The organism is Pediococcus claussenii ATCC BAA-344, from assembly GCF_000237995.1.
In the GTDB taxonomy this organism is placed as follows: domain Bacteria; phylum Bacillota; class Bacilli; order Lactobacillales; family Lactobacillaceae; genus Pediococcus; species Pediococcus claussenii.
In genome coordinates, this window is record NC_016605.1 from 1,441,785 (window position 1) to 1,557,127 (window position 115,343).

General features: G+C 36.9%; 119 protein-coding genes, 3 pseudogenes, 2 riboswitches and 1 other annotated feature (2 of these 125 cut by a window edge). Of the genes and pseudogenes, 38 read left to right on the plus strand and 84 right to left on the minus strand.

All coding sequences use genetic code 11. The annotated features are described in order from the left end of the window. Together PECL_RS07165 and PECL_RS07170 are read left to right on the plus strand one after the other, a co-directional pair. Positions 1 to 599: the 3' portion of an ABC transporter ATP-binding protein gene (locus PECL_RS07165; protein ID WP_014215908.1), read on the plus strand. It extends 76 nt beyond the left edge of the window; 599 of the gene's 675 nt are visible here — the last part of the coding sequence; its start codon lies off the left edge, out of view; it ends in the stop codon at positions 597 to 599. Positions 600 to 621: 22 nt separating this feature from the next. After that, positions 622 to 1,503 carry an RluA family pseudouridine synthase gene (locus PECL_RS07170; protein ID WP_014215909.1) on the plus strand — a complete coding sequence of 294 codons (882 nt, stop codon included), beginning with the start codon at positions 622 to 624 and terminating at the stop codon, positions 1,501 to 1,503. A 63-nt stretch (positions 1,504 to 1,566) separates the two neighbouring features. On the opposite strand, the gene PECL_RS07175 is transcribed toward PECL_RS07170, so the two are convergent. Together PECL_RS07175 and PECL_RS07180 are read right to left on the minus strand one after the other, a co-directional pair. Further along, on the minus strand, positions 1,567 to 3,930 hold the full coding sequence (locus PECL_RS07175) for a phosphoketolase family protein (protein ID WP_014215910.1): 2,364 nt from the start codon (positions 3,928 to 3,930) through the stop codon (positions 1,567 to 1,569). 432 nt (positions 3,931 to 4,362) lie between these two features. Continuing rightward, positions 4,363 to 5,088 (minus strand): GntR family transcriptional regulator, encoded by a 726-nt coding sequence (locus PECL_RS07180; protein WP_014215911.1) that lies wholly within the window; start codon positions 5,086 to 5,088, stop codon positions 4,363 to 4,365. A 137-nt stretch (positions 5,089 to 5,225) separates the two neighbouring features. Between PECL_RS07180 and ybaK the strand changes: the two genes are divergently transcribed. After that, positions 5,226 to 5,729, plus strand: a complete 504-nt coding sequence (ybaK, locus tag PECL_RS07185) for a Cys-tRNA(Pro) deacylase (protein WP_041534775.1) — start codon at positions 5,226 to 5,228, stop codon at positions 5,727 to 5,729. A gap of 4 nt (positions 5,730 to 5,733) precedes the next feature. On the opposite strand, the gene PECL_RS07190 is transcribed toward ybaK, so the two are convergent. Next, a complete protein-coding gene (locus PECL_RS07190; protein ID WP_014215913.1) occupies positions 5,734 to 6,477 on the minus strand; it encodes a DUF1003 domain-containing protein in 744 nt (247 codons plus the stop codon). A 216-nt stretch (positions 6,478 to 6,693) separates the two neighbouring features. Next, positions 6,694 to 7,224 (minus strand): DUF1836 domain-containing protein, encoded by a 531-nt coding sequence (locus PECL_RS07195; protein WP_014215914.1) that lies wholly within the window; start codon positions 7,222 to 7,224, stop codon positions 6,694 to 6,696. 134 nt (positions 7,225 to 7,358) lie between these two features. Here PECL_RS07195 and PECL_RS07200 point away from each other — a divergent pair, with 134 nt between their 5' ends. Both PECL_RS07200 and PECL_RS07205 read left to right on the plus strand, forming a co-directional pair. After that, complete coding sequence (locus PECL_RS07200; protein WP_014215915.1) at positions 7,359 to 7,694, plus strand: hypothetical protein; 336 nt, start codon at positions 7,359 to 7,361, stop codon at positions 7,692 to 7,694. After that, on the plus strand, positions 7,694 to 8,248 hold the full coding sequence (locus PECL_RS07205) for a DUF5067 domain-containing protein (protein WP_014215916.1): 555 nt from the start codon (positions 7,694 to 7,696) through the stop codon (positions 8,246 to 8,248). Before PECL_RS07200 ends, PECL_RS07205 begins: the two co-directional genes overlap by 1 nt. Positions 8,249 to 8,340: 92 nt before the next feature. On the opposite strand, the gene PECL_RS07210 is transcribed toward PECL_RS07205, so the two are convergent. Next, a complete protein-coding gene (locus tag PECL_RS07210) occupies positions 8,341 to 9,285 on the minus strand; it encodes a DMT family transporter (RefSeq protein ID WP_041534651.1) in 945 nt (314 codons plus the stop codon). 146 nt (positions 9,286 to 9,431) lie between these two features. Here PECL_RS07210 and PECL_RS07215 point away from each other — a divergent pair, with 146 nt between their 5' ends. Beyond that, positions 9,432 to 10,436 (plus strand): aldose epimerase family protein, encoded by a 1,005-nt coding sequence (locus PECL_RS07215; RefSeq protein ID WP_014215918.1) that lies wholly within the window; start codon positions 9,432 to 9,434, stop codon positions 10,434 to 10,436. A 12-nt stretch (positions 10,437 to 10,448) separates the two neighbouring features. After that, positions 10,449 to 11,267, plus strand: a complete 819-nt coding sequence (locus PECL_RS07220) for a Cof-type HAD-IIB family hydrolase (RefSeq protein WP_014215919.1) — start codon at positions 10,449 to 10,451, stop codon at positions 11,265 to 11,267. On the opposite strand, the gene PECL_RS10020 is transcribed toward PECL_RS07220, so the two are convergent. The 3 genes from PECL_RS10020 to PECL_RS07235 form a co-directional block, all read right to left on the minus strand. Continuing rightward, positions 11,264 to 11,443, minus strand: a complete 180-nt coding sequence (locus tag PECL_RS10020) for a DapH/DapD/GlmU-related protein (RefSeq protein WP_050899591.1) — start codon at positions 11,441 to 11,443, stop codon at positions 11,264 to 11,266. The two genes, PECL_RS07220 and PECL_RS10020, sit on opposite strands and share 4 nt — an antisense overlap. A 701-nt stretch (positions 11,444 to 12,144) precedes the next feature. Then, a complete protein-coding gene (locus PECL_RS07230; RefSeq protein ID WP_014215920.1) occupies positions 12,145 to 13,113 on the minus strand; it encodes an AEC family transporter in 969 nt (322 codons plus the stop codon). Between the two features lie 56 nt (positions 13,114 to 13,169). Beyond that, entirely contained in the window at positions 13,170 to 14,801 is a 1,632-nt protein-coding gene (locus PECL_RS07235; RefSeq protein WP_041534652.1) for a malolactic enzyme, read from the minus strand. A 250-nt stretch (positions 14,802 to 15,051) separates the two neighbouring features. On the opposite strand from PECL_RS07235, the gene PECL_RS07240 reads away from it, so the two are divergent. Beyond that, positions 15,052 to 15,942, plus strand: coding sequence for a LysR family transcriptional regulator (locus PECL_RS07240; RefSeq protein ID WP_041534653.1), 891 nt, complete (start codon positions 15,052 to 15,054; stop codon positions 15,940 to 15,942). Between the two features lie 301 nt (positions 15,943 to 16,243). Here the strand turns inward: PECL_RS07240 and PECL_RS07245 are convergent, their stop codons facing one another. Further along, complete coding sequence (locus PECL_RS07245; RefSeq protein WP_014215924.1) at positions 16,244 to 16,825, minus strand: peptidylprolyl isomerase; 582 nt, start codon at positions 16,823 to 16,825, stop codon at positions 16,244 to 16,246. Between the two features lie 103 nt (positions 16,826 to 16,928). Further along, a complete protein-coding gene (locus PECL_RS07250) occupies positions 16,929 to 17,564 on the minus strand; it encodes an HAD-IA family hydrolase (protein ID WP_014215925.1) in 636 nt (211 codons plus the stop codon). Between the two features lie 454 nt (positions 17,565 to 18,018). Between PECL_RS07250 and PECL_RS07255 the strand changes: the two genes are divergently transcribed. Beyond that, the gene (locus PECL_RS07255; protein WP_014215926.1) at positions 18,019 to 19,539 is read left to right on the plus strand and encodes a ClC family H(+)/Cl(-) exchange transporter; all 1,521 of its coding nucleotides are present in this window, start codon (positions 18,019 to 18,021) and stop codon (positions 19,537 to 19,539) included. On the opposite strand, the gene PECL_RS07260 is transcribed toward PECL_RS07255, so the two are convergent. From PECL_RS07260 to PECL_RS07325, 14 genes are all read right to left on the minus strand, one after another. Continuing rightward, positions 19,536 to 19,916, minus strand: a complete 381-nt coding sequence (locus PECL_RS07260; protein WP_014215927.1) for a VOC family protein — start codon at positions 19,914 to 19,916, stop codon at positions 19,536 to 19,538. The genes PECL_RS07255 and PECL_RS07260 overlap by 4 nt on opposite strands. 236 nt (positions 19,917 to 20,152) lie before the next feature. After that, positions 20,153 to 21,964: an oligoendopeptidase F gene (gene pepF, locus PECL_RS07265; RefSeq protein ID WP_014215928.1), complete on the minus strand. Its 1,812-nt coding sequence runs from the start codon at positions 21,962 to 21,964 to the stop codon at positions 20,153 to 20,155. A gap of 71 nt (positions 21,965 to 22,035) precedes the next feature. Then, positions 22,036 to 22,827, minus strand: a complete 792-nt coding sequence (locus PECL_RS07270) for a hypothetical protein (protein ID WP_014215929.1) — start codon at positions 22,825 to 22,827, stop codon at positions 22,036 to 22,038. 143 nt (positions 22,828 to 22,970) lie between these two features. Beyond that, positions 22,971 to 23,291, minus strand: a complete 321-nt coding sequence (locus PECL_RS07275) for a DMT family transporter (RefSeq protein ID WP_014215930.1) — start codon at positions 23,289 to 23,291, stop codon at positions 22,971 to 22,973. 264 nt (positions 23,292 to 23,555) lie between these two features. Then, positions 23,556 to 24,842: a phosphopyruvate hydratase gene (gene eno, locus PECL_RS07280; RefSeq protein ID WP_014215931.1), complete on the minus strand. Its 1,287-nt coding sequence runs from the start codon at positions 24,840 to 24,842 to the stop codon at positions 23,556 to 23,558. A 49-nt stretch (positions 24,843 to 24,891) separates the two neighbouring features. Further along, positions 24,892 to 24,951, minus strand: a riboswitch (Fluoride riboswitch). A 54-nt stretch (positions 24,952 to 25,005) separates the two neighbouring features. After that, a complete protein-coding gene (locus tag PECL_RS07285) occupies positions 25,006 to 25,842 on the minus strand; it encodes a COG4705 family protein (RefSeq protein WP_014215932.1) in 837 nt (278 codons plus the stop codon). 246 nt (positions 25,843 to 26,088) lie between these two features. Then, on the minus strand, positions 26,089 to 27,264 hold the full coding sequence (locus tag PECL_RS07290) for an MFS transporter (RefSeq protein WP_014215933.1): 1,176 nt from the start codon (positions 27,262 to 27,264) through the stop codon (positions 26,089 to 26,091). Next, positions 27,257 to 28,105, minus strand: coding sequence for a YitT family protein (locus tag PECL_RS07295; RefSeq protein WP_014215934.1), 849 nt, complete (start codon positions 28,103 to 28,105; stop codon positions 27,257 to 27,259). Before PECL_RS07295 ends, PECL_RS07290 begins: the two co-directional genes overlap by 8 nt. A 1,118-nt stretch (positions 28,106 to 29,223) precedes the next feature. Next, a complete protein-coding gene (locus PECL_RS07300; RefSeq protein ID WP_014215935.1) occupies positions 29,224 to 30,681 on the minus strand; it encodes a glycoside hydrolase family 1 protein in 1,458 nt (485 codons plus the stop codon). A gap of 123 nt (positions 30,682 to 30,804) precedes the next feature. After that, complete coding sequence (locus tag PECL_RS07305) at positions 30,805 to 31,677, minus strand: ROK family protein (RefSeq protein WP_014215936.1); 873 nt, start codon at positions 31,675 to 31,677, stop codon at positions 30,805 to 30,807. A gap of 99 nt (positions 31,678 to 31,776) precedes the next feature. Then, positions 31,777 to 32,913 (minus strand): vitamin B12 independent methionine synthase, encoded by a 1,137-nt coding sequence (locus PECL_RS07310; protein WP_014215937.1) that lies wholly within the window; start codon positions 32,911 to 32,913, stop codon positions 31,777 to 31,779. A gap of 12 nt (positions 32,914 to 32,925) precedes the next feature. After that, positions 32,926 to 33,798, minus strand: a complete 873-nt coding sequence (locus tag PECL_RS07315) for a MetQ/NlpA family ABC transporter substrate-binding protein (RefSeq protein WP_014215938.1) — start codon at positions 33,796 to 33,798, stop codon at positions 32,926 to 32,928. Positions 33,799 to 33,810: 12 nt separating this feature from the next. Then, entirely contained in the window at positions 33,811 to 34,482 is a 672-nt protein-coding gene (locus PECL_RS07320; RefSeq protein WP_014215939.1) for a methionine ABC transporter permease, read from the minus strand. A 1-nt stretch (position 34,483) separates the two neighbouring features. Continuing rightward, a complete protein-coding gene (locus PECL_RS07325) occupies positions 34,484 to 35,566 on the minus strand; it encodes a methionine ABC transporter ATP-binding protein (RefSeq protein ID WP_014215940.1) in 1,083 nt (360 codons plus the stop codon). Between the two features lie 64 nt (positions 35,567 to 35,630). Continuing rightward, positions 35,631 to 35,867 (minus strand) — a binding site (T-box leader). A 115-nt stretch (positions 35,868 to 35,982) separates the two neighbouring features. On the opposite strand from PECL_RS07325, the gene PECL_RS07330 reads away from it, so the two are divergent. Beyond that, on the plus strand, positions 35,983 to 36,327 hold the full coding sequence (locus PECL_RS07330) for a hypothetical protein (protein WP_014215941.1): 345 nt from the start codon (positions 35,983 to 35,985) through the stop codon (positions 36,325 to 36,327). Between the two features lie 387 nt (positions 36,328 to 36,714). Here the strand turns inward: PECL_RS07330 and PECL_RS07335 are convergent, their stop codons facing one another. Further along, the gene (locus PECL_RS07335) at positions 36,715 to 37,326 is read right to left on the minus strand and encodes a TetR/AcrR family transcriptional regulator (protein ID WP_014215942.1); all 612 of its coding nucleotides are present in this window, start codon (positions 37,324 to 37,326) and stop codon (positions 36,715 to 36,717) included. A gap of 99 nt (positions 37,327 to 37,425) precedes the next feature. Here PECL_RS07335 and PECL_RS07340 point away from each other — a divergent pair, with 99 nt between their 5' ends. After that, positions 37,426 to 38,364 carry an amidohydrolase family protein gene (locus tag PECL_RS07340; RefSeq protein WP_014215943.1) on the plus strand — a complete coding sequence of 313 codons (939 nt, stop codon included), beginning with the start codon at positions 37,426 to 37,428 and terminating at the stop codon, positions 38,362 to 38,364. 71 nt (positions 38,365 to 38,435) lie between these two features. Here PECL_RS07340 and PECL_RS07345 read toward each other — a convergent pair. From PECL_RS07345 to PECL_RS07380, 8 genes and pseudogenes are all read right to left on the minus strand, one after another. Then, positions 38,436 to 40,349, minus strand: a pseudogene (locus PECL_RS07345) (fructose-1,6-bisphosphatase). A 198-nt stretch (positions 40,350 to 40,547) separates the two neighbouring features. Then, positions 40,548 to 41,033, minus strand: coding sequence for an S-ribosylhomocysteine lyase (locus PECL_RS07350; RefSeq protein ID WP_014215944.1), 486 nt, complete (start codon positions 41,031 to 41,033; stop codon positions 40,548 to 40,550). Between the two features lie 70 nt (positions 41,034 to 41,103). After that, complete coding sequence (locus PECL_RS07355) at positions 41,104 to 42,294, minus strand: MalY/PatB family protein (protein ID WP_014215945.1); 1,191 nt, start codon at positions 42,292 to 42,294, stop codon at positions 41,104 to 41,106. Next, on the minus strand, positions 42,294 to 42,788 hold the full coding sequence (locus tag PECL_RS07360; RefSeq protein ID WP_014215946.1) for an isochorismatase family protein: 495 nt from the start codon (positions 42,786 to 42,788) through the stop codon (positions 42,294 to 42,296). Before PECL_RS07360 ends, PECL_RS07355 begins: the two co-directional genes overlap by 1 nt. A 30-nt stretch (positions 42,789 to 42,818) precedes the next feature. After that, positions 42,819 to 43,682, minus strand: a complete 864-nt coding sequence (locus tag PECL_RS07365; RefSeq protein ID WP_014215947.1) for a DegV family protein — start codon at positions 43,680 to 43,682, stop codon at positions 42,819 to 42,821. A 129-nt stretch (positions 43,683 to 43,811) separates the two neighbouring features. Next, positions 43,812 to 44,147 (minus strand): type II toxin-antitoxin system PemK/MazF family toxin, encoded by a 336-nt coding sequence (locus PECL_RS07370; RefSeq protein WP_014215948.1) that lies wholly within the window; start codon positions 44,145 to 44,147, stop codon positions 43,812 to 43,814. 18 nt (positions 44,148 to 44,165) lie between these two features. After that, complete coding sequence (locus PECL_RS07375) at positions 44,166 to 44,426, minus strand: AbrB/MazE/SpoVT family DNA-binding domain-containing protein (RefSeq protein WP_014215949.1); 261 nt, start codon at positions 44,424 to 44,426, stop codon at positions 44,166 to 44,168. 101 nt (positions 44,427 to 44,527) lie between these two features. Continuing rightward, positions 44,528 to 45,676, minus strand: coding sequence for a YhgE/Pip domain-containing protein (locus PECL_RS07380; RefSeq protein ID WP_014215950.1), 1,149 nt, complete (start codon positions 45,674 to 45,676; stop codon positions 44,528 to 44,530). A gap of 139 nt (positions 45,677 to 45,815) precedes the next feature. Here PECL_RS07380 and PECL_RS09765 point away from each other — a divergent pair, with 139 nt between their 5' ends. After that, a complete protein-coding gene (locus tag PECL_RS09765) occupies positions 45,816 to 46,412 on the plus strand; it encodes a TetR/AcrR family transcriptional regulator (protein ID WP_014215951.1) in 597 nt (198 codons plus the stop codon). Between the two features lie 645 nt (positions 46,413 to 47,057). Here PECL_RS09765 and PECL_RS07390 read toward each other — a convergent pair. The 6 genes from PECL_RS07390 to ndk form a co-directional block, all read right to left on the minus strand. Further along, entirely contained in the window at positions 47,058 to 48,239 is a 1,182-nt protein-coding gene (locus PECL_RS07390) for a GNAT family N-acetyltransferase (protein ID WP_014215953.1), read from the minus strand. Between the two features lie 16 nt (positions 48,240 to 48,255). Beyond that, positions 48,256 to 48,444, minus strand: coding sequence for a hypothetical protein (locus tag PECL_RS07395; protein ID WP_014215954.1), 189 nt, complete (start codon positions 48,442 to 48,444; stop codon positions 48,256 to 48,258). Beyond that, positions 48,444 to 49,682 carry a PTS sugar transporter subunit IIC gene (locus tag PECL_RS07400; RefSeq protein WP_041534654.1) on the minus strand — a complete coding sequence of 413 codons (1,239 nt, stop codon included), beginning with the start codon at positions 49,680 to 49,682 and terminating at the stop codon, positions 48,444 to 48,446. Before PECL_RS07400 ends, PECL_RS07395 begins: the two co-directional genes overlap by 1 nt. Before the next feature lie 368 nt (positions 49,683 to 50,050). Beyond that, the gene (locus PECL_RS07405) at positions 50,051 to 52,174 is read right to left on the minus strand and encodes an AAA family ATPase (protein WP_014215956.1); all 2,124 of its coding nucleotides are present in this window, start codon (positions 52,172 to 52,174) and stop codon (positions 50,051 to 50,053) included. 56 nt (positions 52,175 to 52,230) lie between these two features. Then, a complete protein-coding gene (locus PECL_RS07410) occupies positions 52,231 to 52,455 on the minus strand; it encodes a transcriptional regulator (protein WP_014215957.1) in 225 nt (74 codons plus the stop codon). A gap of 138 nt (positions 52,456 to 52,593) precedes the next feature. Beyond that, positions 52,594 to 53,019: a nucleoside-diphosphate kinase gene (gene ndk / locus PECL_RS07415; protein WP_041534655.1), complete on the minus strand. Its 426-nt coding sequence runs from the start codon at positions 53,017 to 53,019 to the stop codon at positions 52,594 to 52,596. 200 nt (positions 53,020 to 53,219) lie between these two features. Between ndk and PECL_RS07420 the strand changes: the two genes are divergently transcribed. From PECL_RS07420 to PECL_RS10245, 4 genes are read left to right on the plus strand one after another with little or no spacing between them, the layout of a single operon-like run. Next, positions 53,220 to 53,675 carry a MarR family winged helix-turn-helix transcriptional regulator gene (locus PECL_RS07420; RefSeq protein ID WP_014215959.1) on the plus strand — a complete coding sequence of 152 codons (456 nt, stop codon included), beginning with the start codon at positions 53,220 to 53,222 and terminating at the stop codon, positions 53,673 to 53,675. A gap of 47 nt (positions 53,676 to 53,722) precedes the next feature. Next, entirely contained in the window at positions 53,723 to 54,133 is a 411-nt protein-coding gene (locus tag PECL_RS07425; RefSeq protein WP_014215960.1) for a peptide deformylase, read from the plus strand. Positions 54,134 to 54,142: 9 nt separating this feature from the next. Then, positions 54,143 to 54,823: an NAD(P)H-dependent oxidoreductase gene (locus PECL_RS07430; protein WP_014215961.1), complete on the plus strand. Its 681-nt coding sequence runs from the start codon at positions 54,143 to 54,145 to the stop codon at positions 54,821 to 54,823. Further along, entirely contained in the window at positions 54,823 to 54,999 is a 177-nt protein-coding gene (locus tag PECL_RS10245) for a hypothetical protein (protein ID WP_014215962.1), read from the plus strand. The genes PECL_RS07430 and PECL_RS10245 overlap by 1 nt, the downstream gene beginning before the upstream one ends. A gap of 17 nt (positions 55,000 to 55,016) precedes the next feature. On the opposite strand, the gene PECL_RS07435 is transcribed toward PECL_RS10245, so the two are convergent. After that, a complete protein-coding gene (locus PECL_RS07435; RefSeq protein ID WP_041534656.1) occupies positions 55,017 to 55,826 on the minus strand; it encodes a Cof-type HAD-IIB family hydrolase in 810 nt (269 codons plus the stop codon). Between the two features lie 109 nt (positions 55,827 to 55,935). Between PECL_RS07435 and PECL_RS07440 the strand changes: the two genes are divergently transcribed. After that, positions 55,936 to 57,072: a baeRF6 domain-containing protein gene (locus PECL_RS07440; protein WP_014215964.1), complete on the plus strand. Its 1,137-nt coding sequence runs from the start codon at positions 55,936 to 55,938 to the stop codon at positions 57,070 to 57,072. 28 nt (positions 57,073 to 57,100) lie between these two features. After that, positions 57,101 to 57,356, plus strand: a pseudogene (locus PECL_RS07445) (GlsB/YeaQ/YmgE family stress response membrane protein). Between the two features lie 121 nt (positions 57,357 to 57,477). Here PECL_RS07445 and tenA read toward each other — a convergent pair. The 10 genes from tenA to PECL_RS07495 all read right to left on the minus strand — a co-directional run bounded on the left by tenA (position 57,478) and on the right by PECL_RS07495 (position 66,852). Next, positions 57,478 to 58,146 carry a thiaminase II gene (tenA, locus tag PECL_RS07450; RefSeq protein ID WP_014215967.1) on the minus strand — a complete coding sequence of 223 codons (669 nt, stop codon included), beginning with the start codon at positions 58,144 to 58,146 and terminating at the stop codon, positions 57,478 to 57,480. 80 nt (positions 58,147 to 58,226) lie between these two features. After that, on the minus strand, positions 58,227 to 58,898 hold the full coding sequence (locus PECL_RS07455; protein WP_014215968.1) for an energy-coupling factor transporter transmembrane component T family protein: 672 nt from the start codon (positions 58,896 to 58,898) through the stop codon (positions 58,227 to 58,229). Continuing rightward, on the minus strand, positions 58,882 to 60,300 hold the full coding sequence (locus PECL_RS07460; protein ID WP_014215969.1) for an ABC transporter ATP-binding protein: 1,419 nt from the start codon (positions 60,298 to 60,300) through the stop codon (positions 58,882 to 58,884). Before PECL_RS07460 ends, PECL_RS07455 begins: the two co-directional genes overlap by 17 nt. A 1-nt stretch (position 60,301) precedes the next feature. Next, positions 60,302 to 60,853, minus strand: coding sequence for an ECF transporter S component (locus tag PECL_RS07465; protein ID WP_014215970.1), 552 nt, complete (start codon positions 60,851 to 60,853; stop codon positions 60,302 to 60,304). 11 nt (positions 60,854 to 60,864) lie between these two features. Next, a complete protein-coding gene (gene thiE / locus PECL_RS07470) occupies positions 60,865 to 61,515 on the minus strand; it encodes a thiamine phosphate synthase (RefSeq protein WP_014215971.1) in 651 nt (216 codons plus the stop codon). Continuing rightward, on the minus strand, positions 61,512 to 62,324 hold the full coding sequence (thiD, locus tag PECL_RS07475) for a bifunctional hydroxymethylpyrimidine kinase/phosphomethylpyrimidine kinase (protein WP_014215972.1): 813 nt from the start codon (positions 62,322 to 62,324) through the stop codon (positions 61,512 to 61,514). Before thiD ends, thiE begins: the two co-directional genes overlap by 4 nt. Next, positions 62,324 to 63,121: a hydroxyethylthiazole kinase gene (gene thiM, locus PECL_RS07480; protein ID WP_014215973.1), complete on the minus strand. Its 798-nt coding sequence runs from the start codon at positions 63,119 to 63,121 to the stop codon at positions 62,324 to 62,326. The genes thiD and thiM overlap by 1 nt, the downstream gene beginning before the upstream one ends. A gap of 80 nt (positions 63,122 to 63,201) precedes the next feature. Beyond that, a riboswitch (TPP riboswitch) is annotated at positions 63,202 to 63,307 on the minus strand. 284 nt (positions 63,308 to 63,591) lie between these two features. Next, positions 63,592 to 64,137 (minus strand): GNAT family N-acetyltransferase, encoded by a 546-nt coding sequence (locus PECL_RS07485; protein ID WP_158308529.1) that lies wholly within the window; start codon positions 64,135 to 64,137, stop codon positions 63,592 to 63,594. A 350-nt stretch (positions 64,138 to 64,487) separates the two neighbouring features. Next, positions 64,488 to 66,308, minus strand: coding sequence for a DUF2207 domain-containing protein (locus tag PECL_RS07490; protein ID WP_014215975.1), 1,821 nt, complete (start codon positions 66,306 to 66,308; stop codon positions 64,488 to 64,490). Then, positions 66,295 to 66,852: a TetR/AcrR family transcriptional regulator gene (locus PECL_RS07495; RefSeq protein ID WP_014215976.1), complete on the minus strand. Its 558-nt coding sequence runs from the start codon at positions 66,850 to 66,852 to the stop codon at positions 66,295 to 66,297. The genes PECL_RS07490 and PECL_RS07495 overlap by 14 nt, the downstream gene beginning before the upstream one ends. 138 nt (positions 66,853 to 66,990) lie before the next feature. On the opposite strand from PECL_RS07495, the gene PECL_RS07500 reads away from it, so the two are divergent. Then, the gene (locus PECL_RS07500; RefSeq protein ID WP_014215977.1) at positions 66,991 to 68,763 is read left to right on the plus strand and encodes an oleate hydratase; all 1,773 of its coding nucleotides are present in this window, start codon (positions 66,991 to 66,993) and stop codon (positions 68,761 to 68,763) included. A 260-nt stretch (positions 68,764 to 69,023) separates the two neighbouring features. Here PECL_RS07500 and PECL_RS07505 read toward each other — a convergent pair whose 3' ends face one another. The 3 genes and pseudogenes from PECL_RS07505 to PECL_RS10025 all read right to left on the minus strand — a co-directional run. Continuing rightward, on the minus strand, positions 69,024 to 69,698 hold the full coding sequence (locus PECL_RS07505) for a CPBP family intramembrane glutamic endopeptidase (RefSeq protein ID WP_014215978.1): 675 nt from the start codon (positions 69,696 to 69,698) through the stop codon (positions 69,024 to 69,026). A gap of 123 nt (positions 69,699 to 69,821) precedes the next feature. Further along, positions 69,822 to 70,361, minus strand: a complete 540-nt coding sequence (locus PECL_RS07510) for a sigma-70 family RNA polymerase sigma factor (RefSeq protein WP_041534657.1) — start codon at positions 70,359 to 70,361, stop codon at positions 69,822 to 69,824. Positions 70,362 to 70,812: 451 nt separating this feature from the next. After that, a pseudogene (locus PECL_RS10025) lies at positions 70,813 to 70,980 on the minus strand (DUF2188 domain-containing protein); the annotation flags it as partial. Between the two features lie 259 nt (positions 70,981 to 71,239). Between PECL_RS10025 and PECL_RS07515 the strand changes: the two are divergent. The 7 genes from PECL_RS07515 (at position 71,240) to PECL_RS07540 (ending at position 74,086) form a co-directional block, all read left to right on the plus strand. Continuing rightward, positions 71,240 to 71,500 (plus strand): GlsB/YeaQ/YmgE family stress response membrane protein, encoded by a 261-nt coding sequence (locus tag PECL_RS07515; protein WP_014215982.1) that lies wholly within the window; start codon positions 71,240 to 71,242, stop codon positions 71,498 to 71,500. 5 nt (positions 71,501 to 71,505) lie between these two features. Next, positions 71,506 to 72,054 carry an alkaline shock response membrane anchor protein AmaP gene (gene amaP / locus PECL_RS07520; protein WP_014215983.1) on the plus strand — a complete coding sequence of 183 codons (549 nt, stop codon included), beginning with the start codon at positions 71,506 to 71,508 and terminating at the stop codon, positions 72,052 to 72,054. Between the two features lie 20 nt (positions 72,055 to 72,074). After that, positions 72,075 to 72,269: a hypothetical protein gene (locus PECL_RS07525; protein ID WP_041534779.1), complete on the plus strand. Its 195-nt coding sequence runs from the start codon at positions 72,075 to 72,077 to the stop codon at positions 72,267 to 72,269. Positions 72,270 to 72,283: 14 nt separating this feature from the next. Continuing rightward, positions 72,284 to 72,409, plus strand: coding sequence for a hypothetical protein (locus tag PECL_RS10360; RefSeq protein ID WP_267878785.1), 126 nt, complete (start codon positions 72,284 to 72,286; stop codon positions 72,407 to 72,409). Then, positions 72,399 to 72,815 carry an Asp23/Gls24 family envelope stress response protein gene (locus PECL_RS07530; RefSeq protein WP_014215986.1) on the plus strand — a complete coding sequence of 139 codons (417 nt, stop codon included), beginning with the start codon at positions 72,399 to 72,401 and terminating at the stop codon, positions 72,813 to 72,815. The genes PECL_RS10360 and PECL_RS07530 overlap by 11 nt, the downstream gene beginning before the upstream one ends. A gap of 16 nt (positions 72,816 to 72,831) precedes the next feature. Beyond that, the gene (locus PECL_RS07535; protein ID WP_014215987.1) at positions 72,832 to 73,281 is read left to right on the plus strand and encodes an Asp23/Gls24 family envelope stress response protein; all 450 of its coding nucleotides are present in this window, start codon (positions 72,832 to 72,834) and stop codon (positions 73,279 to 73,281) included. Positions 73,282 to 73,486: 205 nt separating this feature from the next. Next, positions 73,487 to 74,086 (plus strand): TMEM175 family protein, encoded by a 600-nt coding sequence (locus PECL_RS07540; protein ID WP_014215988.1) that lies wholly within the window; start codon positions 73,487 to 73,489, stop codon positions 74,084 to 74,086. Between the two features lie 34 nt (positions 74,087 to 74,120). Here PECL_RS07540 and PECL_RS07545 read toward each other — a convergent pair whose 3' ends face one another. After that, complete coding sequence (locus PECL_RS07545; RefSeq protein WP_014215989.1) at positions 74,121 to 74,774, minus strand: SGNH/GDSL hydrolase family protein; 654 nt, start codon at positions 74,772 to 74,774, stop codon at positions 74,121 to 74,123. A gap of 127 nt (positions 74,775 to 74,901) precedes the next feature. On the opposite strand from PECL_RS07545, the gene PECL_RS07550 reads away from it, so the two are divergent. Then, the gene (locus PECL_RS07550; protein WP_014215990.1) at positions 74,902 to 75,315 is read left to right on the plus strand and encodes a MarR family winged helix-turn-helix transcriptional regulator; all 414 of its coding nucleotides are present in this window, start codon (positions 74,902 to 74,904) and stop codon (positions 75,313 to 75,315) included. 248 nt (positions 75,316 to 75,563) lie between these two features. Here the strand turns inward: PECL_RS07550 and PECL_RS07555 are convergent, their stop codons facing one another. From PECL_RS07555 to PECL_RS07565, 3 genes are all read right to left on the minus strand, one after another. Next, complete coding sequence (locus tag PECL_RS07555; protein WP_014215991.1) at positions 75,564 to 77,660, minus strand: heavy metal translocating P-type ATPase; 2,097 nt, start codon at positions 77,658 to 77,660, stop codon at positions 75,564 to 75,566. After that, the gene (locus PECL_RS07560; protein WP_014215992.1) at positions 77,650 to 78,081 is read right to left on the minus strand and encodes a CopY/TcrY family copper transport repressor; all 432 of its coding nucleotides are present in this window, start codon (positions 78,079 to 78,081) and stop codon (positions 77,650 to 77,652) included. The genes PECL_RS07555 and PECL_RS07560 overlap by 11 nt, the downstream gene beginning before the upstream one ends. Positions 78,082 to 78,287: 206 nt before the next feature. Next, positions 78,288 to 79,181, minus strand: coding sequence for a LysR family transcriptional regulator (locus PECL_RS07565; RefSeq protein WP_014215994.1), 894 nt, complete (start codon positions 79,179 to 79,181; stop codon positions 78,288 to 78,290). Between the two features lie 124 nt (positions 79,182 to 79,305). Here PECL_RS07565 and PECL_RS07570 point away from each other — a divergent pair, with 124 nt between their 5' ends. After that, positions 79,306 to 80,514, plus strand: a complete 1,209-nt coding sequence (locus tag PECL_RS07570) for an aminotransferase-like domain-containing protein (protein WP_014215995.1) — start codon at positions 79,306 to 79,308, stop codon at positions 80,512 to 80,514. 369 nt (positions 80,515 to 80,883) lie between these two features. On the opposite strand, the gene PECL_RS07575 is transcribed toward PECL_RS07570, so the two are convergent. The 4 genes from PECL_RS07575 to PECL_RS07590 all read right to left on the minus strand — a co-directional run bounded on the left by PECL_RS07575 (position 80,884) and on the right by PECL_RS07590 (position 84,471). After that, positions 80,884 to 81,627: a glycosyltransferase family 2 protein gene (locus tag PECL_RS07575; RefSeq protein WP_014215996.1), complete on the minus strand. Its 744-nt coding sequence runs from the start codon at positions 81,625 to 81,627 to the stop codon at positions 80,884 to 80,886. A gap of 9 nt (positions 81,628 to 81,636) precedes the next feature. Continuing rightward, a complete protein-coding gene (locus PECL_RS07580) occupies positions 81,637 to 82,284 on the minus strand; it encodes a hypothetical protein (RefSeq protein ID WP_014215997.1) in 648 nt (215 codons plus the stop codon). A 182-nt stretch (positions 82,285 to 82,466) separates the two neighbouring features. Then, positions 82,467 to 83,387, minus strand: coding sequence for an L-lactate dehydrogenase (locus tag PECL_RS07585; protein ID WP_014215998.1), 921 nt, complete (start codon positions 83,385 to 83,387; stop codon positions 82,467 to 82,469). Between the two features lie 55 nt (positions 83,388 to 83,442). Next, positions 83,443 to 84,471 (minus strand): YeiH family protein, encoded by a 1,029-nt coding sequence (locus PECL_RS07590; RefSeq protein WP_014215999.1) that lies wholly within the window; start codon positions 84,469 to 84,471, stop codon positions 83,443 to 83,445. A gap of 116 nt (positions 84,472 to 84,587) precedes the next feature. Between PECL_RS07590 and PECL_RS07595 the strand changes: the two genes are divergently transcribed. Both PECL_RS07595 and PECL_RS07600 read left to right on the plus strand, forming a co-directional pair. After that, positions 84,588 to 85,442, plus strand: coding sequence for a LysR family transcriptional regulator (locus PECL_RS07595; protein WP_014216000.1), 855 nt, complete (start codon positions 84,588 to 84,590; stop codon positions 85,440 to 85,442). Positions 85,443 to 85,507: 65 nt separating this feature from the next. After that, positions 85,508 to 86,146, plus strand: a complete 639-nt coding sequence (locus PECL_RS07600) for an NAD(P)H-binding protein (RefSeq protein WP_014216001.1) — start codon at positions 85,508 to 85,510, stop codon at positions 86,144 to 86,146. 445 nt (positions 86,147 to 86,591) lie between these two features. On the opposite strand, the gene PECL_RS07605 is transcribed toward PECL_RS07600, so the two are convergent. Then, the gene (locus PECL_RS07605) at positions 86,592 to 87,704 is read right to left on the minus strand and encodes a glycerate kinase (RefSeq protein WP_014216002.1); all 1,113 of its coding nucleotides are present in this window, start codon (positions 87,702 to 87,704) and stop codon (positions 86,592 to 86,594) included. Positions 87,705 to 87,892: 188 nt separating this feature from the next. On the opposite strand from PECL_RS07605, the gene PECL_RS07610 reads away from it, so the two are divergent. Together PECL_RS07610 and PECL_RS07615 are read left to right on the plus strand one after the other, a co-directional pair. After that, positions 87,893 to 88,948, plus strand: coding sequence for an LLM class flavin-dependent oxidoreductase (locus PECL_RS07610; RefSeq protein WP_014216003.1), 1,056 nt, complete (start codon positions 87,893 to 87,895; stop codon positions 88,946 to 88,948). After that, positions 88,945 to 89,631 (plus strand): NADPH-dependent F420 reductase, encoded by a 687-nt coding sequence (locus PECL_RS07615; RefSeq protein ID WP_148265554.1) that lies wholly within the window; start codon positions 88,945 to 88,947, stop codon positions 89,629 to 89,631. Before PECL_RS07610 ends, PECL_RS07615 begins: the two co-directional genes overlap by 4 nt. Positions 89,632 to 89,755: 124 nt before the next feature. Here the strand turns inward: PECL_RS07615 and spxB are convergent, their stop codons facing one another. The 3 genes from spxB to PECL_RS07630 form a co-directional block, all read right to left on the minus strand. Continuing rightward, positions 89,756 to 91,504 (minus strand): pyruvate oxidase, encoded by a 1,749-nt coding sequence (gene spxB / locus PECL_RS07620; protein ID WP_014216005.1) that lies wholly within the window; start codon positions 91,502 to 91,504, stop codon positions 89,756 to 89,758. A gap of 471 nt (positions 91,505 to 91,975) precedes the next feature. Continuing rightward, positions 91,976 to 92,638 (minus strand): ABC transporter ATP-binding protein, encoded by a 663-nt coding sequence (locus tag PECL_RS07625; RefSeq protein WP_014216006.1) that lies wholly within the window; start codon positions 92,636 to 92,638, stop codon positions 91,976 to 91,978. Between the two features lie 27 nt (positions 92,639 to 92,665). Continuing rightward, on the minus strand, positions 92,666 to 94,105 hold the full coding sequence (locus PECL_RS07630; protein WP_014216007.1) for an ABC transporter permease: 1,440 nt from the start codon (positions 94,103 to 94,105) through the stop codon (positions 92,666 to 92,668). A gap of 164 nt (positions 94,106 to 94,269) precedes the next feature. Here PECL_RS07630 and PECL_RS07635 point away from each other — a divergent pair, with 164 nt between their 5' ends. Next, on the plus strand, positions 94,270 to 94,965 hold the full coding sequence (locus tag PECL_RS07635; protein WP_014216008.1) for a response regulator transcription factor: 696 nt from the start codon (positions 94,270 to 94,272) through the stop codon (positions 94,963 to 94,965). Further along, positions 94,955 to 96,265: a sensor histidine kinase gene (locus PECL_RS07640; protein WP_014216009.1), complete on the plus strand. Its 1,311-nt coding sequence runs from the start codon at positions 94,955 to 94,957 to the stop codon at positions 96,263 to 96,265. The genes PECL_RS07635 and PECL_RS07640 overlap by 11 nt, the downstream gene beginning before the upstream one ends. Before the next feature lie 74 nt (positions 96,266 to 96,339). Here the strand turns inward: PECL_RS07640 and PECL_RS10165 are convergent, their stop codons facing one another. The 8 genes from PECL_RS10165 to PECL_RS07680 all read right to left on the minus strand — a co-directional run bounded on the left by PECL_RS10165 (position 96,340) and on the right by PECL_RS07680 (position 102,709). Then, positions 96,340 to 96,513, minus strand: a complete 174-nt coding sequence (locus PECL_RS10165) for a hypothetical protein (protein WP_014216010.1) — start codon at positions 96,511 to 96,513, stop codon at positions 96,340 to 96,342. After that, a complete protein-coding gene (locus PECL_RS07645) occupies positions 96,514 to 97,092 on the minus strand; it encodes a DUF1700 domain-containing protein (RefSeq protein ID WP_014216011.1) in 579 nt (192 codons plus the stop codon). A gap of 1 nt (position 97,093) precedes the next feature. Then, positions 97,094 to 97,408 carry a PadR family transcriptional regulator gene (locus tag PECL_RS07650; protein ID WP_014216012.1) on the minus strand — a complete coding sequence of 105 codons (315 nt, stop codon included), beginning with the start codon at positions 97,406 to 97,408 and terminating at the stop codon, positions 97,094 to 97,096. Between the two features lie 107 nt (positions 97,409 to 97,515). Continuing rightward, on the minus strand, positions 97,516 to 98,418 hold the full coding sequence (locus PECL_RS07655; protein ID WP_014216013.1) for a polysaccharide deacetylase family protein: 903 nt from the start codon (positions 98,416 to 98,418) through the stop codon (positions 97,516 to 97,518). After that, entirely contained in the window at positions 98,399 to 98,719 is a 321-nt protein-coding gene (locus tag PECL_RS07660; RefSeq protein WP_041534658.1) for a hypothetical protein, read from the minus strand. Before PECL_RS07660 ends, PECL_RS07655 begins: the two co-directional genes overlap by 20 nt. Then, positions 98,720 to 99,934, minus strand: coding sequence for a glycosyltransferase family 2 protein (locus PECL_RS07665; protein WP_014216014.1), 1,215 nt, complete (start codon positions 99,932 to 99,934; stop codon positions 98,720 to 98,722). Between the two features lie 17 nt (positions 99,935 to 99,951). Beyond that, a complete protein-coding gene (locus tag PECL_RS07670; RefSeq protein ID WP_014216015.1) occupies positions 99,952 to 101,088 on the minus strand; it encodes a family 20 glycosylhydrolase in 1,137 nt (378 codons plus the stop codon). Positions 101,089 to 101,755: 667 nt separating this feature from the next. Next, positions 101,756 to 102,709 carry an alpha/beta hydrolase gene (locus PECL_RS07680; protein WP_014216017.1) on the minus strand — a complete coding sequence of 318 codons (954 nt, stop codon included), beginning with the start codon at positions 102,707 to 102,709 and terminating at the stop codon, positions 101,756 to 101,758. Between the two features lie 251 nt (positions 102,710 to 102,960). Here PECL_RS07680 and PECL_RS07685 point away from each other — a divergent pair, with 251 nt between their 5' ends. After that, positions 102,961 to 104,124: a thiolase family protein gene (locus PECL_RS07685; RefSeq protein ID WP_014216018.1), complete on the plus strand. Its 1,164-nt coding sequence runs from the start codon at positions 102,961 to 102,963 to the stop codon at positions 104,122 to 104,124. A gap of 2 nt (positions 104,125 to 104,126) precedes the next feature. Here the strand turns inward: PECL_RS07685 and PECL_RS07690 are convergent, their stop codons facing one another. From PECL_RS07690 to PECL_RS07710, 6 genes are all read right to left on the minus strand, one after another. Next, complete coding sequence (locus PECL_RS07690) at positions 104,127 to 104,681, minus strand: ECF transporter S component (protein WP_014216019.1); 555 nt, start codon at positions 104,679 to 104,681, stop codon at positions 104,127 to 104,129. A gap of 201 nt (positions 104,682 to 104,882) precedes the next feature. Beyond that, positions 104,883 to 105,599 (minus strand): matrixin family metalloprotease, encoded by a 717-nt coding sequence (locus PECL_RS07695; RefSeq protein WP_014216020.1) that lies wholly within the window; start codon positions 105,597 to 105,599, stop codon positions 104,883 to 104,885. Positions 105,600 to 105,951: 352 nt separating this feature from the next. Continuing rightward, complete coding sequence (locus PECL_RS10170) at positions 105,952 to 106,119, minus strand: hypothetical protein (protein WP_156681821.1); 168 nt, start codon at positions 106,117 to 106,119, stop codon at positions 105,952 to 105,954. Further along, a complete protein-coding gene (locus PECL_RS07700; RefSeq protein WP_014216022.1) occupies positions 106,112 to 106,375 on the minus strand; it encodes an LbetaH domain-containing protein in 264 nt (87 codons plus the stop codon). Before PECL_RS07700 ends, PECL_RS10170 begins: the two co-directional genes overlap by 8 nt. Next, on the minus strand, positions 106,365 to 106,688 hold the full coding sequence (locus PECL_RS07705; protein WP_014216023.1) for a carboxymuconolactone decarboxylase family protein: 324 nt from the start codon (positions 106,686 to 106,688) through the stop codon (positions 106,365 to 106,367). The genes PECL_RS07700 and PECL_RS07705 overlap by 11 nt, the downstream gene beginning before the upstream one ends. Next, complete coding sequence (locus PECL_RS07710) at positions 106,688 to 107,110, minus strand: cupin domain-containing protein (protein ID WP_014216024.1); 423 nt, start codon at positions 107,108 to 107,110, stop codon at positions 106,688 to 106,690. The genes PECL_RS07705 and PECL_RS07710 overlap by 1 nt, the downstream gene beginning before the upstream one ends. Positions 107,111 to 107,547: 437 nt before the next feature. Here PECL_RS07710 and PECL_RS07715 point away from each other — a divergent pair, with 437 nt between their 5' ends. Beyond that, positions 107,548 to 108,435, plus strand: a complete 888-nt coding sequence (locus PECL_RS07715; RefSeq protein WP_014216025.1) for a LysR family transcriptional regulator — start codon at positions 107,548 to 107,550, stop codon at positions 108,433 to 108,435. Between the two features lie 78 nt (positions 108,436 to 108,513). Here the strand turns inward: PECL_RS07715 and PECL_RS07720 are convergent, their stop codons facing one another. Continuing rightward, entirely contained in the window at positions 108,514 to 109,389 is an 876-nt protein-coding gene (locus PECL_RS07720) for a YihY/virulence factor BrkB family protein (RefSeq protein WP_014216026.1), read from the minus strand. Positions 109,390 to 109,506: 117 nt separating this feature from the next. Continuing rightward, a complete protein-coding gene (locus PECL_RS07725; protein WP_014216027.1) occupies positions 109,507 to 110,067 on the minus strand; it encodes a Crp/Fnr family transcriptional regulator in 561 nt (186 codons plus the stop codon). Between the two features lie 91 nt (positions 110,068 to 110,158). On the opposite strand from PECL_RS07725, the gene PECL_RS07730 reads away from it, so the two are divergent. Next, positions 110,159 to 110,746 (plus strand): NAD(P)H-dependent oxidoreductase, encoded by a 588-nt coding sequence (locus PECL_RS07730; RefSeq protein ID WP_014216028.1) that lies wholly within the window; start codon positions 110,159 to 110,161, stop codon positions 110,744 to 110,746. Between the two features lie 185 nt (positions 110,747 to 110,931). Here the strand turns inward: PECL_RS07730 and PECL_RS07735 are convergent, their stop codons facing one another. After that, positions 110,932 to 112,122: an SAM-dependent methyltransferase gene (locus PECL_RS07735; protein ID WP_014216029.1), complete on the minus strand. Its 1,191-nt coding sequence runs from the start codon at positions 112,120 to 112,122 to the stop codon at positions 110,932 to 110,934. A gap of 226 nt (positions 112,123 to 112,348) precedes the next feature. Then, a complete protein-coding gene (locus PECL_RS07740; RefSeq protein WP_014216030.1) occupies positions 112,349 to 112,954 on the minus strand; it encodes a TetR/AcrR family transcriptional regulator in 606 nt (201 codons plus the stop codon). Between the two features lie 138 nt (positions 112,955 to 113,092). Between PECL_RS07740 and PECL_RS07745 the strand changes: the two genes are divergently transcribed. Continuing rightward, positions 113,093 to 114,565, plus strand: a complete 1,473-nt coding sequence (locus tag PECL_RS07745; RefSeq protein WP_014216031.1) for an MDR family MFS transporter — start codon at positions 113,093 to 113,095, stop codon at positions 114,563 to 114,565. A 312-nt stretch (positions 114,566 to 114,877) separates the two neighbouring features. Here the strand turns inward: PECL_RS07745 and PECL_RS07750 are convergent, their stop codons facing one another. Then, positions 114,878 to 115,343 carry the 3' portion of an alpha/beta fold hydrolase gene (locus tag PECL_RS07750; protein WP_014216032.1) on the minus strand. Its footprint extends 368 nt past the window's final position, so 466 of the gene's 834 nt are visible here — the last part of the coding sequence; its start codon lies off the right edge, out of view; the stop codon is at positions 114,878 to 114,880.

Sequence of the window (115,343 nt, forward strand, 5' to 3'; positions counted from 1 at the left end):
TAAACTTTGAAGCACATTCTGGTTCATTAAATTTAATTTTAGGGCCCAGTGGCTCAGGAAAAAGTACCTTTTTAACAATCGCTGGAGGGTTGCGAACACCAACTAGCGGAAATATAATTGTTGATGATATAAACTATAGGCAGAGTTCGAAAAAAAGCCTAGAAAAATTACGACTCAACGAAATCGGCTTCGTACTTCAAAATTATCGTTTGCTTCCTTTCCTAAACGTTCTCGAACAATTTAAACTTGTGGACAAAGTAAAATCTACTGGTAATATTAGCTCTAAGGAACTGGAATCTTTATTAGAAAGTCTCGGTATCAAAGATTTAACAAACAAATACCCTACCGAACTATCTGGTGGGCAGCAACAACGCGTTGCAATTGCACGAGCACTATATCCTAACCCATCAATCATTCTGGCCGACGAACCAACAGCGTCTCTAGATAGTAAGCGCGTTAAAGAGGTTGGGCGCCAATTAGCAGATCTAGCTCATCAGCAAAATAAAATTGTTATTGTAGTTACACATGACCTACGCTTGAAAGAATTTGCCGACCAAAAATTTGAAATCAATGACGGATACCTCACAAAAATTAATTAATACCAACACGAGGAAGATCACTTTGGAATGGACTTATCACCGCATACTAAACGAAAGATACAAGGTCACACCTTTACGGACTCTGCTAAAGGAAAACTGGTGGCTAACGAAAAAACAAATCCATTTTTTACGAATAAATCATAATGTACTCGTCAATGGAAATTATGTTCCCATCAATAATTTAGTTCGTCCTGGAGACCGGATTGAACTAAAATTCGACAGTCAAACCATTGATACACCAATTCCACCGTTTCTAGCCGATGATAGTGTCAAACTTGATATTATTTTTGAAATGAATGATTTCTTGGTTGTTAATAAGCCTGCCGGGTATAAAACGCATTCTAATCAACCTGGGGAACTAAATAGCATAATGAATTTTTTAACAAGCTATCTTGATCCAGTTATTCCTTACAACGTTCATAGGTTGGATCAGGCGACAAGTGGTGCATTGCTAGTCGCCAAAAACCCGGTTGTTCTACCAATTTTAAATCAACAAATTTCAAAAAAAATAATCAAGAGATCATATTTGGCACTCGTTGAAGGTGGTTTAACGCAAACTAGTGGCACCATCGATTTTCCTATTGGGATTGACCCTAAAGACCAACGTAAAAGAAAAATCGGTGGCCCACACTCCTTGTCAGCCATTACACATTATCAGGTTCTTAGTTCCACTAATAATAGATCCCTTGTTCAATTAGATTTGGAAACCGGTCGAACACATCAAATTCGACTTCACTTAGCTGCAATAGGTCATCCAATAATTGGCGATCCACTGTATTCGAACATAAAATCCGAACATATGTTATTACATTCATGGAAGATTAAAGTCCCCATCCCTTTTACATTGGATTGCATTCAACTATCCGCAGGGCTTCCCCAATATTTCAAATCCCATATTAAGTAATTCTCTAGCTATTCAAAAAGCGTTGACTCTTTTCAGAATCAACGCTTTTTTCTATTAAAATTATTATTTTAAATCTTTCCAAACCCAGTTCTTAACTTCTGGAAGATCATCACCGTTATCACGGATGTATTGGTAATGTTTTTCAAGCTCATTGTCCATTTCTTGAACAAATTCTGAGCCCTTTTCGTCGTAGTCAGGAATTGAATTAATAGCATCCTGAGCTAAGTGGAAACGATCCAATTCATTCAACACACGCATATCGAATGGAGTTGTAATGTCACCCTCTTCACGATAACCATGCACATGTAAGTTATGGTTATGACGATCAAAGAAGATTGAACGAATTAGGTCTTCAAAACCATGGAATGCGAAGATAACTGGCTTATCTTTTGTAAAGTAATGATCAAATTCTTCATCACTTATACCATGTGAATTAAGTTTTGGACTTTGAAGCTTCAATAAATCAATAACATTGATAAAGCGAATCTTCAAATCAGGGAATTGGTCATGCAAAATGTTAATTGCTGCCAAACTTTCCATATTAGGTTCGGTACCAGCTGCAGCAAACACAACATCCGGTTCCTTACCATTATCAGTACTTGCCCAATCAATAATACCAAGCCCCTTGTCAACCAACTCTTCAGCTTCATCAATTGAATAGAACTGTGGACGAGGTTGTTTTGAAGTGATTAACAAGTTAACCTTTTGACGATCATTCATGATCTTAGGACTGACAGCTAACAATGAGTTGGCATCAGCTGGTAAATATTCACGAATGAACTCTGGCTTCTTTTCAGCCAAGTGAGTCAAGATACCTGGATCTTGATGAGTGTAACCATTATGATCTTGTTGGAAACTAGTTGACGTTGAAACAATATTCAATGAAGGATAGTCATGGCGCCACTCTAGTTCGTCGGCCTTACGAATCCACTTGAAGTGTTGCGTGATCATTGAATCAACTACGCGCAAGAAGGCCTCATAACTAGTAAAGATTCCATGACGACCAGTTAAAGTATATGCTTCAAGCCACGCTTCAGCTGAGTGTTCTGACAATTGTGAATCCAAAATACGACCCGCTGGTGCCAATGCTTCATCCCAATCTTTCTTGATTGGATCTAACCACTGGCGATTTGTTGCTTCAAACAAACCATAAAGCCGGTTGGACATTGTCTCATCAGGGCCAAACATTCTAAAGTTTGTTGGATTCTTCTTAACAACATCACGAAGATAATCTGACCAAACAATCATATCCTGCTTTTCAGTTACACCACGTTTAGAAACATCAACCGCATAGTCTCGATAATCAGGTAGCGACAAATCTTTAGGATCAATTCCGCCATTAGTGATTGGGTTAGCGGCCATTCGTTTCTTACCCTTTGGTGCAATAGCTGCAATTTCAGCCTTTACGCTACCATCTTCATTAAAGAGGTCATCTGGACCGTATGAGCGCAACCATTTAACCAATGAATCAGAATGCTGCATATCAGCTTGATCTACTGGAATTGGAATTTGGTGGGCACGGAATGTACCTTCAATTACCTTGCCATCCCAAGTCTTTGGACCAGTCCAGCCCTTAGGTGAACGAAATACAATTACGGGCCAATCAGGAAGGGTTGTATCGTTATTATCACGGGCGTTCTTCTGAATAGCCTGAATCTTCTCTACAGTCTTATCCATTACCTTAGCCATTTCAGGATTCATCTTTTCAGCATCATCACCCTCAACAAACATTGGATCCCAGTGAAGACTCTTGAAAAATTCAGCCAAGTCTCCATCCGACATCCGACTTGTAAGAGTTGGGTTACTTAACTTATAACCATTAATATCCAAAATTGGAAGGACAGCTCCATCATTAATTGGATTAATGAATCGATTGTGATTCCACGAAGCAGCTAATGGACCAGTTTCAGCTTCACCATCACCGATCACAACTGCAGCGATCTGGTCTGGATTATCAAGAATAGCTCCAACGCCATGAGCAAGTGAATACCCAAGTTCGCCACCCTCATGGATTGAACCTGGTGTAACAGGAGCAGCATGTGATGCAACCCCGCCTGGCCATGAAAATTGCTTAAATAGCTTCTTCATACCTTCTTCATCCTGTGTAATTGCAGGATATGTTTCTGTGTAAGAACCATCAAGATATGAGTTTGACACCATAACTTGTCCACCGTGACCTGGTCCTTCAATATAGAACATGTTTACATTGTACTTGTTAATCACACGGTTAAGGTGTGCATATAAGAAGTTTTGTCCAGGAATAGTTCCCCAATGTCCAATTGGATGTACTTTTACATCGTTTTCTTCCAAATCGCGCTTAAGTAGCGGGTTGTCTTTCAAATATAATTGTCCAACTGATAAGTAATTAGCAGCACGCCAAAACTTAGTCAAGTTATCAAAATACTCTTTAGATGAATAGTCTGTCATGATCTGATCCTTCCCTCGTTTAAGTAGTATTTAATTTACAAAAAGAATTATAACACCAATTTTAAATTGGTTCAATCATTTTTATAATTGGTACGTTCCAATTATAAAAGCATTACTAAATAAGCCTTGTACGCGCTTAGAATATATCAATTTTAAAGTTAATTCTACTAATTTGTTTTAAACATTGAAATAAAAAAACGAACGATAAATATCATTCGTTTAATAGCAGAGAAATGTCTCTTTGCCTACATAAAAATAAGAACCATGACCTAACCCGTCATAATTCTTATTTCCTGTTGCCAGTTCCTATGAGGCGGGCTTCGCCCATAGGAATGGACAGCGTACGAGTATCTTGGTTTTGTGCAACAAAACCTACTCTACTAGACGAGCTAGCAATCCTCACAAGCTAGCGCCTTGTTTCGCTCTCTCTATTTAATCTACCGACACAAACGTCGTATATTTCATCTGTTTATAATGCATTCGCATATTTGAAATCTCAAATGGTGTCCCATCCGCCATGAAAAAAATACCTGCCATCACCCCAACTGGTTCATTAGGCTTTAATCCTAATAATCTTTGATCCTCTTCATTAGATGGATCTGCGGTAATTGATAGGAATGACTTTGTGATTTCCTGCCCCTTAGCTTTCTCAACATAGTTAAAGATTGATTTTCCCACAATATCCCTTGTTAACTCAGGAACAATCTTAATTGGAATATAGCCTGTTTCAATCATAATGGGTTCATCATCTAACAGACGTAGTCTCCGAATCTGATATACAAAATCGTCTGGGTTCAGAAATAAATCTGTTTGCATCTCAGCGGTTGCGGGCACGACAGAAAAATCTAACACCCTAATTCCGGGCTTTTTCCCCTCAGACTTTAAGCTATCCGTAACACCTAGATTAGATCCTTCATCATAATTAAAAGATGATTTACTTTTTAGATACAGGGGATTGATAAACGTTCCAGACCCTCGTTTCTTAAACACAATGCCTTCACGTGCCATCCTACTCAAAGCTCTTTTTATTGAACTTCGACTAACATCATACTCTGTTGAAAGAGAACGTTCATCCGGTAATCGCATTGCCGGAAATTCATTATTGAAAATACGTTTTTCTAAATCACGAATAATTTGTTTATAAATAAGATCGTCCATTCTCTTCACTCCACCGTTATTTGTCATCATTATAGCATAGAGAGTTGATCGAAACGGAACCGCTATCCATCAAACACCATTGTTACCAACTTACTAATTAATTTTATGCTAAAATATTTTTGAAGAAGGTGGACGTTATCGCAAAGAAAAAGAAAAAAGATAAAATCACGAAAACATTAGTAGAACAAATCCTAGAAAAACATAATATTGGATATGAACAGTTCATTTTTCCAACTTACCAAGAAGGCGACGTTAAACAGCTATCTGTAGACCACTTGGATGCAGATGAACACACCATTTACAAAACATTGGCACTGATTGGAAACAAAACTGGCCCTCTCATTGGCGTAGTACCAATTGACGAACATCTAAGTTATAAAAAGCTTGCTAGTGTATCTGGAAATAAAAAAGTGGGCATGATTCCCCTAAAAGATTTAGTGGCAACAACCGGTTATGAACACGGGGCAAATACCCCAATCGGGATTTATGAGACTAAACACTTCCCTATTTACGTTTCAGAAATCGCCAAAAAGCAGGGTAAAATAATCGTTTCATCAGGTAAAATTGGACGTTCAGTAAAAATAGACTCAAATGACCTTATCAAGTTAGTCCGCGGAACCTTCGCTGATATAACCGAATAAAAAACTAATTATCATCTGATTCAGAGTTATTTTCTTTTTCCCTTAATTCACTAACTTGTCGCTCGATTGATGCTAACATCTCAGTTTGAATTCTCTGAATTTCAAGTAAATTAGGTTGGTCTTGCTGAATTAGATGGTCCAGTTTTGAGTGTAACATTCTGATTTCCTCTTCAGATTTTAAATTCACGTGATAATCGTTTTGTGATTGCATTTGCTCATATTCATCTGATCTATTTTGGCTCATCAAAATTAATGGTGCCTGTATCGCTGCAACCATACTCAAAAAAAGATTTAACAAAATGAATGGGTAAGGATCAAAGCTTACCCCAAAAACATGTAAAAGATTAATAATAATCCAAATGATCATGATCAAAATGAAGGAAATAATGAACGTCCAACTACCGCCAAAGTGCGCAACAGCGTCTGCAACACGTTGCCCAAAAGTTAGTGATTTTTGCAGTTTTTCACTTACATCAATAATCTGGTATTTATCATTTTCCATTACACCTGTAAGTTTGTTGTTTAATTTTGCATTTTGGTGCATATCTCTTTTGTACATGTTATCAATGTTTACTAAACGATAATGAATTAGATGCTCACTACAAATAAAATCAGTATCCTTTACTCGTGGATAATCCTTCTTGATCAGCCTTTTGATGCCCGAACTTAAGTCGTTAAAAAACATGCCATTCAAGAGTTCTGTTTCCTTATTATCAACTAAGCATTTATATTGTTGCTTTTTCTTCATGATGTTCCCCCCGTAATAAGTTATTAATATTGCTATATTAAGCCTTCATATGAATAATCAACAAGTAAAAAAATTCAGAAATAAGTTAAATAATCTTGGTTAAAAAACAAGTTTCACAGGTTAACTTTTTTGCAGATAACAGAGAACAGAGCCTTGGCTAACCCCGCCAAGGCTCTGTTCTCTGTTATTTTAAAAACTAATTGGCTTTTTCACTCTCTACTTTAACTTAGTTGGTTGATGTTCCTTTGATGATTCTATAATTTTTACAAGTTGATTTGATTCTAGTTGATTGACAATCCCGTTTGCCGTCACTTCCATCAAACGATCCGTTAAATTATCAGTGAATGCAATCATATGTTCAGTGCCAATTTGTTGTAACTTGGCGTTAATTAAATCAATATACTTATCGAAAGCCTGTTTAGGAAAATCAGTTGCCGTAATTCGATCAATTCCAATTCTAATATCTTCGGTTGAAAAGTTCTGTTTCAGCAACATAACCAGTAGAATATCTGCAATTTGCATAACTTGATACTTCTTTTTAACTGGAGCCACAATGATGTTATGCTTTACATAATTATTAACCATCGATGGTGTCACTGGTTCCAATCCCAACGGTGTCAAATAACCATTCACCAGCGCAATCATCTGATCCATATAAAGATCAAACTTTGGTAATTCATCCCAATGCGGTAGTTTTACATCATGAACCCTTTTTATCCATTTTTCAAATGATTGATAGTCACTCATAATAAAGCACCTCCGCTTTTCATAATCATGATACTATCATTATCTAGTTTTGTAAACCAGATAACCTCGAAGGAGAATTAAAAACGATTATATGGTATTCTATTGGCAAACGAATTTATGAGGAGAAGTTAATTATGTTTGATGCTCAAAAGAAACGTCGGGTTTCCGACGAAGTTAAGGAAGAATTCCCCGAGGCCGTTATTAATGGCTTGTGGAGTACACTACGTCAGATGAAAAAGGATCAGATTGTTGTCACGCCCGTAATTGCATTTGCCTTCAGTGATGATACAACTGACGATGAAATTTATGTGATGGGAATCCAAAATTCCGGAGCAGTTGCCCAAGAATATCCAATTGCATATACTGGTCCGAAGGATTTTCTTGGAAAAGGTACAATTGTAATTATTCAAGATAAGCCTAAAACAATCACAATGAAGATTAGCGAGTTAAACACAGCGGGACAAAAATAATGAAGAAAATTGTATATAGCATTTTATTAGTGTTTATCAGTGTCATAATGGTCGGTTGCTCAACACAGTCGAAAAGCAAGTCTAATAAAACTGCATCGTCCCGAAGTTCCAAAACCTCGGCTCCGACTCAAATATCTGATGCCAGTTTTAAAAATGGACTATTTACAATCGAAAACATTACCTTTGATTTAAACAAGTTCAAAACTGGTCCTTCCGCCACCGAGGGTAAGGATGTTATCATTCAGTACTTCACTGTCACCAATCATGGCAGTAAAAAGATTATGCCTTCTGACCTCTGGTACAAGTACGTTGTAGCTACTCAGAACATCAATGGACGTAATAAAAAACTCGAAAAGGGATCTTTACCCTTTTCAACTGCTGCAACTAAGGACAATAATCTTGAAAATGCATCAGTATCCGAAATGAAGCCTCATGATCAGATTGATTCACTAGGGTCATGGCAAATGATTAGTTCAACTGCAGATGTCGAGTTAACTTTCTATGATCAAAACCATAAGCAAGTTGGTACAAGGAATTTAAATGTAAACAATTAGATTTAAAAAACTATTATTTAAAATTAAAAACAGGGATCACAGCAAAAAATGTTGTGATCCCTGTTTTTAACTTTATATTGATATAATCGTTGTTACTTTCTTCGACTCATTGACAAAGCAATTCTTTCACCCATCAGAGTAATTACCGAACCCAGTAAAATAATAATAATTCCAACGACTGTGTTAACGTAAATAGGCTCTGCTAAAACTAATAATGCCAAAACGGGTGCCAATGCTGGTTTAATGAAAAATATCAATGAAGCAACTGGAATGCCTGCTTCATCCATAACAATAAAATACAAACCAAAGGCTAATCCAGTAACCAAAAAGCTTATATATGCAATTAACGGTAATGTATGAAGGTTAATTCCTGCAAAAAAAGGAATATTACTAAAACCAGGCATCCCCTTGAGTGCCTTACTAAGCGGAGTAACGTGGGATAATCCCATTAAAATTGCAAGTTCAAACGCACCAGCAATAAATGAAAAACAGGTCATCGTTAGTCCACCTAGACTTAGCTTATTTGAACTGACTCGTGTGAAGACACCATACAACCCAAAAGTGATAGAACACAGTAATCCAAGAGCAATTCCTAATGGATTAGTTAACTTAAAAGGATTAATAATCACTAATAGCCCCACAATTGTTAATAAAATGGCAATTGTATTGGTTCGCGACATCTTTTCACCCATAAAAACAAGTCCAATTAGCATTCCAAATACAGGATTAGCACTTAATAAAATTGCAATAATCGCCGGTTCTGTAACTTGAATCGCCAATTGATATAACGTCATGCTCACTACCACACAAGTAAACCCTGTTAAAGCAAACGCCCTTATTTCACGCCAGCCTAGCTTACGGTGATCCTTGTGTAACTTCAAAATTGCAAATGGTAACAATACCAGTCCACCCAGCAAAAAACGAATAAAATTTAGTTCAATTGGATTAAAACTGCTCCCTGCAATTTTAAGGGCAATTTCCATTGAACTAAATAAAAATGTAGAAACTAATACATTAATCAAGGTCTTAACTTTCAAATCAAAACTTCTTTCTTTTTTATACTTGTATATTAATCATACCACTGTAAATCACCCTATTATAATGGAAACGTTTCCACTATAATTGAGCTAATGAGCGCTTTTACTCAACTAAATTATTGCATAAATACATTGGAGGAAGCCTAATGAAATTTAGTAAGCAAGGGTTTGGCAAAACAAAATGGTACACCCTAACAAATGATAACCAGATCTCAATCACTATCAGTAACATCGGAGCTACCGTAGTTGCGATCAACACGCCTGATAAAAATGGTAACGTTGAAAATATCACACTCGGATTTAAAACACCTGAAGAATATACCAAACATCACGATTATTTTGGTGCAACCGTTGCACGCTCTGCAGGACGTATTGGAAACGCTGAATGGCGCGATTTTAAGCTAGACAATGATAGTGAGGGCAACAATATTCACGGAGGAAATAATCCGTCTATCAGTTATGAACGCTGGACTCGGATCAGCTCGTTTACACGTCTGCATGAAGTTGGACTAGTCTTAAAATATTTAAGTCACGACGGTGAAAATGGATTTCCCGGTAATTTAACGATCAACGCAATTTTCAGACTTAATAATCAAAACCAATTTTCAGTTACCTATATTGGTCACACATCAAAACAAACCATCTTTAATCCTACTACTCATATTTATTTCAACCTAAGTGGTAATAACAAGCGAACTATTGATGATGAACTACTAACCGTTGACAGCAGTTCAATTACCGAACTTGACAAACAAAAGGTTCCAACCGGAAACCTATTAAATGTAGACAACACGCCCTTTAATTTTCAATCCCGTCAGCAATTAGCTGGTGCCCTCTCAAAAATTGAGAACGGTCTTGATACCCCCTATATAGTCCAACCTAGTAAAGAGCATCCCCAATTACAGCTAAACGACCCAACGTCCGGTCGTAAACTTAAAGTACAAACCTCTGCCAATTCCTTGGTATTGTTCTCTTCAACCGGATTTAATGGTGAATTCATAGTTAATGGCACCAGAGAAATGACCTCTCAGCTTGGTTTAGCAATTGAGCCACAAATGTTACCAGATGCAGTTCATCATTCTGGCTTCGGTAACGTTATTATTTCACCGTCTAAACCAATGATGTACCAAAACGTTTATTATTTAAATTAATCGGAGGAAATTATGAGTATAAAATTAGTTGCAATTGATATAGATGATACGTTGTTAAATTCAGATCACGCTATCACAGATAAAACTGTTTCGACAATCAAAAGAGCTATTCAACAGGGTACTCATATTGTGCTCTGTACGGGACGTCCCTTAGCAGGTGTTGCAGAATATTTAAAGCAACTTGAAATTGATGGGGATAACCAATACGTCATTACGTACAATGGTGCACTATCTCAATCTGTCGATGGTAAAATATTAAAATCACATATTTTGAATCTTGATGATTTCAAACGGATTAAAAATTTTTGTGATCGTAACAATGTCCAATTTAATGTCTTAGATGATCAAAGTAATATTTACACAACCAACCATTCAATTAATCGTTTCACTGTAGTTCAGGCCTACGAAAACTTTGCGGGCATCCAGCAGATTGAATCTATTGCTGAACTTGCTTCGGATTTTGTTATGACCAAGGCTGTCTTAGTTGGCGAAATTGATCAAATTAACTTAGTTGAAAACCAATTTAAAATTGACTTTGCTAACCAGTATTATCAGATTCGTTCCACACCTAACTTCTTTGAAATTTTAAATAAGAATGCCAATAAGGGTAATGCTCTGCAGGATTTACGTAGATACCTACACCTAGATCTCAGCGAAGTTATGTCCATTGGCGATGAACGAAACGATTTAACAATGTTTGAAAATAGTGGCACCTCAGTAGCTATGGGAAACTCGTCTGATTTTATTAAAAAGCATACCGATCTAGTGACCACAGATAATGATCATGATGGTGTAGCAGAGGCAATCGAAAAGTTCGTCCTCAATCATTAGTCAAGTGTTCGAATAACACGAGCAGGATTCCCAGCAATCACTACATTATCTGGGAATGATTTTGTTACTGTACTATTGGCACCCACAACGACGTTATTGCCTAAGGTAACGTTAGGTAACAATACAGCACTTCCGCCTATCCTGACATCGTTACCAATTGTGCTGATTCCAGTCATTTCAACACCAGTTCGCCTTAATTTCACATCGAGCGGGTGGTTTGGCGTATAAAAAGAAAACCGGGGTCCGATTTTACAATTTGATCCAATCGTAATAGTACCCTCATCACAGAGTAGGACTTCCTTATTGGCATAAAAATTGGCTCCAATTGTGATATTATGTCCAAAACTAAAATTGAAGCCAGTTTCAACAAAAAGTCAGGTTGCACGTGGGGCAAGAACGATCGATACTCCTTCATACGTTGCTCATTATCAGCTAAACTCAGCAGCCCCTCTAATTGTTTTCGTATTTCATTTCTATGAAAAATTATCTCTGGTGTATCCGAGTACCATGATGAAGATTGCATTATCCAACGACCTTTGTTCCATTAAAAATTACCTCTTTTTTCTAATTACAAAGCATAAATAAGAGTCATGACTAACCTGCCATAACTCTTATTTTTGTTGCTACTTCCTATGAGGCATACTTCGTCCATAGGAATGGACAGCATACGAGTATCTTGGTTTTGTGCAACAAAACCTACTCTACTAGACGAGCTAGTAATCCTCACAAGCTATTCGGGTTGTTTTGCTCTCTGTTTGAAACGAACTACTCAACCCAGCTTCTTCCGGTTAACTAAGAACAGCGCCTTGACCTAACCCGTCAAAGCGCTGTTCCCTGTTAATCCTCACAAGCTATTCGGGTTGTTTCGTTCTCTGTTTTATATAAATTGAATCAACGTCATTACAATTGGTACAACTATAATGAATAGAATTGTACTTGTTGTTACCAGGTTAGTTGCGTACTCAACATCACCATGTGCTTCGTTAGCTAAAATTGGCATAACAGCTAGACCAGGTGCTGAAGCTTGTACGATCAATGTTTGCATTTCCATAGATGGTAATGCGTGACCAATGTGCGCTCCAAACAAAATCAACAACGTTATTACAACTGGTGCTAATACAAAACGACCTAATAATGCAAGAATTGTATCACGATCAAACTTAATACTCTTCAAACCGGCATCATATAGAACAATACCAATGTAAATTAATGATAATGGTGTTACCAAGCCACCAATATAGGTTAAAGTGTTTCCGGCCCAATCAGGGACTGGTAATCTTAGTAATAACCATACTAGTGATACAAGGAATCCAAGTAGTGGAGGCGGTAAAAGCTTCTTCCAATTGAATGCTTGAGCTGATTTGGCACCCTTTTCCTTAGTAGGATCATCATTTTGAATTAAGAATACCCCAAATGCCCATGTTGAAACTGTGTTAGTTACGTAGTATACCAAGAAATATGGCAAACTCTTTGTTCCAAATAGAGCAAGGTTCAATGGCAAACCAATAAAAATTGTGTTGGCATTAACCACTGTATTCATGAACAAACCACGACGTCCAGGACGAATCTTCAATGCTTTAACAGCAATCCAAGCAATAATATATCCAATAATTACCCCACCAAATGAATAAATCAATCCACTTGATAAACTAACTAACTTAGGTAAAGTTAGATTTTTCATTACTGACATAAAAATTGATGCTGGTAACGCAACATTCATGATTAATTTTGAAATACTTCCACTAAATTTGTCGTCAAACCAACCTAATCCGCGTAGGCCAAATCCCAATGCCATCATGATTAGGATCGTGACGATACTTCCAACTGACGTAATAAATGCAGTCATAATTTCCCACTCTTCCTACTTTCGTTTTTTCTCAATCTCTCTCCAAAGATTAATTCTTATTTATATTCCGGCGTCCAACGAGTATCCTCAATAGCCTTTGCAACATCAGAAATTGTCTCTTTTGTTAAATTCTGTTCAACGGCACTATCTGCAACAGCCTTTGCAACAGTATTTGAAAATTGATCAAGTTTTGATACTGGAGGTAATACTGCTGCACCAGGCTTTTCGCTATCCACAATTCCACCTAATGAATGAGCTGCCTTTGAAATCATTTCATCGTTCAATAATTTTGCAGTTGAAGCAATAACGCCTAAACCAAGACCTGGGTAAACAAGTGCGTTATTTGCCTGTCCAATCTGATAAGTAACACCCTTGTATTCAACATCAGCAGCTGGAATTCCTGTAGCTACTAAAGCTTTACCATCAGTCCACTTGATTAAATCTTCCGCCTTTGCTTCTGCAAGTTTAGTTGGATTCGATAGTGGGAAAATAATTGGACGTTCAGTATGAGCAGCCATCTCCTTCACGATATCTTCAGTAAAGGTGCCTGGTTGAGTCGAAGTACCAACTAATACAGTTGGATGAATTGTTTTAACAACAGCTTCCAAATTAGTTAGCTCATCAGCGTTATCAAACTCTGACCGACTACGTGCAAATGGCTTTTGTTCTGGAGTCAATGTTTCATCGTCATCAAATAGCAATCCTTGCTTATCAACCATGTAGAAGTGTTTACGTGCTTCTTCGGGGGCCATTCCTTCTTGCACGAATTCATCAAAGATTCGTTTAGCAATTCCTGCACCAGCGGTCCCTGCACCATATGTTAGGTACACTTGATCAGTGAATTTTTGTTTAGAAATATTCAAAGCTCCTAGCATTCCTGCTAAAACAATAATCCCGGTACCTTGAATATCATCATTGAATGTCGTGATTTGGCCTTTATACTTGTTCAAGATATTGGCAGCATTGTCGCGTCCAAAATCTTCAAAGTGAAGGTACAAATTAGGAAATAGTCGTTCAGCTGTTTCCACAAATCGATCAACAAATTTGTAGTAGGTATCGCCCTTAATGCGTTCATGCCGATTTCCAAGATAAAGAGGATCTTTTAAAAGTTCCTGGTTATTTGTACCTGCATCTAAAACAACGGGAAGAACTTGACTTGGATCAATGCCTGCTGCGGCTGTGTATACCATTAATTTACCAACTGAAATATCAACACCATTGGTACCCCAGTCTCCAATACCTAAAATTCCCTCTGCATCAGTAACAACAATTAAACGGATGTCACGACCATCAGCAGAATTCTTAAGAGCAGCTTCCATTGAATCCGGATCATCAATTGAAAGGTATGTTGCATTTTGTGACTGAACATAGAGTTCACTATAGTTTTCAATAGTATCCGCGATAGTTGGATCATAAACGATTGGCATAAATTCAACAATGTGTTGGCTAAACAGCTTATAAAAAAGCACACGATTTTCGTTAAAAATTTGCATTAAGAACAAACGTTTCTCCAAATCGTTGGCCTTTGTTTGCAACTGTGCATAAGTTTGGGTAACTTGTTCATCTAAAGTTTGAACGAAAGGTGGAATAAGGCCAGCTAATCCAAGACTCTTACGTTCTTCTTCGGTAAAGGCAGTTCCCTTATTTAAATATGGGTTATTAATAATTGACATAGGATTTTTGTCCATGGTGTCGCCTCCTAAATTTTTTTACGGCGCTAGTATAAAACCATGAAAAAACTATAGTCAAATGTTAAGATAGTTATAAATTAAATTTATAGAGTGCGTAACAAACCGGGAGTTTTTGAGCATCAACAGGAAACGGAAATTATGACGGGCTTAGTCATTGGTTCAGTTTTGGTTTGAGCGGAGAGAACTGGTTTGTGGAGCGCGTTTCAGAATAGAAAGTTCTAAATCAACTCAAACAGAAGGAAAAGCCATGAACATCAAAGACTTAAACTATTTTCACGAACTAGTCCACACGCGCAACTTTTCAGAAGTTGCTAAAAAATTTAAAGTAAGCCAACCCACAATTAGTCTGTCTATCCGCCGCTTAGAAGAAGAATTTCAAACAACCCTTTTTTCACGTGATCAGGGACAGCACCATTTAGAAGTCACAATTAGTGGTCAACAGCTAGATGAACACGTGATCACCATTTTAGACCAGATTAATATTGCTCATAATGAAATAAATAATGTTAATACAAAAAAAGTCACGTTAGGCTTGCCACCAATTATGACTTCTATTTTCTTTCCATCAATTGCCGCTAACCTAAATAAAAATGGCTTATTAGATTCCATCATCCCATTTGCAAAGGGCTCCGCTGATCTAATTAAAATGTTACTGAATGGCCAGCTAGACATGACTTTAATTGGATCAATTGAGGAACTAGATCGTAATCAACTTTTCGTTGAACAATTGGCACAGTCGCCATTTAAAATAATAGTTGGAAAGGAATCTCCTCATTTTGGAAAAGATCATATCTATTTTTCTGAATTAAGTGATGACAACTTCATCAGTTTAGATACTAGTTTTATACATTCAAAGGCCCTAAAGGTGTTCAGTCACAACAGTCATTTCAGACCAAATATTATTTATCAAAGTAATGAAGCACAGGTTATTCAAGAAATGGTCCAAAATAATGTGGGTGTTGGATTCTTAGTCGATGCGGCCATCAAACCTAATTCTGACATGAAGGTTCTAAATTTACTGGATGAAGATCAACCCACTTTCCATATGAATTTAGCTTACCGAAACGATCATATTTTAAATCCTTTACAAAAACAGGTTATGGATTTGATTTTAGAGGCAACAAAAAACAGAGAGTGAAACAAGCTGATTAGCTTGTGAGGATTACTAGCTCGTCTAGTAGAGTTGGTTTTGTTGCACAAAACCAAGATACTCGTACGTTGACCATTCCTATGGGCAAAATTCGCCTCATAGGAACTGGCAACAGAGAACAGCGCTTTGACGGTTTTAGTCAAGGCGCTGTTCTTGGTTAACCGGAAGAAGCTGGCTTGTGCAACTTATTTCAAAAATACACAGCCAAGCCGCCTATATAATTTACTAAATCAAAAAAGATGGAAATGACACCCTTATGGCATCATTTCCATCTTTTTTAACTATATGTCTATTCAACCGTAATTGATTCAATCACAACATCTTCATTTGGCTTGTCCGCATAGTCAGTTGCAACATTTTCAATTTCACTAACCACGTCCATGCCCTCAACAACTTGTCCAAATACAGTATGATGGTGATCAAGCCAGGGTGTTCCACCTTTTTTATATTCTTCAATTACTTCTTCAGGATAACCGGCATCTGCCAACTGGCGTAACATTTTCTTAGGAACATTGCTATTTGTGACAATAAAGAACTGACTTCCGTTAGTGTTAGGACCAGCATTGGCCATTGAAAGTGCGCCCTTTAGATTAAATAATTCATCTGAAAATTCATCTTCAAATGATTTGCCATAGATGCTTTCGCCACCCATTCCAGTGCCTGTGGGGTCCCCACCTTGAATCATGAAATCAGCAATAACTCGATGGAAAATAACACCATCGTAGTAACCTTTTTTAGCTAATTCGATAAAGTTTTTAACCGTCTTTGGGGCAATATCATCAAAAAGTTGGATCTTAACATCACCATGGTTTGTTTTAATCGTTACTTTAGAGCCCTTTTCATTTTTTAAATCTAATTGTGGATATGCCATTTATACTCACCTATTTCTAAAATTTTATTGCTCGAAAAGACATTATACCTTACATTGGCTCATGTGTATCTCATGTTGAAACTTTCATCAAATATCTTTATTACTATCCAAGAGCTTCTACCGCATCAACCAAGGATTCTACCGTTCCATCAGCAAGGACGTCATCTCTATTAATCGTAATAGTTTCCCAGCCTTGGCGTCGTGCTGGATCAAGGTCCTTAACTTGGTCAACGGCAATATGAACGTGCTTTTCAGTCTTGCCCAATTGTTGTTCGACATAGTCAAAGAATTTTTTATTAGGTTTATAAGCCTCTACATCTTCTGAAGTTACTACTAAATCAAACTCATGATCTAAGTTAATAATATTGGCCCCAATTAAATCTCGTGAATGATTTGTCATTAAAACCGTTTTGTAGCCCTTTCTTTTCGCCTCATATAAGGCAGTCGGTGCATCTGGAAATGGCCTTATGGTAGCAGTATGTGCAATCAATAAATCACTAAAATCACTTGGACTTACCTTAAATCCTAAATTTTTTGCCGTTTTGTTCAAAGCAGCCTCAATTAGAGCCGAATATTTTTGATAATCATCACTCATCAACTCTTTTTCAATCTTTTTAAATTCGTTTTTTGCAGTATCCTCATCTACATCATATCGTTTTCCGATTTTACCAACCGCATCATAGAAAGGGTTGATGTTAAACAACGTATCAAAGCCTGCAAAACTAGCAACTTTATCCATTTTCACACCTCATTTATTTAATTACCTATTATACAATGTGTGGCGGATAAAATTGAAATTAATTTTTCTACAAAAATGGAAATTAAAATAATTTAGCTAAAATGTGCGAATCGAACAATCCTCGCCATTTCTCAATTATCTTCCACTTCCTACTCTGAAATAAGTTCCACAGGGCAACCTCTCCCTGTCACTAGTTCCTATCAGAACGTATTTTTCCATATGCATGTCCACGTACGAGCATCTGATTTTGTGCAACAGAATCCCTATTACCTAGCGACAGCAATCTTTTCGAACACAACTGGTATGACCCTATATTGAGGTTAAAATATAAATATCTGACCGTTACTTAATTTTAATTGCCAAGTATCACGCTATGTAACTATTGGATGATTGCATCAATCTAAAAAACGCGTGTGCTATTATAGATAATACTAAATGAAAAGGACCTGATATTTTGCAATCCAAGTTTCAAAACACCCGTTTTCTCGCACTAGTTCACGCCATAATTATTGGAACCCTAATTGGATTAGTCGTCAGTTGTTTTCGACTAGCTATTGAAAAAATGCTTACTATTTTTACGAGTTTATACCAACAAGCCTCATCACATCTACTGATTTTAGGATTAATCATTGTACTCAATGTTTTAATCGCTCTAATTGTAAGTATGTGGGTAAAACAGACTCCTGCCATCTCTGGATCTGGTATTCCTCAGGTTGAAGGTCAGCTAGCTGGAGAATATGATTCAAAGTGGTTCCCAGTACTCTGGAAGAAAACCATTGGAGGAATTCTTGCCATCGGTTCTGGACTAATGCTAGGTCGTGAAGGTCCATCCATCCAGTTAGGCGCCGCAATTGGCCAAGGCTGGAGTGATTTCCGCCACTTCGAGGGTAGCGATAAACGTGTTTTAATTGCTAGTGGTTCTGCCGCCGGACTTTCTGCTGCTTTTAACGCTCCAATCGCCAGTACTTTATTCGTACTTGAAGAAATTTATCATAATTTTTCACCATTGGTATGGATCAGCGCACTTACCAGCGCCGTTATGTCAAACTTCATTTCACTCAACTTCTTTGGGCTGAAACCTGTTCTTGCTATCCGTTATGCGCATGCCTTACCACTATCGATGTATTGGCAGCTACTGGTACTTGGAATATTATTAGGTTTAGCAGGTCGCTTCTACCAAATCGTTTTATTACAACTAACAAAATGGTACGCTGCCATTTCTTTCCTTCCACGTTGGATGGATGGCCTCGTACCACTACTAGTTGTTATTCCACTTGGTCTATTTTCACCTCATATTCTAGGAGGCGGCAATAGCTTGGTCCCCCAAATCGCTCAACAAAGTCATCTATTATTGCCAATCATTTCATTACTAGTAATTCGTTTCGTTTTTTCAATGATTTCCTATGGTTCCGGGTTACCTGGTGGAATTTTCCTGCCAATTCTGACATTAGGTGCCATTATTGGCGCACTTTACGTCACAGTAATGGCACAATTAAATCTCATTAATCCAGTGTATCTTCCGAACTTCGTAATTTATGCAATGGCTGGATACTTCGCCTGTATTGGTAAAGCCCCATTTACAGCCATTCTCTTAGTAACCGAAATGGTCGGCTCTCTTCAACACTTAATGCCACTGGCAGTTGTTAGTTTAACAGCCTATATAATCGTTGATTTACTTGGTGGTGAGCCCATTTACGAATCTCTTTTACACCAATTAGTTCCGGAATTAATTCAGAATCCATCCGGGTTGCAGGATCATATTGAATTCCCTATTTTTGAAGGATCGGACCTAGATGGAATCACCGTGAGGGAAGTCAAATGGCCTGAAAATAGCCTGTTAATAGCTATTCGTCGTGGCAAACGAGAAATCATTCCAAATGGTGACTCAATTTTAAAAACTGGAGATACGTTAATTGTTTCAACACAACGCTCCAATCGTGCTTTCGTAAAACAACACTTAACAAATCTATATTAAACTGTCAGTTCTAGTGTGTTCCCCTCTGGGTCTTCAAATACTGATTCATAATAACCGTCGCCGGTTGTTCGTGGCCCGTTTGTACGTTTATATCCATCGGCTTGCAAGCGGTTTGTCATTTGATTAACGGCATCTTTACTACCTAAAGACAAAGCAATATGGGCATATCCATATTGCTTTTTTGGTTTCTCCAAAGCTTCATCTTGATGCATAACTTCTAAACGCGCACCTCCATCGGGAAAACTAAGAAAATATGAATAAAACCCTGTTTTTTCATTATGATACATTTCACTGCTACTTACTCGGAAATACTTTAGGTAAAAATTACGTATTTTTTCGATGTCTTGAACCCAGATTGCTGCATGTTCTATTTTCATTTTATTTACCTCGTTTTATTTTATAGGTTAAGTATAAAACAGGTTGTGGGTAAAGATGATGATTTAGCGGAAGGAAAAATATGTTTTTTGGAGGGAACAAAAGATTAGCAAGGCAACCCCCTCCGCTTGCCAGTTCCTATGAGGCGCCCTTCGCCCATAGGAATGGACAACGTACGAGTATTAAAGCTTTGTGAAACAAAGCTCTCCTTACTTGATGAGCTAGCATTCCTCAAAAGCTACCCGGGTTGTTCCATGCTCTGTTTTAGTTGTTTAACTTCTTTTTCAAAAACACGGAACGCCTTATCTAAATATTCACGATTTGTAACATCAATTCCCGCCTTTTTTATAATATTAACCGGGTAATCACTTGCTCCTGCCGATAGGAACTCTTTATATCGTTCAACTGCTCCGGGCTTTTGTTCTAAGATATCAGCACCAAGTGAAGTTGCAATAGCTTTAGATGTTGCATACTGGTAAACATAGTAGTTGTAGTAAAAATGCGGAATGCGCGCCCATGTATCATCTGGCCAGGGAGTTTTTTCTACTGCTGGGCCGTTATATTCCTCAAACAAACCATTGAACTTTTCAGCCAATAGATCTGGTGTCAAGGTAATCCCCTTAGCATCTTCAGTATAAATAAAGTGTTCAAATTCAGCAAAAAGTGTTTGGCGATAAATCGTTCCAATAAAATTATCAATATCTTGCGTCAAAATAAAGGCTTGAATCTTAGGCTGTTTTTCATATTTTTTCAGCATATAATTATTTAGCAATCCTTCGTTCAACGTAGATGCAATTTCAGCCGTAAAAATTGGATAGTGTGAATACCAGTATGGTTGTGCCTTATCAGTATAAACACTTTGCAATGCATGCCCAGATTCATGAACTAAGGTTGAAGTACTATCATAGACATCACTCCAATTGAGCAAAATATACGGATGAACACCATAAACATCATCTTCATAGCCACCACTTCGTTTACCTTTGTTTTCAGCAGCGTCAATCCAGCGGTTAGAAAATTCTTCACTCAGATATCCCAGGTAATCCTTTCCAAGTGGTGCCAGGGATTCACTAGCAATTTTCTTACCCTCATCAAATGTAAAATCTAACTTAGCATCTGAAACTAGCGGAACATGTCGGTCATGCTGATACATCTTATCTAGGCCAAGAACTTTTTTTCTAAATGCATAATAATCATGTAGAAGATCTAAATGCTCGTGTGTCACAGAAACTAATGTATCGTAAACCGACTCCGGAATGTTATTTTCAGATAAATTCATTTGCCGTGCGCTATCAAAATGTCGAATTCCAGAAACAATATTTTGGGCATGAACATGGCCTCGCAATGTGGCAGCAAAAGTATTTCGTACCGAATAGTACGCAGCATCAAGCTGTTTTGCAGCACGCATTCGCATATCTGGATCACTTGAAGTAGCGAAAATACTTGCCGTTGCATTAGTTAATTGAACTTCTTCACCTTCTTCATTTTTGATCATCCCAAAGTTCAAATCAGTGTCATCAAGTTTAGTAGAAATATCGGCTGCATCATCAATTGCAGGTTCTAACTGTGCCAATAATTTTTCCTCATTAAATTCCAACGTATGTGCCGATTGGCTTTGAATTCTCTCCAAGTTAAAATGATATTTCTGTAATTCTGGTTCGTCTTCCAAAAAATCATTCAGTTTTTCTTTTCCCAATGCTGCCACAGCCGGATCATAAAATGCCATCGTTGCAGAAAAGCGATTATAAATTAATAATGCACTATTCAACAATTGGTTTCCCCTTGCATTAGCAGTATCACTATCGTTGGATCTAGCTGCGTATCCGTAAATTTTGTCAAGTTCCTCACCTGCTAATGCTGCCAAATCAGTGACTTTAAGTAGATTACTTGCGCCATCTGTGACCTTATCCGAATATGGTTCAATTTGAGCAATATAGCCCTCTACCCGTTTAATTGCATCCTCAAACTCCTGATCTGATTTAAAAATATCTTTAATATTCCAGGTTAGATCTTCAGGAACATCTTCTCGTTTCAATTGTTCTTTGGTCATTTAAATTACCTCCAGCGTTGTTAATTGAGTTGATTATACCCTATTTTTCGTGAGTTACTAGCTACTTTACGTTATATTCGTCCTAGTGATGTTAATCCAGCTACAACTTGCGCTCTTAAACGACTAAATTCCAGTTGATCATCCTCATATAACGTTTCACAAAATAGTAAATGAACACGCGTAAGGAAATCAATAAAAGCATCTTCTGGTAACTTGAACTCCATCATTTCCTTCTTTAGTCTATCGTCAATTTTAAACTTCGTTCTACTGGGTTCAGATTTATCCGCCAATCCAAACTTTTCACTAATTCCATCAAAAATCAGCTGCATTACCTGTCTCATTTTAATTGTTTGTTGCAATTTTATATGTAGTGCCTTGCATTTAATTGGAACATGCAACTGACAGCCCTTAAATTTGATAATTGTGTTCCTTGAATTTTCTGAATCAAAATGCAGATCTAGTAAATGGTGAACCGAAACCCAGTGCGTGGAAGAACGAGACGTCCCTGCTAAAGGTGCTAGTCCTGCTGATCCAACAATTAGAGGAATCGCTTGTTTAATTCCAATTTGTTCTCCCAAAATTCTATTTATCATTGCTTCTATTGATTTATCTTGCAAGAATTTATTAATTAAGCTACGCGTTGATAAGTCCGTTCTATGGATTCCCCTAATCGAATCAAAAACAATTGTTTTGTTGCCATCATCATTCCAAGCTGTTATATCGTGGATATAATATGTAGATTCTTCACAAATCTCTGAATCCTGAATTACTGGCAAATCATATAGAGCGTCACTCGATTTTTTAAACTCCATACTTGCAGTAACCTCTAAATTATCATTTAATCTATCAAAACCAACTACCATGTAAACCCCTCCGTTTTATGTTATTAAGGTACATCCGATCCATCGTACCTTAAATTTCAAAACTTCATACATTGATTTTCGATCTTGGAACTAAAAAATTCCAAAACAGGTTATTACCCAATTCGGAATTTTAATTCAATAAATTAATGTCCACTAGTTACTTTAATACCAATGATTCCGACCACTAATAACGTAATGAAAGCCCATGTAATTGGAGGTACTTGGTCTTTAAAAAAGACTACCCCAATAATGATCGAACCAACAGCCCCCACTCCCGTCCAAATAGGATATGCTAGGCTTAAGGGTAAATGTTTTACAGCAAGTGCTAGAAAGCTAAAACTCACTATCATACCAACTATCGTTAAGCCACCGTACATTAAATTACTAAAACCATTACTTAGTTTCATCGTGGTTGCCCAGACTACCTCAAAAATTCCTGCCACAATCAGATAAAGCCAACTCATGTAAAATCACTCCCTTGAATGTTCGTCCTATCTCGAATGATAGCAACTATCATTTGCTATGGTCAACCAGCTTAATAAAACTTCAATACTAAACTTAACTTTAATTACCAGTTTCAGGCTATATAAAATGAGGTAGAAAGATGAAATCATCATTCTACCTCATTCGTTTAGAAATTTTCGCTTGCGTAAGCAATATTTAATCTCAGACCAGGTGGAGCAAGCCAGTTTTATTCAAAACATAACCAACTCCACACAATGTTACTATTAATCAAAATCAACGCTATCTGGGAAATGTGCTAGTCGAGTACTATTTTCACCCAATTCTTCTTCAATTCGAAGCAATTGGTTATATTTTTCAACACGTTCTGAACGAGCCGGAGCACCCGCCTTAAGTTGTGCCGAGTTCGTTGCAACTGTGAAATCTGCGACGAACGTATCACCAGTTTCACCAGAACGATGTGACATCATAGTTGTATATCCGTTCTTACGAGCAATCCGAATAGCTTCAAGGGTTTCAGTAACAGTTCCGATTTGGTTTAGCTTAATTAAAATAGAATTGGCCATGCCTTCCTTGATCGCCTTGCGTATCAAGATTGGGTTAGTACATACTGGATCATCGGCAACGATTTGAACTTTATCGCCCATTTGTGCCGTGAACTTTTCAAAGTTGTCCCAGTCATCTTCGCTATAAGGATCCTCAATCGAAATGATTTCAGGGAATTTCTTTAAAAGCTCTTCGTAGTAATCTGCCATTTCATCTGGTGTCTTATGAGTCCCCTCAAAATCATACATTTTTGTATCCGTGTTGTAGAAGTATGAAGCAGCTGCATCAAAAGCAATTGCAATTTCTTTACCAGGTGTATATCCTGCTTTGATAATTGCATCATGGAGCATTTGCAAAGCTTCCTCTGAAGACTTCAAATCAGGTGCAAATCCACCTTCATCACCAAGTCCCGATTGATAGCCAGCATCCTCAATAACTTTTTTCAAAGTATGGTAAGTGTTCACAATTTTTTCAAATCCATCACGAAAACTGGTTCTTTCAACTGGTGTGATCATAAATTCTTGCATGTCAATTCCGTTGTCAGCATGCTCCCCACCGTTGATAACATTATGAAAAGTTTGTGGCAATTCAAGGTCAGCACCACCTAAATAACGATACAAAGGAACCTTTTGGTAATTTGCGGCAGCTCGTGCCGTTGCCATCGAAACACCCAAAATTGCGTTAGCACCTAAACGACCTTTATTCTTTGTGCCATCAAGGTCAATCATCACTTGGTCAATATTGCCTTGGTTAAATGGATCTAAGCCATGCAAAGCATTATTAATTTCAGTATTTACATTATTAACTGCCTTGCTCACACCCTTACCTTGTAACCGGTCGCCGCCATCACGAAGTTCAACAGCCTCTAACTCACCTGTTGATGCCCCTGATGGTACTTCCGCGCGCCCTAAGGTTCCATCAGACAAAATCACATCTGCTTCAACGGTTGGATTGCCACGAGAATCAAACACCTCACGTGCTTTTACCTTTTCAATATATACTGACATAACAAATTCCTCCATTCTTTTACAACAAAAAAAGATGACACCTGCCCCCTCAGAAGCAGGTGTCATCAATCGTCAGATATTTACAGCGAACACCATCGCTGGTTGTTATTTAATTTGAACAACTAAATTCTAGCACTCAACTAAATATTCTGCAAACGCTTTTTTAATCCGTTTTTAAACCAAGTGTTTCCTCCTGATTTTTTCTCTTAATATTAATCATCAATCCAATGACAAACAATATAATCCAAATTGCTGACATTCCTTTATTACCCAGCACACCATTGTGAAAACTGTAACCAAAATAATCTGCAAAGCTCGCTCCAACCGGTCTAGTGAGCACGTATGCTAACCAAAATGTAGTAATTTCACTTCTACTATTCAACTTAGGGTTTATCACTATCCGATACGCTAATATCGCCACAAATACTCCGCCAAAAACTAATCCGGCATCTAAATAACCTAGCCCTAGTCCACCCTTAATGAAATCAGTTGCTCTTTTACTTGCAAACCAATCTCCTGTTGCAGTTCCCAAAATAAATGACGAAGCCACCGTCAACCAATAAAAGATTTCTTTTTTAATTGTTGTTATACGATGGACCGATAAATCATTAGTTGCCACATACCATCCTACAAAGCTTATTATCATTAAAATTGTAAATAAGGTTGTCGTTTCCATGTAACTTAAACCTGTAACGGCGCGAACTGCATCTACAATAAACGTCCCAAAAACCGCAAGCAAAGCAACAGACATCCAATAATATAATGGACGATAACGATCAGAACGAATCTGTAACGTCAAAAAGACTGCAAATAATACAAAAGACCAGCTGATTGTAAAAAATGCTCCCATAACTAAATTTTGCTTTCCAAAAATTCCATTTGAAAAATCAGAAACTGACTCACCCAATCCTGTGCTTATTAGTTTTGTGATCCAAAATAATAGCGAAACTGCTGGAACTTTATTTAAATTATGTTGTAATTTATCTTCTCCATTTCTCATATGTACTGCCTCCACTAATTAAAGATAGTTAACAGTATAATCTTTTTTGTCTAACTAACCTCCTTTAATCAACGGTGTATAAAAACTTTAACTTTTAAAAGGCAACAAAAGTAAACCAGTTATTTTAAACACGATTCTAATCATTAAGAAGTAGCATATGACAAAAGTCATTTATTTTTAAAACCATTATTCAAAATAAAAACGGAATTGCAGTAACCCTAGGCTTTGCTGCAATTCCATATATTTTTACTTACTTCTTATTGCCATTCTTTTTAATAATCCAACATTAAATACAAGCCCAAGAGCCGTCACTACCGCAGCAATTATAATTAAGCCAACTATTAAAATATTCCAGCCAACGAACTGATGTAACATCCCAATAATTAATGGACTCACTGCGGCAATCAAGTATCCAACAGTCTGCGTCATACCAGATATATCGGCAACTTCCGCGGTACTCCGCGCTGAAATAGTTATCATGCTTAACGCATACACGAATGCACCACCAAAAGCAAAACCAAGAATAACTGTATCCAAAACCAATAGAATTCCAGCCTGTAAAAACATCAGTCCAATGAAACCAATTAAATAGGTTAAACCAAAAGTAATAACTAACGGTTTTCTCAATTGAACTTTTTCAGCCCAAATCGGAACAAAGAATGAGCCAGGTAGTCCTGCCAATTGAACCAGTCCAACGATTGCTCCGGCATCCGCTACACTAAAGCCACGACTAACCAAGATTGCAGGCATCCATGTTAGCATTCCGTAGTAGATAAACGATTGTAACCCGGTAAAAATTGCTAAAATCCATATTAATGGTTGCCTCCATGTTGTACCAGTGATAATTGCTTTTTCAGTTTCAACATTATCATAGCCTTTTGTACTATTCTTAGTAGTCGTTAGTAATAGAGCTGTAACCAATGAAACCACTGCCAAAGCCTGAATCGCCATTTGCCAGCCCACTGCGTTAGCAATCGGAACCACAACTGCACTTCCTAGTGCAGCCCAAACCCCCATTGACACTGAGTATACCCCCGTCATTTGACGAACTTGATTAGTATTTTCTATTAAAAATAACGGTAGTAACACGTTCAAAATCGTAATTGTTAAGCCAACAATAATCGTTCCTAGAATCATCAACCAATCAGAGTAAACTCTCAGCAAATCTCCAATTGTCATTAATCCTAGGGCTGCCAACATCATATTTTTAGATCCAAATTTTTTACCTAAACTACCAGAAAAAGCGGAAAAAACGCCAAAACAAATTAATGGAATTGACATTAAAACCCCACTAATCGAGCTGGGAATATTAAGTGACTTCTGAATCGTACTCAGGATTGGTGGGATAGCTACAATCATCAATCTCAAATTAGCGCCGAGTAAGACGACTAGTGTTCCAAAATAAATTTTATTCTTAGTCATAATTTTTAATAAACCTTCCCCACAATTGGGTCACAGGACTGACACTTACAAACGCCTGCGGATCACGTTTTAAAATATTAGATTTAAGTGTGTTCAATTCATACTTCGATACAATGGTCACTACTACTTTGACGGGATCATTAGTATAAATACCCGTTCCGTCCATAAACGGTGCCCCTCGACTATTTTTTGAAAGATATTCATGCATTTCTTCCAGTTGTTTAGTAAAAATCGTAACCGTAACTCGTTGTTGTTGGATATAAACATAGTCCATGATTAATCCGTTGACAAAAATTCCAATCAAACTGTAGAGAGCAGACGGCCAACCAAAGAGCAATCCTGCCACCATCAAGATACTGCCATTAATTGCAAAATTAATTGGTCCGATATTCTTATCTAACTTATCACCAACGATTGAAAGAACAATATCGGTTCCACCAGTTGAGAAGCCGTAACGAAAACAGAGTCCAACGCCCATTCCGATTAATGCACCACCAAAAATAACCGCAGCCAATGGATCACCTAAAATACGATGAACGGGAATCAGATGCAAAAATATTGCATTTGCCAAAACACTCACTACACTCAAAATCGTGTAACGATGATTAATGCTAATCCAAGATAATACCAATAATGGTAAATTCAAAATCACAACCAGAATTGCCACGCTTAAATTTAGATGAATCTGCTGTCCAATCGTTGATAGCAACTGTGCAACACCGGTAACTCCCGATGAATAGGTTTTGGCGGGAATTAAAAAGAAATTCAATCCTACTGCGGAAAGAAATCCATAAATAATTGCCGCAACAACTTGATTGGGCAAAGTTTGTTTTCTTAACATGCTAGTTCCTCGTTTAGGTCTTTTTCTCTATCATACTTTAATTTCCTAATTGATGTGAGAAATTGCGAGCCAAATTAAATTTTTCTATCAAAAACGATTTACTTCCAGAGAGAATACAATTTTTAAATTCCTTTTTTCAACAATTCTTGTACTTCAAAAGATAAAGTTAGACAATTTAAATTCTGGGATTAAACAGTTATAATATTATTGTAAGCGTGGCAGAGCTTAGTTGCGCTCAAAACAGGTAATCATTAGTGGTGATTACCTGTTTTTTTGTGCAAAAAGCCTGTTATCCGACCACTAATCGAATAACAGGTTTGGGCTACCTAATCACAATCATCGTGATTATCAAGTCATTTTTTTGGTTTCCTTTTGCCAGTTCCTATGAGGCGTACTTCGCCCATAGGAATGGACAGCGTATGAGTATTAGGTTTTGTGGAACAAAACATTCCTTACTTGACGAGCTAGCGCCAGTTCCTATGAGGCCGTAACTTCGCCCATAGGAATGGACAGCGTATGAGTATTAGGTTTTGTGGAACAAAACATTCCTTACTTGACGAGCTAGCGCCAGTTCCTATGAGGCGTACTTCGCCCATAGGAATGGACAGCGTATGAGTATTAGGTTTTGTGGAACAAAACATTCCTTACTTGACGAGCTAGCGCCAGTTCCTATGAGGCGTACTTCGCCCATAGGAATGGACAGCGTACGAGTATCTCGGCTTTGTGCAACAAAGCCTGCCTTACTTGACGAGCTAGCATTCCTCAAAAGCTAAACGGGTTGATTCACTCTCTATCTGAAATGAGTTACTCAACCCAACTTTCTGTGGATAACCAAGAACGGAGCCTTGACTAACCCCGTCAAAGCCCCGTTCTCTGTTGCCAGTTCCTATGAGGCGTACTTCGCCCATAGGAATGGACAGCGTACGAGTATCCGGCTTTGTGAAACAAAGCCTGCCTTACTTGACGAGCTAGCATTCCTCAAATTGATTCACTCTCTATTTGAAACGAATTCCACAAACCAGCTTCCTCCGCTCAATCAAAAACGATAACTATGACCTAAACCGTCATAATTCTCGTTTTCTGTTGATGCTCAGAAGCTATTCGGTTTGTTCCATTCTCTATAAATCTTCCCCGTTACTTTCCAACACTTTTTTATACCATTCAAATGAATCTTTTCTAATTCTCTTTAAAGATCCGTTGCCATCATCATCTTGATCCACATAGATAAATCCATAACGTTTCGACATTTCAGAAGTTGACGCGCTAATTAAATCAATTGGTCCCCACATTGTATACCCCATCAAATCAACACCATCTTCGATCGCTTCTTTCATTTGCTCAATATGGCGTTTAAGGTAGTCAATTCGATACGAATCATGAACATGTCCGTCCGCCTCTAATTCATCATGAGCACCTAACCCATTTTCAACGACAAATAACGGCACTCTGTAGCGGTCCCATAATTCATTCAAGGTAATACGTAATCCAATTGGGTCAATTTGCCAACCCCAATCGCTTGTTTCAAGATATGGATTCTGTTCACCCAAAATCATATTACCTGCTCCATCAGCTTTGCCAGACGCTGAAGTAACGTTTGACATATAGTAACTAAAGCTCAAGTAATCGACGGTTCCCTCTTTCAAAATCTGTTCATCATCTTCGTTCATTTCGATCACAATATTGTGTTCAGCAAAATATCTGTTCATATACTCTGGATATTCGCCCCGAACCTGGATATCTGTAAAAAAGAGATTTTGTTGATCAACCACTTGTGCAGCCCGAACATCGACCGGATTAGAAGTTTTTGGATAACTAACTCCTCGCGCCAACATACTGCCGATTTTAAAGTTTGAATTAATCTCATGTCCCTGTTTGACTGCAAGTGCACTTGCTACAAATTGGTGGTGAACAGACTGATAACGAATTTGTAACTGCTCTTCAGTTGTTTTATCAGTATCAACGGCTCCTGTTCCTACAAATCCCCATGTAGCAGCATTAATTTCATTAAAAGTCATCCAGTACTTCACTTTAGTTCGATAGCGACTAAATACCACTTTAGTAAAGCGCAAAAAATTATCAATCGTAGCTCGACTCTCCCAGCCATTTTGCTTGAGAGTTAATCCCAGTGGCATTTCATAATGTGATAAAGTCACCACGGGTTCAATTCCATATTTAGCCAATTCATCAAAAACATCGTCATAAAATTTTAAACCTGCCTCGTTAGGCTCAGCTTCATCGCCTTGTGGAAAAATTCGCGCCCAAGCAATCGACAAACGAAACGCCTTGAATCCCATTTCAGCAAACAGTTTAATATCTTCTTTATAATGGTCATAGAAATCAATTCCACGACGTTTCGGATAATTTTTGGTGGAATGATCATTTATAGCTTCTTGAATACTTTCATCTGAAACACTACTCAACGTGATATCAGCGTGATTTTTGGCTTTCTTAACAACTTCCGCGGTTGTTAATCCCTTATCAGCAACGTTCCAAGCTCCTTCAATCTGGTTAGCAGCAGTTGCACCTCCCCATAAAAAGCCTTTTGGAAATGCCTTTGGAAATTCTTTTGAGTACATGAAAATTCCTCCTTGTTATTGTAAGCGCTCACAACAACATCATAACAAATATTCAAATAAATTGTTATTAAAAAAATAACCATGAATTAAATTGTCATGGTTATTTTTGTTTGCCCGCTTAATTTATTTGGATTCGGCTAATTCTTTTACTGCTAACAATAATGCTCCCTTAATTCCAGCATCATCATCTAGCGCAATTCTAACAATGTATTTATCAATATCAGGAGTTGTTACGTAACCGTTCAAATATTTTTCAAATTTGACACGAATCTTTTTAATCAAATGCTCCTGGTGAATAACTCCCCCGCCAAAGATAATAATATCTGGCCGCAAAAACAAAGTTGCATTTACACACGCTTGGGCAGCATAGTCCGCTACATAATCCCAAATTGGATCATCACTAGCAAGTTCAATAGCCTTCTTTCCAGCACGTTCCTCAATTGCTGGTCCAGCAGCCAATCCTTCAAAGCATTGATTAGCATGATAGGGACATTTTCCCTTATAATTATCTCCCTTAACTTGTCTAAGCAGAATATGACCCATTTCTGGGTGCGAAATTCCCTGTAAAAACTCACCATTTTGGATATAACCAGCACCAACACCAGTACCAATTGTCCAGTAAAGCACATTACTTTTGCCAACACCTGCTCCTTGCATAGCTTCTGCATATCCAGCGACATTTACATCAGTTGTAAAACTAACCGGAATGTTTAACTTTTGCTTTAAAAAGCCCACCATATTGTAGTCTTTCCAGCCTGGTTTAGGTGTACTAGTAATATAACCATACGTTTTCGAATTTTTATTTACATCAATGGGACCAAAAGAACCCACTCCAATGGCATCAACTTCATTTGCCAAAAAGAAATCCGTTACCGATTCCATTGTTTCGCCTGGCTCTGTGGTTGGAATTCTAACCTGTTGTTCAACGTTTCCTTTTTCATCACCTATCGCACAAACAAATTTTGTACCGCCTGCTTCAATTGCACCAATTTTCATTTTCGTAAACCTCTACTCTTATTTTTTAAAAGTATATACTTTTTACGACTTAATATTAGCACATTTGTTTGTTATAGAAAACGTTTTCTTCAAAAATACTTAGTTTGCGTCGTCCCAAACAGTTTCAGCAATTGTCTTAACCAATGCTAGCTTCTTCCACTGTTCATCTTCAGTTAATTTATTACCTTCTTCGGTTGAAGCAAAACCACACTGCGTTGATAGCGCCAAATTTGCTAATGGAACCTGGGTTGTTGCGTCTTTAATACGAGCCTTGACTTCTTCAATATCTTCCAATTCAGGAAACTTAGAAGTAATCAATCCTAGTACTAGGCGCTTGTTTCGATCTCCATTCCAAATTCGACTCAGCGGTTTAAAATCACCCGATCGCACATTATCATATTCCAAAAACAGTCCATCGTAATTCAGTTGACCTAAATAATCAGCAACATCATCATAACCACCCTCGAAAAGATAAGTTGATTTAAAGTTTCCACGACAAATGTGCGTAGTTACAGTTAGATCATCTGGTAATCCCTTTAACAACTGATTAATCACCCGAACTGAATCTTCTGCCACCTGAACATATTTTTGATGTTCTTCTGGTTGGCCTGCTGTTTCATTTAGTTTACTAATCAGGAACGCCCATGTGGTATCATCCAGCTGAACATAACGACATCCTAGATCATAAAAATGTTGAATCGTTTCATGATAGGCCGCTGCTAGATCGTCCAAATATTCGTCCCACGTTTGATAATATTCATTCCAACGGTCACTACGATTATCACGAAAAAGCATTGTTGGAGAAGGAATTGTTTGTTTTGCAAATACCTCATCATCGACTATTTCATTTAGATATTGGAAGCTTTTAAAGAAAGGATGTTCTGGATTATATGCTATCTTTCCAACCAATTCAGCGTTATCCGTTCTTGTTTTATCGCCGTGAAACTTATAACTTTTTTCGTAATCGTAATGTCCAACACCTGTTAATCCCCATAAGAAGTCGAGATGCCACCAACTACGGTTAAACTCGCCGTCCGTTACATCGTGGAATCCTAATTTTTCCTGTTCTTCAACTACTCGTTTTGTTTCAAGACGTTGAATTCGTGTTAACTCTTCCTGATCAATCGTCCCATCAGCAAAATCCTTATGCGCTTTCTTCAATATTTCTGGTCGTAGCAAGCTACCTACGAGGTCGTAACGGAATGGTTTTCTTAATGCTGTTTGTGTATTTGACATAATATAATCTCCTTATTTTTCCAAATATGATAATGGTTTTCGTACTTCAATTTTAGTTCCAAAATACTTCTTTTTAATGTACTTTTGAATATCTTTTTTGTGATACAGTTCGACTAATTTCTTAAAATTCTTATTGTTTTTATTTTTTTCAGCAGTTGCCAGCACATTAATATTATTTTTGGTACTTTGATTAACTTGTTCGTGATAAATTGAATCGGTTAAAACATGTAATCCACCCTCCAAAGCAATTGTATTTGAAATCAACACTGCGTCAACCTGATGTAATACTCGTGGCCCAGTATGATCATCAATCGTTTTAAAGTTCAAATGCTTTGGATTATCCTTAATATCTGAGGTACCACTCAAGGCACCGAACCCTGCTTTGAGTTTGATTAAACCAGCTTTTTGCAAAAGTAACAAGTCACGTGACTCATCCGCTGGATCATTGGCAATTGCTATTGTTGCACCATTTGGAATATCATCAACACTACTATATTTTTTGGAATAAATTCCAAGCGGTTCAAGATAGGTTGTTCCAAGGGCAGCCAGTTTTCCTTGTGGATTTTGTTTATTATAGGCAACTAAATATGTCCAAGATTGAAATGCGTTAACGTCTACATCTCCAGCAGAAGTTGCTTTATTCATTTGGACTCCGTCGGTAATCTGCTGTACATTAATTTTTAATCCTAGTTCTTTTGCATCATTACTCTTTGCAATATGCTGCCAAATATCATAATCCGACCCCACGGAAGCTACTGTAATTGTCTTTTGCTGGCTTGCATTGCTCCGTAATCCACTGGTGGCTACATGAATTCCCAGGATAATCAGTGAACAAACAATTAAAACACCCAATATCCAGCTGATACTTCTGACCGTTTTTCTCATGCGCACCACCCCCTAAAATCGTTGAAATCGCTTGGCAAGCCAGTCGCCAGTAATCTGAATCAAAAAAATAATAACTAAAATAATTAACATTGCTACAATTGTTACATCATTTTCAAACCGCGCGTAGCCCACACTAATTGCAATATCGCCCAAACCACCAGATCCAATCGCACCGGCAACCGTTGTCAAACTAACCAAACTTATGATAGTAAAAGTAGAGGCACGAATCACATCTGGCAATCCTTCACGTAAATAAACCGAAAAAATAATTTCGATTGGACTAGATCCCATTGCTTGCGCTGCTTCGATCACACCTGGTTCAATCTCAAGTAAGGCATTTTGAACCTGCCTAGCATAAAATGGAAATATTCCAAATATCAACGGAATTAATGCAGCAGTTGTACCAACTGTTGTTCCAATCAGATACTGGGTTAATGGTGCAATCACTGCCAGTAAGATAATAAATGGAATCGAGCGTAAAACGTTCACCACTTTATCTGTGAAGGAATAAATAATTGAATCTTCTAATATCCCGTTGGGTTGGGTAACAACCAGCACTATTCCCACTGCTAATCCAATTATTCCAGCAATTAAAGCTGATACAATCGTCATATACAGGGTGGACCACGTTGCAGAAATAAACTGCTGTTTCATATTTATTACGTTAGGAATCCATGCTGCCATACTATGCTTCCTCCTCCGTTATTTTAGTTAAATCTATGATGCTTGTTTTAACTCCATTTTGTTGTAAAACACTGATCGATTCTTCAATAGCCTCATCTGGCCCAGTCAAAACAGCAATCATATATCCAACGCTAACTCCATCAATTTGATCCACATTTGCAAACAAAATATTTGCATCCACATGGTAATCTCGCGCAAGTTCTGAAATCAAGCTCTGCTTAGATGAGTTCCCAATAAAGTTTAATTGCACCAACTTTTGACCACCTGACAGATTTCTAACTTGAACATCATTTTTTATACGAACCAGAGCTGAACGTATATTGGTTGAGGTATCCACAAAATCAGCAGTTAGTTTTTTCTTAGGTTGGGTAAATACTTTTGAAACTGGACCTTGTTCAATAATTGAACCATTTTCAATTACCGCAACGTTATGACAAATCGTCTTTATCACGTTCATTTCATGGGTAATTAATACAATTGTTAAATTCAATTCTTGCTTCAATCGTTTCAATAGCTTTAGAATCGAATCAGTTGTTTTGGGATCCAATGCACTGGTTGCTTCATCAGAAATTAGTACATCAGGGTTACTAGCTAAGGCACGTGCAATCGCGACTCGTTGCTTTTGCCCTCCTGATAGTTGATCAGGGTATGATTTTGCATAAGTGCTTAATCCAACAGTTTCAAGTAATTCACTAACCCTTTTTTGACGATCCACTTTACTAATTTTTTCATGAAGTAACGGATATTCCACATTGTTGAAAACGGTTCTTGAATCCATAAGGTTAAAATGTTGAAAAATCATACCGATTTTCTTTCTTGATGCTCGTAACTGCTTGGCTGGTAGATCCAATAAGGACTCATTGTTAACGATTACCTGTCCAGATGTCGGTCGTTGTAATAAATTAATCACTCTTACCAGAGTACTTTTACCGGCACCAGAGTAACCAATAATTCCGTAAATATCGCCCCGATCAATCTGTAAATCAACCTTATCAACTGCTTTAATTGCAGCTTCATCTTTATGAAAAACAACCGAAATATTTTTTAAATCAATAATTGCATCTTTTTGTATTTGTTCACTCATACCCTAACCCTCCCGTTTATATCTATTTTTAAAACAAAAAAGCATCCGACCTCTAACAAAATTGTTAAAGGACGAATGCTTTCGCGGTACCACCTTACTTTGTCTATTTCTCACAAAATAGACCTCACTGGTACCCTAATAAGAGCGATACCCGGCAATGTAACGGTTGCTACCGTCCAACCAGCGTGAACCAGTTAGCTTTCTCTGAGCTCATCTTCATCAGTCTTCTCAATATCCGGTCTCACCATTCGGACTCTCTTTATCAGAGTTAACTAATTACTCTTCTCATCTTCGTTTTAATTAGATTAAAGTTAAATGTTGATTAGAGTATACAAACTAGTTTCTGCTTTGTCAAATTAATTTTTCAAAATTCTATGCTACAATTTTAAATAAATAATTAAAACGAGGTCATCATCATGAATATTGGTCCCCTATCCGAGTGGGTTACCGCAATCGCCGAAACAATCGCCGTTTGCGTGGCACTTTTTTTACCAATGATTACGCAATCCCGCGAAAGGCATCGTCGTGAGATTAAATTTAAACGCATGATTACAAAATTAACAAACGAAACTTTAGCTGGAGATGACGAAGCTAGACAAGAACTAGCTTCATTCCTTCGTATTTCTTTATACATAGTACAATCTTCCAAAGAAGACGATATTATGGATATTGGTTCTCGCATTAACGATATCCTCAGCAAGCCTAACCTTGAACCCACTGATAAAAAGCATATTCAAGAACTTTTAACACAACTGTCCTAAACAATATGAATAATGGATTTCAATTAAGCTCAGTGAGCGCTGTTTTCAAACCATTTTCAATGTATTTTGTCGCGCCATCTTACTTTTGAAAACACTGTAGTTAAGATACAAATCAGTCTCACTTTGCATTATTGGCCCATAATTACCAACCTGGGTTTCTTAAGGGTATCTTTGTAATCTTGGCATACCCATGTAGAAACATTAATACAATATTTCAAAGGCTTGGAATGCTCTGCCAATAATGTGCACTTTATTAAATCCCTTTTCCCTCAATAAAATTCATCAATGTATTCATTGATCTCACGTCTAATTCTTAAAGCCCCGCAACCTGTTTTGAAATTATATTACGCGTGTGCATTGAAAATTCGAGTGTCCTGTCTTCGCAAATCATTCTATATGATGAATGTTTTTAATTAAATCGTTTGCCAATGTATATCTAGATGTTGTAATAATTTCAGCCACTTTTTCTGGGCTTTCTGGATTTTTCTTGGAGACCCAATATTGAATAATTGTTAAAATATCACTAAAGAAAATTCGCATCACATAATCTGTTGGAATTTCTTTATAAAACTCCATGTTTTCAGAATCCTCATCGAGCGTCTCAAATAAAATCTGTACAAATTCACTTTCCATTTTATTAGCAAAATTAGCATCGCCATTCATACTGAGCAATACTTGATAACTTTCAAAATCATCCCTAATAATTCTCATCATTTCAAGAAAAATTGGATATATAATTCTAGCGCTCGCACTTTGAGAAGTTAATTTAATTGCTTCTTTCAGTTTTTGATTTCCTTCAATTTCAAATTTACTCAGCAAATAATTTTCAAACTTCTGCACTAAGTCATCCTTTCCCTTAAAGTATAAGTAGAAGGTTGCCCTACTAATTTCTGCTAACCTGACTAACTCTGTAACTTCAATCTGGTTAAGTGGTTTTATCTTAATTAATTTTACCAATGCCCCATAAATCGCAATTTGTGACTTCGTATTATTCTTCATAATAAACTTCCAACTGCTTTCTAAACACATTTTAAAATCTGTATATAAACAAATATATCTTTTACCTCTAAAATGTTCCTTAAAACAAGGAGGCAAAATATGTATACTAATAAAATTGATTTTCACACCCATTATCTACCACAAAGTTACAAAAATGCATTAAAGAAGCATATTCCTGGGGATCCTGATGGATGGCCTACTCCCGACACGTGGACGATAGCGACCACTCTGGAGTTCATGCAACAAAACGGAATTAATTATTCGGTTTTATCTCTTTCATCACCCCATATCAATTTTGGTAACCGGGAAGAAACATTTGAATTAGCCCATGATGCTAATTTACAAGGTTACCAACTTTACCAACAACATCCTGACAAGTTAGGATTTCTTGCTACCTTACCAATACCATATGAGGAAGATTCGATTGAAGAGTACCAAAATGCTACTGAAAATTATGGTGCGTTAGGGGTAACTGTTCCCACCAACAGTCGCGGCGTATATTTTGGAACGCCTTTATTAGAGAACTTATACAAGAAATTAAATAAGGACAACGCAATCGTTGCTTTGCATCCTAACGAACCCTCAATTTTACCAAAAAATGTTGATATTGATCTTCCGGCTCCGTTGCTCGGATTCTTCATGGATACTACAATGACATTTGTAAATCTACTGCAACATCATTTCTTTGAAAAGTATCCAGATATTCGTTTAATCATACCTCATGCCGGTGCGTTTCTAGGAATTCTAGATGATCGAATTGCACAATTTATGAAGGTCAAATATCAAGTTGACGTATACGAAATCATGCAACAAGTTTATTTTGATCTAGCTGGCGCTGTGTTGCCACGCCAATTACCAACTATTCTCAGTCTTGCAAATGAATCACATATTCTTTACGGAAGTGATATTCCTTATACCCCTCTTAATGGAGCAAACCAACTGCGTGTCGCATTAGAAAACTCAAAGCAAATTTCAAAAGCTCAAAAGCAGAAGTTCTTTACAGATAATGCTAAAGAACTCTTGACTATGGCTAAATAAAATATTCACAATAAAAAACGCTGAACTTTAACCAGTACATGTCTGATTTTCTGTCTTCAGCGTTTTTTTGTTTAGATCTTCTTCCCATTTTCTAGCAAATACTTCAAATCATCAATTTGTCCCTTTAGTTCAGTACCAATAGTAGTATCAGCAATTTTCCGTCGTGGTAAATCACGATCAATAATCCGCTTCAAACTAGTAGATTGGGTCTTTGATTTATATAGATCTTCCACACCTTTAAAGGGCATATGGGTTACGATCTGAAACCCAAAAGAATTGTTAATCAACGTATAACCGGCAATTCCAGTTTCTTTACGGTATGCTTTTGACAATCCGCCATCAATCACGATAATTTGACCACCACCTTTTATTGGTGATTCCCCTTTTCCCGCTTTAACTGGTGTATGTCCATTAATAATATAGCTAGTACGTTTGTCTAGTCCAAACTTATTCAAAATGTAGTACGCCGTTGATAACTGATTACGTAATCTAAAATAGGGATTGTCACCTTCTACATGTGTTTTCTCATCACTAATAAAATACCGTTCAAATGTCTTCATTGCATTTCGACCAAACAATGGTGATTTTTTTCCAATCCAGCAGTACCATATCAAATCTGTATCGTCGTTTTCAGATCCACCTTGTTTGGCAACAGCAGCCCGAATGTGATGTTCAAAAAAGTTTAATAATTCTTTACCTTCGTACTTTTTGCCGTGATATTTAAAATTATCAAAATCTCCGTCTTCTGTCAGTGGAATACAACCATGATATAAAAGATTATTATTGTAAATCAAATACATGCTTCCCTTTTCTAAAATAAAATTCATGTGAACTTTTATTTTGGGTGAGTGACGGAAAGAATAGCTTAAGATTTGCATTACTTGACGTTCTTCATCTGTTAGTTCAGAAGGGTGCACAGGATCTACAGTCTGAAAACAAGGATGTTCTAAATTATAACTTTGGGAATTCAACTGAATTTTTCCACTTTGGACTTGATCTAAAAAGAATCGATCATTCATCTCAAAATCTGGTTGCCGCTTGATAATCTGCCCTTCCAATTTAAACTGGATTGTAATTAGCGCCTGATGTACTTTTGATAATAGATCTAAATCCTTTTGTGTAAAATCTCCCGCCTTAGGATAAAAATAAGGATCCGCATCATAATGTTGATCAGCAAAGGTAAACAGCGGCCGTAAATTAATTCCATATTCTCTCTCTAAATCAAAAATATAACCATAACGAGTTGCGATTCGAAAAAGAGTCGCAATACAAGCTTATGATCCAGCAAAACCACCTACCCACAATACATCATGATTTCCCCACTGGAAATCTAGTGAATGCGCATTTTCAAGTAGTTCTAACACTTTATTAGAATTTTTCCCTCGATCGAAAACATCACCTACAATGTGGATATGGTCAATCACTAACTTTTGGATTGTTTCTGCCAAACTCTGAATGAAGTCCTGAGCACGATTCAATTCGATTACCTTACTAATAATCTGTTCATAATATTTTTGTTTATTTTTGGGATTTCCTTCGACGTAAAGTAATTCCTCAATGATATACGCATATTTTGGGGGCAAGCTTTTTCGTACTTTTGAACGTGAATATTTGCTAGCACAATATTGTGTTACCTCAATCAAATGTGAAATCATTGTAAAATACCATTTGGTTAAATCTTCTGGTCGTAATTTTAACTGTATTTTTTCTAGCGCATACTTTGGATAAGCAATAATAAAATTTAACTCAGTTTTATCATTGTCATCCATTTCTGGAAAACGTAAATTAATCTTTTCACTAATAATACCAGCACCTGTTTTTAAAATGTGATTTAGGCCGTCGTACTCTCCGTGAATATCACTAACAAAATATTCGGTCCCTTTTGGAAGATTTAAAATTGCCTCCAAGTTGACGATTTCTGTGACAACCTCATCTTCATCATTAAACTCTTTTCTTAGTTCATCAAAATATTTTTCTTTGTACATTGGTACATACCCCTTTTAGGTAAAATTACAAATCGATAACTTGATAATAGCACAAATTAAACCGCTTACAAAAACTTCCAAACCTCAATATATTAGTGACGTATTTACAGTTTTTCGGCGTCCGTCAAAAAATACTCCATGACACTAGATCAACATCTAACATCGTGGAGTACTTATTTATACACATTATTAATACTTCTAAATCACGTTACGTTCAAAAGGCTGATCGCTAATTCCCTCTGATAAAATCTTCTTAGACCATTCTTTAGCAGAGAATAGTGAATGATCACGATAATTTCCGCAACTATAAATATCGGTTCCTGGTACGTCTTCCCACTTAATATCGTTGGCGATTGCTTCAAGCGAACTCTTTAACGCCTTGGCAACTTCAGTTGTAGAATGTTCGCCCCATGTAATCAAATGGAAACCAGTTCGGCAACCAAATGGTGAACAATCAATAACACCATCCATACGATCGCGTAATAAACCTGCTAATAAATGTTCAATTGTGTGTAATCCGGCCGTTGGAATTGCATTCTCGTTTGGTTGAACTAAGCGTAAGTCAAAGTTAGAAATTTTGTCTCCCTTTGATCCCTCTTCAACCGTGATCAAACGCACATATGGTGCCTTAACCTTAGTATGATCTAATTCAAAACTTTCAACTTCTGTTTCAATTTTTGCCATTTATATGTACCTTCCTTTCAATCAACTCTTTCTCATTGTAATACGTTTTCCTCAAAAAGCGAATGTTTTACTATTTACGATACTGGCCAGCAAATTTGACGATATTCTGCACAGCATTTTCTATGAATTGTGGTTCTGTTGCCAAGTTCAGTCGAATACAACCAAGCTTATCTTCACCAAACCATTCGCCGTAATCAACCGCAATTCCAACTTTATCTTGAACAAATTGTCTTACTTGTTCAGGTGCAACTAGTCCCCTCAAATCTACCCAGAGTAAATACGTCCCTTGTAAATCTGCTACTTTAATTTCTGGTACATTTGCTGCCAATTGATTTTTAACATACTGATAGTTGGTCCTGATAACTTCAAGAACTGCTTCAAGCCATTCTTCGCCATCTCGATAAGCAGCCTCAGCAGCTATTTGGCCTAAAATACTCTCATCAGTATGATTAAATCGATTCTTTCCAATCTTAAACTGTTCTCGAATTTTTTCATTCGGAATTATGACATGTGAATTAAGTAAACCGGCCATGTTAAATGTTTTGGAGGGGGAAGTAACCACAATTAAATCATTATGAAACTTTTCATCTTCAACACTGAGTGCCGAAATAAACTTACGCTTTCCAATTTCAATATCCTGATGAATTTCATCAGAGACAACCAAAACATGATGCTTCCGACAAATTTCGAGGACTGTAGCAAGTTCTTTTTCGGTCCAAATTCTTCCAACTGGATTATGTGGTGAGCACTGGATAAATAATTTAACATCGTTTTCAACGATTTTACGTTCAATATCTGCAAAATCCATGTTGAACTGGCCATCTTCTTCAACCAACTGTGAAGCAATTAGTCTTCTGCCGTTATCCTTAATTGCGTCATGGAATGGGTAATAAACTGGCGTTAAAATAAGCACAGCGTCGTTGGGTTGCGTAAAGGTATTAACTAACGTATACAATGAAGAAACCACCCCATTATCAAAGAGTAGCCATTCTGATTCTAATCTGATATTATGGCGTTTCTTTTGCCAAGCCTGATATGTTTTAAAGTATCCCTCCGGTACCACCGAATAACCGTAAACATTATTTTCAACACGTTTTTTTAGTGCTTCCGTGGCTGCTTTGGGCTCCTTAAACTCCATATCTGCGACCCACATTGGTGTTAAATCTGCATTCCCAAAACGTTCTTCTAGTGCATCCCACTTTAAAGAACTAGTGTTATGGCGATCAACCGCGTACTTTGAAATGAATTCTTCCTGCTCCATCAAATCTCCTCCTTAACGGTCGCAAAACGTCCATCCCACATATTGGCATAATATGAATTTGTTGTAGCGGCGTCTATAAACTCATTGTCAACTGTGGTGTACGCATCCCGATAAATTTCAATTGGATATTCTCGGTCATGTGCAATCCGAATTGTTGTATCTATGCAATATTGAGTCTGTGCTCCACATACTTCTAAATCTGTGACGGCCAATCGATTCAAAACATCCTGCAAGCGAGTTCGATAGAATGAATTAGGATGTGTCTTTGCCACTACAATGTCATCATCTTTAACGTTCAGCATCGAATCGAATTGCCATCCATTACTGCCTCGGATCAGCTCTTCATCCTCGTGTTGAATAAAGATCAATGCACTGGAATCGTCCTTACGATACCGACTAATCCGCTCATTAATTTTTCGAATAATTTGGTCATGTTGATAAGCCTCCTTAACAACATCCGTTTGAACATCAATGACTAACAATGCTTTTTTCATTAATCCCACGCCCCCGTAGTTTAAATAACTTTACGTCAATGATTTCCAATCACGTTCCCAAATCAAGGCCATTGTTTTTTCTCCGGTATGAACGCTAATAGCAGGTCCCAAATGGCGCTGATCAAAACGAACATTTGGAAATTCCTGTTGCAATTCTTCCAACCATTTATCAGATAATTCCGCATAGTTTGCATCCAAAATGGTTCCCAAAACAGGATAGTCGTTCTCTTCTAAAGTCTTCCTCAAATCTGACTTAATCACTCCGAATGCTCTCTTCATTGTGCGTTCTCTTCCAACTGCCACAATTTTTCCGTCTTCAAAAGTTAGCATCGGTTTAATTCTTAATAGGTTTCCAATAATCGCAGAACGGTTACTTAATCGACCTGTTCGTGTTAAGTGTTTTAAATCATCTACTACGAAATCAACGTTTAATGTCTCCGTTAACCTAGCCAACTGGGGCATAATCTCATTAGCATGTTTCCCATCCAAAACCATTGTTGCTGCTAACAAACACAAATCTGCTTCGCCGGCTGCGGCAATTGTAGAATCATATGGATATACCTTAATCTTATTGTACGTTTTTAAGAAACCCTCCAAGGAATCAAGAAACGATGTTATTCCCTTGGAAAGATGAATTGAGATAACCTCATCGTATCCTTCGTCCGCAAGTTGATTATATAATTCTTCCGCAGCTCCAATTGAAACCTGTGCGGTCGTTGGTAACGCCGACTCATTTCGCATGTAGTCAAAGAAAGTTTCCGCATCTAATTCTTCGGTTTCCTTATATTGACTATCACCCATGATAACTGTCAAAGGTAGAACTCTAATATTATATTTTTTGATCTCTTCTGGTTTTAAATAGGCTCCAGTATCCGTTACAATTGCTGTTTTCATATTTCTTTTCCCATTCTTCCCACTAGTTGGTTTGATTATATCGCAAATCAGGGCTCAACAAAATAATGTATGAAGTAAACCATCAGTGCCTCAAGTAGTATAAATGCTTCAGTTCCTTAAATTGAAAAATTAATCCGTCATATCGGCTACGATTGAATCAACCTCATCTAAAATATGTTTACCACAATTTCCAACTAGTTTTAAATGGCGAGCCATTAAATCAATCGAAATCAACTGATCAACCATTATTACACCCCTAATATTATCCGTTTTATTATCGATTCGAACGTGTAGCGGATAATTTTTGTCGTGTGATGTTATCGGTATAACCACAGCAAACCCACTAACAGTTTGTGCTTCTTGATTAGTCCATACTAAGGCAGGACGATACCCTTTTTGTTCGTGACCTTTAGAAGGATTAAAATTCATAAGAACAATATCCCCTCTTTTAAAAGTTTGAAACATTCTAATTCTCCTCCGGTTTTAAAAAAGTTCTCTTCCTTGTGATGTACCTTTTTCAATAACTCTATCCTGATCTTCTAAGTATTCTTGATAATCATAGTCTTCAAACCTTTTCATCAAATTGGACTTACTAATATTTTTTTCAATAATCAATTTTTGACCCTCTACTTTCATATTTAGTTCAATATCATCAAACTTTGTGATTCCGATTTGCTTCAAAATATCTTTTGAAATTCGGATTCCTTGTGAGTTTCCCCACTTAGATAATTTCGCTAAAACCATGTCATTACTCCTAATTTTTATTTACTTAAGTATATACAAGTATATACTATGTTGACAATTAAAAAGCATACCCTAATTTGGTATGCTCCCTAATTTTATGTTTAGTCATCCAATTCCCCGTTTACAAAGGTTCTTCTGGGTGAAAAGATTTCTGAAAAAATCACTACTAATCCAACGCTCATTACAATTAACAGACCACTAACCGAATTATTCCATAAATGTTGTCCATAATACAGAATCCCTCTTGAGCCATCAAACAAGAACCTCATTGGAAGCCATGGTGTTACCCAAACCCTGTAAAAATGTGGGATCATCTGTGGCGCCAATTGCATAAGTGGTGCTGAGAAGAATAACAATATACCAAATATGGCAACGCCTGGTACGCCAAGCCATGATACGAATCCTAGTATCAGCATGATAAAAGCAAATCCAGCAATTGATAGGAACCACCCCACTGTAACCGGAGTCGGTAGATTGTAGCCCAAAATCCACTCCGAATACACGGTTGTCAAAAATCCCATCGTTATCGCTAATAATGCTGCTACCGATACTTGACCCAACTTAAACCATGCTAGATGTTTCCTTGATTTAAACTCACGCCCTTTTCCTGCGTAGAATAACATCAATGCAGAAACTAGGCTTGCAATCCAAATTGGTTGGAAAAATCCTGAACTGGCGGTCATAAGATGTTTAGTCGAATGGACTGTTTCCGTCTTTTCTGTAACGATATTCATCATTTTTGCTGAAGTCTCTGCGGGCAACTTAACCTGTGCAATCGCTAGTTGTTTAAACATTTGTGCTTGTACTTCACCATTAATCTTTCCTACCATTGTTGTAAGCAAGGTGCTCACTGAACCTGCTAAGGTTGGATTTACACCTTGATTAATAACAATCTTCAACTGTGTTCCATCACTTTTATTCTGTAGGACACCAGCGATATCTTTCGTAAAATTCTTAGGTACTACAATTGTTGCATAATACTCTTGTTGATTCATACCCTTACGAGCCGAATCCTCATCCTTTTTATATGTCCAATCAACTGTTGGAGTATTCTCATTGGTACTCTTTTTTGCTCCAGTTATCTTTGAAAAAATAGTCTTACCCATTTTCCCCTGATCAAGATTTACTACCGCAATTGGAATATTTTTAGGAACGGGGTTAGCAGACGGAATCTGCGTTACCACAAAAAATAAAGTTAAAAATATTGCTGCTGCAAATGCTAATACAAAAAATTTGTTTTTCTTAAACATTTCTCTTTCCTCCTATTTTTAAACACCGTGTTTAAACACACTATTTAATTTTGGAACCATAAACAGTATAATCAGGGTAGAAGAAAAATGGTATGGACAAAACTAAACAAAATGTTCAATTTTCATATGGAGGTATATTTTGGTTTACGAAAAGAAATCTACAGAAACAAAAAACGCCATTAAAATGGCGTTACTAAGTATTCTAGAGGAAAAACCTTTCTCATCAATTTCAATTAATGATATTGCAACCGCTGCGCATATCAATCGCGGAACTTTCTATTATCACTATGCAGACAAGTTCGAATTGATTGAAAATATCGAGAATGATTTTTTTAATGAATTAAATAATGTCCACGATGCAATTTTAGCAAAAAGTTCTGCCAACCCGCTCAAAGACTTTGAGAGCTATCGTTTCTTACCAGACTTTTTTGGGCTAGTTGAGAATAACTCGTATGTGCTTAAGCAATTACTGGGTGCAAACGGTGACCCGATGTTTGAGCGACATATAAGAAACAATCTTAAAAATATTATTTCAGAGTCTATTGAAACCACTGATATCAGCAAACATTCCCAACAAACCACTTTAGTTTTTGACTTCATCACATCAGCTTGTTTGACAGTTATTAATTTTTGGCTAGAACACCCTGAAATTTCAAAGGAATCAATCATTACAACTCTCACAATGTTGCTCACACAGGGACCAGTTAATACATTGCTAGATAATAATGAACTTTAGGTGTTAATACTTTCACTACTATCTTAGTTATTTACAAACTCAACTTATACTTAGTTGAGCGACCCTGACCTACTACCTCAATTTTTTCTTGATCACGCAGCTTGCGTAAAGCCCTCTCAATGGATTTTTGACTATACTGAGGAACCAATTGTATTAATTCTGACTTTGCTAAAGGACAAAGTTGATCCGATAAGGCTCAAATAATTAGTTGTTCAGCGTTAATATTTATTCCCCACACTTGGTAATTCAATACTTGACGAGCTAGCATTCCTCAAAAGCTATTCAGGTTGCTCCACTCTCTATCTGAAACGAGTTACTCAACCCAGCTTCTTCCGGTTAGCCAAAAATAAGAACTATGACCTAACCCGTCATAATTCTTATTTCCTGCTGCCAGTTCCTATGAGACGGGTTGCGTCCATAGGAATGGTCAACGTATGAGTATCTTGGTTTTGTGCAACAAAACCTACTTTACTTGCCGAGTTAGTAATCCTCAAAAGCTATTCGGGTTGCTCCACTCTCTATCTGAAATGAGTTACTCAACCCAGCTTTCTGCGGATAACCAAGAACGGAGCCTTGACCTAACCCGTCAAAGCTCCGTTCTCTGTTATTCCTCAAAAGCTATTCGGGTTGCTCCACTCTCTTTTTTTAAAAATAATCCCACAACATTGGTACTTCTTTTCTTAATGCCCGATCCAGTTCATTAATTGCTTCAAAGCTACCATTAATTTGCCCTAAACGTGATTGTCGCATTGCACTTCTGTATCCCATCAGAACCTTTGTTGCCGTCTGAATATTCATTTTGATATCTGCCATGTTTTGATAATTGTTGCTTAGCTTTTCAAAATTGGTGCCATTACTGCTAACTCGTAATCGCCAAATACCATTATTCTGTGTAATCATATCATCTTGAATCGCAATCCGAATGCTGTGAACCTTTTGCACAAATGGATAATCGTTTACAAACTTCTTCAAATCAATAATTCTTGCCATCATGTACGGCTTTATTCTTACATCGATCGCTTCCGGATTATTTAATATGTCTGGATAGCCGTTTGGATCCCCACTCTTATATTCGAAATTAAAATACATTGACTCATGTTGGCAAATAAAACTCATAATACTCTGGTAGCTAGCATGATTTGTATACATCAATTCTTGAATATGAAAAGTTTCGTTTGAGCCTTCATATATTACGTAACTAGCTGCACTTTCATTTTCCAAATAAACACCGACCATCCAGTCAGGATGCTTCAAGGTAAGATAGTTCCACCACCAATCCTCTCGCACTAATCCAGCATTACGCGTTTGAATATTTTCATCGTAGACTTCTTTAATCTGTTTAATGGCATCCTTCAATGGTAAACGTTTTATAACTCCGTCATTGCTTTCAACCCTTATTCGAGGCAGATCCGTATTTTTCACTTGATACTCTGCTCGATCAAACACTTCTTCATAACCAAAGCGGCGGTAAAAGTCGTAAGAAAACGGAGCTAAATATGAAAGAGAAACACCTTCTTGTAGCATGTCTTCAAAAGCACTTTTCATCAACGCAGTTATTGCTCCGCGTCCTCCAAATTCGGGGTAACTCATCACATCGCAAATACCATTCATTTTATATTTAACACCATGAAAATTAATTTTCATCGGAATACTTAGCATTCCACTACCTAAACTGTTATCCTGCCTTATCCCGTAAGCCAAAGAGTGGTTAAACCGATCATCAAAGAACTGACGACGTTCCTTACTATCCTTATTTGTAAATGCATATAAGTATAATTGATAAAAATCACTTAAATCTGCCTTTGTTAATCGGTCTACTTCCCACATAAAAAATCGCTCCAGTTTATTTCATATTTTTTCTGACACTTTTTGTAAATAAAATTCCTAAAACAAGAAAAATCACCATTCCAACACTACTTACTAAAATGTCACTAGTTTGTTTTGTAACATCACTATCAGTAATCGTAATAGCCAATATTCCAATAAAGATGGCCCCAAGAATACCGTATTTAAAAAGACTCTTCATATTCATTAGTTTTCACCTTTTTGTTCATCAATCACCATTTGCTTCTCAGCAGTCTTAAAGAATGGGTAATAAGCAGCACCAGCAATAACAAGTTCAATCGCTGACCATACTCCTGCGCGCCAATCCCAACCGGTTGCCATTAACGGTCCAATAATTGGTGGCATTGTCCATGGCACCATCGTTACTGCGGGACGAATCCAATTAATGGCCATTAAAATGTATGTCAAAACCACTAAAATTTGTGGGAGTATTATGAACGGAATCATTGTGATTGGATTCATAACGATTGGGAACCCAAAGATAACTGGCTCATTAATTTCAAACAGGGCACTTGGAAAGGCCACTCGTCCTAAACTACGATAGGTTTCACTCTTAGATGATAACATCCAGAAAACAAGCATAATGGTTGCTCCAGTACCACCGACATTAACAAACAAACTCGAAAAACCAGATGAAGTGATATACGGAATCGCCTGATGATGAGCATATGCGAGCCCATTAGCGGTTAAGAATTGCAGAAAAATCGGATCCGAAATACCTTCAAGTGTCATATCACCATGGATACCACCAACCCACAATAAGCTGACCAATAAAGTATAGAACATAATTCCTGGAAGACTATTCATCGCAAATAGTAAGGGATGAAAAATACTTTGAATGAATAAGTTAATATCAAAATGAAGTGGTACTCGCAATGTCCAGAAGAATAGCAAAACAATAAAACCTGGAATTAATGAAACAAAAGAATGGCTAACTGCCGCAGGAACACCAGCGGGTAACTTAATAACCCAATTACGCTTTACAAAGAGGTTCAAAATCAAAACAGATATAAAAGCACAAATAATTGCTGTAAATAACCCCGAAGACGCAAAATTGGTTGTATCAAGTGTTAGTTTACTGCTAAAGGATGCAACAACGAATGCCATTGTCGAGAGTCCAGCACCATTAATTGCATCCAATTCTAATGATTTAGCCAGCTCATAACCAATCCCAATCGCTGCAAGTAACGAAATAATTCCAAAAGAACCGTTAACAGCAACTCCAATTGCATTCATATATGGTTTCATAAAATTAGTCCAAGCTGGAATTGGAATATTACCAATAATCAAGAATACTGAACCACTAATTACTGCTGGTAAAGTCATAACTAACCCATTACGAACAGACACTAAATACTTGTTATTTCCTACTTTAGCAAGGGGTGGCATCAAAACATTTTGAATCCAGTTCATAAACTTATCCATAATTAACAAGCCTCCTATATATTTATAACAATTTAAGTATATGCGGAGTTATCAGCTATGTAAACCCTTACATTATTGTTTTTTACACATTTTTGGTATTCTATGTGATATTTTTTACATTTTTAATTATTGGTCTATTCCATTTCAATACAAATAATTAACATTTGAATTATCGTTTACACGGACTTTTCGTAAAGACATTTCTACAGAGCACATTTAGGCCATCTTTTCTAACTATAAATTTCATGAAAGTTATCTAATTTGCTTATATAAAAAAGAGACTGACTAAAGACCCTTGCTTTAAGCTAAGATCTTTAAACAGTCCCTCTTACTTAATTTTTAAAATAAACCTAAACCACTCGTATTACTTATTTTTCCGAAATCACAATCTGATCCTCAACCAAATCGGCCTTCAAATCCTTTGCATCCAAGTGATCAAGGTAGAAATCAGTTACCTTATCACGGATCTCTTGTTCAATAACTCGACGAAGTGGACGTGCTCCCATTGCCTCATCGTAGCCTTGATCAATCAGCCAATCTTTTGCATCACTCGAAACCTCAAGCTTGATACCCTTCTTATCCAAAGTTCTATTAACATCATCGATCATCAGGTCAACAATCTGATGTAAATCATCTTTGGTAAGGTGGCTGAACTCAACAATTCCGTTGAAACGATTCAAGAATTCTGGGCGGAAGTATGGTGCTAGTTTATCCATTAAGCTCTTATCTTTGCCATCATTACCAGTGATACTCTCGTTACCAAATCCGGCGTTAGATGTCGCAATAATAATCGTGTTCTTAAAATCAACCACGTTTCCTTGTCCATCTGTTAAACGTCCATCATCCATAACTTGCAATAATAATGTTAGAACTTGTGGATTTGCCTTTTCAATCTCGTCTAATAGTACTATTGAATATGGATTACGACGAACTCGCTCGGTTAAAGTATTAGAGTTGTCTTCGTAACCAACATATCCAGCTGTAGTACCAATTAGCTTAGAAACTGCAGTTGTATCTGTATATTCACTCATATCGAGTCGGACAATTGCATCTTTACTACCAAACATGTCAAGTGCCAACTGTTTAGCAAGCTCTGTCTTACCGACACCAGTTGGTCCAACAAATAGGAAACTACCAATTGGTCGGTTGCCTTCATCAAAACCAGCTCGATTACGGCGAATTGCCTTCGCAACCATATCAACTGCTTCGTCTTGACCAATTACTTTACCCTTCAATCGGTCATTTATCTTCTTCAAGCGTTCAATATCACTCGCACCCATTTGAGAAACTGGAATTCCTGTCAATCTTTCAACAGAATCAGCAACATCCGAGGCCGTTGCAACTGGTCGTTCTTCCTTAGTTGCTTCATCTAATTTCTTCTGAATACGAATCATCTTAGTTTTAGCTGTTGCAGCACCTTCATAATCCTCTTTTTCGGCTGCCTCGTCTTTTTCCTTTTCAGCTTCTTTTAATTCTGCTTCCAAGCTAACCTTGTCTGTAACTGGATGTTGAGCTGCTAAATGTGCTGCAGTCATATCCAATAAATCAATCGCTTTATCTGGTAAAGAGCGTTGTGGAATATATTGAATTGAATAATCAACTGCCGCTTTTAAAACGTCATCTGGTAATTCAACGCGATGATGTTCTTGATATAATTTGCGAATTCCTTTCAAAATTGCAAATGTATCATCGGCACTTGGTGCGTTCACTGTTACGTCATTAAAACGACGAGCCAGCGCAGCGTTCTTCATAATTGTGTTACGGTACTCATCTTGAGTTGTTGCACCAATTACACTGATTTCGCCACGGCTCAATGCTGGTTTAATAATATCAGCCATACCTTTGCCGCCGTCTTCTCCACCAGTAGAACCGGCACCCAAGATTTGATGAATTTCGTCAAAGAATAAAATTACATTTCCAGCTTTTTTAACTTCTTTGATCAAGTTTTGAATATTTTCTTCAAAAGCACCACGGAACTGTGTACCAGCTTCTAATGAAGAAATATCAATTGAATAAATCTCCTTGCCCTTAATTGCAGCTGGTACATCACCGCTGATGATCGATTGAGCCAAGCCCTCAACAACCGCGGTCTTACCGACACCAGCGTCTCCAACAAGAATTGGATTATTCTTCGTGCGTCGACTCAAAATCTCAGCTGTTTCTTGGATTTCCTTATTCCTTCCAATAACAGGATCAAGTAATCCCTTGCGAGCTTCATCAGTTAAATTGCGGCCCAAACGTGCTAGAATTCCTTTTTCATTTACAGCTTGTCCTTGTTGTCCATTCTGCTGTTGAGCTTGTTCACCATTGCCACTTGGTATTTTGCCAGTTTGACGATACTGTGCAAACTCCTCAGGCGTTAACTCCTGTCCATTAACTAAATAACGTGATTCTGAGTTGATACCGTTCATTCTTCCCATTAGTTGATTAAAAATATCATCCATGTTGCGATCAAATGGATCATTTGAAAAATTATTGTTATTGTTAGCCATCGTAAAAATCCCCCTTTTATACTCTTAGCTGTCTTGTGTTTAGTTATCCGTTTAAACTACAAATCCATAAAATGCGATTCCAATTCACGTAACACTTCCCACATTTGAAGATGCTGGGCGCGTGCCAAAGCATCCAAATCTCGGATGTTCAGTGGCGTAGCACTCGTCTGTTGTTTGTTAAACGACTTATGCAACGTTGTGTAACCATAACCACTACGCTTCGCCACTTCATAAATCGTCAACCCGTTTTTACTTAAATAGGTTTTAATGTCAATGTTCATAAGACTTCCCCGCCTCCTCGATTATTAATATAGCACATATGTGAATGTTTTACAAATGTAAAGCATTCACATTTGTAAAATAATTTCCATATAAAAAAGCGACTAAAAAATTTCCTTCTAGTCGCTCACTATAATTAATTATTTTTCATCTGGAAACCAAATTTTAATTTCGCGTTCAGCACTCTCAATACTGTCTGAGCTGTGCACTACATTTTGGATTGGCCCATCTCCCCACCCACGGGCAAAATCTCCACGGATAGTTCCAGCCGGGGCCTCTGCTGGATCGGTTGGCCCTGTCATTTTTCGGATGCTTTCAACAACATCCGATCCCGATATTATCATTGCTACAATTGGTCCTGAAGTCATAAAATCCTCAATACCTGAATAAAATGATTTGCCTACTAATTGTTGATAATGAACTCGTAATTCTTCGGGTGATGCAGTTAAAGTCCGAATTGCTGTAATCTTAAAACGGCGGTTTTCAATCCTAGTAATCACATCACCAACATGCCCGCTTGCCACTCCATCAGGTTTTACTAACATTAAAGTACGTTCTTCAGTCATCAAAAATAGCCTCCTTTTTAATTTCGTATAATTATAACATTTCTAAATTTTAGCTTATACAAAAACAGAAAAGAGGTTATTTAATTTTACTAATTAATTTAGCATACAATGTCTAAAAAGATCATACTATTGCGTTTCGCAAAACAAATCCTTTTTCTATTTTTAAATTACTGGTAATATATATTCAAGGAGAAAATATAATGAATGATATGCAGTACACTGAAATTTATAATTTACTAAAACGCATCAATAGAGATACTCAAATTAATCGTTTGTCCGAATTTATTGGAGGTCGTATCAATGATAATGTGTTAACCCATCTTCAGGATCGATTAACACATAATGACCTAGACATCCTTTCTACAATCGGCAAAGATGAACTTACTGTTAGTGAAGTTGTTGATCAAATGGCAATCTCACAGGGTGGAACATCCCGTCGTATTAATCATTTAGAACGTTTAGACCTATTATCCAAATTTCACAAGGCTCCTAACCGTAAATCCGTTTTCTTAAAATTAACAACAAACGGTCTGATACTCGCCAACGCCCACAATGAATTGCACCAAGCTTTACGGCAAGAAGCGTTTGAGTCTGTCTCTGATTTTTCAGATCAAGATATCAACACTGTTATTAAATTCCTAAAACGACTAAGTTAACTTGTTTACGCTATAATATTCAACATACTATTTTAAGAGGTAAAAACATGATTCATTCAATCAATAAAGACATTACGATTTTAAAACGTAAGTCATCGCCTGCAAATAGGCAGAATCAGGTAACAGTTCAAGACCTAACCGAAACGTTGGAAGCAAATCGCGAAATATGTGCTGGTATGGCTGCTAACATGATTGGTATAAATAAGCGAATCATAGCTATCCAGATGGGGCCCTTTAGCGTTCCGATGATCAACCCAATCATTACAAAAAAAGAGGACATGTACCAAACCCAGGAGGGATGTTTATCCCTCACGGGGCAACGGTCAACTCAACGTTTCAAAAAAATTAGCATTACCTACTTGGATTCACAATGGCAGCAGCATTCCCAAGAATTTACCGACTGGACGGCGCAAGTTATTCAACACGAAATTGATCACTGCAACGGTATTCTTATCTAAGGAGACATCTTGAAAACACTAATTTTAATAGCACATCCAGAAATTGAAAATTCAACAACTCAAAAATTTTTCCAAACATCTTTAGTTAATTTTGAAAACATTACCTACCATCCAATATCAATTCCTATCAATATTGAAGAGGAACAGCAATTGTTGCGGTCAAACGATCGGATCATTCTTCAGTTCCCTCTTTTTTGGTACAGCGCCCCTGCACTTTTAAAAACCTGGCAAGACACGGTATTGTCAACCTCTTTTATCAACAGGGCGAGCTTAAAAGGTAAAGAACTTGGTATCGTAGTAACCACCGGCAGTGCAAAAAAAGATTTTGGTGCGGGTAATCCTGAAAGATTTACCATTTCAGAAATACTTCGGCCTTATGAAGCGATGGCAAATAAGGCAATGATGTCTTATCTTCCACCATTGCCAGTTTATCAATTCTTATATATGAAACCCATCAACCAACAACGTTTACTAGTTGATTATCAACAATACGTTACTAACCCTAATTTTTCGCATTTTAACGGTCAAGTTAGTTGGTTTAAAAAGCAAATTCAGAAAAAAATTACCACACAGGATTCCAAGAATACTTCTACTTTGGAAACTATTTTAGATACAATTTCTCAAAACCAGGAAGAACTAGATGACTTGCGATGGAATTTAGATCAGATAAAAAAGGACGATGATAACTAATGGATACAACCGAATGGTTACAACAGCAAATTAAAGAGCTTGAAGAACAAGCTGATGAGTATATTGATAAAGCCTTTTGGGTTGCACTAAACGATATGGTTATTGAACAAGCTAAGCGAATCGAACAAGCTCAAGGAGAACTAGATGGTCGTATGTGGAGTACTGGTAAGTGGTAACACCTATCTGGTCACTCCTATTTAGATTGCGTTAATCTTTGAACACCACTAATTATTCCGTTCGCATTATTCGAATCTGTCACAAACTCCGCATATTCTTTTACTTCGTCCGTAGCATTTTCCATTGCAATCGGATGTCCTACCACTTTAAACATTTCAATATCATTTTCTCCATCTCCAAATGCCGCCAGTTCATTTGTTTTCAATTGATCACGTTGTTTTAAATACTCGATTGCATTTCGTTTGATAGCCTTGGCATTCGTGATTTCGTAATATTCAATACCAGTTGATTTTGTTGCAATCTCCGCAATATTTAACGCATTAATTGCCTTTACCATCTTTTCTCTAACATCTGCATCAAAAGAAATCAACATAATCTTAAACATTTCAGTGTTTTCCGTTTTAAAGTCATCGAAGTTCACAAGTGTTGGGGTTTGATGTGTAATACTCGTCTCATATTCAATTCCCCTATCTATTCTTTCAGCAAACCATTCGTTTTTTGTATACCAACATAATGACACACTCGGAAATTCCTTTCGCACTAACTTAATAATCCGTACTGCATCCCTTGTTTCAAGAGGAATCGACTTGATCTCCTCCATTTGATTATTTTGTGAAGGTTTATAAATCAAGCCACCATTAAACGAAAATTGCTCATCAACCAGGTTCAATTCTTCAATTGCAAACTGCATTTCTAATGGTGCCCTAGCTGACACCAGAGTGATGGGAATATCTAATCCATTCAAAAAAGTCCTCGTTTCAGAACTAATACTTCCATCCGATTGTAAAAGCGTGTTGTCCATATCAAGAAAAATGTGTTTAATCATTGCAGTCCCTCCGTTATTCAATGTCTAGTATACAGTAATGCATAAATCTTGAAACCCTTTCCATTTTACTGTTAACATTACTTATAGATACAATAAGGAGGAAATGCTCATGGAAATTACTTACCCTAAGCCTTTAACGGAAATACTAAATACAACTTCTGATACTCCATTTATTTCAATCTATATGCCCGTTGAAAAAAATCAATCGGCAGATAAGTCACAGATTTCATTAAAAAACCTCGGAAAGCATGCCATCGAGGTTCTACAAGATGTTTGGCCCAATACAAGTATCGAAAATTACAAACAAATTCTAAATAAATATGTAACAGATAGTTCATTTTGGACAGATTTTTCAGATCGCGGTTTTGCCTTAATAACAAATGGACATGAAACGTTTACCCAGTCAATTGATACATCAGTTCCTGAAATTGCAATGGCAACTAATATGCCAATGATATTACCCCTGCTTAATGATGAGCAACATGAGTTTGATTTTGACTTATTAGCTTTAAACGCAGACCGAATTGAATGTTACTCTTTCATTAATGGTGAATTGGCTGTTTACGATCTACCAGAAGATGCACCAACAACTTTAAAAGGAACATTGGGCAGTGAATTACGGGGCGGTGAATTAAACTCAGTATCCGTTGGTCAGAATGTTAGTGTCCACGGACATAACGAAACTTCTACGGAAAAACAAATTGATCAAGAACGCTTTTATCAAGCAGTTGATAAATATATTGAGGAATATGTTTCTCAGGAATCCAAACACGAATTGCTATTATTTGGGTTGCCACAAAATATTGCCGTATTCCGTAAGATAAGTAAAAACGCGTCGCTTTCGCTCGACTATCAAATTGAAACTAGTCCCGCTGACTTATCAATTTCGGAAATTGATAACGTTTTGAAACCTATCGCCAAACAGTATAAAGAAAGTAAATATGATAAAAGTTTGCGTCGTATCAGTGATGCCAAAAGCAAATCATTACTTTCTTATTTCTTAGACGAAATTATTAGTGCTATCCAAAACGGACAAGTTGATACTCTCTATATCCAGCAAGACGCACGCATTAATGGTATTTTACAAGACGACTCTGTTATCACTAATACAAAACAGGCCAAACACAATAATTTACTGAATGATCTCGCAGATCTTACTATTGTCCACAACGGTAAAGTTAGACAGTTACCCGATGACAAATTAAGTGAACCGGTAGTTGCTGTATTACGTTACAAGGACATATAATACACAGAACCGGAAGGAATTATTATGCTTGGCTGGTTTATGGTCATTAATCGTTGGGGGGTATCATTGGAGTCATTGCAGGTGCAGTTACCAGCAAAAACGTTCCAGGCAGTTGGCTTGGTAATATTGTTGCTGGGCTCATTGGTAGTTGGCTTGGTCAAACCATGCTAGGATCCTGGGGACCATATCTAGCTGGCATAGCACTTGTCCCGTCAATTTTAGGAGCTGTTATTTTAGTTTTAGTTGCTTCATTTTTTCTATCCCGTTCTGCCAAAAATAGATAGTCCATTTATTCAAAAAGCAGGAACCAAGTTAAGTGATGTTAAATGCCACTTAAAACTCGGTCCCTGTTTTTAATATTGGTAATAACTATGCAAGATTTTTCCATGATAGCTTTCTTCAAAATTAATTACTATTTTTAAAATGCCAATCTTTTTGATAGAATGCTTGCTCCCAAAACTCCCATTCCAACTCACAGCTTTTCAAAAATCGTTGCTCCACTTGGTCCAACTCCTCATCAGAATATTTACCAGCTTCACGATCAATCATTGTAAACATTTGTTCGACTGAATCATCTTCTCCATAAAATTCAATCCAATTTTTGAAGGGATTTAATGTACTATTCGCATTTTCACTTATCATTTTTTTGCCAATTTCGTTGTAAGTCCATGGACATGGTGCCAGTGCTGCCAAGACGTCTATTAAATCACCTGTCCGCATTGCATTGTACATATGTTCATTATATAAATACGTCATGGGAGCTTGATCCGCACGTTGGTGTTCCTCATATTTTTCTCCTGCAACATCACAAAAGATTTGATGTGCTAAGACTTCATCATCAAGCGTAAAACCAAGTTGTTGATAAAAAAAGCGCATATCGTCTCTAGATGCACACTTTTGAATCGCCCCTGCGTATACTTTTGCAAAAGCAGTTAAATAGTTAAAATCCTGTTCAACATAAAACACCAGTGCCTTATTAGGTACTTTCCCCGCAGCTATTCCCGTTACAAAAGGATGATTCTCAATCCTATTTAAAATACCGGTCGCATTATTCTTTAAGCGTTCTGAAAACATACTCTTCCTCCGTTTGCGAGCGAGACATTTCTCGCATTTTTGCTACTTAGTTAGAAAAATTAGTTATGTCCTAGTCACCCTTACCACGGCCGTATCCCAAATGCACCATAACCATAACTAATAATCAATATTAACCCAATTAACCATTGAATAATGGGAATCTTGTACGCCCTTATTCTCGTTCTTGGAGCCCCTTCCGTGAAACCATTAGATGTCATCGCTTCAGCTATATCATTAGACCAGCTCAGTGCTACGACAATACACTTAAAATAGAGTTTTGGACTCCACACGTAATAATTTTGTCCCTTCAAACGGGCAGCATAGCGAATTTTTTTAAACTCATTTTTTAACCTATAAAATAGATTAAACACAGCCAAAAAGCCGTATATAAAAGTTGAGGGGATTTTCAAATTTTGTTGAGTACTAAATAAAATATCGGGTACTGTATTAGTTAAAGTCAGCATACAACCCAACACTAGATATGCATACAAACGGATCGAATATATCAGTGCATTATGAACGTTGTCACCCGTACTAAACGCCAAAAAAGACCAGGCCGTTCCAATTGCTAACGGCAAACTCACTAGTATCGCAATTAGCAGATAGTTTAATTTTTGACGATGTACAAGAACATATATTAATCCAACAACGATAACAATCAGATTCATATAAACACTTTTCGTAAAAGCAATTTGAAATCCCACTCCTAAAACAATTAAGATTTCAACCGATGGATCAAGTATTTTTCTCATTACCATTGTCCCTAAACTCAATTTTTTTATTTTTTAGTATTAATTCATAGTCAACCTGATCTATAACCCCAGTTCGTTGGTGTGAAACTATCAAAAAGCTTATGTTTAACGCCTGTTTTACTTCATTAATCAATTTCATTAATTCTTGAATTGAATCATAATCTAATCCAGCAAAAGGTTCATCTAATAACTGGACATCTTGAGCCATTATTAACATCGAAAGTACTTGAACTTTCTTCTGTTGTCCACCTGATATTTGATATACGATACCATTATCATATATTGAATCAACATTAAGTTGCTTCAGCGCCTGTTGAATTCGTGTATCCGTCCAATAGTCAGCCCTCAAACTATTTTTCTTAGCAATTTCGATTTCGTCTTTAACAGATATTTCCACAAACTGGTCACTACTATTTTGAAAAATTAATGCCAACCTTTTAGCCCATTGACGTTGCTTAATTTTTTTAATGTTTTTTCCTGCATACGTTATGGAACCTGTGTATTTACTTTGCTGTGATAAAGCATTTAGAAAACTTGATTTACCAACGCCGTTTTCCCCTGACAATATTCCAACTTTTCCTTTTGGCAGAAACAATGAAGTATGAACAAGTAACTTTTTTCTAGGAACTTCCATACTTAATTGGTCCCAGTTCAACATGAATTCCTTTTGAACAGGCTTCATTTTGATCGATTTCAGTTTTGGAACATTCGCAAAGATTCCCTTATCAGCCTGCACAATTTTTTTATCCTTGATAGCATAAACATAATCCGCCAGTTCACCATAACCAGCCCAATCATGATCAGATAAAATAATTGTTTTATGCTGACTAGTCTGTAATTTTTTCAAAACTTCCAAAATTTTAACTTTTGAATCACTGTCAATATTAGCAAAGGGTTCATCTAACAAAATAATCTCACTGTCCATCGCTAGAATTGTTGCCAATGCTACTTTTTGCTGTTCTCCACCTGATAAGGTCTGTATTATTTCATTAGATAAATTCATAATACCTACTCTATTTAGTGATTCTTCAACCTTTTTTTTAATTGTACCTTTATCCACCTGTAAATTTTCCAGTGCAAATGAAAGCTGTTCAGAAACCGTTCGCATTGTAAATTGTCGACTAGGATTTTGAAATAAAACTGCGGTTTTTTTAGCACGAATATTAGGTTCAATTTGATCAATCAATTCACCATCTAAATTGACACTTCCGCCAACTCGAATTCCGCCAAACATAGGATATAATCCGGCCATATTTTTCAATAAGGTTGATTTTCCAGTCCCTGAACTACCGACTAGTAAATTAAACGTTCCCTCATTTGGTTGGAAATCCACTGATTCTAAAACCGTTTCGCCGTTCTCTTTATATTTAAAAGTTAAATTATTTACCCTTAAATTTGCCATGCTATCCCATAATTCCCGACTTGTTTACCATTTTCTGAATCTGATAAACCAAAAAGCCTGCAAAAAAGCCAACTGAAATGAATCTAATAATTAATAAACTTATTAACAAACCAAAGCTATACGCACTATACCCACTCTGGAAATAATCCCAACCAAATGTGACAACCGTTGCTATGATTGAGGATAACAGTAGGCCTAATTTATTCCAATTTTTATAGCCCGTTACCGCAAATCCTAATTCACTACCAATTCCTTGGACAAATCCAGATATTAAATCCGAGGCACCCCAACTTGAGAACAACAACATTTCAACAATGGCTGCTAATACCTCTGCAATTGTTGTTGCACCAGCTTTTTTTAGTAACACACCAGCAAGTGGTCCTGCCATTAACCAGACTCCTAAGGTCATATCAGAGGCAAACGGTTTAAGTGGTGTCGCAGCCAAACCGTAATATGCAAAACTCCAAAGCTCATATATCAAACCAAACAAAACTCCAATAATTGCTAGAAAAACAACATCTTTTAGTCTAAATCCCTTATTTTTATTCTCCATTATGTCTCTCCTTATGCATTCACAATTTTTTGAATCTTTTTCATATTAATTTCCGGGTCTTTCATTTGAGTAAATAAGCTAATAGCCGCAAATCCCTTAACTCCCGTTCGCATTGTTTGTGCCAAATTGCTCATTGTAATTCCGCCAATGGCAACAACTGGATATCGACTCTTTTCAACCAATTTATGCAGTTCATTAACTCCAATAGCTTCTCCAGCATCTGATTTAGATGTAGTTTCAAAAACCGTTCCACTTCCAATATAATCAATTCCAACTAAACCATTGGCTTGCTCAACCTGAGTCATCCTATTACATGAAAGACCGACAATCATCTCATTACCAACCCTATTTAAAACTGATCCAATTTGTTCATCTTTTTGCCCAACATGAATTCCCTCAGCACCAACTTGAATCGCAAGGTCGACATCATCATCAATTATTAATGGAATATGATATTTTTGAGTTAATTCATGACATTGTTTCGCAAGTATGACTAGTTCCGAACGATTTTGAATGCTATTAATTCCTTTTTCGCGTAACTGAAAGGCGGTTATCCCATTTTTTAAGAGCTCTTCTACCTTTTGTAAAAACTGTCCCTTATCTTTAACATCTTGCGTTCCAGCGACTAGATAAATTTTTAATATTTTTTCATCAAACTTCATTTATTTTCCTCACTAAATGCCCAATGATTCAGAGGACCATGGCCATGGCCAACTTCAATACCATGTTCAATCGAGGCGTTAATAAATTGCTTGCCAGTCTTAATGGCCTTTCTTAAATCTCGTCCTTTGGCTAACTCCGATACAATTACAGAAGAAATAGTATCACCTGTACCATGGGTATTATTCGTTTCAAAACGTTGTCCAACTAATTCCAATTCTTCGCCATTTTCAAACAAAACATAGTCTCTACTTTCACTGGAATTATCAAAGTGTCCACCCTTAATTAGAACATTCTTTGCTCCCAACTCTTGTAGTTTCTGTGCAGCAAGCTTAACCTCATCAATTGAGTTAATAGTAATGCCAGATAGTTTTTCTGCCTCAGGTAAGTTAGGTGTTATCAAGTATGCAAGTGGAATTAGTTCATTTTGAACCGCATCAATTGCATTATCACTCAACAACTTTGCTCCACCTTTTGCAATCATAACGGGATCAACAACCAATGGACCAAAATTGTATTTTTTATAATTTTCAACCACAGTATGAACAACTTCAGCATTTGCTAACATACCTGTTTTAGCAGCTTTAATATCAAAATCATCTGCCAACGCCTCAAACTGTTTGTCAATAATCCGCTTAGGCATTACCTCTACATCTAAAACTCCCAACGTGTTTTGTGCCGTAACTGCAACTACTACACATGTCGAAAAAACATGACGTTCCTGCATAGTTTTCATATCTGCTTGGATGCCCGCACCGCCACCGCTATCTGTGCCAGCAATCGTTAATACTTGTGCAACTCTTGTACTCATTAAGCTTCCTCCACCTTCGCCGTTTCAGTCACTTGTTTTGATGTGATGTTTGCCATTTGATCTAATAATTCTGACATAAACTTACCTGGTAAAGTCTGCTTTTCTAGTACTTGCGCTGCAGCTTCACCCGAACAAGAAACCACTAAACTAGCAATTTGAGCAGCCTCCAATGGTGTTTTTACGACCGCACAAAACGCACCAGCAACGCTTGAAAGTAGGTCACCCGATCCGACAATTAGTGGTAATAAATCCGTGTTATTTAAAATTTTAACAACTCTATTTCCATCTGAAATATAATCTACTTTTCCACTGGCAATGACCGTCGTTTCATATCTTTGCGCGCATTTTTGAACAACTTCTTTTGCCTTGTCAGTAGAGTCTCCAGCATCAATCCCATGTGTTTGCCAATCAATGCCTGCCAATACCGCAATTTCACCAATGTTTCCACGAATAATGTCAAAGTGATATTTTTTCAATAATTCCAATCCCAATTTTTTCCGATATTTAGTTGCTCCTATTGCTACAGGATCCAATACCAATGGAATTTTTCGTTGATTCGCTGTCTGACACAATTGGTTAATAAATTCTTCGTCTTCTTTCCGAGCAGTTCCTAAATTAACTACTACAGCCGAAGCAATCGTTGCCAATTCTGTGGCCTCATCACCTTCGTTACTCATAATTGGTGATGCACCAATCGCATTCAATCCATTTGCGACTAGAAAAGGTGTTACAAAATTAGAATAGTTAACCACAATCGGATTTTTACTTCTTAATCCCTCAATATCACTTAAATTCATTTCAGTCCTCCTAATTATGGAAGGCAGGAAGTACTGCGTGTTTTAAAAATAAAAAAGCCATCCTAAAAGAAGGATGGCGTACACCAGTACAAACACTTTCCTTCGCAAGTATCAACTTACAGGTTCAAAGGGATCACGCTGCTCAAGCGTATCTCAGTTCTTCTAAGAACACCCCTAGTGTAATGTTATTATTGTATTCGCTTTTATGTTACCGCATGAAACATTGAAAAGCAAAAGATTTTTTACCCGTACATTATTATTTTTCAAAAAGAACAATTGTCAAAATGTATATTCATTACATCTTACTAAAGAATAGATGGATTCCACCTTAAACGCTCTACTGAAAGCAGTAAACTGAGATTGTCCACTGAAAAATGTTCCTCAATTGCTGATTATGTTTAGAGTATTTATTATTTCACTCATTAGCCTAGTCATTGAGTCGATTAAATTCTCAATCTACAATCATATCTCTACATCAGCAAATCACGATAGTCGCTCTGCACGATTGCGTGGTAACACATATCTACCATTTCGCCTCGAAATTCCACTTCCTGTCGAGCAATCCCCTCTCGAACCATCCCTCCGCGCTCCATCAAACTTTCGGATCTTCGATTGTCCAATGTATGCCTAGCGTATAACCTCACAAAATTCATTTCTCTAAAAAAAATATTTTCTAAAGCACGAACTGCTTCAATCGCATATCCTTGTTCTTCAAAGTTATGGTTCAAAACGTAACTTAATTCAGCATTACGATTTGGTTCATCAATGTTTAGTAAATAAATAGTACCAATCATTTTCCCTGTACTCTTCAATTCAATTCCATATTTTCCGATCGGATTTTTAAGAAATATATTATTAATATTCTCCCTAGTCTCCTCAATCGATTTATTAGTTGGAAATACATAGTATGCATTTTGCGGATCACTAGCATACTCATACATATCCATAGCGTCTTCCAGAGTAACCGGTCGTAGAAGCAACCGATTCGTTTTAATTCTTTTTCTTATTTTTACCACACTTGGCAGCTCCCTTTTTTGCATTTTTATAATAATTTCTAGTTGGCTAGTGGTGAGATGGTCTTATTGTCAGAGCCTGCTCCACACTCTTTTTTGTCGAAACGTGTTCCTCACCCCAACTTCCTCCGGTTATCCTGCAAACCGAACCATGACCTAACCCGTCATAATTCAATTTGCCTGATAATCCTCAGAAGCTGCCCCGGTGTGCTCTACACTCTTTTTTGTTGAAACGTGTTCCTCACCCCAACTTCCTCCGGTTATCCTGCAAACTGAACCATGACCTAACCCGTCATAATTCAATTTGCCTGATAATCCTCAGAAGCTACCCCGGTGTGCTCCACACTCTTTTTTTAAAATGCTCCCCCTCCTGATCCTCCTCCGAATCCACCGGAACTGCCACCTGAAAATCCACCTGAGCTTCCGATTACACTTGCATTCGCAGCAGTTGCACTTGCCATTACCTGACCAAGCGAACTAGAGATTGAAGCATTTAATACTGCACCATATCCGGCATAGTAATATCCGTAGAATGGCACCGATTCATTCAACTGATTTCCAAAATCAACTTTTAACTTATTTGCAACTTTTTCCGCTAATCCGAACGCTGTTGCATACGGCAAAATTTCTTCCCATAATAACAAGTCACCAATCTCTGCTGTATTAAAATGCCCAATGTCATTAAGCATTTTTCGGAAACCTTTGATTTGATTTTCAAGTTCCAATCCTTTTTGGTTATAAATGCTATCAACACGCCAAATTCTAAATAACCAGATTCCTAAAACTAAAGTAATCAATAATCCAATAACTAAGGTAATAATTACCGCTGTCACTGCAAATTGGGCAGCTAAAAAAGCACTGACTACCATAAAACCAAAAGCAATTAACGTAATTCTACATAACCTATTCCGAAATTCTATATTTGAATTGTCTTTATAAGGTGAAACCTTTTTTTCAATACCATCTTGCCAATCCTCAAACCAAGACAGTATTTCATCATCCGTATCATTATTAGCGTATCGCTTAATTTGTTCTAACGTCACACTCTTACCATTACCAATGATTCTCACACAGCTGTCTAAAAATACCATAATGCCTTTTTTCAAAACAGTAATTTTTATCGTCTTTTTCTTGGATCGCTTTCCATCAACCGTTTCGAATCCTACTTCTTTTCGATTAGCTAAAACTAACATTTCTGCCGACAGAGCATCCGTATTAGCTTTTTTTCTACTCCAAATAGCTTCTGCTACAGCAGGCGATACCGATGGAATCTCAAAACTATGATCAATTGGAGTTGGTCTTGGATAATTTTTAAACCTATGTGTTAAAAGCCAATGCACATTAACCCCCACCATCAATAATCCAATTAATCCGCTTACAACTGTCGCAATTAAGAAAAATAAATTGCGATGTTCTTTTTGATTATTGGTTTTCTGAGCTAGCTTAGCTTCAAATGCCTGCTCCTTTTTTAAATGATTCTTTTTAACTAAGTTCGTATTTTGTGGGGTTACCAATGTTGGAAACAGTAAATGAGCACCCACAAAATCATTTGGTTTATCTTCAGCCATCGTAATCCTAACATTACCATTCTTTTTATCAACCGTAGTATATCCGGAAGAATCGGAATGGATCCAAGCCTGCAACCGACTAATTTTACTGGCGGGTAGATTAATTCTAATTTTTACATTCTTAAGTGGAACATCCCATCCTTCGCCAATTATTTTCCAATTCACTTCAGCAGTATCAAGATAATTAGTAACGACCCCATATAGCTTGTAACGATATGTAACATCAAATTCATTTCCATACTTAGTTGTATGATAGACTTTAACTTTTATTTGTTTCCCACTCTGAGTTAACTTATATGTATTTTCAGCTCCAGAATTAGCAGCCTTTACTATTTGCGTATTGTTCCCACTTGTAATCGTCACATTTTGTAACTTACCACCCTTTATTCCCCGTAAATCTTGAGTAGCAAATACCCCGTGGTACTCACCGTCGAACAAATAGCCAACCGATTGCTTAACATCTGCGTTACCCCTCTTATCAACATCAGCTGTCACTTGATACCTATTAATCTCATAGTCCGCATGTACAAGAGTTGTTTTCCAAAAAATAAAAATCAGAAAAAAGCTTCCCAGAAATATGATAAATTGCCTTCTAGAGTTCTTCATTGTGCCTCCTACCTATTTTTTCATCTAAATCATTTTTAATTTTAGTTGCCATTCTACTTGTTAGTTCATCAACCGATACATGGTATCCATTGGCCCTCCAATACAGCAATATCGAAAAGACAGCACCTGAATAATACGCAATATCGTAATCTTGAAATGAGATCTTCTCGGTAATTCCTGATTCAAAAAATTCACGAAAATATTCAGTCTGTTTTCGTAAAACGATTCCTTCGATCCCAGCGTTTACAATAGCATTTAAAATATTTACATTGTCTTTAAAATAACTAAAATAAACGTTCAATAGTTGTTCTAACTGACTCAACTGATGATTTGAAATGTCAGAAATAAACTGATCATATTCAGTCTGAATAAATCCATCTAAGACATCATCTTTCAACCGATAATTTCGATAAAATGCCATCCGTGAAACTCCTGCTTTTTCAGTGATTTCTTTAACGGATATATCATCATATTTTTGCTCCTGCATTAGTGCAAATAGAGCCTCTTCAATTTTTTGTTTTGTTCGTGCACTTTTTTTATTCATAATAATCTCCTACTGCGATTATATCATTGATAAATGAAACCGTTTGCACTACAATATAAATATAGTTACATATGTAACTATTATATCGCAGACAAACCATATTTTCTATGCGCTTGCCTAGCATTGGGAGGGTTCTTTATGTATTACAGTAATGGTAACTACGAAGCATTTGCACGACCAAAAAAGCCGGCAAATGTTGATCAAAAATCTGCATATCTAGTTGGGTCCGGATTGGCCTCATTGGCTGCTGCTACATTTTTAGTTCGTGACGGTCAGATGGCTGGTGATCGTATCCATGTCCTCGAAGAGTTAGGCCTTCCTGGGGGCAGTATGGATGGAATATGGAATGAACAGAAGGGATATATTATACGTGGTGGTCGTGAAATGGAACCTCATTTTGAAACATTATGGGACCTATTTCGCTCAATTCCATCTCTTGAAAATGAAGACGTATCAGTTCTTGATGAATACTACTGGCTCAATAAAGAAGATCCAAGTTTTTCTAAGGCACGAGTTATTGAAAACCGTGGTCAACGCATGGCAAGTGATGGTAAGTTAACTTTATCCAGAAAGGCAATTAACGAAATTATTAAGGTTGCTTTAACTCCCGAAGATCAACTTCAAGATAAACAAATTGACGAGGTATTTTCACAGGAATTCTTTGATTCAAACTTCTGGTTATACTGGTCAACTATGTTTGCTTTTGAACCTTGGGCGAGCGCGCTGGAAATGCGTCGTTATTTACTTCGCTTCGTACATCATATCGCAACTTTATCAGATCTATCTTCGTTACGATTTACAAAATATAACCAATATGAATCTCTTATTATACCAATGGTTAAGTTCTTGGAATCAAAGGGTGTTCATTTCCAGTACAATACAACAGTTGATAACATACTAGTTAATCGAGTCGGAACTGGTAAAGTTGCTACTAAGCTTGAAATGACCGTTGATGGCAAACACGAAAGCAAAAAATTAACAGCCGATGATCTAGTATTTGTAACAAACGGCTCAATCACAGAAAGCACAACATATGGTGATAATACACATGCTGCTCCAGTAGAACATGAACTAGGAGCAACTTGGCAACTTTGGAAAAATTTGGCCGCCCAGGATCCGGATTTTGGACATCCAGAAAAATTCTATGACAATATTCCAGATGCTAACTGGACCATATCTGGAACCATCACCTTTAACGATGATCGTGTAACTCCATACATTGAAAAAATCAGTCAAAAGGACCCACATAGTGGATCTATCGTAACCAGTGGACCAGTCTCGATCAAAGATTCAAACTGGTTATTAGGGTATTCAATCAGTCGTCAACCACATTTTAAAGCGCAAAAGCCTAATGAACTAGTCGTTTGGGTCTACGGACTATTTTCAGATAAACCTGGCAACTTTGTAGATAAGAAAATCACTGAGTGTACCGGTATAGAACTCTGTGAAGAATGGCTCTATCATATTGGCGTACCGGAAGATCAGATTGTGGATATTGCAACTAATTCAGCAAGTACAATTCCAGCACACATGCCATATATCACTTCGTACTTCATGCCCCGTGCCCTCGGAGATCGTCCATTAGTAGTACCTGAAGGATCGGTCAACTTAGCATTCATAGGTAATTTTGCCGAAACAGAACGTGACACAGTGTTTACAACGGAATATTCCGTTCGTACCGCGATGGAAGCAGTTTACACACTGCTTAATGTAGACCGTGGAGTTCCGGAGGTATTCGATTCCGCCTTTGACGCACGAGTTTTGATGAATGCAATTTACTATCTTAATGACAAGAAGAAACTAGAAGATATCCAACTTCCATTTGCTGAAAAAGCAATCGAAAAACAGGTCTTAAGGAAAATCAAAGGGACATACATTGAAGAACTGCTAAAAAACGCACATTTATTGTAAAAGCGCTAGCGCCTTTGAAAACAAGGGATTAATCAAATTATATTTAAGTACTATACAGTGACCTGCTCTCAATAATTCGACCGAGAGTAGGTTATTTTATTCATTCAAATTCGTTTGATATTGTACCAAATCGTAATTTCAAAATTTAGTTGTAAAAATACCCCAGAAACTTTTCATTCCAGTTTCTGGGGTACAAATTAATTATGCGATTTTTTATTTATATACAACATCTTGAAAGTCGAGGGCTCCGTTTAGACCGATTATTTTCCAACTGGTAAATTTAAAAAGACAACCGCTAAAGTTGGTATTGCAAACAGGAAGTTCCAAATGAAATGGCCTAACAAAGTGACCCAAATATTTTTAGTCTTATAGTATATCCCTGTTAGAGCAAGTCCCGTAATCCCAAGAGCGATCATTGAAGAAAGCTGGTCACCTGAAATAAAATGCGCTAGCCCAAATAATAATGAAGAAACAACCGCCATCAGGATAAAGGTTCCTCTGCCACTCTTAACAAACTTATAAAAAAGCTCATAGCGAAAAACGACTTCCTCCGTAAAGGGGGCCATTAAGGGAACAAAGAAAGACAGCAATACCGCAAAACGAAATTCAGGCGAACCTGGTACCAAGCTAACTGATCCCGGAGTAAATGCTTTATTTACTACTTCTTGAACCAGTTCAAAAACAGCAATAACCAGTATCACATACAAAAGGTTTCGTCCTAAATGCTCTCTAAACTTTACCCACTCTTCTTTTAAAAATTTACCACGAACTCCTAAAACAACAATAAAGGCTATAACTGCAACCGCAAACCCAATTATTGACAACAGTAAAGGCCGATCCTTTAAGAATTGTGGCTTGAACAATCCAATTAATATTTCAATTGGAAGTAATGATAAGATTATATAATCCGACTTATTCCACCCTTGATTTTCCATAGTTACTCCCACGATATTAAATTTGCTTAATCTTACCCTTTCTTAAAAAATATTGTCAAATATTTTTTCTACTGTTAGCTTTTAAATTCATATTTTCACTTCAATTAGTTTTTATATTAGAACCTATCTTTTTTGCCTAATTTTTTGAAATTTCCCTTCAATTTTTCTCCGAATTTGATAAACCGTCTGCCTTGAAATTTTTTCTTTCTTAGCAATCTCTCCGCCAGTTAAATTTTCTTCATAACATAAACGTATAAACCTTCGTTCTCTTTCCGTGCAGCATTCCATAAGTCGCTCTATCAGATCAATAGTTGCTGTCTTTTCAAACAAATAATTCGATTCAGGATTGGGTATTTCCACTAAAAGGTCGTTTACCTCACCTTCATTGTGTGAATTAATCACTTGCGACTTTCGCAATAAATCTAAAATGCGCCAATAAACTGCCTGATACGCATAACAACTAAATTTTTGATTTTCTCTTGGATTATCCGGATAGCTTACAAAAGCTTTTGCAAACGCAAGTCTTCCCTCCTGAACTAAATCATCAAACTCAGCAGACCAGTTATTAACGTTTAGACGCTTTAAGACACCGTAAATAATCCCTTCTTGTTCCTCTTTAATTAAGTAGTTAAGTCCCTCAGTTAAATTTCTTTTTTTATCCATCATTTGAATCCCCACTATTGTCAAAAGATCCAAAGGCCTTTGGTCACCTACTACTATAAAAACTTAGGCAAACAAAACATATACTACATTTTTGCCACTTTTATGCAGGAAATATCATGTAACCGCAATTTGAAAGCAAAAAGCTAAAAACAAGCATAAAATCATACGAAAAAATTAAAGATTAACTCTTATTTATAAAGTCGGAAAATTTCGTTTAACCCGTTTTCGTTTTAATTAACATAACCTTTTATCCATAAGAATTAGGACTTCAGGTATTTACCAGAACGGTCCATACTTGAGAGACCGACTACAATAAGTTCAACAGATTTAAGCTATTAGCATAGTACCAACAAAAAAACGCTACTGCGAATAAAACCGCGTAACGTCTTTTTTATTCAGTCTTATCTTCCAATAAGCCTTAGTGGTAGCGAACCGAGTTCTTATATTCCTACTTTTTATCTTCCGCCCATCTCTCCGCCTGCTTGATACCAATTGGAATCGCTCGATCTTCTTTATATCCCTCTTTTAAAAGAGCATTCGCAATTTCGATAGCCTTGTTTCGTACCTCAGTTGATAAATTCTTCATCGAAGTTGGATAGTTTTTACTATTCCACGGCATAATAATCTCCTTCTTTTATTTTATAGTATTGTTTATCAAATGCTAATATATAAAACACTATTTTTCCAACAAAACGCTTAACGTTTAACTTCATATTATTTGGATAAACCATGATTATTAAGGATAATTTCCTTTATTACTTACTAATAATAACCATAAGCATTTATTTTGATAAAAATAACCATTACATGTTATTTTTTAGATAGCAATAACAAGTTGTTATTGACTAATACACTTATTTTTGAAAGGAGTCTTTATTATGCTTGGATGGTTATGGTCGATGATTGTTGGTGGAATTATTGGTGCGATCGCTGGGATGATTACAAGTCGCGACCTCCCAGCAGGGATTATTGGAAATATTATTGCTGGATTAGTGGGTGCTTGGATTGGTCAATCACTGCTAGGTACTTGGGGTCCTGTCTTGGCTGGTATGGCAATTATCCCTTCACTAATTGGTGCTATAGTCTTAGTTTTAATCGTTTCAGCCGTTTTCGGAATGCGTAAACGAAATCAGGGGTGATTGAAATGAATCGAGTCACCAAATCGCTTATCGGAATTATATCGATTATTGTTGTCTTACAAGTTTTGTGGTTTATTTCTCTTCTAATTAGAGTTCCAAAGCTAAACGAATTCACCGAACAAATATTGCCGGTTGGTGCTCAAGCTACGAGTATCACTGCAATCGTTTTTGCAGCTTGTACTCTATTGTTTGCAATATGCGCTTTACTTTTAATAACAGTTACTCGTACAGCCGAAAAAGACCTTACTGTAAAAAACAATCAGGGTCGCATGACCGTTTCGCGAAAAGCGATTGAAAAAATGGTTAATCAGGCGGCATCCAGTAACGCCGACTTAAGTAATATCCATTCTTCAATTAAGCTACATAGCAACGGAAAGCAGGCCCATGTATACGTAGAAGCAATATCGTTATCCGATAGGGACTTTCAAGCCAAAGCACGAGAACTGCAGAGCAACGTCAATGATAGTTTACAAAAATATTTAGGCGTTAAAAGCAAAACGAAGGTGCATATTATTCCAAGAAGAGCATCTTCTGAAAACTTGAAAGTCACATAGGAAGGATGAGGATGGAGCGTATGAGTAAAGAATTGATTGGTGTCATCATTGCGATGATCATAGGAACTGTCTGGGTGTTTAGTAGCTTTAGCGGAGCACTGTTAGTTGCCTTAATGGGAATTCTAGGTTTTGTTCTAGTAAAGTACGGAACCCTGTTAATCAGCCAAATTCTGGCAGAGCTGCGTTCAGCACTTAACCTAGATGACAAAAGATGAATGGAGGAAACCACATGGCAAAAGACGTTAATCCGAGAAAGCCTTTAAAAACTCTTGGTGGCATGCTAATTGCCGCCGGATTGATTGGATTATTTATTTATCGTAAGTCAATCAAGGAGGTCTTAAACGATGCAAACTAAACCGGTAGAGCAAGCCCACCTAACTTTTGAAACAAACGTTATCGAAAAAATAGTGGGCGTTACAGCTCGTAAAATCAATGGAATCTTATCTTTTGAAGGTGGAATGTTAAGTAATATAACTGACCGCCTACGTACTAAGTCCGACCCAACTCAAGGGATCACTGCTGAGGTTGGCGAACACCAAACTAGAATAGAAATGAATGTTGTAATCGAATACGGATATGAGATGCAATCAGTTTTTGAACAAGTTTGTAAAGATACCGCCGACGCTATTAAACAATTGACTGGTTTAACCGTAATTGAATTAGACTTTAATGTCGTTGACGTAATGACGCAAAGCGAATGGAAAAACGCTAATACTGGGAAACCTAATTCTACTTTAGATCCCAATAAAAATTTAAAATAGAAAGGAATTTTTAATCATGGAACCTAATACACCTACTACTACTCTTACTTTTGACGAAAACGTTTTAGCGAAAATAACCGGAAAAACGGCCGAAAACATTGACGGGGTCCTCTCACTGGAAGGCAACTTAATCGACAAAGTTACAAACCAATTCTCCAATGGCGATGATCCCACTCAGGGCGTTAACGTAGATATTGACGAAGATGATCATGTTGTCAAATTGGAATTAGATGCAATTTTGGAATATGGCAAAAATGCACAAAGTATTTTTGATAAATTAACCAATAAGGTTTCCACTGCCATCAATGAAATGACTAATATGAAAGTCACTGAGATTAAACTCAACGTTAAAGATATGCTAACGCGTGAAGAATGGGCAGAACAGAATAAGAAAAAGGAACAGAACAAAAAAAAGGAACGGGATTCTAAAACTGGTAACGAACCAACTCCAGACCCAAAACCTTAGTTTGAGGGCCAACTGTGGCTAGGAAAGTTTTCAAAATTCCAGTCCAATTAACTATAGCCCTTTACAGATTCACGTTCTCAATACCTGAAATAAAATAACACTCTTAGAACCTTGGAACGTCAGAACTTTTACTGACAATCCGTGGTTCTTTTTTTAGTTAAAGTAATATAGAATAAACATTAATCATATAAAAAGGAGTTCAGCCTTGACTAAAGAACGCTTATCCGCTTTCACCGACGCCATTATTGCAATCATTATGACTATTTTAGTGTTAGACATTCCACAACCAACCAGTGCCACGTGGGTGGCTATTTGGAATCTACATACTCATTTTATTGCTTATACAATCTCTTTTAGCGGACTGGCAATTATGTGGAACAATATTCACAACATCACTCAAATTGTTCGTAGGATTAATGGGCACGTGCTGTGGAGTAATATTTCCATGCTTTTCTTTGCCTCCTTATTTCCATACACAACACTTTTTGTTGCTGACCATTTTAGCTCCTTTGTTGCAGAGTTATCATATACATTAATTTTCACATTGCTATCAATATCTTATTTTGTTACCACTGGACTATTACTAATTGCAGATCCTTCCAATGAGGGACTTCGCTACACGGTTAATCGCCCATCACGAATCATATTAGACATGTCATTCAAAGCTTTGGGTATCTTCATCGGAATTTGGTATCCTCCAATCATGCTATTTAGTACCCTTGCAAACATGCTAATCTGGATTATTCCTGACAGACGCGCCGAAAAAGTTGCCAATAAGATCAATAAAATTAATAAACTGGAATAATTAATCAACTTCACAGCAACCCTAGTTCTATAGTCTATTTCAAATACTTCATCATGTTTTTTAGAACAATTTCATACCCTTTAGGATACATATGTGTACCGTCAAAAGTAAGGTCATCCCGCAATAAACCATTTTTATCTGTCAGCCCCTGATTAACATTGATATACTGGTATCCATTCTTCAAAGTTAACTGTTTAATCTTGGAACTAGCTTCTTCTAACGCACGGTTACTTCTATCATCAATTGCAGTTACCGCTTTGTCATTTACTGGATAAAAAGCCATTACGAACACTTCGGTATCTGGTAATTCCCTTTTAATCCGTTTCAAAATTTGATCGTAATTGCCTAAAAATTCTTCCTCTGGAACATGAAACCCAATATCATTAGAACCAATATTAATAAACACCTTGCTTGGTTTTAAATCCAAAATTTGTGTGTTCATATTTTCCAAAAGGTATTTCGTTGTTGTGGCCCGAATTCCTCGATTATAAATTATTTTACCTAATTTCAAATCATGTTCTTCTTGCATTTTTTCAATAGGAAAAATCTCCATCAAAGATGAACCAACGAAAACAATCTGGCCCTTTTGAGCCTTTTGATTGGCTTCCCTATATTTCTTTAATAAGCCCTCTTGAAAATTTTTAATTTTAGGATCTAATCTAGTTAGTTTTTTTGACTCATCTTTCATATGCGTAACTTCCTTATATTTATTGTTAGACCATCTAACATTTGGTATATTATACCCATATTGTTAGATAGTCAAACTGTTTTATAAACTAACTTTTTTTGGTAAAATAAATATACGAGGTGATCATGTGCATAAAGCTAATCCAGATACCATTATTACTTTAATAGATGAAATAAGCGTCACGGAACAAACTCAGCTCAATCAAATCTTAAAAAGCAGCAAAGTTACGGTTCAGCAAGCCATGCTTTTAAGGTACATTGATAAAAATCCAAAAACAATTCAAGCTGATATTGTTAAAATAACACAGCGAAAAGCGGCTACTGTTTCTACTTTGCTTGGAAAAATGGAAAAAAACGGACTGATAATAAGAACTATTCCTGTATACAACACTCGTAACAAAGAACTTAGCTTAACTGATCAAGGACGACGTGTCCTTGCATTTTTCTCCGATTCACAAAAAGAGGTTAGGCAGCAACTTGTGGCGGGCCTAACAGAGGCTCAACAACAGGATTTAATTAAACTGCTACAACAAATGCGCTAAAATTTTTACGGTCACTAAAACAAATACTGAATCCTCTTCAACCTCTTTAATATGGCCTCAATATTTATTGTTGTCCATTATTTACCTTATATTTAGAATACTCATGGGTACTCTAAATTTTCCCCCAAGCTATCTGAATAACCAATTTATACATTTTATGTAATTTCACCACAGATGCTATATTAATTGTAAACAAAAAATCGCAGCTACAATTATTTTGTAACTGCGATTCTTATCTAAAATATTTTCTAATTTCTCTTAATCTTCAACGTCATAGCGTTCAAAGCTACAATAATAGTTGAAAACGACATAATTAATGCTCCCATAGCAGGATTTAGCATAAATCCAAAGGGCGCCAGAATACCAGCTGCAAGGGGCATCGCTATAATATTATAGCCTGCTCCCCACCACAGATTTTGAACCATTTTTCGTTTAGTAGCATTGGATAACTCTAAGAATTGAATAATGTCCTGCGGATTACTATTGACCAAAACCACATCAGCAGCATCAATTGCAACATCAGTTCCGGCCCCAATAGCTACACCAATATCGGCCGAAACTAAACTAGGCGCATCATTAACTCCGTCACCAACCATCATAACTCTATGTCCCTGTGACTTATATTTTTTCACAACATCTTGCTTATTCTCTGGTAACAAATGGGCCTGCACTTCTTCAATTCCAACCTCATGTGCAACTTTTTCAGCGGTTGCATGATTATCACCAGTTAACATTACAGGTGTGATTCCCATTGATTTTAGTCGGGTGATAAAGCTCTTCGATTCTGATTTTATTTGATCACCAGTCCCGACAATTCCTAAAACATTTTTATCGTCAATCAGATAACTAACTGAAAGTCCTTGATTCGCTAATGCTTCGTATTGCTCAACATTGTAACCAATTTTTTGCTTATCCAGGTAGGTCTTAGTTACAATCAAATAATTTTGATTGTTAACTTTGCCGCTTAGACCAACACCTTTTATAGTCTCTACCTTTTCGGCTGTCGGAATCTCGATTTTTAATTTTTCCGCGTATTGAGTAATACTCTTGGCAATTGGATGACTTGAATTCTTCTCCAAACCAGCCATGATGGTTGTTACCTGTTTATCCGTTATTGCATCATTAACTGACTTTAATTCAGCCACTTTGAAGTTTCCATTTGTGAGGGTACCAGTTTTATCCAAAAGTACCATATCAATCTTAGTTGCAGCTTCTGTAGCATTTCGATCGCGAATCAATAATCCATTAACTGCCGCAATTGAAGTCGATCTTGCAACTACCAGTGGGATCGCTAATCCAAGCGCGTGAGGACACGCAATTACAAAAACCGTTACCATAACGGAAAAAGCCTCTGAAACGCCACTAATTGGTAACCAAATAACAAACGCCAAAATACCAACCGCTGAAGCTGAATAGAACAACCAGCCAGCCACTTTGTCAGCTAGGGTTTCTGCCTTCGATTGTGAATTTTGAGCTTCACTAACCATTGCAGTCACTTTAGATAAATACCCACTATCACCGGCCCCCGTCACTTCAACCGTAATTGCACCATCGTTGTTGATAGAACCACCAATCACTTGGTCGCTAATTTTCTTCTCAACTGACTTCGACTCCCCTGTTACCAATGATTCATTTACAAAAGTCTGACCTGAAACTATTTTACCATCAGCTGGTATACTTTCTCCCGCTAATATCAGTACCTGATCACCGACTTTAATTTGGTTGGTTGGCACATCACTTGTCTGTCCATCGCTCCCCACTAAATGGGCCGTTGCAGGTAACAGGGCGGATAGTTTATCAACAGCATTACCGGCCGCCATAACTGAATTCATTTCAATCCAGTGACCCAACAGCATGATAACAATCAACGTTGCTAGTTCCCAAAAAAAGTCCATGACACGCATTTCACCATGATTATAAAAATTATTAACATAAAAAGCATATAAACTATAAAAATACGCAACGGAAATTGCCATTGTAATTAAAGTCATCATAGCAGGTTTACGTTCTTTTAGCTCTTCGCCGGCCCCTCCAATAAAGGGATATCCACCATAAAAATATAATCCCGTTGCAAGTAACAACACAAGCCAATTAGAGCCAGGAAAACTGATATGAAAAATATCAATCCCCATTAGTGGAGAAATCATGATGACGGGAATCGCCATAATCGTTGAAATAATCAACCGTTGTTTGATATTGCCCATGTGTCCCATCCCGCTCATGTGGCTCATAGTACCTCCATGATGCATATCACTCATATCCATTCCTGACATATTCATGTCGTCGTGACTCATATGACCCATATCATGTTTCATCATTTGATTATTCTTCTCATTATTTTTCATGGCAACCCTCCGGCAAACAATCACATTCAACTTCTTCCGGCGCACTAACCATCCTATCTGTTAGTGCGTTTTGAATTTGTTGAATATCGCTCTTACTAATTTCAACGTTCTCAAGAACATTTTCCAAGACTTTCCCAACCTTATGGGCACAAAAGTTTTTAAAGATTACGGTTGCTTGCTGATCCATAGTATCCAGCTCAGAAACCGTTGCCGTATACAGATACGTACCAGTATCTCGGTTACGTTCCAAAAATTCTTTCTTGGTCAATCTAGCAATAAGCGTTTTTATAGTAGAATCTGACCAATCAGCCTTCTTTTTCATAATTTCAATAATTTGCTTACTAATGACCTCTCCTAGTGTCCAAACTATTCGCATGATCTGCCACTCGGCTCCTGAAATATCTGGTTGTTTGTTTACCATTTTTGAATCTCCTTGTTTACATTTGTAGATTACTTATAATATACATTCACAGTCTACACATGTCAACTAAAAAACTTACCAATGCAAACTATTCATAGTCAACTGATATTTTCAACAAAACAAAAAGATAGTGTTAATCTTTTTTGGTGGGCCCGCTTAACCAATATTCGGAAAAGCAATATGCATCATTTGTAACTAAGTATTCCTTAATTTAAAAGGTCCCCCGTATAAACATCATCAAGATAATCAAAAATCACTTCTCGCATTTTAACTACTGATGGCGATTCTTTAGTTGTTAGATTAGTTAATAAACAGATTGTCCTAGCAAACTTTGCAGAAAATGGGTATACCTTGTAATCACCTGACATTTTTTGCAGGGCTAACTCCGGTAAAACCCCCAATCCTAATCCTGACTCAACCATCGAAAGAATTGAAGCATCATCAATTGAATAACTAATTGCATTAGCTGAAACATTGTAACGATCTATCGCTTTTTTTGTATCTCGATCATAATCGACCTCTTGCAATATAAAATTTTTTCTTCCAATATCACTTGCAGTTATCCACTTTTGATTGCGGGGGATAAAATCAGCGGGCGCAACACAGAAAATAGGATCTTCAATTAGAGGTTCAACAAGAATGTTTTCACTGATTGGTAAAAGTGAAAATCCAATATCGATTGTTCCTAATCGTACCCGTTCTGCAATGTCATTAAAGCCTCCCTGAACTAGTTCAATTTCGATTTCTGGATACTCTTTTTTAAAACGTTGGATAATTTCAGGCAACCAATTTGTTGAGACTGATGAAAATGCTCCAATTCTTATTTTTCCAGTGTTTACACCGATAATATTATTAGCAACTTGTCGCAACCGATCTTCAGTGTTAAGAATCGACTGAATAATAGGCAAAATCTTTCTCCCGTCTGGCGTCAGTGACACACCCGTCCGATTTCTTATAAAAATTGGGAATCCCAGTTCTATTTCCAATTGGTTAATACTGTGACTAACTGCACTTGGCGTAACATTTAAAAGTGCTGCTGCCTGATTAAAAGTGCCCTGTTCAACAACCGTTGTAAATACTTCATAGCTGAAATTTGCCATTATATCTCCCGTTCTATATTAAACATGAATTATATTCATCTATAAATGAAATAGTTGAGTTTTACTTAACATCAATATGAGTTTACCATAAAGTTATCATAACCAAACGGGAGGGAATTACTTTATGAAATTAGCAAATCGAACTAAAAAAACTTCTAACTCCGGACTAGACGAAATATTTGCAGCATCGGGTCCCGGTGTAATTTCATTTGCCGGTGGATATCCTGATCAACAGTTGTTCCCAAAACAAGAACTTGAAAAAGCATTTTCTAGTTCCTTTCAAAGTTCCAACTCAAACTTACTACAGTACAACAGCAGTCTCGGTTACTTACCACTTCGTGATAAGCTGGCACAGCGCCTCCAAGATGACGGAATTGTTGTCAACGCAGATTCTATTATGCTAACCCAAGGTGCACAGCAGGGGATCGACCTAGCTGCCCGCTTATTGTTGGACAAGGGTGATGGAATTGTTGTTGAGGCACCCACCTATCTTGGTGCATTAGCTGCTTTCGATGTTTATGAACCAACCTACTACGAAGTTTCAATGGATAACGACGGAATGAATATCGAAGCACTCCGCAAAGTTTTAATGTCTCACCAAGTTAAAATGATTTATACGGTTCCTGATTTTCAAAATCCAACTGGAACAGTTATGTCACTTGAAAAAAGAAAGGCACTTATCAAATTAGCTAATGACTATGATGTAGTTATTTTGGAAGATGGTCCCTATCGAAATCTTCGCTATAAAGGTGAATCATTACCGCCTATTAAGCATTTCGACACCCAGGGCCGTGTGATTTTCCTTGGTAGCTTTAGTAAAATTCTTGCTCCGGGGTTACGTTTAGGTTGGTTAACTGCTGGCCCAGAACTCTTTTCAGGGCTCGTCGCCTTAAAAGGGGGCTCCGATGTTGAATCAAGTAATCTTACAATGGCTAGCGTGAATGTTTACTTAGAAGAAAATGATCTTGATGAGCATATTGCAACTGTCCGATCTACTTATAAGAGACGTAAAGATGTTATGATCGAATCTCTTCAACATTTTTTACCTTCGGGGGTCAGTTATACTAACCCTGATGGTGGTTTCTTCTTATGGCTTACTATGCCAGCTGGGTTTGATTCAACCGAATTTTTAAAAAATAACTTAATTCCAAATAAAGTTTCATTTGTCCCTTCAGCAAACTTAATGCCTTCAAAAAAGCTAAAAAATGCAGCACGTTTGAGTTTCAGTAATGTGAGTGAAGAAGATATTCGATCTGGAATTCAGACTATGAGTCAGTTGCTATCTGCAAAGCTTATTTCAATGAAGGGGATAAAAAAGCACGTAAAGCAATAAAAAGTCCCATAATGATAAGACTATTTTGGTCTAATCATTGCGGGACTTTTTTATAATTAAATGCTGTACACAAAAAGTGACTTCGTCTAAAAGTTTAATACGTGTTATTTCTACAAATCATTGTTGTTATTTACTAATACTTTGCAGATTATTTTTATTAAAATGTTCAAATACATTTTCATGATAAAATTTAAATTAAAAAGCGATCTGATTTCTTTAAAAAAGAAGTCAATCGCCTTGCTTTATAAAAATAATGATGTAATTAACAGATACTTCATCAAAAAATACTCAAACTACAACTAAAACCTAAATTAAGTTTATTTATTTTGCATCTCTTTCTTATTATTTAAGTAAATAATATCTCAAAGATCACTCATTGATCTTATCATCCCGCGCGTGAATTTTCTTCTCAACCTCATGTTCTCTCTCACGCATCTCAAACGTTGCCGAATGAATAATACTGCTAGAACGGTTGACCTTATTGTACAAACTTTCACTCAAAAATTTAAACTTAGGATACTTTGCCTCAAACACGTAATCGGCTGTAAATAAAAGGTCTTCAGCCATCTCTAATGATTCATCAAATTGGATATTATTTTGAATAATCACACTACGACGAAACATCTTATTCCAAACGTATCCACCAATTGGATCACCGTGTCTAGTTGATCTGCTATACATATCGCTTCTTGAAATGTTGCTCCAACCGCTGTGCGTCACTTCTTGTCTACTCCAACGACCGCCCCAAGAATAGCCAACAACCGTCATCGCGGTCTCTTCATCAAATCCATTCACCAAAGTTTCAATAAAATTCGGCTCAATAATGTCGTCTCCATCAACAAAACTAATGAACTCACCTTTACTTTCGATAATTCCTCGGTTACGTGAAACGGATACTCCCTCATGACCTTCTAGCTCAACTAATTTAATTCGGGAATCTTTAGCAACCCAACTTTTTTCAATATCTTTTGTGTTTACGTTACTGCCGTCATCAACAACAATGATTTCAATCTTCTGATAACTTTGTGCAACAATACTTTGCAAACTTCGATTCAAATAATCTGCTAGATTATAAACCGGAACAATAACACTAACTAACTCACTGTTTGCCATATAATTCACCTAATTTCGAATAGTTGTTACATTTTCAAAGGCATCCGAAGTAGCAGCCTTTACCTTTTGACGCAAAATTGTACGCCATTGTTCGCGGGGTGTTGTAGTCACATTATCAAGGTAAAGCTCGCGATGCCATCCGTCGTCCTCTTCGGCTTCAAATGGAATTGAGTTAATATACTCTTTTAATTTATTTTGAACAGCACTATTGTTTTCAATTTCTCCGACGTTTCCAATCTGTGCTTCGGTTCCCTCTTCAAAATGAATAAACTTAATTCGCTCTGGATCAACTGTTAATTGGTCCTTTAAATTATTAATTGCTTGATAAACCGCTTCTTCTGGCATAAAGTTTGGGTGCTTCATTAACATCCAATATTTAATAGTTCCATCTGCCATCACCTTTTTATTAACGTTTAAGGGATAATGTACATAGTTTTTAAATCCGGCAATTTCAACACCATTCTCTGGTGCCTTTGTGAGATAATCAGCAATTAAGTACATGTTCTTTGCATTTTCGATGAAGGCCTCATCCTTATCACTACCACTATCTTCAATGGCTAGATACTGCCTTTTTCCTAAAACAACTACTGAGCCATCCTTTGTATCAGTTGTATATTCATCTGCCTCAAAAGTATGCCAATCAAATAAAAATGCCATGTTAATTCCTCCCCACACTATTTTTCAGAAATTATACTGCTATTATTGTTGAAAGTGTATAAATTTCACTTTTGCTTGATTCCACTAATTAAATAAAAAAATAGTTTCAAATATCTTGAAAGCTGTTGAAAATATTTCTTAGCTAACTCAATTTGAAACTATTTTGTAGTGCTTACTAACAACTAATTAGATTGTTCTACTTTTTCTTTGATATATTCTGCTGACTTTTGCAGCTTATCCAATTCTTCGCTTGTTAATTTAAGTTGAATCTGCTCGATAATTCCGTCTCTTCCAACTACAGCTGGATATGATAAGTATGTTCCATAGTCTTCTCTGTAATTTGAAACTGGCAACACCTGACGCGCGTCACTCAAAACAACGATTGCTAAACGAACCGCTGCAGCTGCAACACCATAGTTCGTATAGTGCTTACCCCTCATAACGTAATAGCCACCAACTCTAGCATCCTCATTAATTTGATCTAAATCAAGATCTCGTTCCTTAGCCAATTGTTCAATTGGTGTATCAAACACCTTGACCGTTGACCATGCTGTAAACTGTGAATTTCCGTGTTCACCCAAGTTATACCCGCTAACTGAACGTGGATCAATATCCAATCCCTTAGCAACAGCTCGTTTCATACGTGCTGAATCCAATAAAGTTCCTGTGCCAATCACATGCTTTTTAGGAAGACCAGTAACTTTTTGATAAATTGAGGTAATAACATCAACTGGATTAGTAATCGCAATAATTACACCATTAAATCCAGACTCTTTAATTTTCTCTGCTACCTTAGTGACTTGTTCACGATTAAATGGCAATTCAGCAAAACGATCACCATTTGGGTTATCTGACAGCTTAATCTTGCCCAGTGCCGAAATAATGACGTCCGCATCCTTAAGGGCAGCATAATCATTCACAATAATATTGGTATGTGTTGGTAAGTTTTCCATTGCATCTTCGAAATCTAATGCATCAGCCGAAACCTTATCCACATTTTCATCAATTAAAACAATATCATCAGTGTACCCATTTGTAATAATTTGTTGCGCAACGGCTGAGCCAACATTGCCCAAACCGATAACTCCTACTTTTCTTGTCATATTAATCACCTCACCACAATTTTAATGTTATTCACATCAATTGCCAACCTAAATTTTAAAAGAACATTTTACTTGCCCCTGCAACGAAGACCAATAACACTGTAGATGCAAGGATTGCTGCGGAAAAAGGTTCCTTTCCACGTTTAAAAATCACACGAAAATTAACCGACATCCCCAAAGCCGCCATTGCCATTCCAAGTGTTATGTAAGCTAATTTAACTAAGCCAGCTAATAGTCCAGCACTCATCGGCACAAATGTACCGATAACACTTGCTAAAATAAATCCGCCCATGAACCATGGAATTGGTAACTTTTGAATTGGTCCATTAATAGCAGATTCATTCTTTCTAACGTACTTACGGTGCCAGAATCCGATAATTAATGCTGCAGGTGCTAATAATAAAACTCGTGACAACTTAGTAATAATCGCATTATCTAAACTAACTGGTCCCCCAGAACTTCCAACAGCCACTGCATGCGCAATTTCATGTAATGACCCTCCCGCCATAACTCCAAACTGAGTAGGTGTCATGTGCAAAAGCGGTTTAATTCCAATCTCAATAAAAGTAAACACTGTACCTAAAATTGCTACAATTGCGATTGCTAAAACCTCATTTTCTTTTTGTTCTTCTTGTTTTGACTCTGGAACTTCGATTTGAGGAGAAATACCCATAACGGCAGCGGCTCCACAAATTCCTGTACCACTTGCTACTAAAATTGCTAAATTAGGATCCACTCCAAATCTACGACTTAATAAATATGTTCCGATGATTGTACATGTAACAACTATTATTGCTAATAAAATGGTTTTAATTCCGGCATGTGCAAGACTGATTAAGTTTAATTTAAAACCTAATAAAATAATTCCTAAACGTAAAAACTTATTAGAGATGAACCCCGTACCTGGCTCTGCAGCTTTTTTAACTGTTGGTGTCACTTGAACTAGCATTCCTAAAATCAATGAAATTACCAAAGCCCCTACTAAAGTTAACATTGGCAATTGCGCTAAAAGCGAACCTAAAGTCGCACAAACCAGGGTAACCAAAAACGAAACCCAAAACCCACTTGTTCTAAATCTATTCATTATAATATTTGCTCCTTATTTTTTTCGTTAAATTAATTCTATCAAAGCACTTGTATTAATAATAATTATGATTTTTAATTAACCTATTAATGCTACTTATATACAGGAGAAATATAATGTTAGACAATCGTTATTTAACCTTGAGTATCCTTGAGCAAACAAAATCTTACACTAAAACTGCTCAACAACTTTTTATAACCCAACCAGCTGTTTCTCAACAAATCAAAAGTTTAGAAACCGAACTTGACCTTAAATTAGTTGAATACCACCACCCACAACTTAAAATTACTCACGCTGGAAAACAATTAGCAGAATTTGCTGCACAGAGTAATTATCAACAACAAAAGTTACTTTCTCAGCTGCAGGACTCTAAAAGTCGAAAACATATTAAGTTTGGTGCAACCCACTCTATCAGTGTTTTTTACATTCCTGATTTAATCCAGAATTTGCAAAAAAAATTCACTCATATCAACTGCATAGTGGATAATACAAGCTCATTATTGGAAAAAATAGATAATGGAACCTTGGACTTTGCAATTTTGGAAGGCAATTTTGATAAGCAACACTACGATAGCATTGTGTTGCAAAACGAAGATTTTGTTGCTGTTACTCGCTTTGATAACTCAATCATATCCACCAAAAATTTGGAGTTAACCAGTCTATTACATGAACCGCTTCTTTTACGTGAGAATGGCTCAGGAACTCGATCAATTTTTATTAATTGGGCCAAAACATTTAACATTCAAGTTGAAGATTTTTCTAATATAATCGAAATTGGAAGTTCTGCCGGGTTACTCAAAGTTTTGCAGCAAACCGGTATTAGCTTCATGTATCAATCACTAATTACTGAACAACTCCAAAATAACATTTTTAAAATTTTAGACATTGACGGGCTAACAATCAACCGCCCGATTTCGCTAGTTTATGCTAAAGATAGCTTTTTCAAGGACGAATACTCTGCCCTAATATAATTTTTTACTTTTAGTCTCAAGAGGCATAGAATTACACATACCAATAACACAACGGGGGCAGAAGTATGACAAACGTACTAATTATCGGTGCAACTGGAACCATCGCTCAATTCACGCGAGAATTTTTAGAAGACGATCCATCAGTTCAGGTTTTCCCGTATGTTCGCAACATAAATAAACTTGAAAACCAAACTAATGCAATCATTGGCGACGCAACTGACCAAGCTCAGCTCGTATCTGCAATTAAGGAACATCATATTGATCTTGTTTACTCTAATCTTGGCCCATACAACATGGTTCAAATGGCTACTAGCGTCCTTAATGCCATTCAAGAAACAAATGTAAAACGCATAATTTGGATGGCAACTTCTGGAATATATGATGAGCTTCCGGAAAGTCACAAAGAACGTGCCAAAGAAATGCTCGGCGAAACTAATGATCCTAGCAGTTACATGGGTGATCAAAGAGCTGCTGCTGATATGGTTGCTGAAAGTGGTTTGGAATATACCATCATCAGACCTAACTGGCTTCAAAATGGTTCCGAAGTGGAAGAAGTCCGAATCACTCATCAAGATGAAAAACTTTCTGGTGGACCTATCAATCGTATTACAGTTGGAAGTTTCATTGCAGATCTAATTAGACAGCCTAATCAATACATCGACGATTCAATAGCGGTTAGTACTGACAGTGATAAAAATTATTAGAGCGTGAAACAAGGCGGTTAACCACCGAGTATTAGCAGAGGCTAGCATTATGATGGGTTGAGTCATGGTGCTGGACTTGGCTAAACGGAGGAGGTTGCCTGGGTGAACGCGTTTCAAATCCAGAGCGTGAATCAAGGCGGTTAACCACCGAGTATTAGCAGAGGCCAGCATTATGACGGGTTGGGTCATGGTGCTGGACTTGGCTAAACGGAGGAGGTTGCCTGGGTGAACGCGTTTCAAATCCAGAGCGTGAATCAAGGCGGTTAACCACCGAGTATTAGCGGAGGCTAGCATTATGACGGGTTGAGTCATGGTGCTGGACTTGGCTAAACGGAGGAGGTTGCCTGGGTGAACGCATAGCTGAACAAACCATTATGTATTCCAAACCAAAAAGGTGTTCTGACGGTCATTTCGTCAGAACACCTTTTTATTTAGAACCACTGCCCTACTCGTGTAGATTCAACAAAAATCCGACACGTTCTGCCATATTAGTTAAGTTAACAATGCCTTCATTCATCGCTTCTTCTAAAGTTGAAATCTTAGAAATAATCGGAAATACGCTCGTGAATCCACTTGCTCGCAATGCTGTTAAACTGCTTGTTTGTTGCCCCACTAATGCTACACACGGTACATTATTTGAATATGCCAATTTAGCAATACCAACTGGTGCCTTGCCATGGACACTTTTAGCGTCAATCCTTCCTTCTCCAGTAATTACTATATCTGCGCTCTTTATTTTTTCTTCCAAATTGGATAAATTTGCAATCACTTTAAACCCACTAACCAAATCTCCACCAAGCATTCGCAAAGCAAATCCGATTCCGCCGGCAGCACCGTCACCTGAAACATTTCCTCTTTTTTTAGGGTCAAGTACTTCTGCATAAGAAGTAAGTTCACGATCTCTTTGTTTAATTTCTTCTCTCCTCAGTCCCTTTTGTGGACCAAAAATTTCACTTGCACCATTTGCCCCAAGCAATGAATTATCAACATCAGCAGCCGCAATAATTTGGACATGATTTAAGTTAACCTCTTCTAAATCAACATTCCTAATTGTTCCAATTTGACTAACATTGGTCACATTTTCCCCATTCGCATCATAAAATTTACCACCTAAAGCACTTAGTATTCCCATTCCTCCGTCTGTTGTAGCACTACCGCCCAAACCAACTATGATTTTACTAGCACCCATATTAATTGCATTTTTAATTAGTTCACCAGTACCAATTGAACTATACTTCATAGCTGATATTTTTGAATAACTCCTACTCAGTTGAATACCGGATGCAGCGGCACACTCAATAACTGCTACTTTTTCTTCAGCGAACCAAGCATACTTACCCTCAATTTCATGCTTTAAAATATCATGCACCACAACCGAAACTAGTTGACCACCATCCTTATTATGTAAAAACGCTTCAACTGTGCCCTCGCCGCCATCAGCAATTGCCACTTTTTCACACATTATATTTGATGACTCAAAGCCAGCTTCAACCGCATTGTTCGCTTCAATACTACTCATTGATTCCTTAAATGAATCCAGTGCCACTACTGCTTTCATACAATTCCTCCGTTGTTACATCTATAAACTAATCATAGCAATATAAAAACATTTGTAAAATAGCCCAAGAAACCGCTATCAATAGAAGACAAAATCGATTAGAATATCCTTGTAAAAGAGTATTGCTATTCTCAATCAAAAGAATTATACTTACAAAAAGTAAGTAAATAACAGGAGGCTTGAAACACATGGTAGACGTAGATAAATTAGAATTTGGAATTGAAACCTTTGGTGATATTGTTGCTAATGAGGATGGTAGTTTAAAATCCGCAGCTGAATCAATTCGCCAAATTGTTCACGAAGGTGAATTAGCTGATAAATATGGAATAGATGTAATTGGAGTTGGTGAACATCATCGCCCTGATTACAGTGTATCTAGTCCCGAGACTGTTTTAGCAACAATTGCCGGCAAAACAAATAACATTAAATTAGCTACAGCAGTTACAGTACTTAGTTCTGATGATCCAGTTCGAGTTTATGAACGTTTTGCTACACTCGACGGTCTCTCAAACGGACGTGCACAAGTTATGTTAGGACGTGGTTCCTTTACAGAATCATTTCCACTGTTTGGCTATGATTTAACTGATTATGATGATTTATTTAATGAAAAACTTAAATTGTATGATTTACTACGTACTGAAAAACCAGTTACTTGGTCTGGAAAGTTTCGTGCATCACTTGAAAACCAAGAAGTTTATCCCAAAACAGAACATGGCGAATTGGAAACTTACATCGGTATTGGTGGATCTCCTGAATCAATTATTAGAGCAGCTCGCTTCGGTTACAAAGTAATTATTGCGATCATCGGTGGTCAAGCCGATCGCTTTAAACCATATATTAATTTATACCATGAAGCAGCTAAACGCCTTGAAATGCCAGAATTTCCAGTTGCTGTTCACTCTCATGGCTTTATCGCAGACGATGAAGATGAGGCCATTGAAGTAGCATACAAAAATATTAAGGCTAACTTTGATCGGATTGGTCTAACACGAGGTTGGGCACCAATGAGTCGCGAACAGTTCGATGAAGAAACTAAGGTCGGCTCTTTCTATGTCGGCAATCCTGAAAAAGTTGCACAACGAATGGCGCGTACTATCGATTTACTAGGACTTGGTCGCTTTGATTTGGTTTATGGTGCTGGTAATCAGACAGCTGCTCAACGCGAGCGTATGATTGAGCTTTATGCTACTAAAGTTATTCCTCGCGTCAAAGAAATTTTACGTGAAAAGGAGGCTTCAAAATAATGGACATTAAAAGAGTTGGAATTCTAGGCGCTGGAAAAGTTGGAATTGTACTAGCTGACCTAGCTTTGCGCGCTGGATATGAAGTCAGAATTTCCGGTTCTGGTTCCGTGGAAAAAATTGATTTAACAATTAAAACACTAGTACCAGGTGCCATTGCTTCTGAAAATTCAGATGTTGTTGCGAATAGCGATATTATTATCCTCGCTATTCCCCTAAGTCGTTATAAGAATATTGACCCTGAATTGCTGAGTGGCAAGTTAGTAATTGATGCAATGAACTATTGGTGGGAAACAGATGGAATTCGAGAAGAAGTTCTTAATCCAGAATCTACTTCCAGTGAACAGGTTCAGGACTACTTTAAAAACAGTACAATTGTTAAAACATTCAACCACATGGGATATCATAACCTGCAAGAAGAAGCACATCCAGAGGGAGATCCTAAACGTAAAGCACTCTTTGTAACTGGCGACAATAAAGAAGCTGTTGATGAAGTTGCAAAATTTGTCAATACAATGGGATTTGATCAAGTAATCCATTACAATATCGCCGATGGAATTATGACTGAACCTGGAAGCCCACTTTTCGGTGCTAGTTTGAGACTTAACGAATTACGTCGAGTCATTGATAACTTTGATCATACTGAATTTGGACGTAAGATTGCTGCTTCAAAAAAGAACGCCTAATAAAAGATAAAAGCTAAACACAATAAAATAACCCCTTCAGACGATGAAAGTATTCATCATCTAAAGGGGTTATTTGTTTAACGAGATAGTTGTTACACAAAACAAAGTCTGCTAACATCCAAACTTATTTTGATCTCTGTTTTAGTATGGTACTTAATGCTGGCTGGTCGCCCAACTCGTATTGATCACGAAAGGCTTGAATTGTTTTTTCATCAAATTGGTCTGGATCTAATGGCATAAACCCTGTATCAACTGGATCAACGTTACGAATTTTAGCATCAAGGACAATTGGCTTAGTATTACCTGATGCTTCCAGTTCCTTTATCTTCTTGAATGCTGCTTGAAGTGAAGGAAGGTCTGTAGCTGTAAAACCAATGGCACCCATGTCATCCGCAATATGAGCCCAGTTGGCACCAATTAAATCAATTCCATATGGTGCTTGATTTGCAACCAACTTTTCGTGTTGAATAAAACCAAATGATTGATTTTCTAACACCACGTTAATTACTGGCAAATTATATTTTACCTCTGTCAATAGGTCTTGCATTACCATTGCATATCCTCCGTCACCAGAAATACTAAACACCTGACGATCTGGATAACTTAACTTGGCTGCTAGACCCGCTGGTAATCCATAACCCATAGTAGCAAACCAACCAGATAACGTGAATTTTTGATCACGATTTAACGGTAATTGGCGCATTGCCCACTCTGTATTATTCCCGACATCAAGTCCAAATACTGAAGAATCCGTTGAGTTTTCCTTGATAGCCTTAATAACACTCTCAGCACGCAATCCTTTACTGTCATCATTTGCTAGGCCATCTAGCCATTGGTCCCAGTTAGCTTTATCTTCTTGAGCCGCTTTCAACCAATCACTAGCAGTCAACTTAACATTACGTGATAATAAATCATCTAGAAAAATTTTAGCATCTGCCAAGATTGCTAAATCCGCATCATGCTGTTTACCTAAATCTTCAGCATTATTATTAACTTGAATTACTTTCACATTAGATGGCCAAAAACGAGCAAAAGGAAAGTTAGTTCCAACAAATAATACTAAATCTGCTGCCTGCGCTACTTCGAAGGCTGGCTTAGTACCCAGACGCCCCATTGATCCCATAAAACTAGGATTATCTGTGGGCATAATGCCAGTTCCTGGTATGGCCGTTACCACTGGCATCTGAAAATCGGCTGATACTTGAACTACTTCGTCTCGAGCGCCTGCAACACCTTTCCCAATCCATAAAACAGGGTGTTTAGCTTCTTTTATCATCGCAATTGTACGGTCAATTGAATCCGTACTAATTGCTGAAATCATTGCCTTTTCATATACTTTATCAGTTTTAAGCGGTGAATAATCAATTTCTTGACCTGACAAATTATCAGGAATAATTACAACCGCTGGTCCTTTATTGGCATATGCTGCTCGAATTGCTGCATCAACAACGTATGGTATTTGTTGTGCACTTACAACTTGTTTATTAAAAACTGCTACATCAGTAAACATCGGATCTTGATTCATTTCTTGGAAGAAATTAGTATTCATCACTTCAGTACTCGATTGTCCAACAATCGCTAACACCGGAGCGTGATCCATTTTTGCATCATAAAGTCCGTTAAATAAGTGGGTTGCACCAGGTCCTGCTGAACCAAAACTAACCCCAATTTTACCAGTTAATTTAGCATCCGCTGCCGCTGCCAGCGCACCAACCTCTTCATGACGAACCTGAATATACTTCAAGTTTTCCCGTTCTTGATATAATCCATCAACCGTATTATTAATTGAGTCTGCCGTAATTCCGTATAAATGGTCAACGTCCCAGCTTTCCAAAACCTTAGCTAAAGCTTGACCAGCCTTCATCTTTGTCATAAAAATTCGCCTCTACTATTTATAAGATCAATTCTTTTCTCTAATACTTACTTTTTGTAAGCAAATAATAGAATACTCCTCTTATTTCGTTTGTCAAATTATTTATTATTTAGATAACCAAAACAGTCGCTAAAATTAAGATCAACATAAAAATAGGAAATGTACCAAAAATCTTTGGCACACTTCCTTTAATTTTGTTTAAACTTATTTCATTTACTAACTTTGGGGGATAGTTGATGAAATTTGTATTTTACATAATCCGATTCATTAATACTATTTGGGGGATAGTTTTATGAACGTTTGTACTTTACTTTTAATTCGTTTTACTATTCTTAGGGGGGAAGTATAAAACAAATTAATGCACTCAATCATACTCTGTTATGATCCGGAATCTGCATGGTTCCGTCACACTTGGATTAGGTTAGCCACAATTGTTACGGATCATTCCCTCGTATGATGGGTTTTTCAAATTTAACTTTCATAAGTCGAAAATTGATGATCTTTTAACTGAATTTTAATATCACCCTGTTCCGCAACGTTAACATCATGAGTAATAATGATAACGGTTTTCCCACTTTCGTGCGCTAATCCCTGAAACATTTTTACAATACCCATAGAATTTTCGCTATCTAAATTACCAGTAGGCTCATCTGCAATTACAATTGGTGCGTCCACCAGCATTGCTCTTACAATTGCAACCCTTTGTTGTTGTCCACCAGATAACAATTGTACATTTTTCCTAGCGTCAAGTTCGTTTATTCCGACCTTATTCAGCATATCCAAGACATATTGCCGATCACCACGATGTTTTGACTTTGTAATACTCAATGCTGTCAAAATATTGTCTAATGCTGACATATAATTTAGAAGATTAAACTGTTGGAAAACTATTGCTACATCCCGTTTTCGATAATTAGTAAGTCCAATCTTTCTTATATTAATATCCTCAAGGTAAACGCCGCCTTTTTGTGGAACATCAAGTCCCGCTAAAAATGATAACAGTGTTGTCTTTCCTGAACCAGATTCACCTACAATTGTGTACAACTTACCTGAATCAAATTTTAAATTAACGTTCTCATATAATGGTTGACCTCCATCATATGCATGTGTTAATTCTTTAACCTGTAATTTCAATAGAATGTCCTCCTTCTTTCTATGGTCTTATTCTGTCGCAAGAATTTCCTTGGGGCGTAGTCTTAGAATACTGATTGAACCAATGCCAACTGCTAAAGCAATAATTACAAGCCCTAATCCACCAAGTTTAACCATTGAACTAGGCGAAATCTTCACATTCAGCTTCTTCAATGCTTTCACTTTAGTACCCGCTTTCGTACCCATATGATGTTGTCCCATCATTCCACCACCATTATTACCACCTTGGAATCCGCCACGCTGTCCACCAGGAGCACCTTGCATTCCTCCTGTTGAATTAGTAGTTTGTGATTGTTGAGTTAATAGTTGATTTCCCACTTTATTACCAATCACATTACCCAGTGCACCAGCAACAAACAATGAAACAACCATAACTACAAACAACTCGATAAACAGCTGACCAACAATCTTAAGTTTTGTTTCTCCTAATGAGACAAGGGTACCAATTTCGTGTTGGCGACTCCTTACTGCAAGGATCACAATCAACGCTAGGATAATGGTACCTGCTATAGCTACAATCCAGACAATCTTATTTGCAAACGATTCAACGTTCTTCATTGGCTGAAGTAGTTGGGCATACGTTTGACTATCAGAAGTAACCGAAAACTTACTATTATTAATAAGCTTTTTGATTTGTTTTTGAGTGCTACTTTCTTTATTAGAATTATTTAAAGTATAGGTAACGCTACTTGCTTTTCCTGTGGTTCCATTGATTTGACTAGGCAAAGTATAACTAGTGTAAATCGTATTACTTGGATCCATTCCCGGGAAATTTGATGTACTAGTCTTGGCCGTATATATGCCTACCACTTTCAAGCTGATATTTTTAGCCTTACTTGCAGTTGTTTTAACCTTGATTGTGCTACCAACCTTTATGTTATTCTGTTTTGCAAGTTCACTTTCAACCATAACGTTATTTGTGTTAGCATCTGCCGAGGTTAGCTGTCTTCCAGATTTCAAAACTGAATCCTTATCCTCAAAGTTTGCGGATAAATTAGTAGCAGTTACACCAGAAAGCTGTGTATCACCTTGATTACCACGATTACCACCAAACATCATGCCGCCTGATGAACCACTAGTAGTCGATACTGTATCAAACGATTCAGCATTAACTGAGGCATTAGTAGTGATGTTATAACTTGCAACTGTGCTAAGCTTAGCGGCCTTTTTAAGGGTGTTCACATCTAAAGTTGGCTGCTTAAAGCTCTTTATTGAGGATGGAGTTCCACCACTATTACGCATTTGTTCGAACATTTTTTGCCGATCAACTGATACCGTAATGGTTGAACCTGCGTTCTTAGTAACCGACTGTGTCGCCGAAATTGCCGCATTTTTGATAATAATTCCACTTAGTACGAAGGTTAGAACCGTTGACATAATTAAGATCAATAGTGCTGACTGACCTTTTTTTTGCCAAATATATGCAAAAGCTCGCTTGATGTAATTCACAACTTCATCTCCTCTTTGTTGATGCTATTAGAATATACGCCCAACCTTAAACGAACATTAAAACGAAAAAATTATTAAATTTGACTTTTGGAGTATATTAATATTACATTGTGTGAATATTGGTACTTCTAAAAATTGTAGATATTAGGAAAGAAGCATTCGTTATGACCGAGAATCGACTCAAAATTTTAATAGTTGAAGATGACCGTAATTTATCCGATAGTATCAAGGACTTTATTAGTGATGAATTTGTTGTTACTCAGGCTTTTGATGGAATTGATGGGGAATTTGAAGCTACGCAAAACATTCACGATCTGATCATCCTTGATCTTCAACTTCCCGGGCAAAACGGTTTAGACTTACTTAAAAAGGTACGTTCTGAAGGAATCACCACACCCGTTTTAATCCTTACAGCCAAGGATTCATTAGATGATAAAGTCCGTGGCTTTAATGTTGGTGCTGATGATTATTTAGTCAAACCCTTTCATCGTGAAGAATTAATTGTTCGCATAAAATCCCTACTAAAACGCTCAGGAAAATTACTGGTCAGCGATTCACTAACAATCGGAAATATTCAAATTAATACTAATGATCACACAATTCATGATGGTGATCGTTCTGAAACATTGAACGGAAAAGAATATGAATTAATTGCCTACCTGCTACAAAATAAGGGCACAATTATTACTAAAAACCAGATCTTTGATCGACTGTGGGGGTATGACTCTGACACCAATTCATCTGTTGTCGAAGTCTATATGAGTATGCTTCGTAAAAAGCTCAAATTGTTTGGTGTATCCGAATATATCAAAACTATTCGTAACGTTGGGTATCTTGTGGAGAATACAGATGGAAAATAATATTAATCGTAGTCAACAAAATCGCTTTTTTATCAGTTCTTTAGTCAGCTTCGCTCTACTTTTTGCAATATTAGGTTTGGTTGTCCTCACATTATTTAAAACCGTCATCTACAATAATGTTGATCACGATCTTACGTTAAATAAAACTATGCTTACCCAAGCTTCTGAGGCTCCTTCAATCAATCAGCCTGATCAGAGCCAATTCTCTACAATGATGCCTCGTCGCTTCATTGGTGCTAATAATGCTCCATTCAGGACTAATCTATTAGTGTTCAATGCCAATGGAAAGTTACTTAACAAGGCTAGTCTAGGAGATCGTTTTGACCTTCTCTCAAATATAAAACTAAATAAAAAGCACCTGAATCAGATTCAAAACTATTACGCCAATCAAGGAAGTTCATTTCGAGCGTTACTTATAAAAGTACCCAAAAGCAGTCCTAACTTTATATACGCCGGAAAATATGTTTTGATTTTAGAAAACACAGATTCTGAAAGAATTGCGGTTCAAAGCTTCCAAACCGTGCTCATCATTGCCATGTTAATTTTTTGGGTAATTTCGATCTTACTTAGTTATTTTCTTTCTAAACGTAATATGCGTCCTATTTTAAAATCTTGGAATCAACAAAAAGAGTTCGTATATGATGCTGCACACGAACTCCGAACTCCACTAACAATTATTCAAAATAAAATGGAATATATGCTCACTAAGCCTAACAGTAAAATCATCGATGAAAGTGAGTCCATTGCAACTTCACTGTCAGAAATCACCCGTCTGGAACAACTTACAAATAATCTATTAGTTTTAGCGCGCTCGGACTCTAACACAAACGTTTTAAAGCCTGAAACAATTAATCCTCAGACTTTTTTCCGAACTATCTTGGAACCATTTAGAGCAATCGCACTCAGTCAAAATAAAGAATTTAATTTCCAAAATGATTTAAAATCAGAACTTTATTTTGATCCAAATCAAATTAAAGAACTCATAATTATCCTAATTGATAATAGTCTTAAATACACTGATACAGGGGATTCAATCAATATAAGAATTAAAAAGCACAAAAATAACTGGCTATTTAGCATTATCGATACCGGAACTGGTATTAAAGATAAAAATCAAGTTTTTGATCGATTCTTTCGGGAAGAAAAATCACGAAATCGTAAAACTGGTGGAAGTGGTTTAGGGCTTTCAATTGCAAGTGTTATCGTTAAAAATCATCACGGACGGATTTGGATTGAAGATAACCAGCCTAAGGGAAGCATTGTTAATATTGAAATACCACTTAGGAGTGTTAAACCTTAGTTCATAAAAAGCAGGAAATAAATTGGTGAGTAAACTATGCCATTTAATTTCCTGCTTTTTTAAATTTTAAATAACTACTTACTACCATCGAATTCGTAGGAAATTTCATTTTTAGTTTTGTGCACATTAAAGTAAATTTTCCCATTCTTTTCAACAATCGATTTCATACCACCATTGGCGTACCCAACACCACCTAGTATTGATCCTAATACAACCAAAATTAAACCAGCTATCAACGTTTTTTTCATTTATTCCATCTCCACTTTCCTATGTCCAAAAGCCCTTCGGTAAATTCTGACAGCCAATTTTTTCAAAGAATTCAGTCCTAAAGTGGCCGCTGGAACAATAAATAACATGACGCCTAATGAAGCCAGTCCAATTCCAATGTAAAACAATCCAACTGCCCATTCCATAAATAAAACTCTAAAACCAATGTAAATACTTACCAGCCCAATCATCAATGGAATCGCAACAACTGTCAGCAGCATTAGTACAATTACCAGTACTATGCTTCCCAACAAAATTGCTAAGGGAATGGTTACCGGCGAAGATAGTAACGCTAATATTACTAACCAAACAACCATTGCTGGATTCGTATTTTTAGACTTTTTCAAAAATCTGCTTTCATTGCCAGTACTCTCAACCGCTCGATCCGCCTGAACTTTATTTGCAGTTCTACGCGCTGACCCCAGTTTTTGCACTGCGTCATCATAATTTCTAACACCCGCATCCATTAAATATTCTTGATAATATTCAATTGCATCATCACGATCTGACTCTGGTAAAGCTTTTAAATACCCTTTTAGTTCTTCTAAATACCTATCCATGTCACTTCTTTCCCCCTAGTAATAAGTTATTTACATTTTCACTAAATTGAATCCACTCTTGTCTAGTTTCATCTAACTTAGTTCTCCCCTCATTGGTGATTCGGTAATACCTGCGATTCCTACCATTAGTGGGCTCATCATACGTGGTTACCAAGCCTTGTTTTTTTACACGTCTCAAAACTGGATACAAAGTTGACTCTGATACATCCGCATATTTAAGCACATGTTGTGTGATTGCATAACCATATGAATCACCTTCTGCCAATATAGATAGTACAAAACCATCTAAAACAACCGTTGGAATTTGAATAGACATTTTATGCCTCCTATAATACTATATATTGTATAATATTATACCTAAAAAATCAAAAAACAAATACACAAAAAAAGACCGCAGCCAAGTGCAGTCCCATTTATAGTATCCTAGTCCAATTTTTCTGGATGAGTTAGCCATTTCTTTATACTTGGCCAACTATTGCTATTTACGATAATTCGTGGTGTATTCTTCAAATCAGAATGACGGCGTACAATACCAGTATTTAACGTGTAAATCACCTTTAGTGGTTGCTCTTGTAAAAAAGATTGAACCTGTGTATCACCACTACCGTAGGGGTAAGTAAAAATATTAGTTTTTGAACCAATCTCTTTTTTAAGAACTTTTTGGCTCAACGCATAGTCACCTTTAAATCTACTAAAGTTACTTGGAACGTTAAATACTGGGGTACCATTGGAAGTTAAATAATGCATATTATTTGTGTGTACCCCAAAATCAATCAGATCGCCGGCTTTTTTCTTCATCTGTATTATTTGAGACCAAGTAGCTAATTTTGTACCTGCACGATATTCACCGGTATTTCCAGTAATAATAGATACAGTAAAAGGATAATGGAATTTAAGCATAACTGGTAAAGCATTATCAACAGTTGTCCTATCAATATCATCAAAGGTCAAAACCACATAACGATGATGTAAAGGTCTATGCGAGCTGATAAGTTGAATCATTTTTTTAGTTGAGATCACTTCAATATGATGTTGGTGGAGATAAGTCATCTGATTTTTAAAATCATTAGAATTTACATTAAAATCATGAAACTGACTATTTGAAGACAAGTCCTCACTAAGACGCACTGTGCGCGTATCTTTAAGAACCCGATGATAACAAAACACCATAATACCACTTGGTACTCGCTGATATCGGGAGGGAACCTCATAACTTACTTTGTTTCCAAGTTCAAATTTAATACTACTTCGCACACTGATTGCTAAAAAAATGCCAATCACAACTAAAACAATTGCTAAAATCCATTTACGCGTTATCTTTTTCACGTTGTTTAGCCCTCCGCTGTAAATTTTTAATATGCAAAGTACCAATTATAGAAATTAGAATCGTCACTATAACTAATAACAATCCAAGAACTTTGTATAGATGGAGCGATAGATTAAGAACAAGGTATTCTGAGACTAAATTATCAGAATAAATATTTAGTAAAAAGCAAATATTGATATAAACAATATAAAAAGTTCCAACCCATAAAGCTATCAAGATAATGAAACGACGAATTGAAGAAAGAACACTTGAATGCTTCCGAATAATTAAATTATTATTTACTGTTTTAGATGTTTTCATTTATAAGCCTCGATCTGGACTGTTCCAAGTCCCTTTATGATTTGTATCCAAAAAGAACGATGCTAGTGCAGCTAAGCAACTCGCTAAATTAATAAACCAGTAAAAAATAATATACACCGGTAACAATAAAAGGTCTTGCCAAGAGATGAAATCTGATTTTTTAGAATCTATAAACCCAATTATAAATTGTACTAAACTGATCAAAAGTAATACAAATAGGATCACGCCATCCAATATAAGCTTTTGCGTAAATCCGATCGTGATGACGTAAAATAAAAGTACAAACGTACAAGAAAGTGCCCACATATCACTAAGAATCATATCAACTAACAATCCTTGTGCACTCAGTGATCCGTGGACAAACATCCCCTTATTCCGCCATAAAACTTCAAAACCGCCTCGTGCCCAACGTTGTCGTTGGTGAATAAGTGCGCCTATATGTTCGGGAACTAAAATCCACGCAACAGCTTGTGGGGCGTAGCGAACCGACCAATTATGCCGATACAAACGCCAAGTCATATCAATATCTTCTGTTAAAGAGTTCTTATTCCACCATCCGACATCTGCTAGAGCCTCCTTACGATATGCAACGACAACTCCAGATACAGTTGTAATATGTCCAGTAATAAAGGCTTGCCCGCGCTTAATAATATCAATGACCCCTATGTATTCAAGTAATTCTAGACGGCCCAATAAGCTTGTTCGATTGCGCACAATCGGTTTCCCAGCAACAGCACCAACCTTCTCATCGTCGTAAAAATTCGCTAAGATTGGTTTAAGAGCCTCCTTATCCACATAACAGTCAGCATCTAGGCACAACAAAAATTCACCTTGTGCATGTTGTGCCCCGACATTCAGTGCGTTGGCTTTTCCCTGGTTAGGGGTTACAGTAACCACTTTAATTGGACAGCGGGAATTATATTTTTCTGCAAGATTATTCATAACAGAAAGAGTATCATCATCACTGCCATCATTGATTAAAATCAGTTCAATGTTTTGGTAACTCAGTTCAGTGGCGGATTCGACAGTTCCAAGAAGAGTGGCGCTTTCATTATGGGCCGGGATCAATACTGATACTAGGTCATCTGGTTTACCATGATGAGAATTAACTAGTGGAACCACATGCTGCTGAATTGAGAAAAAAATGGAACTCACGATCCAAATAATTGATACAATCATTGGATACAAAATAACGTAAGAGCTAATTATATTCATAAGTACTCCCCCAAAGTTTAATTAATTGGTTGCTTTGCTAGTTTCAAAAAACTTTTAATAAATGTTTTAGAGCTATTATAAATTTCCTGATCGGTTATTTTTTTATCTTGATCCGACCATATAGAAACACTGCTACCAACGATATTATGAAGCGAATCTAAGTTAGAATCATTATCGTTATCCCAAATAGTAGGATCCCAATTTTGTTTCATATCAGAATTCATATATTTCACATTCTTAGCTGTTATATTTTGCGGACTAACATTGAAATATAAATAATAATCATTGTAATTCAATACCTTAAATCCATCATGAATAAGTCGTGGCATAGACGCCCAAGTCTTACGTCGCTTAGCTCCAGCGGAACCTGTCTCATCAGCCGTCCAATTCCAGTAAGTAACCTGAATATCATGATTGATACCTTTAAGATTGGACTTCAGGAAGCCATCATTCCAAGCTTCCGGAATAAAGCCAAGGCCCTTAACGTGGGCGGCTAAAGCATTTAAGTATTTAACATAAGCCGGATTCTTTTTTGTTGAATTCGTAAATTCGTCCCCACCTAGATGAAACCTAGCATTTTTCTGACCACCAAAAGATTGTGCTACTTCGGTATCAATTGAGCTTACAAACTTTATACTGTCTGAGGATAGTCGAAATTCGTCACCATAATAAGAGGAACGACAGATTAGTTTTTTAACCATACTTTGTTTTCCAGCTGCTTTCATAGTAGCCACTAATCCGTCAATATGGGCAGGTGTATCAATTTCTGGAATTAAGGTAACATGTTGTTGTTTCGCATAAGATACTAAATCTGCAATTTGAGCTTTACTATAAAATTCTTGATGAGTGGTATTATTTTGCCATGCCCCATTTGTTTCGGTTGCATTCGCAAGTGTCTGCCCAACAGTACTATTTTCAATGGCAAACGATTGCATGTCACTCAAGTGAAGTTGCACAAATTGGCCATTATCAATACTTACCTGATGAATAAAACCTTTAAGCGTTTTAACCTGATAATAATGCCGAGCAACGTCAATGGTTAGCCCATTAAAGGAGCCATTTTTGGAGGTAGCGTGTGTTATTGCAACATTTGTTATCGCACCGATTATCAACGTTATTGCTATGATGAGTAATCCATATATTCTTTTTTTCACTTGTCTACCTCTTCGATTGAATTTGCGTTTCTAATCATACACCCTTGGGTACAAGCTGAATATCCCTTTCTAGGGTCAAAGGTAGAAACTTTAGATTTTTAATAAAAAATTAAAGTTATACCCAAAAAGGTCTCTATGAAAATGACTTTAATTTTTCTGTACATGGCCTGTTTTCCAAAATAGCCACACGGTTCAAGGTTTACATATATTGTTACTTTCCTAGCATAATCAATATCATTCAACTGATTTAATGCGTCGGCATCTATATTGTTCCCCTCTCTTTTAACCAATTCAGTTGCTAAATCCATAAATTGCTGATCCGTAGTTTAAATCCCACCACAAAAAGCCCGCAACTTTTCGAGATGCGGGCAGTAATATTGATAGCGAAATAAAACGCTGGGTTACCTGAATCAGAATAACATCAACGAAAAATAACCATTCGTGTCAATGCAAATCTGATCAATTTAATCACTCTATTCTTGAGTTTTACCTTTTTCCATCCAAACTTTACTATCGTTCTAGACTCCCACTAGATCAACCGCTTAACGAAGACCTCGGGCTTCAATTTCTAACAACTGTTACCACTGGTCGTGCATTACACCTTGACCCAAAGAATCTATTCAGCTTTCAGTTCTTAAGGCAGCCTAATCCTTGCTTTTTACAAAAATCAATGATTATTACCCTTCATTATCCACGCAGTCGAAACATCCATTGCTGCACGGGTTGCCCTCGTTTGATCCAGCGAGTTTACCATTACAAAATCATGGATCATACCCTGAAATCTCATTTGAGTAGTATCAACATTGGCTTCCCTTAACTTATTCGCATATGCTTCACCTTCATCGCGTAAAACATCCGCTTCACCATTTAAAATCATAGCTGGTGGCAAACCTGTTAATTGATCAATTGACGCACGTAATGGTGACGCCGTAATTTCGGTACGCTCCTTGGGATCAGTTGTATATTGATCCCAAAACCACTCCATTCCCTCCTTAGTAAGGAAATAGTTTTCTGCAAACTGTTGGTATGATTCCGTATCAAAATTAGCATCAGTAACTGGATAGTAAAGAAGTTGTTGTTTAATTGGAATCCCATTTCTTTGTTTTGTTAGGATCGTCATAACGGTTGCCATATTCCCACCAACTGAATCACCTGCGACTGTTAAACGTTCTAAATCCAAGTGTTGCTCTTCAGAAACTTTTTTTAATTGCTGCAAAACCGAAAAATTTTGTTCAACTGCGGTTGGATATTTAGCTTCTGGAGAACGACTATACTCTGGAAAAACAACGATTGAGTTTGTTCTGACTGCCAATTCACGAATCAGCTTATCATGTGTTTTAGAACTACCAAATACCCATCCCGCACCATGAATATAAAAAATAACCGGAAGTTTAGCATAATTTCCAGCCGGTCTTACAAATCTAACCGAAATATCACCCCATTTTCCAGCTGAAAATATGGTATCTTCGATATCAACGTTATACTTATTTACTGGTGAGCTCTGAACTGTTTCTAATAGTTTTCTACCCTCAGTTGGTTCTAACTCATAAATTCGAGGGTGCGGTTTATTTGCATTACTAAAATCCTGTGCTTCGGTCTCCAATACTACTTCGTTTGACATTGCCAATTCCTCCTTATGTTGAACAAATAACCAATTCTACCGATAATTAAGCCCTTACATTGCTTAATTATCGGTAGAATATCGTGTCTACAACCTCAAGTCAAAGAATTGGCTTATAACATCAATTCGAATTGTTCTATATATAACCTATTTTTTAAAATTATTGAAAATAATTACTATTAGACTTCCTCTTCTAACAACCACGCGGTATCTTAAACTTAAGATAAAACTAGAAGGGATATTTATACTAAATGAAAAATGTTTACATTGTTAGTGCTGGTCGTACCCCGATTGGAAAGATGGGGGGAGTTTTAGCAGACCTTTCTGCCGTTAACCTAGGAACTCTGATGATTGCAGAGCTATTAAAGCGAGCGCACGTATCTGCTGACGACGTTGACGAAGTATTGCTGGGAAATGTCCTTCAGGCTGGTAACGGACAAAACCCAGCAAGGCAAGCCGCCTTAAACGCAGGGTTACCTAACAGTGTTGTTGCTCTTACCCTAAATGCCGTTTGTGGATCAGGACTAGAAAGTATCAATCAAGCTGCCAAATTGATCGCAATGGGTGACATTAAAGTTGCAATTGCTGGTGGAATGGAGAGCATGTCAAATGCACCTTATTTGTTACGCAAAGCACGTTTTGGATATCGTCTGGGAAATGACGAATTGGTTGATTCAATGATGAACGATGCGTTAACAGATGCTTTTAATAACTATCCCATGGGAATTACAGCCGAAAATGTTGCCACATTAAAAAAAGTATCTAAGCATGAGATGGATATTTTCGCAATTAATAGTCAAAACAAAGCAGTTCTGGCTCAAACTAATGGAAGCTTTTCCGAAGAAATTATTCCCGTTAAAATTTCCAATAAAACAATTAATTTAGACGAGGCTCCGCGTCCACATTTGGATATTAATAAACTTGATAATATGAAACCAGCTTTCAAACCTGATGGAGTCGTAACTGCTGCTAACTCCGCTGGAATCAATGACGGGGCTGCAGGCGTCTTACTAATGGATGAAGATACAATGCATCACCTAGGTCTTACTCCAATTGCTAAATGGAATTATGGTACCATGGCAGGAATTGATCCAACTATAATGGGACTTGGCCCAATTAACTCCACCCAAAAACTAATGGAACACGAGAGCATAAGCATTAATGATATTGACCTTTTTGAGGTAAATGAGGCTTTTGCTGCCCAAGCTATCCCCGTAATTAGCACCCTCAAGATTCCAACCAACAAAGTCAATATTCATGGTGGATCCATTGCCTTAGGCCATCCCGTTGGGGCATCTGGCGCTCGCATACTGGTTTCTCTAATTTACGCAATGAAACAAAAAAACGCCAAAACTGGCGTTGCTACACTCTGTATTGGTGGTGGAATGGGGTGTTCTACCTTAATATCTAGATGACCTTATCTAATCGACCGATACACTATATCTTTAACCGCAAAATACAATATTGGAACAATAATTACTGTTGATATTGAATTAATAACAGTGGCAGGTAGGCTTAAAAAAGATGCTACAACCGCTGCTTTAAACGTTGTACCGTACATTAATGCTGTAATAAGTGAGCTAAAATATGAAGTGAAAACTTTGGTAATCCCTGCCACAACACTGATGATTATAACATTGCCAGTCCGGTCATTATCATGAAAAAAATGAACCATTCCGCTGACAACCAATGCCATGATAATGACTTCTAACACCGTTAACCACGAGGTGGCAGCGTACCCATTGAGCAAGTCAAAACCACCAAGTCCAATCGCTCCAGCAATTGCTCCTAGGCGCCCTCCCAAAATCAAAATAGCTAAAACCGTCAAACTATTTCCAAAATGGACAAACGGTCGTCCAACCAAAGCTGGAATTGGAATCCTAAGAACTGAGATTCCAATAAAAATAATAGCGGCAAAAAGTGCTGTGTAAGTAATCGCACGTATTCCTTTAATCCGATATTTAACTTGCATAATAAAGCTCCTTTTCCTGAGTTAAAAACCTCTGCTGTTATTTTAACAATTTATTAACCATAATTAACAACAAAACGAACACCCCTTCACTTCGGGATGCTCGTTTTTTATTGCATTATTTTACCATTAACGTACTTTCTTTTGTTATTATCTTACGTTGTTACAGCAAATACAACATAATTCCAGTTGTACCAGCCCTACTTATTTACTATAAATATATCTCAACGCCTCTAAATCACCTTTGGACAACATTACAACTCCTTGGTCAATAGGATACATAACTGAAGCTTCATTTTTACTATGATCTAATCCTAATGCATGACCTAATTCATGGAGAGCCACCGATTTAGAGATTGATTTTGAATAAGCTACATTTAAACTAGCAGATGCATTATTAGTATCTGTCGTTCCTGATATTCCAGTTCTCTCAGTAATTTTGGGGCCGCCTTTACCCAATTCCAACGTATTCGGGCCACTCGAGCTATTATAAGTTTCATAAACTCCAAAAGTAATTGAATTCTGTTGTGGATCTGCACTTCCTGGCATTAATTTTACTATTCCCGTGGCATTATATTCCTGAATTGCGGCACCAAATACGCTTTTAACCTGCTTTGAAGCTTGATCACTAAAATGATAATAGTACGTATTCTTAAGAGTCCCAGGTGTAACAATTGATTCGAGTGGGGTTGCTCCCTCCGGTTCAGTTGATTTGTCTGCTTTACTACTTGTATTTTTCTTTGTCTCAGTTTGAATTAACTGTTCTGCATTTGTTTGAATATTCCCAATTACATCTTTTATACCATTCTGAATATTATCCCTTTGTATTGCAGGTAATGGGCTGTTATTGTTAGTTATCATAAAAAAAGTTCCACCAATTATGAAAAGCCAGCCAAGTGGTCGTAAAAATCGAAATTGCATTAGTATCCTCCAATCTCTGTTAGTTGCTTAATTCTACTCGTAACTCGCTACTAGGTACAATTTCAAAACTCAAATTTAAGAACGTGTTAATAAATTTTAAACATTTAAAAGCCTAATTTGGTTTGTCTATCCTATTTTTAGGGATAGTTTTAATTAACCATTAAAGGCCAAATTCCCACCATAACCGGAATTTGACCTTTTCAATAACTAAGCATTCATATAGATTATTTATCATCAATTTGAAAGTCCATTCGCTGTTTTCTTCGTCTAAGTCCATCACAACCTGGTGGATCTTCTGAATACTATTAATTACCAACGGAAAGCCGATGTATGGTAGCAAATAAATCACGGACTAGACTAACTCAGATTCGGAGTTACCAGCTTTTAAGCTTCCTTTGGAATGTGCCATAAAGTCTCCGGCATGTTTTGGTAATTCTTTCAATAAATTTGCAATTTTGTTTCCATATAGCTGCTTTTGAACATTGGCCCCAAAACTATCCCCATCGTTCATCCTATTCATATCTGAAACCACAAAAAGTATGCCTTCCAAAATCGATTTGAAATGGAGGATTAATACGCAAATCTTTGACAAAATTTTTCCAGTTTTTTTTGAAAATGATTGTTCTCTTATCGATTTTACTTTCACTATTGAATTCCATTAAAAGTTTGGCGTTCTCTTCAACAATCTGATGTACTTTATAAAAGTCTTTATCATCGGCTCTGACAAGGTTACCTTCCAATAATCTTTTGAAAATATCAATCTGATCAGAATTCATCGCTATAGATCTCTTTTGCTACGTTAAAAGCACTCCACGCTTTAGGCCAACCAGTATAAAATGCTAAATGGGTAATTAACTCGACCATTTCTTCTTTAGTAACCCCGTTTGCTTTAGCAATTTTCATATGTGCCTCTAATTGGGGAACTCCTTGCGTCAATAAGCTTGAAACTGTAATTAAACTTCTATCGTGGGATGATAATTGTTTTTCTCTTGACCAGACCTCACCAAATAAAACATCATCATTTAATTCAGCGAATTGTGGAGCAAAACTACCCAGATTATCCCGTCCTGCTGTTTGTTTTTTTACCATTATTTTGCGTTCTCCTCTGCTTTTCGATATTCACTATCACTAACTTTTTCTAGCCACTCTGGCGTTCCTGCTGTTATTGCTATGTGCGAAAACCAACTATCATTAGTTGCCCCATGCCAGTGTTTTACTCCATCATGTGTCACAACAACATCTCCAGCCTTCAAACGTTGTGCCGGCTTTCCCTCTTCTTGATAAAGGCCTTCTCCACCCGTAACAAGCAAAATTTGATATCCATTATGATGGATGTGCCAATTATTACGACACCCTGGTTCAAACGTTACATTTCCAACGCTTACACTAACATCGGGATCTTCCACCAATCCCTGTAAATAGCTTTGACCAACAAAGTATTTTGCAAACGCATTATTTTTGGGACCCTTCGAAAATATAATTCCCTGTTCGACTTCTTTATTTTTTGCCATTTCCACTATCTCCTTAAAAAATATATTAGTGCGATATTATTTTAACCATGGCTTGCATTAGGTCTTCTTCAAGAATGGAACTCAAATAAACGCTATTTTGGTGCTTTATTCATATTCATCGCTAATCTTTTGAGACAGATTTGAGTCATGAACGGTAGCAAATTATATTTCAAAATTCCGTTCATCAATATAAATACGACCCGCCTTTTGAGCAGCTGCCTATTGGTACCATCTGGAATTAATACCATCCCACGTTCTAACGTATACTTACCGTCGACTACTACTAAATCTTTCTAGTTGTACTTTATCCAGTTATTTTTTCATAGCCTTGGCCCTCAAACTCTCAATACTTATAATATATGGCTTGACGATATCCATGTCTAATGCTTATATTGAATTGATAACTATAACCAAATTGTATATTGAGGTGCTCAATCATGGAGTTACGTGTCCTTAAATATTTTCAGACAGTCGTTGTGGAAAAAAACATAACTAGGGCTGCTTTACAGTTACATGTATCTCAGCCCACTATCTCACGACAACTTCAGTCATTAGAATCAGAACTTGAAACTTCTTTATTTGAAAGGGGTCATAAAAATATTCAGCTGACCTCCGCCGGTGAATATTTTTACAATCAAGTCAATCAAATTTTGTCTTTAGCTGATAAAACCATTGAAAATCTACAGCAAGATACGGTAATATCTGGGATTATTAATATTGGAAGTGCAGAAGCGAGATCTTTTCTCCTCGTCGCGCAAACTATTCGCAATGTACAAAGAAAATATCCCAATATCAACTTTGAAATAACCAGCACAAACGCTGACGTGGCACACCACAATCTTACATCTGGTATTTTTGATTTTGGCATTGTTTTAGACATCAATATAGGCGATGATTTTGATTTTATTAGTTTGCCAGGAGCAAGTCGCTGGGGGATTCTTGCCCCTATCAATTCTAAAATTGCCCAGCAAGATACTGTTTCTTTACAAGACTTACTGTCTTTAAAACTAATAATTTCCAGTCAAACTAAGATTAAAGTGGCAATTAACGAATGGTTTGAAACTAACATAGCTGACGATTTAAATATTGTGGCAACTTATAATCTTTTGTATAACGCATCTTTATTAGTAGCAGCCGGAGTTGGTTACGCCCTTTGCATTGATGGTATTGTCAATACAAATCAATCCCAATTACGCTTTATTCCCTTATCACCAAACATTACAAGTACTTCAAGTCTCATATGGGTTAAAAATCGAGATTTATCACCTACTGCTAAGGTATTCCTCGATCAACTAACCCATGATTTAAGCATGAATAATAGTTAATTAAGCACTGCAATTAAAAATAACCTAACACTAGTTCCAAATTAACTCGTTTGGCACAAAACTAATGTTAGGTTATTTTTATGTTTTACTTTCGCTATCCGTTTTTGTCTCTTCGTTTTTCTTTGTATGCAAGTCCTGCCAAGTAGCGTTTATAACTCCTCCCAATAAAGCAATCATTGAAAGAAAATTAAGCCAAAACAGTACAATAATAAATGTTCCTAAAGCCTTATAACTACTTACAGAACGGGCAAAGTACTGTACGTAGAGTGAAAATAGTTGAGATAACAGCAATAGTCCAATCGTTGCAACTAGAGCACCCGGAATTGTATATCTGAATTTAATCTTCTTATGTGGAGCTAAATAATATAAAAGTGTTAAACAAATGAATGTTCCGATTAACATAATTGGCCACTTAATCTGACCAATCAAGTTGAATAAATCCCCCGGCAATTTAAAAATCGGTGTCAGATAGTACACTATTGTTTGTCCAAAACTAAAAAAGAATATCAGTGCCGCAATTATTGCAATAATCAAAAGTGTTAGTACAAATGCTAATATTCGACTAATAATCATGTTAGGACGCTTACTAATACCATAGGCCTGATTGATTGTATTCTGAAAAGCAACCATCGCCTTACTAGCTGAGTACAACGTTAAAAGCGCTCCAATTGATAGCAACCCACCATTTCCTCTGCCAAGAAAATCCCTAATAAACGGAGCGGCAACATCATAAATCGTATTTGGAATAGCGGTTTTTATATACTCTAAAACCGTTGCAATATCGATGTTTAAAATTGGTAGTAAACTTCCAAAAAACATTAAGGCCGGAAAAATTGATAATAACAAATAATATGATAAAACAATCGAGTTATTTGATATTTGCGAAGCACTATATCTTTTAATAAAGACCTGCATAAAAATTTTTGATTTTTGTACAATCGGTTTAAAATCCATCGGCAACCTCCGTTTCTAATATAGAAGTTTCTCAAAAGTTTCGCATCAATAACCAGTATCTTTATCTATCAGTATGCCAGAAAATACACTGAAATCGCTAACATTTTGATTGTAATATTAATTTTTGATCCTATGACGAATTCGACTTAACGAAACAGGTGTTATTCCCAAATACGACGCTAAATACATATCTGGCACCCTATCAACTAGCTCAGGGTTTACTCGTTCCAATCTCAAAAACCGTTCTTGAGGTGAATCTTCAATCCGTGACAAAAAATACTTTGTATAATCAATAAATCTCTTTGTTATTTGTTGTAACATAATATCTTTAAAAGACGGATATTGGCTAAATAAAAGTTGTAAATTACTCTTACTTATTATGCTGACACTTGTTTCTTCTACGCATTCAATTGAAAAATCACTCTGTATATCTTGTGTAAAACTCTCAAATGATGAAACCATCTGATTCTCTAGGAAAAACTGCAGAGTGATATCTTTTCCGTCGTGATTATGCCATAGTCGGACCATTCCTCTGTTCACAAAGAAAAGCTGATCCGCTATGTCTCCTTCATATAATAGATTTGTTTTGGCGGGAACTGTTTTTTCATAAAAGAAGTGCTGTATTCTGCTCCACTCCTTAGTTGATATATTGAATCGGTCTATGAAAGCCCTGTTCATCCTTTTTACCTCTTTACTTAACATATGTTAATGCACTTATTTTCAATCCAACCTAAAATATTATTAATATTTTTGATAGGAGAACTTAAATTTGAAAACTGTAATAATATTTGACCATCCATACACCGCAAGAGCCTCGGAAAACATTCCACATCATAGGTCGTTTTTAGCAGCACTCTTAAAAAGGGTTACGTCCACGCTAATAGAGAGGGGAGTTCAAGTTGATCTAATTGATTTGCATGCAGACCATTTCAATCCGACTATGACAGCTCAAGATTTATCTCATTGGCGTCAAGGAATCCCTTGTAATAGCCAAGTTGCCGATTATCAACAAAGAATCGCAGCCGCCGACCAAGTGATCTTCATGTTCCCGGTATGGTGGGAATTAATGCCTGCAATGACTAAGGGATTCATTGATAAAGTATATGCCAAAAACATTCTTTATACTGCTAAAAACATGAAAACTAAACTAAACCAACCAAAAATTGAAGTTATCACCACCATGACAACTCCTAACTGGCTTTATCGAATTTTTTTTGGATCACCACTAAAAAAAGCACTGTTCCGCGGAATGTTTTTAAAAACACGTTTGATTCATTTTAAATGGCATAACATTGCTGGATTGGACCAGAAAAGTTCTAGACAAAAAGAACGTATATTGCAATCATTTTCAATATAAAGACTAACCCAAACAATAATAAAACTGGATCAAAATTAAAATCTAAACGATTAAAAAACGGGACACAAGTCAAGTAACTCCGCTTAAAAGCAAACTTTGAATAACAATACCATCATCATTCTAAGTTTAACTTTAGCATTCGTCACTTATTGACTTGTGTCCCGCTCTCAATTTATTTTTGTGTTTTAGGCCTTCTGGTCGTCGGCCTGATAAATATATTCGCGTGTCATTGGCAAACCTGTACCGCTTGGAGCCTTGGTCAAAAGATATTGCATAACGTCAATATTTCCTGCCTCAAACGAACCCGCACATGCTTCAAGATATAGCGTCCACATTCTAGCAAATCGCATGCCATACTTTTCAATAACCTGATCTTTAACCTGATTATAGTTATCATTCCAAATTTCCAAAGTCTTTTGGTAATGACGACGCAATGGTTCAATATCTGAGAATTGGAGCTTAGCATCCATGATATGTTCAAGATTTTCAGCGGCGTTAGGAATATATCCACCAGGGAAAATATACTTAGTAATAAACGGATCAACACCAGCCCCTTGATGTTGCCCAGTAATCCCATGAATAAGTGCGCGACCTTCTGGCACCAAAAACTCCTGTACACGCTGGAAGTATAATCCTAGATTTTCTTTACCAACATGTTCAAACATTCCAACTGACGTCACATAGTCAAACTGATCATGAACTTCACGATAATCTTCTAATAGAATATCAACTTTTCCTTCTAAATGACGCTCTTTGATTTGTTGCTTGGTGTAATCATACTGCTCCTGACTAAGAGTAATACCAGTGGCATTCAAGCCGTATTCTTCAGCAGCAGTAAATAACAAAGTCCCCCAACCACTACCAATGTCTAAAAGACGCTTTCCAGCCTGTGGTTCTAGTTTGTTTAAAATATGACGGATCTTATTCATTTGAGCCTGTTCCAAGGTGTCATCATCATTTTCAAAATAGGCACAGGAATACGTCATAGTCTTATCTAACCAAAGTCGATAGAAATCATTCCCGATATCATAGTGACTCTGAACATCCTTTTGGCTGGCCTTTTCAGAATGTGATTGCTTAGGCAAGAACTTCAAGAATGAATTTTTTGTTAAAAAACTATCGGCTTGTCGATACGCCGACGTTACCAGCTCTTGAATACTCCCATCAATCTCAATGTCACCATCCATATATGCTTCAGCAAGAACCAAAGTAGGTTGATCAGTTAACGATTTTAATGGTATCGACTTTTTTATTTGAATCTTAACGACTGGCTCACCATCGCCATAAGATTCTTCCTTGCCATCCCAATAAGTAACCGAAACCGGAATATCAAACGCTCTACTCAATAATTGTCGATACGCTGTTTTTTCTAACACCAGAATTTCCCTCTCTCTAAGTTAAATAACTGAATTTTATCTGTGCAAGTATTTTACTACTTTTTAGTTAAAAATGTCAGTTAAAAGGCACTTTTAAATATAATAAATATTAAGGGGTTTTAATCAGAAAAAAATGATGTCATTTTTTACAAAACCACATAATATAACCTCAACTCGCCATTATAGCCGTTAGCATCTACATTGTTCAGATTAATCTTCCATAAATTTATTTTGGTGGCAATTCATTCTTATAACTCGGAATTAAAACTAAATTAATCAAATCATTAATTTTTTGTTGGTCAATTCCACCACCAATAAAAACGTGATAGCGTAACCATTCAAACGGCAATAATTGCAATGTTTCTGGAAGATCTCCCGGTCCAAGCTCACCGCGGTGCTGTGCTCGCAAAATAACTTTATCTATAGAATTTTTATCAGTTTTTGTTGCATCATTAATCATTTTTCGAAGAATTTCGCTCTGCTGCTGGGACACTTCCCCAATTAGATTGCCAACAGATAGTGCCCCAAAGGAACTCAAGCTAATGTTTAGGCGCTTAAATAACTGTGACAAATCTGCTTCAAGTGTTTTACCATTCAATGTTAATTGATCTAAACGCCCGTTATTCTCGGAAATTATTTGTGCTTGAACTGCCGAGATAATTAATTCAAACGGTGTATTCCAACGACGATAAATTACTGATTTACTCGTGTTTGCCCGCGTTGCAATTTTCCCAAAACTAAGCGCCGAAAAACCATCTTCTTTTAATAGTTCAAGAGCTGCCGTATAAATTGCTGCTTCTAGCTCTGAGCCATGCCGTCGCATCTTCACCATACTTTTACCTCCAACATAATTGTATTTCCATTATATCAGCATTTTTAAGAAACAAAAAGTTTCTTGTTGACTTTTTAAAGAACTAATAGTATCGTAAATATCGTTTTAAAGAACTATTAGTTTCTAAAAGGAGAAGTTATGGCAAAAAATAAAATTTCAAAAGAAACCATGTTAGTCGCATGGGTTGTTGTGTTCGGCGCAATGGCGCCCCTACTAGATTCAACAATGATGAATATTGTTATCAATAGTTTAGTACGAGATCTAAATAGTACTGTTACAACCGTCCAATGGACAATTACCGGTTATTTGTTGGCCACTGGTGTGGCTGTTCCATTTTCCAGTTGGCTAATAAATAAATTTGATGGTAAATATGTTTTTTTGACTGGTGAAATCCTATTTGCACTTGGATCCATCCTCTCGGCGATATCTCCAGGCATTAACTTTCTAATTGTTGCCCGCTTAGTTCAAGGATTTGCAGGTGGACTAATTATGCCATTGCTAACAACCCTGCTAGTTCAAACTGCTGGTGCAGACTCCATGGGACAGATGATGGCAACAGTTGGTCTACCAATTATTTTGGGACCTTTATTGGGACCAGTTATTGGCGGAATTATCATTAAATTTTTAAGCTGGCGTTGGATTTTTTGGGTAAACATTCCAGTTGCTATTGTGTCCATCGCTCTTATCCTTTGGAAAATGCCTAACTATCCCGCTCAAAACAAGCATGCCAAACTAGACATAGTGGGCATTAGCTTACTAGTTGCTTCTAGTAGTAGCATTATTTATGGGATGGTAAAGGCTGCCCATCAGGCTACTTTTACCAACGATACAACTATTACTTTCTTAATTATTGGGTTATTATCACTGCTTCTTTACATCGGATGGGCGATGTTACGTCGAAAATACGCCGTTATCCCCCTTAAACTTTTTGGCTTTGCTTCCTTTGATGGAGCGGCGGTCGGACTATTCATTGCAGGAACCTTGCTAAACGGGGCAATGTTGCTTTTGCCACTTTATTTTCAAAACGTTGAACACATGAGTGTAATTATGGCAGCATTAGCACTCTTCCCACAGGGATTAGGAATGCTAATTGCCCGCCCCTTAACCGGCCGTTTAACGGATAGCATCGGTGCAAAATATGTTGTTTTAGTCAGTACCATTATTACATTTGTCGGAACAATTCCATTTTATTGGATCAACCAAAGCACTAATTACTGGCTTGTGGCCTTAATACTGCTAATTCGTGGTATTGGTGCTGGTGGTATCTTTACACCACTAATGGCTGATTCATACACAGGAATGCAAAAAAATGATGTTCCAAGTGCCACGGTTGGCACAAGAATTATTCAAAATATCGGAAGTGCGTTTGGATCGGCTCTAATAACAACCCTTGTCACTTCATATTCAAAAACACAGGTTAAACTTTTTGAAAAGCACCTGACTGATGGTAAATATCATATTGCCGCCAGCCATTTAACCGAGTTTGTTCACACACACTTAGTAAATATCCGACTAGAATCTTTTCAATATGGATTTTTAATGATTTCGTTTGCAGCACTAATCATGTTAATTCCAACCATTTTCTTATCAAATAAAAGAAAATCAGTGTAACTAACCTATCATTATTTGTAACTTACAGATCGCAAAAGAACGCGAGCCATAAGTCGAAAAACAACGAGCACTACTAACGGCAATAATAAATGTTTTGTTCCACAAAATTCTGTTTCTCACACGTGGTGTATTTCTATAAGTAAAGACTACCCCCGTAGAAACTTACAAATGCAAAGGCCGAACGGTGAATGGTTTTATTCATCGTTCGGCCTTTGCATTTAAGTAGAAACATCTACCTTATCTCATGCATTTTTGTTATTTAATTCAAAAAATTAAATTCAGATTTTAGTTATACCTCATGTCCATCTTAATTCATAGCTGTTCTTTAAGCGTTTCAGCAAACCCTTCTGGCTTTTGTGCATAACCTAAGTGTCCGCCCGGAATGGAGGTAATCGACACATTAATTTTAAGTGAAAGGTCATTCATTACCATTTTGGGAAATGAATCTCCAGAATCACTACCGGTAAATAATACGATTTTATCGCGATTTTCTTTAAGTACATTAATATCAATCTCACGACTCGTATATTGTCGAATTTCATATTCAATCCAAAACAAACGTGACTGCAAAGATTTTTTTGCCCGTTCTGACGTTTGTTCCACGGGCTGTTGAAGCATCATCTGACGATCTAACTCTCCAATATGCATATCCTTTGCAAAGTTTTCCATCGCTTTTTTCATGTTTCCTTGCCCAGCTAGTTCGGCAATCTTATTGTTATTCATCTGCGCTTGCTTTTTAGCGTCTATAAATACTGTAATTGGAGATTCATGTAATAAG

Excerpts from the sequence above, each read along its gene's own strand:
- PECL_RS07640 (WP_014216009.1), top strand. The coding sequence starts at position 94,955 with ATGGAAAATAATATTAATCGTAGTCAACAAAATCGCTTTTTTATCAGT.
- PECL_RS07275 (WP_014215930.1), bottom strand. The coding sequence starts at position 23,291 with ATGAGTTGGCTTTATCTGATTGTGGCAGGAATTTTTGAGGTAGTCTGG.
- PECL_RS10020 (WP_050899591.1), bottom strand. The coding sequence starts at position 11,443 with ATGACTGGAATCAGCACAATTGGTAACGATGTCAGGATAGGCGGAAGT.
- PECL_RS07740 (WP_014216030.1), bottom strand. The coding sequence starts at position 112,954 with ATGGTGAAGATGCGACGGCATGGCTCAGAGCTAGAAGCAGCAATTTAT.
- tenA (WP_014215967.1), bottom strand. The coding sequence starts at position 58,146 with ATGTTTTCAGAACGCTTAAAGAATAATGCGACCGGTATTTTAAATAGG.
- PECL_RS07355 (WP_014215945.1), bottom strand. The coding sequence starts at position 42,294 with ATGGAGCAGGAAGAATTCATTTCAAAGTACGCGGTTGATCGCCATAAC.
- PECL_RS07410 (WP_014215957.1), bottom strand. The coding sequence starts at position 52,455 with ATGAACATTGACATTAAAACCTATTTAAGTAAAAACGGGTTGACGATT.
- PECL_RS07545 (WP_014215989.1), bottom strand. The coding sequence starts at position 74,774 with ATGAAAGATGAGTCAAAAAAACTAACTAGATTAGATCCTAAAATTAAA.
- ndk (WP_041534655.1), bottom strand. The coding sequence starts at position 53,019 with ATGACTGAAGAACGTACTTTAATGTTAGTAAAACCTGATGGAGTGGCA.
- PECL_RS07230 (WP_014215920.1), bottom strand. The coding sequence starts at position 13,113 with ATGACTGCATTTATTACGTCAGTTGGAAGTATCGTCACGATCCTAATC.
- PECL_RS07495 (WP_014215976.1), bottom strand. The coding sequence starts at position 66,852 with ATGAATAAAAAAAGTGCACGAACAAAACAAAAAATTGAAGAGGCTCTA.
- PECL_RS07665 (WP_014216014.1), bottom strand. The coding sequence starts at position 99,934 with ATGAATATAATTAGCTCTTACGTTATTTTGTATCCAATGATTGTATCA.
- PECL_RS07270 (WP_014215929.1), bottom strand. The coding sequence starts at position 22,827 with ATGGTAGTTGGTTTTGATAGATTAAATGATAATTTAGAGGTTACTGCA.
- PECL_RS07725 (WP_014216027.1), bottom strand. The coding sequence starts at position 110,067 with ATGAACAGGGCTTTCATAGACCGATTCAATATATCAACTAAGGAGTGG.
- PECL_RS07350 (WP_014215944.1), bottom strand. The coding sequence starts at position 41,033 with ATGGCAAAAATTGAAACAGAAGTTGAAAGTTTTGAATTAGATCATACT.
- PECL_RS07575 (WP_014215996.1), bottom strand. The coding sequence starts at position 81,627 with ATGGCAAACAGTGAGTTAGTTAGTGTTATTGTTCCGGTTTATAATCTA.
- PECL_RS07515 (WP_014215982.1), top strand. The coding sequence starts at position 71,240 with ATGCTTGGATGGTTATGGTCGATGATTGTTGGTGGAATTATTGGTGCG.
- PECL_RS07295 (WP_014215934.1), bottom strand. The coding sequence starts at position 28,105 with ATGTTAAGAAAACAAACTTTGCCCAATCAAGTTGTTGCGGCAATTATT.
- PECL_RS07680 (WP_014216017.1), bottom strand. The coding sequence starts at position 102,709 with ATGTCAAACGAAGTAGTATTGGAGACCGAAGCACAGGATTTTAGTAAT.
- PECL_RS07200 (WP_014215915.1), top strand. The coding sequence starts at position 7,359 with ATGTTTGATGCTCAAAAGAAACGTCGGGTTTCCGACGAAGTTAAGGAA.
- PECL_RS07320 (WP_014215939.1), bottom strand. The coding sequence starts at position 34,482 with ATGGCAGCATGGATTCCTAACGTAATAAATATGAAACAGCAGTTTATT.
- PECL_RS07535 (WP_014215987.1), top strand. The coding sequence starts at position 72,832 with ATGGAACCTAATACACCTACTACTACTCTTACTTTTGACGAAAACGTT.
- PECL_RS07465 (WP_014215970.1), bottom strand. The coding sequence starts at position 60,853 with ATGGAGAATAAAAATAAGGGATTTAGACTAAAAGATGTTGTTTTTCTA.
- PECL_RS07390 (WP_014215953.1), bottom strand. The coding sequence starts at position 48,239 with ATGTGGGAAGTAGACCGATTAACAAAGGCAGATTTAAGTGATTTTTAT.
- PECL_RS07555 (WP_014215991.1), bottom strand. The coding sequence starts at position 77,660 with ATGAAAAATAATGAGAAGAATAATCAAATGATGAAACATGATATGGGT.
- PECL_RS07660 (WP_041534658.1), bottom strand. The coding sequence starts at position 98,719 with ATGAAAACATCTAAAACAGTAAATAATAATTTAATTATTCGGAAGCAT.
- PECL_RS07235 (WP_041534652.1), bottom strand. The coding sequence starts at position 14,801 with ATGGACAAAAATCCTATGTCAATTATTAATAACCCATATTTAAATAAG.
- PECL_RS07220 (WP_014215919.1), top strand. The coding sequence starts at position 10,449 with ATGAGTATAAAATTAGTTGCAATTGATATAGATGATACGTTGTTAAAT.
- thiD (WP_014215972.1), bottom strand. The coding sequence starts at position 62,324 with ATGAGTACAAGAGTTGCACAAGTATTAACGATTGCTGGCACAGATAGC.
- PECL_RS07380 (WP_014215950.1), bottom strand. The coding sequence starts at position 45,676 with ATGTTTAAGAAAAACAAATTTTTTGTATTAGCATTTGCAGCAGCAATA.
- PECL_RS07585 (WP_014215998.1), bottom strand. The coding sequence starts at position 83,387 with ATGACAAGAAAAGTAGGAGTTATCGGTTTGGGCAATGTTGGCTCAGCC.
- PECL_RS07500 (WP_014215977.1), top strand. The coding sequence starts at position 66,991 with ATGTATTACAGTAATGGTAACTACGAAGCATTTGCACGACCAAAAAAG.
- PECL_RS10245 (WP_014215962.1), top strand. The coding sequence starts at position 54,823 with ATGGATACAACCGAATGGTTACAACAGCAAATTAAAGAGCTTGAAGAA.
- PECL_RS10170 (WP_156681821.1), bottom strand. The coding sequence starts at position 106,119 with ATGAATAGGATGAACGATGGGGATAGTTTTGGGGCCAATGTTCAAAAG.
- PECL_RS07710 (WP_014216024.1), bottom strand. The coding sequence starts at position 107,110 with ATGGCAAAAAATAAAGAAGTCGAACAGGGAATTATATTTTCGAAGGGT.
- PECL_RS07360 (WP_014215946.1), bottom strand. The coding sequence starts at position 42,788 with ATGAAAAAAGCATTGTTAGTCATTGATGTTCAAACGGATGTTGTTAAG.
- PECL_RS07425 (WP_014215960.1), top strand. The coding sequence starts at position 53,723 with ATGATTCATTCAATCAATAAAGACATTACGATTTTAAAACGTAAGTCA.
- PECL_RS07245 (WP_014215924.1), bottom strand. The coding sequence starts at position 16,825 with ATGGCATATCCACAATTAGATTTAAAAAATGAAAAGGGCTCTAAAGTA.
- PECL_RS07190 (WP_014215913.1), bottom strand. The coding sequence starts at position 6,477 with ATGAAGAAAAAGCAACAATATAAATGCTTAGTTGATAATAAGGAAACA.
- PECL_RS07250 (WP_014215925.1), bottom strand. The coding sequence starts at position 17,564 with ATGGATAAAGTTGCTAGTTTTGCAGGCTTTGATACGTTGTTTAACATC.
- PECL_RS07505 (WP_014215978.1), bottom strand. The coding sequence starts at position 69,698 with ATGGAAAATCAAGGGTGGAATAAGTCGGATTATATAATCTTATCATTA.
- PECL_RS07435 (WP_041534656.1), bottom strand. The coding sequence starts at position 55,826 with ATGATTAAACACATTTTTCTTGATATGGACAACACGCTTTTACAATCG.
- PECL_RS07260 (WP_014215927.1), bottom strand. The coding sequence starts at position 19,916 with ATGAAAATAGAACATGCAGCAATCTGGGTTCAAGACATCGAAAAAATA.
- PECL_RS07745 (WP_014216031.1), top strand. The coding sequence starts at position 113,093 with ATGGCAAAAAATAAAATTTCAAAAGAAACCATGTTAGTCGCATGGGTT.
- PECL_RS07590 (WP_014215999.1), bottom strand. The coding sequence starts at position 84,471 with ATGAATAGATTTAGAACAAGTGGGTTTTGGGTTTCGTTTTTGGTTACC.
- PECL_RS07305 (WP_014215936.1), bottom strand. The coding sequence starts at position 31,677 with ATGAAAATTGGTGCAATTGAAGCAGGCGGTACAAAATTTGTTTGTGCG.
- PECL_RS07595 (WP_014216000.1), top strand. The coding sequence starts at position 84,588 with ATGTTAGACAATCGTTATTTAACCTTGAGTATCCTTGAGCAAACAAAA.
- PECL_RS07315 (WP_014215938.1), bottom strand. The coding sequence starts at position 33,798 with ATGAGAAAAACGGTCAGAAGTATCAGCTGGATATTGGGTGTTTTAATT.
- PECL_RS07330 (WP_014215941.1), top strand. The coding sequence starts at position 35,983 with ATGAATATTGGTCCCCTATCCGAGTGGGTTACCGCAATCGCCGAAACA.
- PECL_RS07455 (WP_014215968.1), bottom strand. The coding sequence starts at position 58,898 with ATGAGAAAAATACTTGATCCATCGGTTGAAATCTTAATTGTTTTAGGA.
- PECL_RS07650 (WP_014216012.1), bottom strand. The coding sequence starts at position 97,408 with ATGTCTATTCAAATTCCAACGGTTGTTTTAGATGGTTTTGTACTATCT.
- PECL_RS07610 (WP_014216003.1), top strand. The coding sequence starts at position 87,893 with ATGGTAGACGTAGATAAATTAGAATTTGGAATTGAAACCTTTGGTGAT.
- PECL_RS07195 (WP_014215914.1), bottom strand. The coding sequence starts at position 7,224 with ATGAGTGACTATCAATCATTTGAAAAATGGATAAAAAGGGTTCATGAT.
- PECL_RS07705 (WP_014216023.1), bottom strand. The coding sequence starts at position 106,688 with ATGGTAAAAAAACAAACAGCAGGACGGGATAATCTGGGTAGTTTTGCT.
- PECL_RS07180 (WP_014215911.1), bottom strand. The coding sequence starts at position 5,088 with ATGGACGATCTTATTTATAAACAAATTATTCGTGATTTAGAAAAACGT.
- PECL_RS07685 (WP_014216018.1), top strand. The coding sequence starts at position 102,961 with ATGAAAAATGTTTACATTGTTAGTGCTGGTCGTACCCCGATTGGAAAG.
- PECL_RS10360 (WP_267878785.1), top strand. The coding sequence starts at position 72,284 with ATGGCAAAAGACGTTAATCCGAGAAAGCCTTTAAAAACTCTTGGTGGC.
- PECL_RS07375 (WP_014215949.1), bottom strand. The coding sequence starts at position 44,426 with ATGGTTTTAGCGAAATTATCTAAGTGGGGAAACTCACAAGGAATCCGA.
- spxB (WP_014216005.1), bottom strand. The coding sequence starts at position 91,504 with ATGACAAAGATGAAGGCTGGTCAAGCTTTAGCTAAGGTTTTGGAAAGC.
- PECL_RS07690 (WP_014216019.1), bottom strand. The coding sequence starts at position 104,681 with ATGCAAGTTAAATATCGGATTAAAGGAATACGTGCGATTACTTACACA.
- PECL_RS10165 (WP_014216010.1), bottom strand. The coding sequence starts at position 96,513 with ATGAAAAAAACGTTGATAGCTGGTTTAATTTTGGTTGTATTAGGATCA.
- PECL_RS07405 (WP_014215956.1), bottom strand. The coding sequence starts at position 52,174 with ATGGCTAACAATAACAATAATTTTTCAAATGATCCATTTGATCGCAAC.
- PECL_RS07645 (WP_014216011.1), bottom strand. The coding sequence starts at position 97,092 with ATGGATAGGTATTTAGAAGAACTAAAAGGGTATTTAAAAGCTTTACCA.
- PECL_RS07370 (WP_014215948.1), bottom strand. The coding sequence starts at position 44,147 with ATGTTTCAAACTTTTAAAAGAGGGGATATTGTTCTTATGAATTTTAAT.
- PECL_RS07340 (WP_014215943.1), top strand. The coding sequence starts at position 37,426 with ATGTATACTAATAAAATTGATTTTCACACCCATTATCTACCACAAAGT.
- PECL_RS07325 (WP_014215940.1), bottom strand. The coding sequence starts at position 35,566 with ATGAGTGAACAAATACAAAAAGATGCAATTATTGATTTAAAAAATATT.
- pepF (WP_014215928.1), bottom strand. The coding sequence starts at position 21,964 with ATGACCAAAGAACAATTGAAACGAGAAGATGTTCCTGAAGATCTAACC.
- PECL_RS07205 (WP_014215916.1), top strand. The coding sequence starts at position 7,694 with ATGAAGAAAATTGTATATAGCATTTTATTAGTGTTTATCAGTGTCATA.
- PECL_RS07570 (WP_014215995.1), top strand. The coding sequence starts at position 79,306 with ATGAAATTAGCAAATCGAACTAAAAAAACTTCTAACTCCGGACTAGAC.
- PECL_RS07600 (WP_014216001.1), top strand. The coding sequence starts at position 85,508 with ATGACAAACGTACTAATTATCGGTGCAACTGGAACCATCGCTCAATTC.
- thiM (WP_014215973.1), bottom strand. The coding sequence starts at position 63,121 with ATGAATTTAAGTGATATTGAGGGATTAAGAAGTAAAAATCCGATTGTG.
- PECL_RS07695 (WP_014216020.1), bottom strand. The coding sequence starts at position 105,599 with ATGCAATTTCGATTTTTACGACCACTTGGCTGGCTTTTCATAATTGGT.
- PECL_RS07290 (WP_014215933.1), bottom strand. The coding sequence starts at position 27,264 with ATGACTAAGAATAAAATTTATTTTGGAACACTAGTCGTCTTACTCGGC.
- PECL_RS07365 (WP_014215947.1), bottom strand. The coding sequence starts at position 43,682 with ATGAAAACAGCAATTGTAACGGATACTGGAGCCTATTTAAAACCAGAA.
- PECL_RS07720 (WP_014216026.1), bottom strand. The coding sequence starts at position 109,389 with ATGGATTTTAAACCGATTGTACAAAAATCAAAAATTTTTATGCAGGTC.
- PECL_RS07580 (WP_014215997.1), bottom strand. The coding sequence starts at position 82,284 with ATGGCATTTTTATTTGATTGGCATACTTTTGAGGCAGATGAATATACA.
- PECL_RS07240 (WP_041534653.1), top strand. The coding sequence starts at position 15,052 with ATGAACATCAAAGACTTAAACTATTTTCACGAACTAGTCCACACGCGC.
- PECL_RS07530 (WP_014215986.1), top strand. The coding sequence starts at position 72,399 with ATGCAAACTAAACCGGTAGAGCAAGCCCACCTAACTTTTGAAACAAAC.
- PECL_RS07400 (WP_041534654.1), bottom strand. The coding sequence starts at position 49,682 with ATGGATAAGTTTATGAACTGGATTCAAAATGTTTTGATGCCACCCCTT.
- PECL_RS07635 (WP_014216008.1), top strand. The coding sequence starts at position 94,270 with ATGACCGAGAATCGACTCAAAATTTTAATAGTTGAAGATGACCGTAAT.
- PECL_RS07560 (WP_014215992.1), bottom strand. The coding sequence starts at position 78,081 with ATGGTAAACAAACAACCAGATATTTCAGGAGCCGAGTGGCAGATCATG.
- PECL_RS07490 (WP_014215975.1), bottom strand. The coding sequence starts at position 66,308 with ATGAAGAACTCTAGAAGGCAATTTATCATATTTCTGGGAAGCTTTTTT.
- PECL_RS07525 (WP_041534779.1), top strand. The coding sequence starts at position 72,075 with ATGAGTAAAGAATTGATTGGTGTCATCATTGCGATGATCATAGGAACT.
- PECL_RS07300 (WP_014215935.1), bottom strand. The coding sequence starts at position 30,681 with ATGTACTCAAAAGAATTTCCAAAGGCATTTCCAAAAGGCTTTTTATGG.
- PECL_RS07420 (WP_014215959.1), top strand. The coding sequence starts at position 53,220 with ATGAATGATATGCAGTACACTGAAATTTATAATTTACTAAAACGCATC.
- amaP (WP_014215983.1), top strand. The coding sequence starts at position 71,506 with ATGAATCGAGTCACCAAATCGCTTATCGGAATTATATCGATTATTGTT.
- PECL_RS07565 (WP_014215994.1), bottom strand. The coding sequence starts at position 79,181 with ATGGCAAATTTCAGCTATGAAGTATTTACAACGGTTGTTGAACAGGGC.
- PECL_RS07215 (WP_014215918.1), top strand. The coding sequence starts at position 9,432 with ATGAAATTTAGTAAGCAAGGGTTTGGCAAAACAAAATGGTACACCCTA.
- PECL_RS07605 (WP_014216002.1), bottom strand. The coding sequence starts at position 87,704 with ATGAAAGCAGTAGTGGCACTGGATTCATTTAAGGAATCAATGAGTAGT.
- PECL_RS07510 (WP_041534657.1), bottom strand. The coding sequence starts at position 70,361 with ATGGATAAAAAAAGAAATTTAACTGAGGGACTTAACTACTTAATTAAA.
- PECL_RS07395 (WP_014215954.1), bottom strand. The coding sequence starts at position 48,444 with ATGAATATGAAGAGTCTTTTTAAATACGGTATTCTTGGGGCCATCTTT.
- eno (WP_014215931.1), bottom strand. The coding sequence starts at position 24,842 with ATGTCAGTATATATTGAAAAGGTAAAAGCACGTGAGGTGTTTGATTCT.
- PECL_RS07310 (WP_014215937.1), bottom strand. The coding sequence starts at position 32,913 with ATGTCAAATACACAAACAGCATTAAGAAAACCATTCCGTTACGACCTC.
- PECL_RS07285 (WP_014215932.1), bottom strand. The coding sequence starts at position 25,842 with ATGAGAAATGGAGAAGATAAATTACAACATAATTTAAATAAAGTTCCA.
- PECL_RS07700 (WP_014216022.1), bottom strand. The coding sequence starts at position 106,375 with ATGAATTCTGATCAGATTGATATTTTCAAAAGATTATTGGAAGGTAAC.
- PECL_RS07460 (WP_014215969.1), bottom strand. The coding sequence starts at position 60,300 with ATGGCAAATTTAAGGGTAAATAATTTAACTTTTAAATATAAAGAGAAC.
- PECL_RS07715 (WP_014216025.1), top strand. The coding sequence starts at position 107,548 with ATGGAGTTACGTGTCCTTAAATATTTTCAGACAGTCGTTGTGGAAAAA.
- PECL_RS07335 (WP_014215942.1), bottom strand. The coding sequence starts at position 37,326 with ATGAAGAATAATACGAAGTCACAAATTGCGATTTATGGGGCATTGGTA.
- thiE (WP_014215971.1), bottom strand. The coding sequence starts at position 61,515 with ATGAAGTTTGATGAAAAAATATTAAAAATTTATCTAGTCGCTGGAACG.
- PECL_RS07440 (WP_014215964.1), top strand. The coding sequence starts at position 55,936 with ATGGAAATTACTTACCCTAAGCCTTTAACGGAAATACTAAATACAACT.
- PECL_RS07175 (WP_014215910.1), bottom strand. The coding sequence starts at position 3,930 with ATGACAGACTATTCATCTAAAGAGTATTTTGATAACTTGACTAAGTTT.